Origin of the sequence: Variovorax glucosi, from assembly GCF_051216695.1 — a bacterium.
GTDB lineage: Bacteria > Pseudomonadota > Gammaproteobacteria > Burkholderiales > Burkholderiaceae_C > Variovorax.
The window spans coordinates 225,121-337,538 of the sequence record NZ_JBPJZE010000002.1 but is presented as its reverse complement, the minus strand read 5'-3'; the positions used below and the strand labels follow the sequence as shown (position 1 = coordinate 337,538).

The following is a 112,418-nucleotide window of genomic DNA, read 5'->3' as shown; positions in this document are numbered from 1 at the left end:
GCGGCATTGAGCGCCAGCACGTTGGTCTGTTCGGTGATGTCGGAAATCAGCTCGGTGATCTCGCCGATCTCCTGCGACGACTCGCCCAGCCGCTTGATACGCTTGGAGGTTTCCTGGATCTGGTCGCGGATCGAATTCATGCCGCCGATCGCGTTCTGCACCGCCTGCAGGCCCGACGACGCGGCCTTGAGCGACTGTCGCGCCACCGTGGCCGATTCCTGCGCCTGCGACGACACGCCGTTGATGCGCTCTGCCATGGTCAGCACCGACTGGCCGGTTTCGCGGATCTCGCGCAGCTGCTCGGTCGATGCAGCCAGCAGTTCGGTCGAGGTGTTCTCGACCTGCGAGGTGGTGCGCGCGACGCGGCTGGCCGTGTTCTGCACGTTGCCGACCAGGAGACGCAGTTCTTCGACGGTGTAGTTCACCGAATCGGCGATGGCGCCCGTGATGTCCTCGGTCACGGTGGCTTCCTGCGTCAGGTCGCCCTCGGCCACCGTCTGCAATTCGTTCATGAGGCGAAGGATCGCCGCCTGGTTGGCTGCGTTGACGCGGCCGACCTCGTCGCCCATCCGCTCGGCCTCGACACGCTCGCTCTCGGCGGCGGCCGCACGTTCGCGGCCTTCGCGCACCTGGACGAAGCCGACGGCGGCAGCCAGGCCCAGCGCCACGATCGACAACACGAACAGCAGCGCGATGGTGCCGATACCGAGGCCGGTGCGCGCCGAAAGCTTGTTCTGCAGTTCGCCGAGCGCCAGGCGCAGCGGCTCGCTGTCGGCCAGGATGGCGGTCTGCGCATCGCGCGCCATCACCAGGCCCTGCATGTTGCCGAGGATCGCGCCGGCCTGCGAACGCATGCGCTCGTAGGTCTTCAGGATCGCGTCGAGCTGGTTGCGGGTCTGCGTGTCGCGGGTACCCGGCAGGCGCTGCTGCGGATCGCCGTCGAGCAGGCCGCGCGCGAGTTCCTGGAAGGTGTTCAGGTCCCTGCCCAGCAAGGAAACGGCGGAGGGACTCACGCCTTCGACGGTGTTGAATTCGGTCGCCGACTTGCCGATGCGCTGCGTGAGCATCACCAGCTGCCCGGCGGCCGCGATTTCGGCCGTGCTGGCGCCCTGCTGCAACTTGAGCGAGGTCACGACCTGTGTCATTTCGAGCAGGTCGGTGGATTGACGGCTGACGTCGCGCAACGCCGAGCCGACGCGCGTCAGGATGTCCTGCTGCGCGAGCACTGCCTTGGCGCTCTTGTCGGCCCGTTCGGCCAGCGGACGGATCTTCTCGATCTCCGCGTCGTAGGCGCCGCCGACGCGTTCCAGGTCGAGCGCATCGTCGCCCTGTGCCAGGCCCAGCACGCGACGCGTGAGGTCGTCGGAACTCTCGCGCACCTCGACGAAGGCGGCAGCGTTGCCGACCAGCGCCTGCGACACCGATTTGGCGAGGCGCTGCGACTGCATCAGCGACTGGCCGGTCGATGCGACCTGCTGCGCCAGACGATTCGCCCGCAGGATCGACGACGCTGCGACCAGCAGCAGTACGAGCACCACCACGACCAGCGCGATGGTGAACATGCGCTGCTGGCGCGCCGGATTCGCACGGGCGGCGGCGGGGTGCATCGGCTGCTGCGGCGGCGGCGACGGCGGCAAGCGAGGTTCGGGCGGAATGGCGAACTCGGGGGGCGAAGATGCGGTGGCGACGGTCGCGACAGTCGGAACCGGCGGCGCCAGCTCGGCGGTCGCGGGATTGTCGAACGCGGGGCCGTCGTCGGACTGCGCATGGCCGGTCGCGCTGTTCTCGCCTGCGGGCAGGTTTTTCTTCGGCTGGTCGGCGATCGAACTCACGGTCGGTCCTTTACGTGGTGGCGGTCGCGAAGCGGATGCTCAGGCGCCGATACTCAAAAAACGGGGTTGCCGGGACAGCGCCTGCAGGTCGATTTCCTGCCATTGCTCGCCCTTCGCATCGGTGTAAGTGTGGCCGAGCCATGCGGCGCTGCCGGCGGCCGGCGGCTGCGAGGCAGCGAACGCCTCGACGCCGCGCAGCCCGACCAGGCGGTCGACCATCAGTGCGCAATTGACTTCGAGCAGTTCGTTGAGCGCGACGAGCCGGGCCTGTGTCCGCACGCCGTCGCCACTGACCGGCAAGGTCGCCGGCACCGCATCTTCGGACGCGAAACCGGCAAGCTGCACGACACCATACAGTCCGCCGCGCAGATTCGCGACCCCCAGAAACCACGGTTCGGTGTACGGCACCGGGTGCGGCGTCGTCCACGGGAAGATTTCGCCGGCATGGCCGAGCGGAAAAAGATACCTGGCGCTGCCGGCCTCGACGGCGAGCCACGAGGCCGACACGTCCGAGGTGCGCGCCGCCTGCAACCGGCTGGCCAGCCGGGCCTGGAAGGCGCGAAGCGCGTCTCGGTTGGCCACGGTCTCAGCCTAGCGCGCTGATCTTCGCGAGCAGCTCCGCAGCATTCACCGGCTTCACGATGTAGTCGCGCGCGCCCTGCCGCATGCCCCAGACCCGGTCGGTTTCCTGGTTCTTGCTGGTGCACATGATGATCGGCACGCCGGCATACAGCGGGTTGCGCGCGATCGCACGCGTCAGCTGGAAGCCATTCTGGCCGGGCATCACGATGTCCATCAGGATCAGGTCGGGCTGGGCTTCCTCGATACGCCGCATCGCGTCGTCGGCGTTTTCCGCAGTGCGCACGGCAAACCCGTTCTTTTGCAGCAGGCCCGAAAGAAACAGGAGCTCGGTCTTCGAATCGTCGACGACCAGCACGTTATGGATGGGCATCAATGAACCTTTTCGGTCTGGAGGACACCGAACTGCTGCACGGCGCGCAACAGCTGGTCCTTGGTGAAAGGCTTGGTGAGAAAGTCTTGCGAACCGACCATGCGACCGCGAGCCTTGTCGAAGACGCCGTCCTTGGACGACAGCATCACGACCGGCACACCGGCAAAACCGGTATTTCGCTTGATGATCGCGCAGGTCTGGTAGCCGTCGAGGCGCGGCATCAGGATGTCGCAGAAGATCAAATGGGGTTTGTGGTCGTTGACCTTGGCCAGCGCATCGAAACCGTCTTCGGCGAGCAACACCTCATGGCCGCCCTGCTTGAGGAAGATCTCGGCGCTCCGTCGGATGGTGTTGCTGTCATCGATGACCAGCACCCTGAAACCGGACCCGTTCGCGCTCATAAGCATCGCTCCTCATACAAGACTTCAATCGGCCACGCGCCTCATTTCGACACGTAACCGATGCGGCCCTATGCCATGCTTCAGATTTCAACCATCTCGAAGTCTTCCTTGCGCGCACCGCACTCCGGACATGTCCAGTTCATCGGCACATCGGCCCAGGCCGTGTTTGCCGCAATACCATCTTCCGGTACGCCAGCAGCTTCGTCGTAGATCCACCCGCAAATCAGGCACATCCAGGTTTTCGTGTTCATCGCAGCTTAAAGTCCCTGTTCACAAATTGCAATTATTGTATCCATGCGTATCAAAATATTCAGCCATATGAACGCGGAAGACAACTTACTTACTACCGCACCGGAGCGCGCGCAGCATGGTCGATCTTAACGAGACACTTTCGGACGAAGCATCGGCGGAAGAACTGTCCCTCAACCCGCCTTGCGTACTCGTCTTCAACGCGAGCGATCCGAGCGGCGCCGGCGGCCTCGCAGGCGACACGCTGGCCATGGCGTCGGTAGGCGCCCACATGCTGCCGGTCGTCACGGGCGCCTATGCGCGCGACACTGCGGAAATCTTTGGCCACTTCGCCTTCGACGAGGAAGCCGTCGAGGAACAGGTGCGCGCGATCCTCGAAGACGTCGAGGTGCAGCTGATCAAGGTCGGCTTCGTCGGGTCTCCGGAGACGCTGGCGACCATCGCCGAAACCGCGACCGACTATCCCGACGTGCCGGTGGTCTCGTACATGCCCAACCTGTCGTGGTGGGACGAGAACCTGATCGATCCCTACCTCGACGCCTTCCGCGAACTGGTGCTGCCGCAAACCACCGTGCTGGTCGGCAACCACAGTACGCTCTGGCGCTGGCTGCTGCCCGACTGGACAGGCGAGAAACCCCCGAGCGCGCGCGACATCGCACGCGCTGCCGGAGAGGCCGGCACGCCCTACACGCTGGTGACCGGGATCATGCTGCCCGACCAGTTCATCGACAACGTGCTCGCCTCGCCGCAATCGGTGCTGGCGAGCGAGAAATACGAGCGCCTCGAAGCCGTCTTCGCCGGTGCCGGCGACACGCTTTCGGCTGCGCTCGCCGCGCTTCTCGCCAGCGGTACGGACCTGCCGGCCGCCGCTTCCGAGGCGCTGAGCTACATGGACCGCTGCCTGGATGCGGGTTTCCGCCCCGGCATGGGCCACGTGCTGCCCGACCGGCTCTTCTGGGCCCAGCCAGAAGAAGACGACGAAGATGAAGAAGACGGACCCGAGACGCCCGCCGACCCCAACGACTTTGCATTGCCTCCCCATGACACAAGACACTGACCGCAACCACATCCTCTTCGAGCGCGCCCGCGCCGTCATTCCCGGCGGCGTCAATTCGCCGGTACGCGCCTTCAAGGCCGTCGGCGGCACGCCACGCTTCGTCACCCGCGCAAAGGGTGCCCATTTCTGGGATGCCGACGACAAGCGCTACATCGACTACATCGGTTCCTGGGGTCCGATGATCCTGGGCCACGGTCACCCTGCCGTGGTGGAGGCGGTGCAGAAGGCAGTGCTCGAAGGCTTCTCCTACGGCGCGCCGACCGAGCGCGAAATCGAGCTGGCCGAAGCCATCCTCGCGCTGGTGCCGTCGATGGAAATGGTGCGGCTGGTGAGCTCGGGCACGGAAGCCGCGATGAGCGCGCTGCGTCTTGCGCGAGGCGCGACAGGCCGCAAATACATCATCAAGTTCGAGGGCTGCTACCACGGCCATGCCGATGCGCTGCTGGTCAAGGCCGGCTCCGGGCTCGCCACTTTCGGCAACCCGACATCCGCCGGTGTGCCGCCCGAAGTCGTCCAGCACACGCTGGTGCTCGAATACAACAACATCCCGCAGCTCGAGGAAGCCTTCGCGCTGCACGGCAACGAACTCGCCTGCCTGATGATCGAGGCGATCGCCGGCAACATGAACTTCATCCGCGCATCGGCAGAGTTCGCCAAACGCTGCCGCGAACTCTGCACGCAACACGGCGCGCTGCTGGTGTTCGACGAAGTCATGACCGGCTTCCGCGTCGGACTGCATGGCGCGCAAGGCGTGCTGGGCGTGACGCCCGACATCACCGTGCTGGGCAAAGTCATCGGCGGCGGCATGCCGCTGGCGGCTTTCGGCGGACCGCGCGCCATCATGGAACAGCTCGCGCCGCTCGGCCCGGTGTATCAGGCCGGCACGCTGTCGGGCAATCCGGTCGCGACCGCATGCGGACTTGCGACGCTCAAGGAAATCGCCAAGCCGGGTTTCTACGAAGCGCTGTCGCAGAAGACGCGCGCGCTGGTCGACGGATTGAAGTCGGCAGCGGATACAGAAGGCGTGCCGTTCAGCGTCGACAGCGAAGGCGGCATGTTCGGCTTCTTCCTGTTCGACGAACTGCCGCAGAACTATGCGACCGTGATGACCACCGACAACGCGACGTTCAACAAGCTGTTCCACGGCCTGCTCGACCGCGGCGTCTACATCGCGCCTGCGCTGTACGAGGCCGGTTTCGTGAGCGCCGCGCACAGCGACGAAGACATCGCAGCGACGGTCGAGGCCGCGCGGCAGATCTTCAAGACGTTCTGAAATTGCCCGCTTCATGACAAATCGAAAACTGTGGCGGGCGCTGCCGCTCGTCGCCGGCCTGGGACTAGGGCTGGGGCTGGCCGCGATGCACGGATCGGCGTCGGCGCAGACCGAACCTAAGGCGGACGCCGGTGCATTCGACCTGTCGACCGAACTGCGCAAGGTCTGGCTGAATCCCGGCTTCTATTCGTACCACTTCGACCGCAACAAGGGTCTGGAAGATTTCAACCCCGGGCTCGGCTTCGAATATCCGGTCAGCGATATGGTCTCGGTGACAGCTGGCGCATTCCGCAACAGCGACCGCGATCAATCGCGCTACATCGGCGCGTACGTGATGCCCTTCGAGTTCCACGGCGTGAAGTTCGGCGCGGTGGTGGGCGGCTTCGACGGCTACCGGAACTACCGCAACGGCAACTGGTTCCCGGCGCTGATCCCCACCGCCGCTATCGAAGGCAAGCGCTGGGGCCTGAACGTCGCGATCATCCCGTCGTACAAGGACCGCCTGTATGGCGCGCTGACGTTCCAGCTCAAATACCGATTCGCCGACTGAATCGGCAAATCGGAATCAGTGCCTGAAGTGGCGGACGCCGCTCAGGACCATGACCACGCCGCGCTCGTCAGCCGCGTCGATCACTTCCTGATCGCGCATCGAGCCGCCCGGCTGGATCACGCAGCTTGCGCCTGCATCCACGACGACATCCAGTCCGTCTCGGAACGGAAAGAATGCGTCGCTGGCCACGGCGGTATTCTCGAGCGACAGCCCGGCATGCCCGGCCTTGATGCTGGCGATGCGCGCCGAGTCGAGGCGGCTCATCTGGCCCGCGCCGACGCCCATCGTCATGCCGTCGGCACAGAACACGATCGCGTTGCTCTTGACGAACTTCGCGACCTTCCATGCGAACAGCAGGTCCTGCAGTTGTTCCGGCGTCGGCTGCTTCTTGCTGACCACCTTGAGTTCGCTTTCGAGCAACACGCGGTTGTCGGCGGTCTGCATCAGCAGGCCCGAACCGACGCGCTTGACGTCCATCGCGTTGCGGCCGTTGTCCCAGTCGGTGGCGCCGCCCTTCGGCAGAGCGATTTCCAGGATGCGGACGTTGACCTTGCTCTTGAAGACTTCCATCGCCTCGGGCGTGAAGCCGGGCGCCATCAGCACTTCGACGAACTGCTTGCTCACGGCCTGCGCGGCTGCGGCGTCGACCGGACGGTTGAAGGCGATGATGCCGCCGAAAGCCGAAGTCGGATCGGTCTTGAAAGCCTTGCCGTACGACTCGAGCGCGTCGGCGCCGATCGCCACGCCGCACGGATTCGCATGCTTGACGATCACGCAGGCCGGCACGTCGAAGGACTTCACGCATTCCCAGGCCGCGTCGGCATCGGCGATGTTGTTGTAGCTGAGCTCCTTTCCCTGGAGCTGCTTCGCCGTGACCAGCGAACCCGGCGCCGGGTACAGATCGCGATAGAAAGCGGCCTGCTGGTGCGGGTTCTCACCGTAGCGCAGGTCCTGCAGCTTGACGAATCGGCCGTTGCTCTGCGCCGGGAACATCGAGCGCGTCGGCGCGGCCTGGTCGTGGCTGGCGTCGAAATCGATCGCGGACAGGTAATCGCTGATCGCGCCGTCGTAGTCGGCAATGCGGTTGAAGGCGGCGACCGAGAAGGCGAACTTCGTCTTGTTGCTGAGCTTGCCGTAGGCCTTGAGTTCGGCCAGCGCGGCCGGGTATTGCGATGCGTCGGTCAGCACGCCGACGTCCTTCCAGTTCTTGGCCGCGCTGCGAACCATCGCCGGGCCGCCGATGTCGATGTTCTCGATCGCGTCTTCAAGCGTGCAGCCAGGCTTGGCGACGGTCGATTCGAACGGATAGAGATTCACCACCAGCAGGTCGATGGTGTCGATGCCGTGTTCCTCGATGGCCGCCACGTGCGCCGGCATATCGCGTCGCGCCAGCAGGCCGCCGTGAATCTTCGGATGCAGCGTCTTGACGCGGCCATCGAGCATTTCGGGGAAGCCGGTGTGATCGGCGACCTCGGTCACCGGCAGGCCGGCGTCGGCCAGCAGTTTGGCGGTGCCGCCGGTGGACAGCAGCTTGATGCCGAGCGCGTCGAGCGCCTGCGCGAATTCGAGGATGCCGGTCTTGTCGGAGACGGAAAGGAGTGCGGTGAGTGCCATGGTTTTCTTCTGTTCGTTCTTACTTGATGAGCTTGTGCTCGAGCAGCTTCTTGCGGAGCGTGTTGCGGTTGAGCCCCAGCCATTGCGCGGCGCGCGACTGGTTGCCCTCGGCACGCTCCATCACGACGTCGAGCAGCGGCTTTTCGACCACGCGGACCAGCATGTCGTACATGCCGTCGGGCTCGATGCCGTGCAGGTCGCGGAAGTAGCTCTCCAGACTGTTCCGGACGCATTCGTCGATGTTCTTTTTGCTCATGACTGTCTTCTTTTGTTCAATGCACGGCCTCGGCACCGTGAACCGGAATCCGCACCATCGCGTCGGCCAGCGCGTCGAAATAATCGGCCACCGCGCGCAATTGCAGTGCGCAGTCTTCGATGCCGTTCATCTTGCCGCGAAAGGTTTCGCCCCCGGGCAGTGCATTCACGTACCAGCCGATGTGTTTGCGTGCGGTACGCACGCCGCTGTACTCGCCGTACAGCGCGTAGTGCGCCGGCAGATGTTCCAGCAGCAGATCGCGTACTTCGGCAACCAGAGGCGGTGCAAGGTGCGTGCCGGTCTCCAGGAAATGCGAGATTTCGCGAAAGATCCACGGTCGGCCCTGCGCCGCGCGGCCGATCATCACGGCATCCGCGCCGGTCGCGGCCAGCACGTCTCGCGCTTTCTCCGGCGTCGTGATGTCACCGTTGGCGACCACCGGAACGCGCACCGCGGACTTGACGGCGGCGATGGTGTCGTACTCGGCGTCGCCCTTGTAGCCCTGCTCGCGGGTGCGGCCGTGCACCGTCAGCATCTGCACGCCGGCCGATTCGAAATCGCGCGCCAGCTTGACCGCGTTGCGGTGGTCGGCGCTCCAGCCGGTGCGCATCTTGAGCGTCACCGGCACGCCGTGCGGCGCCGCGGCATCGACCACCGCGCGGACGATCTCCAGCGCCAGCGGCTCGTCGCGCATCAGCGCCGAACCGGCCCACTTGTTGCAGACCTTCTTGGCCGGACAACCCATGTTGATGTCGATGATCTGCGCACCGCGGTCGATGTTGTAGTGCGTGGCCTCGGCCATCATGGCGGCGTCGGTGCCGGCGATCTGCACGGCGATCGGACCGGGCTCGCCGGTGTGGTCGGCGCGGCGCGAAGTCTTCAGCGAATGCCACAGATCCTTGCGCGAGGTCACCATCTCGCTCACCGCATAGCCCGCGCCGAGCGAACGGCAGAGCATGCGGAAAGGCCGGTCCGTGACGCCGGCCATGGGCGCGACGAAAAGGCGGTTTTCCAGCGCGTGAGGGCCGATGTGCATGGGTCTGGGGGACAGGTGCGAAAAGCAGCAGCGGGCGCCGGGCCGGCGCAGGGCTGCTGAAAAATGAGGCACGATTGTAGCGAGCCCGGATTTCAGGGGCTGAAACGGGCGGCGCTTTCTCCGACGCACCGCGCGCAGGCCGCTTCCTATACTTCGGCGCACACATGGAAGCCTGGCTCGAATCCCTCCTTGCGCTGCTCGCGCTCCCCCAGTTCGGGCTCTCCACCGTTTTCATCGCGGCCTTCGTCTCCGCGACGCTGATACCGGTCGGTTCGGAACCCGTTCTGTTCGGATTGCTCAAGCTGAATCCGGAACTGTTCTGGCAGGCCATCGCCGTAGCGACGATCGGCAACACGCTCGGCGGCATGGTCACCTGGTGGATGGGTTTCGGCGCGCACAAGGTCGCCGACAAGTACTCTCATTCGAAGCACCATCTACGCGTGCTCGGCTGGCTGGAAAAGCTGGGGCCGAAGGCCTGTCTGCTGAGCTGGCTGCCGATCGTCGGCGATCCGCTTTGCGCGGTTGCCGGATGGCTGAAGCTGCCGTTCTGGCCCTGCGTCGGTTACATGGCGATAGGAAAGTTCGCGCGGTATCTCTGCATGACGGTGGCGCTGCTGTACATCTGGCCGAACTGAGTCGTCCGGCTCGCGGTCAATCGAGGACGACACGCCTCTGGACCCGACGCCCGAACAGCAGGCCGACGAGCAACAGGCCGCTTGCCGAAATCATGAAGACGATCGATGTCGAGAACCGGTCGACCAGACCGGCAGCCATCGACACCCCCAGCGACTGACCGAAGAACAGGCAGCAGGCGAACAGCGCGACAGCCGAGCCGCGCGCCGACGGTGCCATCTGCGTGGCGTGCGTCTGCAGCGTGTTGTGCAGGGCATAGAAGCCGAATCCGGCGACCAGACAGGCAGGCAGCGTCCAGTGCCACGAAGGCGCAAATCCGATGGTCGCGAAAGCGATCGCCATGCAGACGCCACCGACCCGTGCGAGCCCCGGCTCACCGATGCGTCGCAGCAATGGCCGCGCAGTGCGGCTGTAGATCAAGCCACCCAAGCCGTACAGCGCCACCACGGCACCGGCTTGCGGCATGGAAAGGCCGAAGCGCAGATGCAGGTGACTCGGGATGAATGCCAGCGCGCTGAAAGCGAGCGCGCCTTCGATCCCCACGACGACCAGAATGGTTTGCGCCCACGGGATGGTGACGATGGCGCGAAATCCGCGGATCAGGCCCTGCGGCGCCGGCCGCGGGCTCGTCGGCGAGCCTCCCGTGCGGAACAGCAGCATCCCGCCGAATGTCGCGAACACGACAGCCAGTGCGGCGAAGGCCGCGCGCCATCCGAGCGTCTCCGCCAGAAGCCCGCCGAGCCACTGGCCGGCGATCATGCCGAAAACCGTCGCGCTGAGCAGTTGCGCCAGCACTGCCTGACGCTCGTCGTAGGCGACGGTGTCGCCGATCCAGGCCATGGTCAGCGGGATGATGCCGGCGGCGGCGGCGCCGGAGAGCACGCGACTCGCCGTCAGCCAGTCGAGGCTCGGGGAAAAGGCCGCCGCCGTGCTGCCTACCGTGCAGGCGAGCGTTGCCGCGCCAATGACGCGCAGCTTGCCGTAACGATCGCCGAGCGGTCCGAAAAGCAGCTGAAGTACGCCGTACGCGATCGCGAACGCCGAGATCGTGCGCGCCGCCTGACCTGCGCTGGCATCGAACGCCGCTGCGAACGCGGGCAGCATCGCATCGCAGACCCTCATGGAAGCCATGCTGGCGCAGGCGCAGGTCCCGACGAGCCACACCGGCACTGGTCGGGCAACGGCGACAGTCACGTGGTTTTTCAGCTGCTGAAAAGGAAATTCATCACGTCGCCATCCTTGACGACGTATTCCTTGCCTTCCGCGCGCATCTTCCCGGCGTCCTTCGCGCCCTGCTCGCCCTTGAAGGCGATGAAGTCGGCGAAAGCGATGGTCTGGGCGCGGATGTAGCCCTTCTCGAAATCGGTGTGGATCACGCCGGCCGCCTGCGGGCCGGTGTCGCCGACATGGATGGTCCAGGCGCGAACTTCCTTCACGCCGGCGGTGAAGTACGTCTGCAGGCCGAGCAGCTTGTAGGCCGAGCGGATCAGGCGGTTCAGGCCAGGTTCGTCCTGACCGATCTCGGCGAGAAACATGGTCTTGTCCTCGTCGTCCATCTCGGAAAGCTCGGCTTCGATCTTGGCGCAGATGGCCACCACCGGGGCGCCCTGCTTCTTCGCGTATTCGGTCAGGCGGTCGAGGAAGGGGTTGTTCTCGAAACCGTCTTCCGCCACGTTGGCGACGAACATCGCCGGCTTAGCGGTGATCAGCGTGAAGGTGGCGATCAGCGGCAGGTCGTCCTTGCTGAATTCGAGCGCGCGAACCGGGATGTTCTCGTTCAGCGCGGCCTGGCATTTCTCCAGCAGCGCGACGAACTTGATCGATTCCTTGTCGCCGGAACGCGCGGTCTTGCCGTGGCGGTGCAACGCTTTTTCGACCGTTGAGAGGTCGGCCAGGCAGAGCTCGGTCTGAATGACTTCGATATCGGAGATCGGGTCGACCTTGCCGGCGACGTGGATCACGTTGTCGTCCTCGAAGCAGCGCACCACGTTGACCGTGGCGTCCGTCTCGCGGATGTGCGCAAGGAATTTGTTACCCAGGCCTTCGCCGGTGCTGGCGCCAGCCACCAGGCCCGCGATATCGACGAACTCGACGATCGCCGGAACGATGCGTTCCGGCTGGACGATTTCGCTCAACGCAGCCAGTCGCGGATCGGGCACTTCGACCACGCCGACATTCGGCTCGATGGTGCAGAACGGATAGTTTTCCGCTGCGATGCCGGCCTTGGTCAGCGCATTGAAAAGGGTGGATTTACCGACGTTGGGCAGGCCGACGATGCCGCACTTCAAGCTCATGGATGTCCTCTGGAGTCAACCCGCGATTTTAGGGGCCGTCCCCGCGCTGCGCACTCGGCTTCATTCAAAGCGGTAATCGGCACCGACTTCCTGCCCGGCCGTCAGAAGGTGGTCGATGCCGGAAAGCACGATGGCGTTCATGCCGAATGTGATGGCGCCATCGACGCGCGCATCGGCGCGGTAGGTGCGCAGCACATCGCCCACCGCCGTGCTGCGCGTGGCGGTTGCGGGATCGATATCGGGAATCGGGCAGCGCGTACAGGGCTTGACGGGTTGCAGTCGCGCGTCGCCCTGCCCGGTGGCGATGTGCAGCGTGTCGACACGGTTCTCGTCGTGCGACCCGATGCCAGCGAGAACGATGTTGGGCCGGAACCGCTCGATACCGACAGCGTCGTGGCCGGCCGCCGCGAGGCGCTCGTTCAGTTCGGCGAGCGAACCTTCGCTCGCGACCAGCACCGGGAAGCCGTCGGTGAACTGGTTCTCCGCCTCGACGCCGCCGGTCCATTTCAGGCTCGATAGCCGTTTGTGCGCCGGATCGAAGCGCACCAGCCGCAGCTTCAACGGGCGACCAGGCTCCGAAAGGAAGTCGCTGAACCACTGCGCGGCGATATCGCCCATGTCGTAGGCGGCGACTTCGTCATTCCAGACCTTGACGCGCACAGGCGCCTCGACGCGGTCGAAAGCGATGTGCAGCGCCAGCATGCCCGGCGCCCGCAGCACCATCTCGAGCTGCTTCAACTGCGGCCGGACGAGAACCATGCGCGGCAGTTCGCGCTGGGTGACGAAATCGCCCTGCGCGTCGACCACCATCCAGGCGCGGTCGAATTCCAGGCCGGTTTCGGTCAGCAGCGCCTCCGAAACCTCGACGCCGGCGCAGGACTTGATGGGATATACGAACAGCCGTGCGATGGTGGCGTGCAGGTCGAATTCGGCGAAATCGGAAGCGGTGGAGGTCATGACCGGATTGTCCCCAATCGGCGAACCGCCGGAAAGCCACTCCTACAATCCTTCGATGGCACTTTCCCCCGAGGTTTGCATTCGCGGCGGCGGCATCGTCGGCCGCACTCTGGCGCTTTTGCTCGCGCGCGAACGCGTCCGCGTCGCGCTCGTCGCACCGGCAGCCGAAGCCCGCGACGACGTCCGCGCCTATGCGCTCAACGCGGCGTCGAAGGCGCTGCTCGAATCGCTGCGCGCCTGGCCCGACGCCGCCCACGCGACGCCGATGCGCGAAATGCAGGTCATCGGCGATGCCGGCGGCCATGTGCAGTTCAGCGCCGAGGCGCAACGGGTCGACGCGCTGGCCTGGATCGTCGATGTCCCGGCGCTCGAACGCCAGCTGGCCGATGCGGTGCGCTTCCAGCCGCAGATCGATGTCGTCGCAGAGCCGGTTCCGGCTGCGTTGACGGTGGTCTGCGAAGGCAAGTTCAGCGCGACACGCGAAATGCTCGGCGTCACCTACGACGTGACGCGCTATCCGCAACACGCGATCGCCGCGCGCCTCACGGCCGAACGTCCGCACCACGGCGTGGCCCGCCAGTGGTTCGGCGACAAGGGCGAAATCCTGGCGCTGCTGCCGCTCGGCGGCGATTCGGCGGAAATCGACAGCAAGGCGCTGGCGCTGGTCTGGTCGGTCGATCAGTTCCGTGCACCGGACCTGCTCGCGCAAGATCCCGAGACCTTCGGCGCCGCGTTGCGCGAAGCGAGTCACGATGCGCTCGGCGCGCTCACGCTGACCAGCGAGCGCGCGCCGTGGCCGCTGCAGCGCGCCGTTGCCGACCGCTGGATCGGTCAGTTCCCGCCTTCCGCCGATGGCAAGCCCGGCAAGGCCTGGGCAATCGCCGGAGACGCAGCGCACACGGTGCATCCGCTGGCCGGCCAGGGACTGAACCTCGGCCTGGGCGATGCGGCCGAGCTCGCCGAAGTCATCAAGACGCGCGACTACTGGCGCAGCGTCGGCGACCCGCGCCTGCTGCGCCGCTACGAACGCGCGCGTCGCACCGACGTGCTGTCGATGAGTCTCGCGACCGACGGCCTGCAGCAACTTTTCTCGCGCGGAGCGGAGCCGCTGCCGGCGATCCGCAACTGGGGCATGCGCGGCTTCGACCGCACGCATCTGGTCAAGCGCTGGATCGCGCACCAGGCCATGGGCCTGCATGTCTGAACCGATCCCGATGAATGGAATTCCGATGACGAAACGCTTTCACTCCCTGTGCGCACGCGCCGCCTTCTTCGCGATGGGCGCGTTCGCCGTTTTCGCGCATGCCGGTGAGGCCGAGATCCGCAAGAACCTCGCGGCGCGCATTCCGCAGTTCGCGACCATCGACGAAGTGTCGAAGACGCCGATGACCGGCATCTTCGAAGTGCGCATCAACGGCAGCGACCTCTATTACACCGATGCGCAGGGCGACTACCTGATGCAGGGCAACCTGATCGACGTGCGCGAGCGCAAGAACCTGACCGAGGCGCGCGTCGAGAAGCTCACCGCGATCGCGTTCGACAAGCTGCCGCTGCAGGACGCCTTCAAGATCGTGCGCGGCGACGGCAAGCGCAAGCTGGCGATCTTCGAGGACCCGAACTGCGGCTATTGCAAGCAGTTCGAGCGCGACCTGAAAAACGTCGACAACGTAACCGTCTACCTGTTCCTCTACCCGGTGCTCGGCGCCGACTCGGCCGCCAAGTCGCGCAACATCTGGTGCGCAAAGGACAAGGCCAAGAGCTGGAACGACTGGATGGGCGCCGAGGTCAAGCCCGAAGCGGCTGCGGCAAGCTGCGACGTCGCCGCGCTCCAGCGCAACGTCGAGTTCGGCCGCAAGCACAACATCACCGGCACGCCGACGCTGATCTTCGGCGATGGCTCCCGCGTGCCGGGCGCCGTTCCGGCCGCGCAGGTCGAGAAGCAGCTCGTGGCGGCAGGCGCCGCAGCCGGCAAATGACGGGAGACGCCCGCATCCGTTACCGCGTCGAATGCGCGGACCGCCACGCGCATCTGTTCGCCGTCACGCTGACCATCGACTCGCCGGCCGCACTGCAGTCCGTTTCGCTGCCGGTCTGGATTCCCGGCAGTTACCTGATCCGGGAATTCGCCAAGAATCTGCAAGGGCTGAGGGCCACGCAGGGCCGCAAGAAGCTTGCGCTGACGCAGCGCGACAAACACAGCTGGCAGATCGACTGCGTCGCCGGCAAGCCGCTGGTGCTGCGCTACGAAGTCTGCGCGTACGACAACTCGGTGCGCACCGCCTGGCTCGACGCCGACCGCGGCTTCTTCAACGGCACGAGCCTCTGTCTGCGTGTCGAAGACCAGACCGACGCGCCGCATGCGATGGAGATCGTCGCGCCGTCGTCGACAGCCGGGACGACACGCTGGCAATGCGCGACGTCGCTGCGTCCGGAGAAAGTCGACGCGCAGGGTTTCGGCAGCTACATCGCCGAGAACTACGACGAAATTGCCGACAGTCCGGTCGAGATGGGCGCGTTCTGGAGTGCCGATTTCGAGGCCGGCGGCGTGCCGCACCGCTTCGTCGTGACCGGTGCTCCCCCTTCCTTCGACGGCGACAAGCTGATCGCCGACACGCGCGCGATCTGCGAGATGCAGATGCGGTTCTGGCACGGCGAGAAGGTCGGAAAGCGTGGCGGCGGAAAGCCGCCGCACGACCGATACGTCTTCATGCTGAACGCAGTTGACGACGGCTACGGTGGGCTCGAACACCGCCATTCGACGGCCCTGATCTGCACCCGGCGCGACCTGCCGCAGCGCAGCGTCAAGAAGCAGCCCGAGGGCTACACCACGCTGATGGGCCTGATCAGCCATGAGTATTTCCACACCTGGAACGTCAAGCGCCTGCGGCCGGCCGAATTCGCGCGCTACGACTACGCGCAGGAGAACTACACGCAACTGCTGTGGTTCTTCGAGGGCTTCACCAGCTACTACGACGATTTGCTGCTGCGCCGCGCCGGCCGTATCGACGACGCGACCTATCTGCGCCTGGTCAACAAGACGATCAACCAGGTGCAGCAGGCGCCGGGACGGCTGGTGCAATCGGTGGCGGACGCGAGCTTCGATGCCTGGGTCAAGTACTACCGTCAGGACGAGCAGACGCCGAACCAGACGATCAGCTACTACACCAAGGGCGCACTGGTCGCGATGTGCCTCGACCTGACGCTGCGCCGCGAAGGCAGCGGCACGCTCGATGACGTGATGCGGCTGCTATGGACGCACAGCGGCGGCGGGCCGATCGGCGAAGCGGATGTCGCCGCAGCGCTGGAAACCGTCGGCGGCCGCTCCTATGCGGACGAACTGGCGCAGTGGGTGCATACGGCGGGTGAACTCCCGCTGTCGGACCTGCTGCGCGCGCACGGCGTCGCGGCGCTGGACGATGCGGCGCAACGCGCTCAGGTGCTTGGGCTGCGTGTCGCGGAGAGCGGCGGCAGCGTGCTGGTCAAGATGGTGCTGCGCGGCAGTGCCGCCGAGAAAGCCGGGTTTTCAGCGAACGACGAATGGATCGGCATCGAGTTGCCTGCCACGAAGGCCCGACCGGCTCAGGGTTGGCGGATCACGAAGCTGGACGATCTGGCGCTCTATCTCGGCGACGAGAAGAAGCTGACGGCGCTGGTCGCGCGCGACCGGCGGCTGATCCGGCTGTCGCTGGTGATTCCCGCTGAAGTCACGACATGGCGGCTATTTGCACAGGATACGGTGAAGCTGGCTGCGTGGATGGCGGTCAGCTGATCTCCTTTCGCACGATCCGGATCGGCTGCGCCTGAACATCGCCGGCGCCGATGCCTGCGCCGCCGCCGATTCCGACCATCACGCACGGTTTTCCGGTGCGCCGGCAATGGTCCTGCACACGCCAGTAGGCGCTGTGGCTCATGCAGCCGGTCTGGCAGATCACCATGTCGGCCGCGCGCAGGCTGGCTTCGAAAGCATTCGTGTCCTGTCGGTCCAGGACATCGTGCCCGTCGTGATGCAGGTAAATCCCTCCGGCGATCTCCGCCAGCCGACGCGCCATGGCCGACGATTCTTCCGCCCCACCGATGCAAAGCACCGACTTCTCGCGCACCATCGCCTGCGTCGAATCGCGGACGATCAGCGCCGCTCGCAGGCGCACGATCTCGGCCGCCTGCTCTGCGATGAGGCGCGAGCAGCGGTCCTGCGCCTTGGCATAAGCGCGCAGCAATACGTCGTGTTCTTCCATGGCAGCTCCAAATGATCAGCCATTCTAGATGCGATGAATTCTCAACTACATCGAATGGAAACCCGCGATGGGACGCTGGTTATAGTGGTTCCGCAATCCTCTTTCCCTCGACTTCCCACAACCCTCGCGGAGACACCATGAGCTACGAAAACATCGAAGTGCGCACCGAAGCCGGCAAGGTCGGCATCGTCACGCTGAACCGGCCGAAGGCGCTCAATGCGCTCAACGATGCGCTCATGACCGAGCTCGGAACCGCTCTGCAGGCCTTCGATGCCGATCCGGCCATCGGCTGCATGATCGTCACCGGCAGCGAGCGCGCCTTTGCCGCCGGCGCCGACATCGGCGCGATGGCCAAGTACAGCTTCGTCGATGCGTACAAGGGCGACTACATCACCCGCAACTGGGAAACCATCCGCACGATCCGCAAGCCGGTGATCGCAGCCGTGAGCGGTTTTGCGCTGGGCGGCGGCTGCGAGCTGGCGATGATGTGCGACTTCATCATCGCCGCCGACAACGCGAAGTTCGGCCAGCCCGAAATCAAGCTCGGCGTGATTCCCGGCGCGGGCGGCACGCAACGGCTGCCGCGCGCGGTCGGCAAGAGCAAGGCGATGGACATGGCCCTGACCGGCCGGATGATGGACGCGACCGAAGCCGAGCGCGCCGGACTCGTCAGCCGCGTGGTGCCGTTCGAGAAGCTGGCCGACGAAGCGCTGGGCGCGGCACTGCTGATTGCCGACTTCTCGCAGGTCGCGGTGATGGCGGCGAAGGAATCCGTGAATCGCGCGTTCGAGAGCGGCCTGTCCGACGGCGTGATGTTCGAGCGCCGGCTGTTCCACGCGCTGTTCGCGACGTCGGATCAGAAGGAAGGCATGGACGCTTTCGTGAACAAGCGCAAGGCTGCGTTCACGAACAGCTGACTCTTACTGTGCCGGTGCAGGCTCCGCCGCCTTGACCGGTTCGGCTTCCGCCTCTTTCAGAGCCTCCCGCAGCGATGTCAGACCGCTGGCCGCAGGCGCACCGGTTCCCGCCGGAATGCCCTTCTCCTTCCAGCGGATCTGGTTGCCGGCAACTTCCAGCAGGCCCAGTTGTTCGCCGTTGCGCTCCAGTGCGATACGCCATTCGACGCGTCCCGACAGCGGCTGAGGGCCGACGCCGGCCAATGCAGCCGAACCCACCAGCGGGCCCAGTTCGCGTGCATCCGCGCGCGCGACGCGCCGGGTTTCGCCGCCGGCCGAAGTGATTGTCAGACGAGTCCACTGAGACAGGGCCGTGAAGGTCGGCGTCGGCGGCTCTTCCACGCGGGACGGCGCTTGCGACGCGGGCAATCCGGCTTCGGGCTGAGCCGTCGTGCCGGCACGACCCGCACGCGACGCCATCGGCACTTCGACCGGGATGGCCATCCGCGGCAGCGCACTGGCAAACAGGCTGGATTGCGCTCCGCTCGCATCCGACCGCTGCGCCAACCGCGCCTTGGCTTCGGCGGCCTCGAAACGCTGGAGCTTCTGCTCCAGGGCGATGCGCGCGGCGGCGTCCTTCGGCGACTCGACAGCAGGCATGGCGATGGTCGGCGCGGCGGGAGCGATCGTGGGTGCTGCAGCCGGCATCGCGGCCGGCTGCGCGGGCAGGCTCGCTGCCGCGGCCGGCACGGACGCTACCGCCGGTGGCACGACCGCGGACGGCGGCGGCGGTGGCGGCGGCGGTGCCACCGGCTGTATCGTTTGCGCGGATGTCTGCGGGGCCTGCGCCAAAGGCACGGCAGGCGATGCAGGCGCAGGCGCAGGCGCTTTGGCTATTTCGCTGGCAGGCGAGGCAGCCGCAGACGGCTCGGCAGCCTTTTTGCGTGCAACCTTCGTACGGAAATCATCCAGCAGATCCCGATCCCGTACAAACACCGCGGCTGCGACCAATGCGATCACGACCAGCCCGTTCCACGGAATGTGCGCGCTGAATCCCGCACCGCCGCGCATGCCCAATAGGCGCTGCACGAAGCTGCGCTGCGCCCAGACCGGCGCAGCGGCGAGCGACGGCGCGACCGCCTCGTGCGCGAAAGACAGGATCGACTCGCGCGTTTCCTCCATCGGCGACACGGCATGGTCGGGCGCGTGCAGGAGCGCGCGGCGCAACACCGGATCATGGAATGCGCCGCCGCCGTCGTCCGCCTCAAGCTCGTCCGGAAGATCGGCATCCATTTCCTCGTCGCGTTCGTCCAGCAATTCGGGATCGACGCGATAACGCCTGTCGTCGGTCATGCCGCTTCCTCCTTCTCGGCGAGACGGCGTTCCATCGAAGCCTGCAGCTTCAGGCGTCCGTGGAGCAGGCGGTTGCGTACGGTGTTGAGTCCGACGTCGAGGGTTTCGGCGATTCTCTCGACGGTGAATCCGTCCTCGTGATGCAGCAGGAATGCTGCACGCTGGGTATCAGGCAGTTCGTTGAGGCAGGCCAGCATGTGACGACCCGCCGAGCGCCAGAACTCGATGTCCTGGATCGACGGATCGATCGGCTTAGCACCGAGCGCCCGTGCCGGCGGCAGCGCCTCGTGCGCGTCACCGTCCTCGTCGGTATCGCGCGCACTGAACCGCGCATCGCGCCCCGCCACCTGCAAACGGTCCGTCGCCAGGTTGTGCGCGATCGCAAAAGCCCAGACACCCCAGGCCGCATCCTGCGAAGAGAAATGCGCGCGCGCCGTGACGATGCGCACCCACGTCTCATGAAACACGTCCTTGACCTCGCCCGCCAGCCGCGTGCCGAGCATCCGTTGCACGAAACGCAGCACCGCACTCTCGTGGCGCGCATAGAGCGCATCGAATGCGAGGGTGTCGCCGCCGATGAAGGCACGCATCAATTGGTCGTCCGGCATGGCGGCATGACGCGCCGGGATCTCGACAGCGGTTGGAACAAGCATCTGCCGATTTTCGCCTGAGGCGGCGTCGTCGTGAAAGGTTGTGACAGATTCTCGTATCGCGGATCTGACGACATGACAGATGAAGGAAACCGAAGGTTTTGAGCGGGCCTGAAAAAGCTGGTTATAATCTTGGGCTCGGCTCTTTAGCTCAGTCGGTTAGAGCGATGGAATCATAATCCACAGGTCCGCGGTTCGAATCCGTGAAGAGCCACCAGTCAACAAAGCCTTGCAAGTCAACGACTTGCAAGGCTTTTTGTTTTTTGTGCGTGCTAATTGAGGTTGCCTCCAGATAGGATCTTCATCCCGCCCGGCTCACCGCGATAAATGCACGTTCAGAGTGTTCGACGGCTCTTAGGCAAAAGTGTTTTCCCTAGCGAGTCGCGCAGATCCGTACGTGGGCCAATAGCCGTTAGCGTCTGCAGCGCAGCAGGTCTGCATGCAGAGTTCGGCGCTCCGTTCACGCTACCGGCCACCGCAATTCGAAGCGAGTACCTGCTTGCGCTGCAGATGCGGCTGTCAGCGTGCCTCTATGCGCTTTTGCGATCTGCGCACAGATGTGCAATCCGAGTCCAAGGTGATTGCCCTGGTCCTGCGAGTTCGAACGCCAGTAGGGATCGAACATTCGGTCCAGTTCCGCCTGAGCGATGACGGCGCCCTGGTTGGTCACCGACAACACGGCTTCGTCGTTCGCGATGAATGCGCGAACCAGGATGGGAGTGCCCTGAGACCCATAAGCGATTGCGTTGGCGATCAGGTTGGAGAGCAGTTGCTGAAGGCGCGACAGGTCGCACACGACCGCGCCATCGATCGTGAGCTCGTCGATCAGCTGAACCTCGGGATTGGCATCCTGAAGCTCGTGCACCACACTGGCCAATCCTCTTGCCAGGTCGACGCGCGGTGACAGGTTGATCGAGATCACATTGCCGGCGCGTCCCCTGGCAAAGTCAACCAGATCGTTGAGCAGGACCGACATGCGCTGGGTACTGGCCCTCATGCGTTCGCTTACCCGTGACATTGCGGGATCGCCGAAGCGCGTGATGAGTTCCGTGCCCGATGCGATCGCGGACAAGGGGTTTCGCAGATCGTGAGCGACCACCGCGATGAATTGTTCGCGCGACACGGCAAGCGAACGCTCCGCCGCCAGGAGTTGCACCGTGTCCTCGTGCATCAGTTCGCCATCGAGCAAATGACCCAGCAACGCCGCATACGCAGCGAACATCGCCTGAATCTTGGGGTCCGCGACCGGCCGCGGCAGCGGGTCCAGCGCACAGAGGTTTCCGAAATGGCTGCCATCGCGCAACAGGATCGGCACCGACACATAGCTCTCGAATTTGTAGAGCCTCGGTGTTTGATGGTGACAGAACACCGGATCGGCACTGGCATGCTCGATCACGATCGGAGCCAGCTGATTTCGTGCCTCAATGCACAGCGTGGTCTCTACCGGAAGTTCGGACCCCGGGCTCAATCCGAAATCGAGCTGGTCGTGTACGGCGCAAGCGACCCAGAGTTCATCGGAGACGTGGGCAACCGCAGAAAATCTGAGCTGCGTCTGCTCGGAGATCAGCCGGAGCATGACCGGCACGGCCTCGATGCGCTGGACCGCCTGGCGCAAGACATTCGCACGAACTCGAGCATCGTGGCGCGTTGCAGAAGGGGTCATGCTCATATCGGCATTTTCCTACGTTCTGCACGGACACTCAAACTTTATGCGTAGTTGGCGCCGTCAATCGCGGCGACAACAGTCGCTTCAAGCACAAGTCAGACGCACTTAGATCTCGTCCTTGCCCGAATAACGTCGGTGTCCCTTCACGTCATATCGGTCGAGCATCATGACCTTGTCCCAGACTTTGATGAATTCCGATACGAAACGGGCTTGACCGTCGTGTCCGGCAAACACGTCTGCGATCGAACGCAATTGCGAATTCGATCCAAAGACCAGATCGTTTCGACTGGCAACGAACTTCGCAACTCCAGACTCCCTGTTCCTGAGAACAAAGTTCTTGCCGCTTTCATCCGTCTTTTCCCAGACCAGATCGGTGTCTGTCAAATTGACCAGGAAGTCGGTCGTGAGAACACCTACCCTGTCAGTAAACACGCCCGTGTTCGAAGCATCGTGGTTCGCGTTCAGCACTCGAAGTCCTGCAGTCAGCACAGTCCACTCGGGGGCGCTGAGTCGCAGCAGATTCGCCTTGTCGAGGAAGAACTCTTCCGGCGCGACATTTGGCGCAATGGTGACCGAATCTGGGTGCGTGTAGTTTCGAAACCCGTCGACGACCGGTGCAAGCCACTCGAACATTTCCACATCCGTCAATTCCTGCGTCGTATCGACCCGGCCCGGCGTGAATCTGGCGGTCACCGGAATCCCTGAATCGCCCGCTGCCTTTTCTACTGCGGCAGTGCCAGCGAGAACTATCAGGTCAGCGAGAGATATCCGGACGTTGCCCGTCTGCTTTCCATTGAATTCGGACATCACTCCACGCAACATTTCGATCACTGAAACGGTGCGGCGATTGACGGCCCAGTCCTTCTGGGGGGCAAGTGCGAGGCGACCCCCGTTTGCGCCGCCGCGCTTGTCGCTGTCCCGATAAGTCGAGGCAGCGGAGAACGCGGTAAATACCAGATCGGAAACTGAAACTCCCTTTGCCAATACGGCCTGTTTCAATTCCGCGATTTCCGCAGCACCCACCAGTTCGTAATTGCGCTCGGGCAGCGGGTCTTGCCACAGCAAGCCATCTTCGATCCTCACCTCGGGACCCAGGTAGCGGTGCTTCGGGCCCATGTCGCGGTGCGTGAGCTTGTACCAGGCCTTCGAGAATGCCTGGGTGAAGGCGTCGAAATCCGCCAGGAATTTCTCACAGACCTTTCGATATTCGGGATCGACCTTGAGCGCGATATCGCTGGTCATCATCATCAGGTTGTTCATCTGACCTGCAATATGGGCGTCAGGCGTCTTGGGGGCCGCCGAATCGACAGGCTTCCACTGGGAAGCACCTGCCGGACTCGTCGTCGGTTCCCATTCGAGCCCGAAAAGATTTTCGAGATAGCTGTTGTCCCACTGCGTCGGATTCGGCGTCCAGCTTCCTTCGATGCCGTTGGTCATGGTGTCCTGAGCGAAGCCCAGCCCTCGCGGATTGGCCCACCCGAGTCCCATGGCCTCCATGGGCGCGATCTCGGGCGGCGGACCCACTTCTTTCGGTGGCGTCATGCCATGGCTCTTGCCGAACGCATGGCCACCAGCGATGAGCGCAACCGTTTCTTCGTCGTTCATGGCCATACGCGAGAACGTCACACGAATATCGCGTGCCGATCCCATCGGATCTCCGTTGGCGTACGGGCCTTCCGGATTGACATATATCAAGGCCTGGTGGGACGCAGCGAGCGGATTTTCGAGGTCGTAATCGGCATCGCCGTTCTGGCCGCGCCAGCGCTTGTCGCGCGTCACCATGCTGTCGTAGCCATCGATCTGCTTCGGATTCCAGACTTCCGGGCCCCAGTAGGTCGAATTGTCGGCTTCCCAGGCATCCAGGCGACCGCCGCCAAAACCATAGGTCGGAAAACCCATGATCTCCAAAGCGCAGTTTCCGGTCAGGATCATCAGGTCGCCCCAGGAGAGCCCATTGCCGTACTTGTGCTTGATGGGCTGCAGCAGACGTCTCGACTTGTCGGTGTTGCCGTTATCCCACCAGCTGCTGATGGGAGCGAAGCGCTGCATCGCGTTACCCGCGCCGCCTCTGCCGTCGGCAATTCGATAAGTGCCTGCCGCATGCCACGCCATTCGGATCATTTGCGGGCCGTAGTTGTTGTAGTCGGACGGCCACCAGGCAACCGACGTGGTCAGGAATTCCTTGATGTCCTTCTTGAGCGCATCGAAATCCAGCTTCGCGAACTCGGCCGCGTAATCGAAATCCGGACCCAGCGGATCCGATGCCAAACCGTTCTGATGCAGCTGCTCGACGCGCAGGCGATCGGGATACCAGTTTTCCAGCGTGGGCGGTGTGCCGAACGAACCGCCGATGCGGTCGCCGCCGAAGGGGCATTTGCCGGTCATCTCGCGCGTCACTGTATTTGTCTTGTCCGTCTTCATTTCATTCATGGGAATTCCTATAGAAACTGCTTGTTGGGATCGGCACGGCTTGCGGTTGCGCAAGGCGCCTGACGCATCTACGAGCCGAACTTGAGCCGCACGCGACGACTCTTTCGACTTACTCTCCAATTCATCGTCAGTCCATTGACGGTCGATCGAATTGCCAGCAATTGCTGTTCGTTCGCAAGACGAAGTGCTGTCATGGTGTCGGCGAGCATTCCCTCGCCGAATGCACAGGAGGGGATCGCCTGCAGCGGCGTTTGCCGGCTGCCGTTCCAGCCACCTCACTTCGCCGAAAACTGCCTCGAGATGAAGCTGCACGTCGCCACCAGCAACTGCGCGCATTCCGCGAGGCTCGCTTCCATGCGATGCCGTGGGCCGGCCACGGCCACGGCCAGCGTCTCGTGGTTCACAGTGAAGAAAGCCGACACCGCCCACACGTCGCCGACGTTTTCGCCGCGCGTCTGAAAGTAGCCGGCGCGGCGGCTCTGCAGGATGTCGGCAATCAGAGTTTCGTTGTCGGTGATGGTCGCCGAGGTCACGGCGGGCAGCGTGCGACCTTCGAACCAGGCGCGCAGTTCAGGCTCTTTCAGCGACCCCAGCAGCGCCTTGCCGATCGAACTCGAATGCATCGGCTTCATGTCGCCCGGCGTGGCCGAATAGCGGATCGAATTCGCGCTCTGCACCACCTGCAGATAGACCACCGCGTCGCCCTGCCGCTTGCCGAGGATGACCGTTTCGCGCGAGGTGTCTCGCAGCCGTTCGAGCACCGGCGTCATCCGCTCGATGAACGGGTCCTTGTCGAGGATGTCGCGCGCCACGTCGTACATGCGCTTGGTTGGATACAGCGAGCGCGGTCGCGTCAGCGAATACAGGTAACCGCGCGCGATGAGCGTGCCGACGATCGCGTGGCAGGTGCTCTTAGGCATGTCGACCGCCTCGGACAGGTCGGTGAGCGACAGCGGTCGCTGGCTGGTCTGGAAGGCTTCGAAGATGTCGAGCACGCGTTCGATGGCGGTGACGTTGACTGCTGACATGCGATGTCTCCCGATTTGTTTTGGCATTGCGGGAAATCCCGCCGGCTGAACGAAACCGTCCGCTAACGACGCTTCAATGCCTGCTGCGCCCGTTTGTTCGAAATGTAGAACATTTGTTCTTGCTCGTGAACATTTCGACTTCTAGCATCGCGCTCAGAACTTTTCGGAGACAAGTATCGTGCCCACAGGCCAAGAAATAACGATTCACGAGCGCACCTCGGGTGCCTGCTGGATCACGATCGACCGCGCACAAAAGCACAACGCGCTCTCGCGCTCGGTCCTCACCGAAGTCGCGGCTGCCGTGAGCGAAGCCGGCGCGCGACCCGGCACCCGCGTCGTCGTGCTGACCGGCGCGGGAGAACGCTTCTTCGCGGCCGGCGGAGATCTGCGCGACCTGGCCAGCGTGCGCGACGAAGCCGCGACCCTGGCCATGACCGACGAAGCGCGCGGCGCGCTCGATGCCATCCGCAACTGCCCGCTGCCGGTCATCGGCCTGCTGAACGGCGATGCAATCGGCGGCGGCGCCGAGCTGGCACTGGCCTGCGACATGCGGCTGCAGTCGGCGCATGCGCGCATCGGCTTCATCCAGGCGCGCCTCGCCATCACATCGGCCTGGGGCGGCGGGCCCGACCTGTGCCGGCTGGTCGGCGGCGCACGCGCCATGCGGATGATGAGCCGCTGCGAAATGGTCGACGCGCAACAGGCACTCGCCTGGGGACTTGCGGACGCGGTCATCGGCGACGGCGCCGACGGCCTCGACGTCGCCTCTTTTCTCGAACCGATGCTCGCCTGTCCGCCTCAGGTTCTGCGCGGCATCAAGGCGCAGACATCGGCATGGCGGCGCGGCGAAAGCCACGACATGACGCGCGCCATCGAGCAGCGGCATCTGGTCGGCACATGGCTGCATGACGACCACTGGCGCGCCTCCGAAAAACTTCTTTCCAAGGCCAAACCATGAGCAGCGACACCGCCGACACCGCAACCCAGCTACCGCCCGAACTTCGCCCCGTGAATCGCAGCGGCGTCGAGGTGCCCACCAGCGTCGCGGCACCCGCAGCCGATGCCGCGAACGACGCCGCGCAGATCGGCGCGCCGGGCGAATACCCGTTCACGCGCGGCATCTTTCCGGACGGCTACAACGGCCGGCTCTGGACCATCCGCCAGTACTCGGGCTTCGGCACGGCGGAGGAATCGAACGCACGCTACAAATTCCTGCTGGGCAAGGGGCAAACCGGCCTGTCGGTGGCGCTCGACCTGCCGACGCAATGCGGGCTCGATCCGACGCATCCGATGGCACGCCCGGAGATCGGCAAGGTAGGAGTGTCGCTCTCCAACCTGAGCGAGGCGGAGATTCTTTTCGAGGGGCTCGACCTGTCGAAGATCTCGACCTCGTTCACCATCAACGGCACCGCCGCCATCATCTATGCGATGTATCTGGCGGTGGCCGACAAGCAGGGCGTGCCGCGCAGCAAGCTCACCGGCACGATCCAGAACGACATCCTGAAGGAGTACGTGGCGCGCGGCACCTGGATCTTTCCGGTACGCCCGTCGATGCGGCTCATCGCAGATTCGATCCTGTATTCGAACGACGTCTCGCCGCGCTTCAACCCGATCAGCATCGCCGGTGCGCACGTTCGCGATGCGGGCGCGACGGCCGCCGAAGAGATGGCCTACACGCTGGCGAACGGACTGGCCTATGTCGACGAGCTGCAGTCGCGCGGCGGCGACGTGGAGAAGTTCGCCAAGCGGCTTTCGTTCTTCTTCTACGTCCACATGGACTTCTTCGAGGAGATCGCGAAGTTCCGCGCCGGCCGCCGGCTCTGGGCGCGGCTGATGAAGGAGCGCTATGGCGTGCAGGACCCGAAGGCGCAGCACTTCCGCTTCGGCGTGGTCTGCGGCGGCTCTTCGCTGGTGGCGCCTCAGCCCTACAACAACGTCGTGCGCGTGGCCGTCGAGACGATGGCGGCGGTGTTCGGCGGCGCGCAATCGATCTTCACCTGCGCCTTCGACGAAGCCTTCCAGATTCCGACCGAGTTCTCGGCCGAACTCGCGGTTCGCACGCAGCAGATCATTGCCTACGAGAGCGGCATCGGCCGCACGGTGGACCCGCTCGGCGGCAGCTACTTCCTGGAGCAGCACACCGACCGCATGGAAGAGAAGATCGTGCAGGTGATGGACGAGATCGAGGCATACGGCGGCGTGACGCGCGCCATCGAGGAAGGCTGGATCCAGCTGCGGCTGGCCGAGCGCGGCCTCGAACGCAAGCTCGACACCGATTCCGGCCACAACGTCATCGTCGGCCAGAACCACTTCAAGAAAGCGAATGAGGAGATCAAGGTCGGCGAGGTCTTCACGCTCGACCCGACCGTGGCCAAACGCGCGCTGGAGAAGTTCCAGCGCACGCTCGACACGCGCAATCAATCGGCTGTCGATGCTTCTCTGGAAAAGCTTGCAGTGGCCGCAGCCAAGGACCGCGAGAACGTCATGCCCTACCTCGTCGATTGCTGTCATGCCTACGCCACGGTCGGCGAGATGGTGAGCTGCCTGAAAAAGGAATGGGGCGAATTCAAGGAACCGGTGAACCTATGACCACGACTCTCCAGGCCGTACCCGCGCTCGCCGGCAAGCGCATCCTGATCGGCAAGCCCGGTCTCGACGGTCACGACATCGGCGCCAAGATCATCGCGCTCACGCTGCGCAACGCGGGCGCGGAGGTGATCTACACCGGCCTGCGCCGCAGCCCGCTGCAGATCGCGCAGGTGGCGATCGACGAAGGCGTCGACGCGGTAGGGCTCAGCATCCTTTCGGGTAGCCACAAGGAACTTGTCGAGGACGTGATGGCGCAGCTGCGCGAGCTCGGCGCCGGCGACATCAAGGTCTTCGTCGGCGGAACGATTCCGGCGGAAGACCAGCCGCACCTGAAGCAGCTCGGCATTGCCGCCATCTTCACGGCCGACATGCCGCTGGACCTGGTGGTGCGGGTCCTGGCCGAGAGCCTGCAATGAACGGCGCGCCGCTCGCCGGTATCCGCGTGGTCGAGGTCGGCCACATGCTGGCCGGTCCGTACTGCGGGCTGATGCTTGCGGACATGGGTGCCGAGGTGATCAAGATCGAGACCAGCGAAGGCGACATCGGCCGCACCGTGAGCCCGCATTTCATCGGTCCGCACAACGCGTATTTCGCCAGCCTCAACCGCAACAAGAAGAGCATCGTGATCGACTTGGCGAGCGACGATGGCCGCGAGGCGCTCGGCGGCATCGTCGCGCAGTCGCATGCGCTGGTGACCAACCTGCGACCCTCGGCGATCAAGAAGCTCGGCCTGACCTACGACGCGTTGCGGCAGTGGAACGAGCGGCTGGTCTGCGTCGCGCTGACCGGCTACGGACTCGACGGGCCGTACTCGGAAAATCCGGCCTACGATTACGTGATCCAGGCCATGACCGGCGTGATGGCGCTTACCGGCGATCCTGACGCGCCGCCGACCAAGGCCGGCTATTCGGCGGTCGACAACTCGGCCGGACTGGTCGCCGCCGTCGGACTGCTGGCGAAGATCGTGCAGGGTCGCGGCGGCCAGGTCGACGTGTCGATGTACGACGTGATGCTGTCGCAGCTCAACTACCTTGCCGGCGCCGACCTGAACGCCGGCGAGACGATCCAGCGGATGCCGTCGTCGTCGCATCCTTACGTGGTGCCGGCGCAGATCTTTCCGACGGCCGACGGCTGGCTCACGCTGTTCATCACGCACGACAAGTTCTGGAAGAAGTTCTGCGGCGAGATCGGTCGGCCGGAATGGATCGTCGATCCGAAGTTTTCTACCATGCCGGGTCGTCGCGCCAACCGCGCCGAAGTCGTAGTTGCCATCGCGGCCGAACTGGCCGGATCGTCCGCTGCCGAATGGGTGCGGCGGCTGGCACCGCTCGGCGTCGTCGCAGCGGAAGTCGGCACGCTGAGCCAGGCGCTGCGCAGCGACATCGCGGCCGACCGCTCGCTGGTCGTTCAGCTCGGAGACGGAGAACTGCCGCTGCGCGCCGTCGCCAGCCCGTTGCGCTTCGGCGACTTCACTCCCACCTACGACCTGCCGCCGCTGCTCGACGAGCATCGCGAAGAAGTGCTGGGCTGGGCCACGGCTCGCGCATGACACCGCTCGACCGCCGGGCGCTCGGCCGCACGCTCACGACGTTGGCCAATGCCGGCGCCGCCGAGCTGGCGCAGCGACCGCTGCGCACGCCCGTCGAGCCCGGCGCGCGGCGCATCGGCATCACGGGAGCGCCGGGCGCGGGCAAGAGCACGTTGCTCGGTCACCTGGCGCTGGTGCGTGCGGCGCGCGGGCGACTCGGCATCCTGGCGGTCGATCCGAGCAGCCCGAAAAGCGGCGGCGCCATCCTCGGCGATCGCGTGCGCATGGACGAACTCGAAGGCGCCGCCGAGCTGTACATCCGCTCGCTGGGCTCGCGCAAGACCTCCGACGGGCTCGCCGACAACCTGCCCGAGATGCTCGACGCGATGGACGATTTCGAGTTTGCCGAAGTGCTGCTCGAAACCGTCGGCGTCGGCCAGACCGAGTACGCGGCGCGCGTGCAGGTCGACACGCTGGTGCTGGTGCTGCTGCCGGAGAGCGGCGACACGGTGCAGGCGATGAAGGCCGGGATCATGGAGATGGCGGACATCTTCGTCGTCAACAAGTCCGATCTGCCGGGCGCGCAGAAGATGGCGACCGACATCAAGCGCATCGCGACGATCTCGCGCCATGCGCCCGGCGCCTGGATTCCGCCGGTGCTGCTCGCATCGGCCTCGCAGCCGGCATCGATCGAGGCGCTGTCGCAGACCATCGACTGCCACCAGGCATGGCTCGCGACCGGCGACCGCAAGGCGCACCTGCTGGAGCAGCGCGCGCGCTACAGGCTTCGGCGCCTGCTGGAGATTCATGCGGCGGAAGTCGTCGCGCAACAGGACGCGGCCTTCTTCACCGCGCCGCTCGCGCAACAGCTTCAGCGCGCGCTGGAAAAAATCAACAGCAGGAGACAACCATGCATGGATTCACCGGACGGATAGCGCTCATCGCGGCGCTGGTCGCAATACATCTGTCACTGCTAGCCACCTCGGCCGCACGGGCCGACGATTTCCCGAGCCACCCGGTCAGGATCGTGGTGCCGCAGACACCGGGCGGCGCGTCCGACGCGCTGGCGCGGATCATCGGACAGAAGCTCGGCGAGAAATGGAAGCAGCCGGTGGTCATCGACAACCGTGCCGGCGCAGGCGGCAACGTCGGCATGGAGATCGTCGCCAGCGCACCGGCCGACGGCTACACGCTGCTGATGAGCTATGTCGGCACGCAGGCCATCAACGGCGCGCTCTACAAGAAGCTGCCCTTCGACCCCGGCACCGACTTCGCACCGGTCGCCACACTCGCGACGCTGCCGTTCGTGATGGTGACGAAGCCGGGTGCGCCCTTCAAGACGGTCGCCCAGCTCATCGCCGCGGCCAGGAGCCGCAGCATCACCTACGGCTCGGCAGGCAACGGATCGGTCAACCATCTGCTCGGCGAGATGTTCAACGCCGCGGCCGGCGTCAAGCTGGTGCATGTGCCGTACCGCGGCGCGGCACCGGCACTCAACGACCTGATGGGTGGCCAGATCGATCTGGTCTTCACCAGCCTGCCGTCGGTCGCCGGGTCGATACGCAGCGGCACGCTGCAGCCGATTGCCGTCACCAGCGCGAAACGCGCAGCCTCGTTCGGCAGCATTCCGACCATCGCCGAAGCGGGCTTCGCCGACTTCGACGTCAACCCCTGGTTCGGCCTGATGGCGCCGAAGCGCACGCCGGCGGAGCTCATCCGGAAGATCAACCGCGACATCGAGGAGATCCTGCTGTCGAAAGAACTGATCGACGCGTTCGCCGCGCAGGGTGCGGAGCCGTATGCGACGACGCCGGAGGAGTTCGGTGCCGTGCTGAAAACCGATCTGGTGAAGTGGGGCCAGGTGGTAAAAGCGTCCGGAGCCAGTGTCGACTAGGGCGAACCAAGGCGAACTAAGGCGAAGGAACGCGTGGAAACCTTGCACCCTCTGCACAAGCCGCCGCCGGCCGAACACAGCGGAACCCAGAGCATAGAGCGTGCGCTGCGCATCCTGCGCGAGCTCGCGGCGCGCGGCGAATTCGGCTGGCGCCTGTCGGACCTGGCCGCCCGCTGCGAAGTCGACAAGGGCACGGTCCACCGCATCCTTTCGTGTCTCGTGCGGGAGCGCTTCGTGCTCCAGCGCGCGATCGACAAGCACTACTTCCCCGGGCCGATGCTTTTCGAACTCAGCCTGTCGCTGCCGGGCTACGGTCTGTTCCAGCAGGCCAGCGAGCACCGGCTCGCCCGCTTCGCAGCCGAGGCCGGCGCCATCGCCTGGCTGATGCTTCACAGCGGCAACGAATACGTCTGCGCTGTGCGCAGAGGCAAACTGGAACTGCGCGGGCTGATGGTGCATACCGGCACGCGGCGTCCGCTGTTCACGTCCGTCGGCGGTATCGCCATCCTGCAGACGCTGCCGTATCTCGAAGCCGAGAGCATCCTCGCGGAAAACACGCAGCAGGAGATTGCGCAGCGCGGCAGCGGACGCCTTGAGGCGCTGCAGAAGATGCGTGAGCGGTCGAGGCAGCACGGCTTCGGCGTGAATCTCGGCGACGTCGTGCCCGGCGTGCATGCGTTCGCCGTGCCGGTTCGCGGTGCCAACGGCCGTGCGGTCGGGGCGGTCTGTCTGACGGGCCTGCCTGAACAGTTCGGCGAAGCGCGCATACCGGCGTTGAAGGAAGCGCTGACCCAGATCGCAGAAGGTCTGGAGAACGACGCGCGCCACTTCCTCGGCTCTGTCATGCAGGTGGCTGCGTTCGCCGCCGTGCCTCCCGGACCGCTCGCGCCGGACGCTCCCTAGGACAAGTTCGGATCGTGAAACTCCGGGTCCGGGCCCTATGGGCAGCGGAAAACACGGTCGATATTCTCGATCGGAGAGACAACTCCGAAACGGGAAAAGATGAACGTCGACACTGCGATCAACCTGGAAGACCTGCGCCGCATGGCGCAGCGCAAGCTGCCGAAGATCGCATTTGATTTCATCGACGGCGGCGTCGACGACGAGGACTGCATGCGCCGCAACCGCGACGCCTTCCGCCGGTTTCAACTGGTACCGCGCTATCTGGTCGATGTCTCCAGACGCGACCAGTCGACCGAGCTTCTGGGTCGCCGTTACGCCAGCCCGTTCGGCATCTCGCCCACCGGTCTGGCGGGCCTGTTCCATCCCGGCGCCGACCAGCTGCTGGCGCATGCGGCCAAGGCCGCCGACATACCCTTCCTGCTGTCCAGCGCCAGCAACGCATCGGTCGAGGAAGTGGCGAAGATCGCGCCCGACCATGTCTGGTTCCAGATCTACGGCACCCGTGACGAGCGCATCAACACCGACCTGGTGAAGCGCGCACGCGACGCCGGCGTGCGCACGCTGGTCGTCTCGGTCGACGTGCCGGTCAATTCGAACCGGGAGCGCAACCGGCGCAACGGCTTCTCGCGGCCTTTCCGCATGACGCCGTCGATCGTGCTGGAGGCGCTCGGCCATCCGGTCTGGGTCCTGCGTTACCTGCGCAGCGGCGGCATTCCGATGATGAGCAACTGGGCGCCGTACGGTCCCAAGGGCGCATCGGCATCGCAGGTGGCCGACCTGTACGGCACGCTCACGCCGGCGCCGATGGTCCAGTGGCACACGCTGGAACGCATCCGCGATGCGTGGAGCGGTCCGCTCGTCGTCAAGGGGCTGCTGCATCCGGAAGATGCGCGTCTGGCGGCCGACCTCGGCGTCGATGCGCTGATCGTCTCGAACCACGGCGGCCGCCAGCTCGACGTCGCGCCGTCGCCGCTGGAGATGCTGCCCGCCATCCGCGCTGCCGTCGGCGACCGGGTGGAGCTGATGCTCGACAGCGGCGTGCGGCGTGGCTCCGACATCGTGATCGCGAAATGCCTCGGCGCCCGCTTCTGCACCTTCGGCCGGCCGACGCTGTTCGGCGCCGCGGCCGGCGGCGCACGCGGCATCGCACGCGCACTGCAGATCGTGCGCAACGAGATCGACATGGTCATGGCGCAGATCGGGTGCAGCGCATTCGACGCGCTGGACGAGCGATACGTCCGGACCGAAGGCAGCGGTCCGGAATGGGGTTCGAAGCCAGTACCCCTGCCGGTGCCACAAATCAGGAGACAACGATGATTTCTTTTCGAAGATGCGGCCGATGGGCCGCAGCCCTGCCCATTGCGCTCGCGCTATTTTCCGGGGGCGGCGCCGAGGCGCAGGGCCAGAGTTACCCGAACCGGCCCATCCGGATCATCGTCGCCTACCCGCCCGGACAAAGCACCGACATAGCGACGCGCTACTTCGCGGCCAAGCTCGGCACGGCGCTCAACGAAGGCGTGGTGGTCGAGAACAAGGCCGGCGCATTCGGCAACATCGGCACGGCGTATGCCGCGCGCGCAACGCCCGATGGCTATACGCTGATCATGGGCGCTTCGGGAACGCACGCCATCAATCCGGCGCTCTACGAAAACGTCGGATTCGATGCAGAGAAAGACTTCGAGCCGATCGTCGCGACTGCCTTCATCCCGATGGTGATCTCGGCGCATCCGTCGCTCAACGTGAATTCGCTGCCGGAGCTCATGCAACTCGCCAAGAACAAGCCCGGCAAGATCGATGTCGCGCTGCCAAGCGTCACCGCGCAGCTCGTCTTCGAGTTGCTCAGGCAGCAGAACGTGCCGCTCTTTCCCATCAAGTACAAGGGTTCGGGCGAGGCGATGACTGCGCTGCTGGGCAACCAGGTTCCAGTGCTGATCGACACGGTTGCCGCCTCCCGCGCACAGTTCGGAAAGATCAAGCCGCTTGCCGTGACATCGGCCAAGGCGATGGCTGCGCTGCCCGACATCAAGTCGGTTGCCGAGCAGGGCGTCACCGGCTTCAGCATCGTCGCCTGGAACGCGCTGATGGCGCCGCGCGGCACGCCTCCGGAGATCCGTGACCGCATCGAAACCGAAATGCGCAAAATCATCGCGCTGCCCGAGACAGCCAAGGCGCTGCACGACCTCGGCTTCGAACCCGCACCGCAGATGAACCATGCCCAGCTGGTCGCATGGCTGCGCTCCGAGCGCACGACCGATGCGGAAATCATCCGCAGCGGAAAGATGAAAGTCGACTGACGCGAACGCGTCCGAACCACCAACCACACCCAACCCAGAGGAACCTCCACCATGTCCGCCATCGCCACCGAACTGAAGATCCGCCAGCTGCATTCCGACTTCGCGATCGAGATCGACGAACGCATCGACCAGCTGCTCGACGACCCCGATGCCATCGAACAGATCCGCCAGCTCTGGCAGACATCGCCGCTCATCGTCTTTCCGCGCCAGTGCCTCGAAGAAGTCGACCAGGTGCGCTTCACCGGCCTGTTCGGCAAGTGCGAGAGCGCCAACCGCAAGGACATCCAGTCGCCCTACCACGACGAGATCATCTACTTCAGCACGCTGCGCTATGCCGACGGCCGCTTCGTCGGCGGTTTCGCGGGCGGCGACGACGTGGACTGGCATTCGGACCAGACCTTCGTCGCACGTCCGGCCACCGGCGCGATCCTGTATGGCGTCGAGGTGCCCAAGGGCGGCGGCGACATCTACTGGGCCAACCAGTACGCCGCGTGGGACAGCCTGCCGGCCGACATACAGAAGCTGATCGAAGGCCGGACCGGCACCTATCACTATGCCAAGCGCTTCGCAATCCTGAAGGCGCCGGAACTGAAGAACACCGAGCAGGGCAAGAAGATGGCCGCGTTGCCGCCGGTGCAGCATCCGCTGGTGCTGACCCATCCGGTCACCGGCCGCAAGGCGCTCTATGCCGACCCGACCACGCTGGTGTCCATCGAAGGCCTGAGCGAGGAAGAGAACGCACGCGTGATGCCGATCCTGTTCAAGGCCGGCGGCAACCCGGCCTTCGTCTATCGCCACAAGGTGCACAACGGCGATCTGATGTTCTGGGACAACGGCTGCACCATGCACCGCCGCGACGAGATGAGCATCGACCAGCCGCGCCTGATGAAGCGGACCACCTTCCGCCTGTCGGCCGACGCGCATTGCGTGCCTCATTGATCGCGGCACCGTCGTGAACACATCCCGTGTATTCCTGCGCGTCAACCGCGTCCACGCGGACCTCTGCGAGCAGGCGCGCGAAGCCACGGTGTCGGATCTGCACGAAGCCGCCGTATCGCGCAGCCCTGGCGGACTGATGTCCAGCCGCATGCGACCGATCCAGAAAGGCGCCCGCATCGCCGGTCCGGCCGTGACGGCCTACTGCGCACCGGGCGACAATCTGATGATGCATCGCGCGCTCTACCTGGCCCAGCCCGGCGACGTGCTGGTGGTGGTCTGCGATGCGGAGACCTCGGGCGCGCAGTGGGGCGACATGGCCACGCGCTACGCGATGCGCAAGGGGCTGGCCGGCGTCGTCGTGCAGGGCTGCGTACGCGACACCGACACGGTCGAATCGCTCGGCCTGCCGGTCTGGTCGACGCACATTCTGTCGATCCATCCCGACAAGTGCGGCCACGGCATGGTCAACGCACCGGTCGTCTGCGACGGCGTGCTGGTGAATCCGGGCGACCTCATCGTGGCGGATGGCGACGGCGTCATCTGCGTGCCGAAAGCCGATGCTGCAGCCACTGTCGCCGGCGCCCTGGCCCGCATGCGCAAGGAAGAGGAAATGGCCGAAGCAGTCGCGCGCGGCGAGGCGGTCTGGGATCTGGGCGGCTCGGCGGCGAGTTACGCGAAGATGGACATCGAGGAGATCGACGGGGCTTTCGACGACCTTCGTTGAGCTTCGCCGAGCCTCACCTCAGTGCCCGGCGTGCCCCGCATGCCCGCCGGCCGGCTTGCGGATCTGCACCTCGACCTCCGCAGCCGGCATGTTCTCCGCAGGCATCGCCGAGTTGCCCGATCCGTGGTGATGGTGCGCCTCGGGCGGTACCGCCTCTGCTGAGCCGTTCCCCAATCCGTTCTCCACTTCCCGCGCCACCGTCCCCGCCGGATGCCTGAACCAGCCCGGATCGCCGTAGTCGCCCGCCTTCTGTCCACGGCGCACCTTGACCACGCTGAACATGCCGCCCATCTCGACCGATCCGAACGGGCCCTTGCCGGTCATCATTCGTGCGGTGTTGGCGGGTATCGGCATCTCCATCGCGCCCATGTCGGCCATGCCGCGCTCGCCCATCGCCATGTAGTCGGGCACCAGGTTCGCGATTTTGCGAACGATGTCCTTCTGCTCGACGCCGATCATGGTCGGCACGTCGTGGCCCATCGCGTTCATCGTGTGATGGCTCTTGTGGCAATGGAAGGCCCAGTCGCCCTCCTCGTCCGCGACGAATTCGAATTGGCGCATCTGGCCGACCGCCACGTCGGTCGTGACCTCCGGCCAGCGCGCGCTCTTCGGCACCGGTCCGCCGTCGGTGCCCGTCACCTCGAATTCGTGACCGTGCAGATGCATCGGATGATTGGTCATGGTGAGGTTGCCGACGCGGATGCGGACCTTGTCGTTCAGGCGCACGTTGAGCGAATCGATGCCGGGAAAGACACGGCTGTTCCACGACCAGATGTTGAAGTCGAGCATCGTCATGATCTTCGGCGTGGCGCTGCCGGGCTCTACGTCGTAGGCATTCAGCAAAAAGACAAAGTCGCGATCGACCCTGTCGATCAGCGGATGACGACCCTTGGGATGCGTGACCCATGAACCCATCATGCCCATCGCCATCTGCGTCATCTCGTCGGCATGCGGGTGATACATGAAGGTGCCGGGCCGGCGCGCGACGAACTCGTAGACGAAAGTCTTGCCCGGCGGAATGCCGGGCTGCGTGAGACCGGTGACGCCGTCCATGCCGTTGGGCAGGCGCTGGCCGTGCCAGTGCACGCTGGTGTGCTCGGGCAGCCTGTTGGTGACGAAGATCCGCACCCTGTCCCCTTCCACGACTTCGATAGTCGGCCCCGGCGACTGGCCGTTGTAGCCCCAAAGATTGGCCTTGAAGCCGGGCGCCATCTCGCGCACGACAGGTTCGGCCACCAGGTGGAATTCCTTGACGCCGTCGCGCATGCGCCAGGGCAGCGTCCAGCCGTTGAGCGTGACGACCGGGTCGTAGGGCCGGCCGCTCGGCGGTGCGAGTGGCGGCATGGTGTCGGGTGTGATCTGCATCACGGGCTCGGGCAGTGCGGCCATGGCCACCTCGCTTACGCCGGCGGCGGCGAAAGCGCCTGTGATGGCGCCTGCGCCGGTCAGAAAATTGCGTCGGTTGGTCATGTCGTTTACTGTGTCGTTCACCGTGTCTGGAGGGGTTTGCCAATGACCGATGCGGCCAGCGCGGCATCGGCGAGCCAGAACTGCTGTTGCGCGTCGATGGCACGGCTCACGCTGGCGACCTGATCGCGAGCCTCGGCCAGAAGCTCGAAGACGCCGATCAGCATGCCGTTGTAGCGAAGCGCGTTCTCGTCGGCCATCGCCTGGCGCAACGGCACGACCTCGTCGCGGTAGTGGCGCGCGATGTCGTAGGCGGTCCGGTAAGCGGAGTAGCCCTGGCGCAATTGCGAGGCGGCGCTGCGAACGGTCGCGTCGTACTGGTTCGCCGCGGCCAGCGACTGCGCGTTCAGCACGTCGCGGCGCGCCGAGCCCCAGTCGAACAACGGCAGCCGGATGTCGAGCTCGAAGCCGCGCCGCGTGCTTTGCGTGCCGGCTGCGTTGTCGAACGCCGTGTCGCGCCGGCCGCCGATCTCGACGTCGGTAAAAGTGGAAAGCAGGTTGATGCCTTGCGAACGACCGGCGACTTCCAGCTGCGCGCGCGCCAGCTGAGCGTCCAGGCGCTGCGCCGTCGCCGCGCCCGCGACCTCCGTCGCATCGCGCGGCGCCGGGGGCAGATCGGCAAGCCGCTCCGGCAGGGTGAGTTGAGCGGCCTGCGCATCGTCGAGCCCAATGGCGCGGACCAGCTCCTCCCGCGTGGCGGTCGCCGCGTGCCGCGCCAGCGCGAGTTGCGTCGTCGCGTCGGCATGGAAAACCTGCTGTCGCGCGCGCTGCAGCTTGCTGAAGTTGCCGACACTCTGCATCCGGCGCGCCAGTTCTGCGCTGGCTTCGGCGGATTCGCTGACCTGTTCTGCGTAGCGGACCGACTGCTGCGCGGCCACGGCCCGAACCCAGGCCTGCCTGACGCCCGTGACCTGGTCGACGACTACGCCCGTGAGCTGGAGCCTGGCCCGATCGGACTGGCTTCTGGAGATTGCCATCCGTTGCGGCAGCAGGATCAGGTCGACGAGTCCGAACGAGAGCAGGCGTCCCAGTTCGAGCTCGCTGCCCAGGCGCAGGCGCTCGAAGGTGAAGACCGGGTTGGGCAGGCGGCCGATCTGGTTGGCTGCGGCAATGTCGACCCAGCTTCGCGCGATCAGCGATTGCACGGCCGGGCTGTTGGCAAGCGCGAGCTGGACCGCGCCGTCCTGCGACAGCGGAGCGGCGAGCAGGTCGCGCGAAAGTGCGGCGCGGCGATCGGTCTGCACCTGCGTGCGGCTCAGTTCGAGATTGCCGCCGGTGAACTGCTGTGCCCGGACGTTGGTGTCTTCGACGGCTTCGTCGATGCCGACGGAGGCGCAGCCGGAGAGCAGCACGGCAGCGGCAGCCGCGGCGATGATCAAAGAAAAAGATGCCGGGCGAAAAGCCGGCGAAGAATGGAACATGGGCGTCCTCGCGAAATCATGAACGGAGCGCCAGACATGCAGCAAAGGCGATGTCGACGGCGCGGGCGATGCGTTGGGGCGCTCGTGCCGGTCCGCGACGCGAATCGCGGACGCACCAATGCCCGGAGCTCAGCCGCGAGGCGGTTTCTCTGGGACGCGCGACGTGTTCGTCGCCATCGCGAAGGATGGCTCGGCCAGGTCGGCAGGCGGCAGGTCCTGGACGACGACTGCGGAAAAAAGACAGGTCAGCGCCGTCGCATGGCAGGCGCCGCAGGTGGCGCACTGATGCGAAGCTTCAGTGGGTGAGTCAGTAGATGAGTCAAAGGATGAGTCGGCTGCTGCATGGTCATGTGCGTGGTCGTGCCCCGAGTCCTCGTGCGCCGTCGCCGCAACGGGGTCTGTATGTCCCGAGCCGCAGAACGCCATGGTCGCGGCCGCGTACGCCTGAAAGGGTACGGCGATCATCGCGATCCAGAGAACGAGCAGGCGTAGCCAGGGCATGAAGGGACTTTGCACCTTCGCATTGTGTCAAGGTCAAGCCGTTCGGTCCGCCGAAAACACTTTCCTCAGGATTTCCGGCACTTCGAAAGCCGCGCGGTTGCGCATCCGCAGCGTGGCAGAGCGATACGCAGGCAGTTCCGCAACCAGCGAATCCACGGCCTCCCGCACTTTCGCGAATCCCGGCACCACGATGCCGACGCCGTGCTCTCGCACCCACTGCACGTTGTAGCGCTCCTGCGGCAGCGTCCACCGGTTGCAGGCAACGATCACCGGCAGCTTCATCTGCACCGCTTCGCTCACGCTGCCCGGTCCCGGCTTGCCGATGAAGAAGTCGGCGAGCCGCATGTAGCGCGCCGGATCGGGCGTGAAGCCCAGCACCAGGCGCGGTGCCTGTCCGGGCTGCGCCGGCAATGCCCGAAGCGCGTTGGCCAGCTTCGCGTTGTGACCGCAGGCCAGGATCAGCTGCCTGTCGGGCAGGCGACGGGCGATGTCCAGCATGGCCTTCGCACCCTGACCGCCGAACAGCACGATGCCGGTGGTGCGGTGCGGATCGAGTCCGAGTTGCCGGCGCGCATCCGCACGCGCGTCGCAGTCGTCGCTCTCATCGCCATGCTGCGCTTCGTGAAAGCCGTGCCGCAGGATCATTCCCGAGGTCGCGTGGATGCGCGACGGTGCGCAGCCGGCATCGCGCGCCTGCTGCACGGCGCGGTCGGAGCCGCAGACGACGTGCTGGTCGAGGCCCTTCTCGATCCAGAAGTTCGGAGGATGGTCGGCAAGATCGGTCAGCACGGTCACGTAAGGCGCCTGCGGACACGCCAGCGCCAGCGACGCACGCAATGCACGGTTGAAGTTGGGAATCAGCGAGACGACCATGTCGGGCTGCGTCGCGGACCAGTGGACGCGCAGCCGCCGCACCAGCGCCGCATGCGACCAGCGGATCATGGCCTGCAGCACCTTGAGTTCCTGCGCGAGCCCCGCAGTCCAGCCGCGCTTGATGCGCTGGTTGTAGACATCTTCCGGATCGATGCCCGTGAAGCGCCGGAAGCCGTCGGTCGGGTCGAGCACCTCGCGAAGGTTGACCAGGCGCACGTTCCACTTCAGTCCCGCACGCACGATCGCCGCCTCCAGGGCGAGCGCCGAAGCGCGGTGGCCGCCGCCGGCGTCGATGTAGACCAGATCGACGGTGCATGTCGTGACCGAAGCGGCAGCGCCCTCGCTCTCTGCGACGTCCGAATCGGCACGCGGATCGAGCAGCATCACGCGTGCACTGCCGCAGGTTTGGGTGCAGCGCGCTCCAGCCTTCCGGCAGCGACGGGCATGTGTTCGGCCCAGCGCAGGATCTCCAGCGTGCCATCGGCATGCTCGGCAAGGGCCGTCAGGCTTTCGACCCAGTCACCGTCATTGCAGTAGAGGATGCCGTCGATGTCGCGCATTTCGGCATGGTGGATGTGGCCGCAGACGACGCCCTGCACGCCGCGCTTGCGGGCCTCGCGCGCCACCGCCTGCTCGAAATCGCCGACATAGCTGACGGCACGTTTGACCTTCAGCTTGAGGTACTGCGACAGCGACCAGTACGGCAGCCCCATGCGCGCGCGCAGCGAATTGAGGTGGCGATTGAGCCGCAGCGTGAATTCGTAGAGCGAATCGCCGACATGCGCCAGCCACTTCGCGCACTGGATCACGCCGTCGAACAGGTCGCCGTGCATCACCCACAGCTTCCGGCCGTCGGCCGTCTCGTGGATCCAGTCGTCGACGACATCGATGCCGCCGAAGTTGTGGTTCAGATACTTGCGCGCGAACTCGTCGTGGTTGCCCGGCACGAAGATCACACGCGTGCCCTTGCGTGCCTTGCGCAACAGTTTCTGCACCACGTTGTTGTGCGCGGGCGGCCAGTACCACTGCCGCTTCAGCTGCCAGCCATCGATGATGTCGCCGACCAGGAACAGCGTCTCGCATTCGGTGTGCTTGAGGAAATCGAGCAGTGCATCCGCCTGGCATCCGGGCGTGCCGAGATGCAGGTCGGAGATCCACAGCGTGCGGAAATGCCGCACGGGGCGTGCGGCGGTGTCGGTCCATGCGTGGAGAAAGGCGGCGTCGCGTTGCATGGAACCGGAGCTTCCGGCGTGCGGAAGACAGCGGCGTGGCAACCGCGTGAAGGTTCAATGACCGTCAGTGCAGCGCTGTATTTCCACCGTCGAATGCACGATCTCCTCGTGCATCGAGAACTGCGCCCGCACCGTGTCGGCATCGAGCGTCGCCGAGTGCGTCACCACCGTCAGCGCACACGAATATGCAGCGCGCCCGACGCGCCACACATGCAGGTCGGCCACCCGTGTGTGCGAATCGGCCAGTCCCTGCTCGACGCCTTCGCGGATCTCGGCGACCACCGGATGGTCCATCTCGCGGTCGAGCAGCACCCGTCCGGTTTCCATCAGCAGTCCGCGTGCCCAGTTCGCGACCAGCACCGCGCCGACGATGCCCATCGCCGGATCGAGCCACGACCAGCCGTAGATCCAGCCGCCGATCAGCGCAGCGATGGCGAGCACCGAGGTTGCCGCATCGGCGAGTACGTGGATGTACGCTGACTTGAGGTTGAGGTCGGGCGCATCGTCATGCGCATGGTCGTGTCCGTGCGCATGTCCGTGATCGTGACCATGACCGTGCTCGTGCCCGTGCGCGCCTCCCAGCAGCCGCGCGCAGATCAGATTCACGATCAGCCCGAAGCCCGCCACGGCGATCGCCTCGCGGTAATGGATCGGCTCGGGCGACCACAGCCGCTCCAGCGAGCCGACCACCATCAACACCGCGACGCCGACCAGGAACAGCGCGCTGGCGAATCCGGCCAGAACCTCGATCTTCCAGGTGCCGAAAGCGAAGCGCGGATCGGCCGAGTGGCGCCGCATCGCGCCATACGCGAAAGCGCTGAGCCCGATGGCGAACGCGTGCGAGCTCATGTGCCAGCCGTCGGCAAGCAGCGCCATCGAGTTGAACCACCAGCCGGCGCCGATCTCGATCAGCATCGTCGCCAGCGTGATCCACATCACCAGCCGCGTGTTGCGCTCGGCGCGGTGGCTGTCGGTGTCGAAACGGTGGGTGTGTTGCCAGTCGCTCAGGTGGTGGGTGTGCATGAAAAGACTCCGGATTTCGAATCGGTGTGCGGATCAGGTCGCGAACATGTCGCCGTCGCGGCTCGGCGGCGCCACGCCCAGGTGCCGGTATGCCGCCAGCGTGGCGATGCGCCCGCGCGGCGTGCGTTGCAGATAGCCCTGCTGGATCAGGTACGGCTCGATCACGTCTTCGATCGTTCCCGACTCCTCGCCGATGCTGGCGGCGATGTTGTCGAGCCCGACCGGACCGCCATCGAATCGATGGATCACGGCTTCGAGCAGCTTCCTGTCCATCAGGTCGAAGCCTTGCGGATCGACGTCGAGCATGGCCAGCGCCCGGTGCGCGATGTCTTCGGTGATGCGCCCGTCGCCCTTGACCTGCGCATAGTCGCGCACACGGCGCAGCAATCGGTTGGCGATTCGCGGTGTGCCGCGCGAGCGGCGGGCGATCTCGAAGCCGCCGGCCGCATCCACCGGCACCTTGAGCAGACCCGCGCTGCGCGTGACGATGCGCGCCAGCTCTTCGGGCGTGTAGAACTCCAGCCGCGAGACGATGCCGAAGCGGTCGCGCAGCGGATTGGTCAGCATGCCGGCGCGTGTGGTGGCGCCGACCAGCGTGAACGGCTGCAGGTCGAGCTTGATGCTGCGCGCCGCCGGCCCTTCGCCGATCATGATGTCGATCTGGTAGTCCTCCAGCGCGGGGTAGAGGATTTCTTCGACGACCGGGCTGAGGCGATGGATCTCGTCGATGAAGAGCACGTCGTTGCGCTCCAGGTTGGTGAGCAGCGCCGCCAGGTCCTTCGGTTTTTCCAGCACCGGACCGGAGGTCTGGCGCAGATTGACGCCGAGTTCGGCCGCGATGATGTGGCTGAGCGTGGTCTTGCCGAGGCCTGGCGGGCCGAACAGCAGCACATGGTCGAGCGCCTCGCCGCGCTGGCGCGCCGCACCGATGAAGATTTCCAGTTGCTCGCGCACCTTGGCTTGGCCGACGTATTCGTCGAGCAGCTTCGGTCGCAGGGCCCGTTCGATGGCCTCTTCGTTCGGCGAGGCGGGGGCTGCGGACACCATGCGGGGCGGGGCGGGAGCGAAATCGTCGGTCTGGATGGTCATGGCGCAAAAGGAGTGCAGGACAGTTTAGTAGGCGTTGACTGGCATCGCGCGCCTGGGGCCGCTGGCAAAATACGATGTCTTTCCGACAAGGACGACATGTTTCCTCCCCGCGTGCCGCAAGCGCACGATTTCCAGACGCTCCAGGGCGATTCCCTCTCGTACAGTCATTGGCGCAGTGCATCGCGTCGACGCGGCGTGGTCGCGCTGATCTACAGCGGTTCCATACAGCGCGCGGACCCGGCAGCGCTGATCAGCGCATTCGATCTGCCGGACTTCGACTTCTTCGCTTTAGATGCTGGCGGCCTCGACAAACCCGGTCGGGACTTCCTCGCTCCCATTCGCAACCTGCAGTCGTTCGTCGAGCACATCGGCGCCGCGCATGGCGTGCCGGTAGGCAACCTGTTTCTCGTCGGCCAGGGCGACGGTGCCCTGGCGCTGGCGCTGTGGGCACACGACCACGGAGCGCGAGTGCGCGGTCTGACACTGGTCGCGCCGACCTTCGAGGTCCGAAGCGCGGTGCCTTTTGCGCGCATCGGTGCGCAGCTGACGCGCGCATGGCGCGGGCCTTTGAGCGACGAACGAGAAGCCGGCGTCGAACGCACGGTATCGGATGCCGGCGCTGTCGCCTGCCCGGTGCAACTGCTGGTCGCCGGCGCCGACCGCACCGCGCATCCCGAGTTGCAACAGCGCTTCTTCGACGGATTGAGCTCCACGAACAAGGCCCGGCTCGACCTGCCCGGCGCGCCGCACGACGTGTTCGGCGCGGCCGATGGCGCGACAGCCATCCTCGCGGTCCGCACCTTCTTGCTTCAGCAGTTCGACGCGCCTGCGGAACCGGCCATTGCGTCGTCGATCGCAAAACAGAGCAATTCCGCCGGTACGGCTTCGACCGAACCACCTGCGCCGCCGCAGCAGCCTTTTGCGATGCGATGGCGCGGTCGGTTGTCGGAAGGCATCCGGCTGGGCCTCGCTGGCGGCTTCGATTCCGGCAGCGCGCTCGACCATGTCTATCGCGCGGAGCCGCAAGGCCGTGGCGCGCTCGGTCGCCGCATCGACGCGAATTACCTGAAAACGATCAAGGCAGACGCCCTGCGCGAACGGATGCGACATGTCCAGAACTTCGTCCTCGAAACGATGGAGCACCTGGCCGAGCGCCGCCGCGACGTGCGGCTGATCGACATCGCCGCCGGACCGGGTCGCTATCTGCTGGATGCCATCCGGTCGAGCCCGGTCAAGCCCGGCGCGATCCTGTTGCGCGACATAGCCGAAGCGGAAGTGCGCGCCGGACAGGGCTGGATCGCACGCTACGAGATGCACGACGTGGCGCGCTTCGAAAAGGCCGATGCATTCGATCGGCTGAGCCTGGCGAGCATCTTTCCACGCCCGACGATCGCGATCGCTTCAGGGCTGTACGAGCTCTTCGAAGACGATGCGCTGGTGCGCCGATCGCTCGTCGGCGTCGGCGATGCCGTGCAGGACGGCGGCTATCTGATCTACACCTGCGCGCCCTGGCATCCCGGGTCGCCGCCGACCGGCCGCCGCCGCTCCCAGGCCTCGCTGGACCGGCTCGTCGAGGAAGCCGGTTTCCGGAAGGTCGATCAGCTTGGCGATGTCTGGGGTCTGCACACCGTGTCGTTGGCTGTGCGTAACGAATAGGCGAACAGGCAGGCGGCAGATCGCGCCTTATTTCGCCAGCGCGCGCAAGGCCAGCTTGATGCCCTCGCCCACCGTCGCGTCCTTCGGCAGCGCCTTGAGGGCGAGCGCGGCTTCCTTGTCGCTGTAACCCAGCGCGACCAGCGCCTGCAGGATGTCGGCCTGCGCGTCGGTCGCGGCATGGGCCGGCATCGCGATGTCGGCGCCGAGCTTGCCCTTGAGTTCGAGCAGCAGCCGCTCGGCGGTCTTCTTGCCGATGCCGGGAATCTTCACCAGCCGGCCGGCGTCCTGGAGCGTGATCGCCTGCGCCAGTTCGTTGACGCTCAGGCCCGATAGCACTCCGAGCGCCATGCGAGGCCCGACGCCCGAAATCCTGATGAGCTGACGGAAAGCCACACGCTCCTCGGCGGTACCGAAACCGTACAGAATCTGCGCGTCCTCGCGCACCACGAAGTGCGTCAGCAGCGAAATCCGCTCGCCGGCGTGCGGCAGGTTGTAGAAGGTGCTCATCGGTACGTCGACCTCGTAGCCGACACCGTTGCAGTCCACCACCACCTGCGGCGGATTGCGTTCGACCAGCGTGCCGGTCAATTTGCCTATCATGGGTACCCCTTCAAGAGCCGGAATTATCCTTTGATCGTTCGCCACACCTTCAAGCCCCTCAACAACGTGCGCCTCGGCCACCTGTGCGGCCCGCTCGACGCGCACCTGAGGCGCATCGAGGACACGCTGGGCGTGACGATCGCGCATCGCCACGAGCAGTTCAAGGTCGACGGCCCGAAAGCCATCGCCGATCAGGCCATCGAGGTTCTGCAGGCGTTGTACGAGATCGCCGAGCGGCCGATCGACCCGGCCGTGGTGCAGCTCACGCTGGCTAGCGATTCCGGTATGACCGGCGATGGCGAGGCCGGCCCGATGCTGGTCACGCGCCGCGCCGACCTGCGCGCCCGCACGCCGACGCAGGCCGAATACCTCGACAACATCGCGAAGCACGACATCACCTTCGGCATCGGCCCGGCCGGCACCGGCAAGACCTATCTCGCGGTGGCCTGCGCGGTCGATGCGCTGGAGCGCAGCGCGGTGCAGCGCATCGTGCTGACGCGGCCGGCGGTCGAGGCCGGCGAGCGGCTCGGCTTTCTGCCGGGCGATCTCTCGCAGAAAGTCGATCCATACCTGCGCCCGCTCTACGACGCGCTCTACGACCTGATGGGCTACGAGAAAGTGCAGAAGGCCTTCGAGCGCAACGCGCTGGAAATCGCGCCGCTGGCCTTCATGCGCGGCCGCACGCTGAACAACGCCTTCGTGATCCTCGACGAAGCGCAGAACACGACGCCCGAGCAGATGAAGATGTTCCTCACGCGCATCGGCTTCGGCGCCAAGGCGGTGGTGACCGGCGACGTCAGCCAGGTCGACCTGCCGAAGACACAGCTCTCGGGCCTGGTCGACGCCGAACGCGTGCTGAAGCGCGTCAAGGGCATCGCGATCACGCGCTTCACCACGGCCGACGTGGTGCGCCATCCGCTGGTGGCGCGCATCGTCGATGCCTACGACGGCGCGCGCAAACGGACCGGAGCGACCTGAGCATGGCGAAACCGGCTTTGCAGCAATTGGCGCTGTCGCTGCAGTTCGGGCGCTTCGACGATGCCGCGCTGCACCGCGCCGCGTTGCCGCGCCGCAGCGTCTCGCGATGGATTCGTCATGCGCTGGCGGTCGACGGCGAGATCACCGTGCGCATCGTCGGTACCGAAGAAGGCCAGAGCCTGAATCTCGAATTCCGCGGCAAGGACTACGCCACCAACGTGCTGACCTTCGATTACGCACAGGAACCCGTGGTTTCGGCCGATCTGGTGCTCTGCGCGCCGGTCGTCGCGCGCGAGGCAGAAGAACAGGGCAAGTCGCTGGCCGATCACTACGCGCACCTGCTGGTCCACGGCGCGCTGCACGCGCAAGGCTGGGATCATGAAACCGGCGAAGCCGATGCCGAGGAAATGGAAGCCTACGAGATCGAGATCCTGGCGGAACTGGGCATCGCCAACCCTTATTAGGGTGTCGAACCTTCTTCAGGCCATCGATCCGTCAGGCCGTCATGCGAAGCGGAATGGTGACAGGGCCGTCGTTGATCAGGTGCACCTGCATGTCGGCCGCAAAAACGCCGGTTTCGACCATCGGATGCGCAATCCGCGCCCGGCTCACGAAGAAGTCGTAGAGGCGGTGACCATCGTCCGGCGCCGCAGCCTGCTTGAAGCTCGGCCGGTTGCCGCCGCTCGCATCCGCCGCGAGCGTGAACTGACTCACTACCAGCAACGCGCCGCCGACGTCTTGTACGCTGAGGTTCATCTTGCCGGCTTCGTCCGAGAAGATGCGCAGCTTGAGGACCTTGGCCAGCATCCTCTCGGCGACCGCGTCGGTGTCGCCGTGTTCGGCGCACAACAGTATCAGCAACCCGACGCCGATCGCGCCGACGGTATCGCCGGCGATTTCGACGCGCGCCTCCCTGACACGTTGAAGCAACGCGATCACGGATTGGCGTCCATCTGCACGGCGCGTGCTTCCATGTCGAGCGGCAGCAACTGGATGCTGATCCGCAGACCGGGTATCGCATCCATGAGTGCTTTCTCGACCGCGTCCCGCAACCCGGCCGCCCGCTGCAGCGACCAGTCGCCGGGCACATGCATGTGCATGTCGGCAAACCGCCGCTGTGCCGCGCTGCGGGTGACGATGTCGTCGAAGCGCAGATGCTCGCCGTCGGGCCGACCGGCAAAACCGGCCAACGTTTCGTGCAGCGCGGCCAGCGATTCGGCGTCCATCGCCTGGTCCATCAGCCCCTGCGACGAGCGCCAGACCAGATGGACGCCTTCGCGCGCGATATTGATCGCCACGCCGATCGCCAGCAGCGGATCCAGCCACAGCCAGCCGGTGAAATGCACCGCGACGATGCCGACCACGACGGCGACCGACGTCCAGACATCGGTGACCAGATGCCGCGCGTCGGCTTCCAGCGCGATCGAACGATGCGCACTCGCCGCCTTGAACAGCGCATAGGCCAAGCCGGCATTGAAGCCCGAACTCACCACCGACAGCGCCAGCCCCCAGCCGAGCTGCTCGAGCGGTTGCGGCGAAATCAGCCGGAAGGCGGCAGTAACGCCGATGGCGATCGCTGCGCCGAGGATCAGGATGCCTTCGAAGCCCGAGGAAAAATACTCGGCCTTGTGGTGGCCGTACGGATGGTCCTCGTCGGCCGGCCGGGTGGCGATCGTCACCATGGCAAGCGCGAAAGTGGCGCTGGCGAGGTTCACGAACGACTCCATCGCGTCCGAGATCAGGCCCATCGAATTGGTGATGTAGCCTGCCGCGCCCTTGAGCACGATCGTCAGCAGCGCCACGACGATCGATATCCGGAGCAGCGCCTTCGGGCTCGGCAAACGGCTGAAATAACGGCTTGGAAGGAAACTTGCCACGGACGATGCCTCTTTCGCGGCTGTCGGCCGTCAGGTGAGCGTCACGCGCGCGAACTTGCGCTTGCCGACCTGCACGACGTAGATGCCGGCTTCGAGCTTCAGCCCCTTGTCGGAGATCACTGAAGAATCGACGCGCACGCCGCCGCCATCGATCAGCCGGTTGCCTTCGGATGTGGAAGCCGCAAGTCCGGCCTGCTTCAGAAGCTGCGCCATGCCGAGCGGCGCGCCGGTCAGCGACACCTCCGGAATTTCGTCGGGCACGCCGCCCTTGCTCCGGTTGATGAAATCCTGTTCCGCCGCCTCTGCCGCAGCCGCGCTGTGGAAGCGCGCGGTGATTTCCTTGGCCAGCGCGACCTTCGCATCCTTCGGGTTGCGACCGGCCTGGACCTCCGCCTTGAGCGCCGCGATGTCCGCGATCGACCGGAAACTCAGCAGCGTGTACCAGCGCCACATCAGCACGTCACTAATAGATAGCACCTTCGCGAACATCGCGTTCGGCGCCTCGGTCACGCCGATGTAGTTGTTCTTGCTTTTCGACATCTTCTCGACGCCGTCCAGACCCTCGAGCAACGGCATCGTCAGGATGCACTGCGGCTCCTGTCCGTATTCCGCCTGCAGATGGCGACCGACCAGCAGGTTGAACTTCTGGTCTGTTCCGCCGAGTTCCAGATCGGACTTGAGCGCGACCGAGTCGTAGCCCTGCATCAGCGGGTAGAGAAACTCGTGCACCGAGATCGACTGGCCGGCCTTGAAACGCTTGGTGAAGTCGTCGCGCTCCATCATCCGGGCGACCGTGTATTTGGCAGCCAGCTGGATCATGCCGCGCGCGCCGAGCGGATCGCTCCATTCGGAGTTGTAGCGGATCTCGGTTCTTGCCGGGTCCAGCACGAGGCTGGCCTGACGGTAATAGGTCTGGGCGTTGGCCTCGATCTGCTCGCGGGTCAGCGGCGGGCGGGTGCTGTTGCGGCCTGACGGGTCACCGATGGTGGTCGTGAAATCGCCGATCAGGAAGATCACGGTGTGGCCGAGATCCTGAAGCTGACGCATCTTGTTGAGCACCACCGTGTGGCCGATGTGAATGTCCGGCGCGGTCGGATCCAGTCCGAGCTTGATGCGCAGAGGCGTGCCGGTGGCCTCCGAACGCTGCAGCTTGCGTACCCATTCGTCGCGTGGAAGCAACTCATCGGTGCCGCGCAGCGTGATTTCGAGCGAATTTCCTACACTGTCTGAAAGATTTGTGGATGTAACAGGTTCGGCGGTCATTGGGTTTTTCGGCTGTTTTGACTGACGCCGAAGCTATACTCAGCCCGACTTTCTCAAGCGCCGGATTCTAAGCGGCGCTTCCGTCCGCACTGTCCTACCACCTCGCCACGCGAGTTCTTGCATTGCGGATCCGCCGACCAGATACGGGATTTCCAGAGTTGATCAAAGCCATTCTTGCTGCTGAGGAGCTGTTTGCCCTCCGCGTCGCTCACGTTCTGAAGACATATCCGAAGCAGATCGGCACCGTGATCGGTGCGTTCCTGCTTTGCGCAGGCGGCGGCGCCTTCGCCGTGGCCTCGCTCGGCCCGGACGCCTCCGATCTGCCGGTCAAGCAGGTGCTCGAGGCCGTCAAGCCGATCGCTTTCGACGATCAGGTCGAAGCACTCGACACGCACGCCTTCACGCTGTTTCGCACCGAGATCACACGCTCTAGCGACACCATCGAAGCACTGCTCATACGCCTGGGCATCGCCGATCCGGCGGCTGCGTCCTTCCTGCGCGGCAATGCCGATGCTCGCAACGCGTTGCTCAGCCGCCCCGGTCGCATGGTCACGGCAGAGGCCACCCGCGACAACACGCTGCAACGCCTGAGCGCTCGCTGGATTCCCGACGGAAACGGCGCATTCAAACGCCTGGTCGTTTCATGGTCGGGTCGCGCTTTCACGATCCGCACCGAAGAGGAGAAGCTCACTGCTTCCAGCCGGCTCGCCAGCGGCGTGGTCCGCACCACGCTGTTCGAGGCCACCGACAAGGCCGAGATACCCGACGCCGTCGCCAGCCAGCTGGCCGACGTGTTCGCGGGCGACGTCGATTTCCGTGCATTGCGCAAGGGTGACCGTTTCGCCGTGGTCTATGAAACGTTCGAAGCGGAAGGCCAGTCGCTGCGCACCGGCCGCGTGCTTTCCGCGGAATTCGAAAGCAACGGCCAGAAGCATCAGGCCATGTGGTTCCAGGAACCCGGTCAGAAGGGTGGCTACTACCGTCCGAACGGCGAAAGCCTGGTGCGTGCCTACCTGTCGTCGCCGGTCGAGTTCTCGCGCATTTCGAGCGGCTTCTCGATGCGCCTTCATCCGATCCTCAACAGCTGGCGCCAGCACAACGGCACCGATTTCGCAGCACCGACCGGCACCGCCGTACGTTCGGTCGGCGACGGAACAGTCGATTTCGCTGGCCAGCAGAGCGGTTACGGCAACATCGTCATCGTCAACCACCGCAACAACCAGCAGACCGTGTATGCGCACCTGAGCCGCATGGACGTTCGCACCGGCCAGAACGTGACGCAGGGCCAGTTCATCGGCGCCGTCGGTTCCACCGGCTGGGCCACCGGTCCGCATCTGCACTTCGAATTCCGTGTAAACGGCGCCTTCGTCGACCCGCTCACGGCCATCGCGCAGCAGACCGGTGGCGCCGTCCTGAGCGCTGCGTCGCGTCCGGCGTTCGCCCGTCTGGCCATCGCCACGCGCATGGAGCTGTCGGCAGCCTTCTCCGTCGTCCAGGCGAGCGCAGACTGACCGGGCTCTACATCGGCCTCATGTCCGGCACATCGCTCGACGGTGTGGACGGTGTGCTGGTCGATCTGAGTGACAACGCGATCCGCGTTCTCGGCCACGCGGAGGTCGGCTTTCCCCCTGCGCTTCGCACCGAATTCATGGCGCTGAATACGCCCGGAAACGACGAGATCCATCGCGCGGCGCTTGCCGGCAACGGCCTCTCCGGGCTTTATGCGGACGTCGTGCACCGGTTGCTGTCCAGTGCCGCCTTGCCCGCGTCGGCGATAACCGCCATCGGTGCGCATGGGCAAACGGTCCGCCATCGCCCAGGCGCTTTCGACGGCGTCGGGTACACGGTGCAGATCAACAACCCGGCACTGCTGGCGGAATCGACCGGCATCGACGTGATCGCCGACTTTCGCAGCCGCGACGTGGCGGCTGGTGGTCAAGGCGCGCCGCTGGTTCCGGCGTTTCACCTCGCCGTATTCGGTCTACAGGATCGCCCCGTCGCCGTCCTCAACATCGGCGGCATCTCTAACATCAGCCTGCTGCCGGCGACCCGGCACAGCGATGCCGCGACCGTCATCCTGGGTTTCGACTGCGGCCCGGGCAATGCGCTGATGGACCAATGGTGCCGAATCCACACCGGCAAGCCTTTCGATGCGGACGGTCGCTGGGCGGCCAGCGGCACGGTCGAGCCGGCGCTGCTCGCGCGATTTCTGACGGACCCCTATTTCTCGAGTGCGCCACCGAAAAGTACCGGTCGCGATCTTTTCCATTCCGACTGGCTGGAGATGCAGCTTGCCGGAAGAACCATCGCGCCTGTCGACGTGCAAGCCACGCTGACCGAACTCACAGCGGTCGCCTGCGCCAACGACCTGCGTCGCCATGGCGGCGATTGCCGGGAACTCGTCGTGTGCGGCGGCGGCGCCTTCAATACACACCTGATGGCGCGCCTGGCAGCACTGCTTCCAGGCGTCGACGTCGTGTCGTCGGCAGAACGCGGTCTTCCGCCGCAGCAGGTCGAAGCCGCCGCTTTCGCATGGCTCGCAAAGGCGACGGTTCAGCGCCGGCCCGGCAACCTGCCCAGCGTGACTGGCGCGCGCGGCGCCCGCGTGCTGGGCGCCGTATATCCGGCCTAGACGTGCCCGGACACTTCGGGCTGCGGCTGTACCGCCCGATCTTCTGGCGGGAGATGCCAGAAGATCATTGCGGACGCGATCGTGATGACGCCCATCGTCGCGAAGGTCGCCTGGAATGCGTGCAGCGTATCGAGTGCATCGACAGCCGACGTGGAACCGAAGATTCCGGTGTAGCCGCCGAGTACGGAGCTCGCAGCCGCGACGCCCAGGCTCATCGCCAGCATCTGCACCATCGACAACAGACTGTTGCCGCTGCTGGCCATGCTGTTGTCGAGATCGCGCAGCGTCACGGTGTTCATGGCAGTGAACTGCAGGGAATTGACGGCGCCGAAGACCATCAGCTGGACGATGTGCAGAGCCAGCGGCTGACCTGGCGCAGTCAGCCCGAAACTCGCCATCGAGATACCAACGAGCGCGGTGTTGGTCACCAATACTGTCCGATAACCGAATCGAGTGATGAGCGGCGTCGTGAAGCGCTTCATGGCCATGCCGGCGATCGCGATGGGCAGCATCATCAGACCGGCGTGCAGCGGCGAATAACCCATCGACACCTGAAGTAGCAGCGGTACCAGGAAAGGCATGCAGCTGCTGCCCAGGCGCGAGAACAGGTTGCCGATCAGCCCGATGCTGAGCGTCGGCACCTTGAACAGCGTCGGTGAAAACAACGGATCGGGCTTCCGGCCCGCACGCAGCCAATAGGCGGCCAGGCTGGCGAAGCCGAAGACGAGCAGCACGAAAACGCTGACCTGCCGAAGGCCCATCTCCGCCACGCCGTCCAGCGCGAGCGATACCGCGACCATGCCGACCGCCAGCAACGCATAACCGCCCGCGTCGAATGGCATTCGCACGGCGCCGCGCAGGTCGGGCATGAAACGCAGCGTTGCAATGCAGCCGACGAGTCCGACAGGTACGTTGATCAGAAAGATCCAGTGCCATGACGCGTACTGCACCAGCCAGCCGCCCAGTGTCGGACCGAGCAACGGACCGATCAGCCCCGGAATCGCGACAAAACTCATCGCCTGCAGGAATTCGCTGCGCGGCACGGTGCGCAGCAAAGCAAGTCGCCCCACTGGCAGAAGTAACGCACCGCCCAACCCCTGTACGACACGCGCAGCGACCAGTTGTCCCAATCCTTGCGAAACCGCGCAGGCTATCGAGCCGGCAACGAACAGCACGATGGCCGAGAAGAAGATTCGGCGCGTACCGAATCGATCCGCGATCCAGCCCGATGCCGGAATAAGCATCGCCATCGTGAGCGAGTAGGCGACCACGACGGACTGCATGCGCAGCGGACTCTCGCCCAAGCTGGCCGCCATCGCCGGCAACGCGGTGTTGATGATGGTTGCGTCCAGCGTCTGCATGAAGAAGCCGATGGCGACCAGCCAGAGCAGACTTTTCCGAAACGAAATCTCAGGTGTCATGAACGAAAAAACCGCCCGAAGGCGGTTTGATTTTTCCTACGCAGGCGTGGATCAGGCCGAGAAGCTGGAGCCGCAGCCGCACGTGCTGGTGGCGTTCGGGTTCTTGATCACGAACTGGGCGCCTTGCAGATCTTCCTTGTAGTCGATCTCCGCGCCGACCAGATACTGGTAGCTCATGGCATCGATCAGCAACGACACGCCATTCTTGGTCATGGTCGTGTCGTCTTCGTTTGTGATCTCGTCGAAGGTGAAACCATATTGGAAACCGGAGCAACCGCCGCCCTGCACGAACACGCGCAACTTCAGGTCGTTGTTGCCTTCCTCGGCGATCAGGTCGGCCACCTTGGCTGCCGCGCTGTCGGTGAACAGAATCGGCTCGGGCATCATGGTGGGGACGTTTTCGGCAACAGCGCTCATAGGTAACTCCAGTGAATCTTTTCGGCGTCGTTCAAAACGACGCAAGGAAGGATGCTATCGCAATCGACATCTGCAACCTGGAACGACCCGATTAGACGTGACTGCAAGTGCGGACTCTTCATAAACACAAAAACCGCCCGAAGGCGGTTCTTTGATAGCAGGCCAGCTATTAACGCTTCGAGAACTGCTTGCGGCGACGTGCCGAATGCAGACCGACCTTCTTACGCTCGACTTCACGCGCATCGCGCGTCACGAAGCCAGCCTGGCTCAGAGCCGGCTTGAGCGATGCGTCGTAGTCGATCAGTGCACGGGTGATGCCGTGACGCGCCGCGCCGGCCTGACCCGATTCACCGCCACCAGCGACGTTGATCATGATGTCGAAGGTTTCGACATTGTTCGTGAGGAACAGCGGCTGTTTCGCGATCATGATGGAAGTTTCCCGGCCGAAATAAGCCTGGATGTCCTTGCCATTGATCGTGATCTTGCCAGTGCCCTTCTTCAGGAAAACACGTGCGACGCTGGATTTGCGACGGCCGGTTCCATTGTTCCATTCACCAATCATCTCAAGGCTCCTTACAGTTCCAGCGCTTTGGGCTGTTGGGCGGTATGCGGGTGCTCTGCGCCACCGTAGACCTTGAGTTTCTTGATCATCGCGTAACCGAGCGGGCCCTTGGGCAGCATGCCCTTGACGGCCTTTTCCAGGGCACGGCCTGGATGCTTGGCTTGCATGTCGCGGAAGTTCGTCGCCGAGATACCACCTGGGTAGCCCGAATGACGGTAGTAGATCTTGTCGATCGGCTTGGCGCCGGTCACACGCAACTGAGCTGCGTTGATGATGACGATGAAGTCACCGGTGTCGACGTGAGGCGTGTAAATGGCCTTGTGTTTGCCGCGCAAACGGAGAGCAACTTCGCTGGCTACTCGTCCGAGGACCTTGTCGGTCGCGTCAATCACAAACCACTCGTGCGTCACGTCAGCGGGCTTTGCGCTGAACGTTTTGGTCATGAGTTTTCTCTTTGGGGAGGGTTTGTCGAGCCCTTTTCCACGGTCGGCGTTCCTCTGGCGGGAATCTCTTAGGTGGGATTTGAACTTCGCCGCGGGGCTGCAAAAGCGCTGCGAAGCCTTCGATTGTATGACGGATCGACGAAACCGGGAAATCAGAAGCGGTGGCGCATGCCCAGGGCGTAGCTGGCGCCGCTGGAGCGATTGGTCACGCGGTCCTGCATGGCCATGGCGTACAGGTCGGTGCGCTTCGACAGGTAGTAGTCGTAGCCGATGGTGCCTGTGGTGCGTGTGCCGTCGAAGGTACCGGTGACCCGGGTCCGGGCGATGCCGCCGAGAACGGCGCCGGTGCCTAGCGGAATCTTGACGCCGACGGAGGTCGTGTTGGCGTCGTAGTCGGCGACATCGGTCTTGGCGCCGCCGTAGGTCAGGAAGAACTTGACCAGGGTGAAATCGTAGGCGCCGCCGAGCATCCAGGTCTTCTTGGTTTCCGGCAGGGCAACGCCGCCGATCGTGGTGGTCAGAAGACCGGGAGCGACCGGATTGCTGATCTGGTCGCGCTCGTAGTAGCCGACAGCGCTCCACGGGCCGTCGATGTAGATGAAATTGATGCCGACGTTCTTCTTGTTGTCGTTGTTCGTGGCCGACGACTGTTCGCCGAACTGGTATTGCGCCGTGAAGGTCAGGCCACCGAAACGCGGGGTCGTGTAGGCCAGGCCGTTGCTCCAGCCGGTGTCCGAAGGCGTGGTGCCATAAGCCCAGGCCGCCGTGTTGACGTTTCCGTGCAGCACGAGCGGAGAGAACGTGAACGAGTCGCCGAACGGATTGATCAGGATGGTCGGCACGAAATTCGGCGCGGTACCGCGGCCGATTCGCACGGAACCGAAGCTGCCCGCGAGCGACACGTTGGCATCGCGCGCGAAGTACGGATCGCCATTGAAGCGCCCGTAGATGCCGGTGTCTGCGCGCAGGAACGAATTCAACAGGAACGAAGCCTTCAACCCACCGCCGAGATCTTCCGTCCCCTGGACACCCCACCATGACGTCGTCAGGCCACCACTGCCGACCACCGTGTTGCGACCGGAATCGCCGGCCATTCGCATCGAACCTACATAAGCATCCACCAGACCGGACAGGGTCACGCTGGATTGCGCCTGGGCTGGCATCGCGATGCCGGAGATGAGCGCGCTGGCAGCGAGGGCGATCAGATGATTTTTCATGGGTGTTTCGAGGTCAGTGACGAGAGTTGACAAGAGTTGGGCGCTGCACGAAACATGCGCGTCCAAGTGTAAGCAATAGCCATACCAGTCGACGGCACATTCGCTTACAAGCGTCGTTCGACCGTTGTTCGGCGGACACGCAGTTACCATCGACCCATGTTCAGTTACCGCCACGCATTCCATGCCGGCAACCATGCCGACGTGCTAAAGCACACGGTCTTGATTGCCACGATCGACCATCTGCTCGAAAAAGATGCGCCGCTTACTGTCGTCGACACCCATGCCGGTGCAGGCCTTTACCGGCTCGATGGCGACTATGCCGACACCAGCGGCGAAGCTGCACAGGGCTTCCTGCGCCTGCTAGCCGAGCTGAAGAAGCCTGCCGAAGAATCTGCACCGCTTGCCGATGCACTGGTGCGTTATCTCGAGGTCGTCGGCGATTTCAACCCCAAGGGTGGCGCCAAGGTCTACCCGGGATCGCCGTTCATCGTTCAGCACCTGCTGCGCGACCAGGACAAACTGAAGCTGTTCGAGCTGCATCCGACCGACTCGCGCACCTTGTCCGCCAATATCGCGCAGTTGGAGGCAGGCCGGAAAATCGCCGTGCTTCTCGAAGACGGCTTCGGCAGCGCGACCAAGTTCCTGCCGCCGCCGTCGCGCCGGGCGCTGGTGCTGTGCGATCCGAGCTATGAGGTGAAAAGCGACTACGCACGCGTGCTCGACTTCGCGGCGGAATCGTTGAAGCGATTCGCGACCGGCACCTACGCCGTCTGGTATCCGATCATTCCGCGGCCCGAGGCCCACGATCTGCCCCGCCGCCTGAAGACGATGGCCACCAAGGCCGGCAAGTCATGGCTGCATGCGACGCTGACGGTCAAGTCGAGCAAGATCGTCACCGATCCGACCGGCGAAACGCGCCGCCCCGGCCTTCCGGCGAGCGGCATGTTCCTGATCAATCCGCCGCATACGCTCAAAGCCAAGCTGGCAACGGCGTTGCCGCAGCTGGTCACGCATCTGGCGCAGGACCGCAACGCGACCTTCTCGCTCGACGCGGGCGGCTGAAGCACGCGGCGGCTTCGGTTGCGCGAGCAGCGCTCAGCGCACTCGTGGCATTTGCGGCACTTGCGTCACTTGCGTCGCCTATGGCGCCTGAACCTGCACCTGGATCGACGCGAACCAGGCCGAAAGATCGTCGATGTCGGCGTCCTTCAACGGCTTCGCCATCATCGACATCACCTCGTGCTTGCGTGTGCCGCTGCGGTAGGCCTTGAGCTGCTCCGCCAAATACATGGCGGGTTGCCCGGCAAGGTTGGGGGCGTCGGGCATCGTGGATTTTCCCATTGGACCGTGGCAGGCGGCGCATGCCGCTGCCTTGGTCTTGCCTGCGGCGGCGCTGGCGGCCATCGCCGCCGGTGCAGCGGCGGCAGCCGCCAAAGCACCTATGCAAATGACAGCGCGAAAGTTCATGGTGCCTGATAGGTAATGCGGTACACAGCGCCCGCATAGTCGTCGGACACGAACAGCGAACCGTCCTTGCCGACCGCCACGTCCACCGGCCGGCCGCGGTAGGTGCCGGTGGAATCGTCCAGCCAGCCCTCGGCGAAGACCTCGTTCTTGTCGGCCGTGCCGTCGGCTTTCAGAGATGTGTACAGCAGCCGCGCACCGACCGGCTTGGTCCGGTTCCAGGAGCCGTGCTGTGCCGAGAAGAAGCCGCCCTGGTACTTGGCCGGGAACTGCTTGCCCGAGTAGAAAGCCATCCCGAGATCGGCCGCGTGCGCCACGGTCGTGACTTGCGGGTCCACGGCGCCGGCGGGAATGGGATCCTTGTCGTAGCCGTTTTCGGTGATGCGCGTCTTGGAGACGATGTACGGGTAGCCGAAGAACTGACCCGGCTTGGTGGCACGGTTGATTTCGCCCAGCGGAATGTCGTCACCCATGCCGTCGGTCTGGTTGTCGGTGAACCAGAGGCTGCCGTCCTTCGGGTTGAAGTCCATGCCGACCGAATTGCGGATGCCCGTGGCGAAGACCTCGCGACCGCTGCCGTCCTGGTTCATGCGCACGATACCGCCCATGCCGGTCTTGGTGTAGAGCGCAAGCTTCTCGCGAGGCTGGACGTTGAACGGCTGGCCCAGCGAGATGTAGAGCTTGTTGTCGGGGCCGACGCGGCAGACGCGACCGCTGTGATTGAACGACTCTTCCTCCGGCGGGATCAGCTGACCCTGCGAAACGACTTCGCTGACGGCCACGTCGGGGGTGTCGTAGAAGAACTCTGCGCCCGGGAACGAATAGACGTGATTGCTTTCGACGACGATCAGGAAGCCGTCCTTGGTCCAGCAAACTGCGTTGGGATTTCGAAAGTTCAGCGACGGGGCGAACTGCTTGACCTCGGTGGCGGTGTCGCCGCCGTTGCGGTTGGTCACGGCCCAGACATTGGTCTTGCGGGTGCCGACGAACATCATGTTGGCGGCCGGCGCCACTGCGAGGGATCGGGCGTCCGGCACCACGGCGTACAGATCGATCTTGAAGCCCGGCGGCAGCTTGATTGCCTTCAGATTGGCGCGAAGCTGGTCTGCATTCTTGCCGGTCTGCGCGACGGTGGGGATGTTGGGGTCGGTGCCCGACACCTTCATCTGCTTGAGCTTGTCGATGTTCTGCGCCGAGGCGGGCAGAGAAACTGCCGCTATGGCCGCAAGGGCAACAGCGGCCAGGGCGAAACGCGCGGAATAGCGCACGGTTACGGGCATTTTTTGTCTCCTGTTATTGAATTCCCACTTGACTGTGCGATGCGATGCAGCTGCCTTCGATTAGGACTTGCCCTAGGTGCACGCATTTCGCTCATGCGACTCGAATCGAAAATCGACGCAGGCGGCGGTCAACGCCGGCGAGGCACCACTGGCAAACGACGCGAAACCGGCACTTGCGGCGCTGTCACCACGTCGTCGCCGCTTGCCGATTGCGCTGCCAGTGCGGCGAGGTCGACTGTCGCGCCGGCGCAACTTGTTTTGCGGTTTTCGATCACGGTGATGGCCACCTGCTTGATGCCCAGGCCGACCATGTCGATGGCTTCGGCCGCCGCGCGACTCAGGTCGATGATTCGACCGGGTCCGAACGGACCACGATCGTTGACGCGCACCGGCACTTCGCGCCCGTTGGTCAGGCTGCGCACGCATACGACGGTGCCGAAAGGCAGCGTTCGATGGGCGGCAGTGAAGGCGGACATGTCGAAACGTTCGCCGTTGGCGGTGCGGCGCTGATGGAACTGGATGCCGTACCACGACGCGCCGCCGCGCTGAAAGATCTCGCGCGGCGCGATTTCGTCGCCGGGCAGGCCGTCGTCGGGCGGCAGGTCCGATCCGGAAGACGACAACTCGTAGTTCACCCGCGCAACCGTCGATCGTGGCTGCGCACCTGCCGGCACGGCCATCTCACGCACCAGGGGCCGCAATCCGATGCCCGACGATGCGCCCTGCCCCGCCTGATTTGCCTCCGGCTCTGCGGAGGTGACACCTGACGGCGGCGCGGTGCAGGCAGCGAGCACACCGAACACCACGATCGACAGAGTGGTCCTGACCGCGCCAACCAGCCCGGCGCAGCATTTGCCGCACCAGGGCGGCAGACTCATGGTCTCCAGCCGATGCGGTCCAGCACGGCCAGCGGCGCTGCGGCCTGGTTCATCGTGTAGAAATGCAGCGCCGGGGCGCCGCCGTCTCGAAGGCTTTCGCAAAGCCCCGCCACCACATCGAGCCCGAACGCGCGGATCGATTCCACATCGTCGCCGTAGCCTTGGAGCCGCAGCCTGATCCAGCGAGGAATCTCCGCACCGCAGGCGTCCGAAAAGCGCAGCAGTTGCGTCGAACTGGTGATCGGCATCACACCCGGCACGATCGGTGCGTCGACGCCAAGCTTTTTCGCGTCGTCGACGAAGCGGAAGTACGCCTCCGCGCTGAAGAAATACTGCGTGATCGCCGAATCGGCACCGGCCTTCATCTTTATGGCGAAGGCCTGCAGATCGGCTTCGGGCGAGCGCGCCTGCGGATGGATTTCCGGATAGCAGGCGACCTCGACGTGGAAATCCCGGCCTGTTTCCTCGCGGATGAAAGTCACCAGATCGCTTGCGTACTGGAATTCGCCGCCGATGCCGTAGCCGCTCGGCAGATCACCGCGGAGTGCGACAAGACGGCGCACGCCCATCGCCTTGAGCTCTGCAAGCTGCGCGCGCACGGTGGCGCGGGTGGCGCCGATGCAGGAGAAGTGGCTGGCGGCATCCATGTCTTCGGACAGGATTTCACGTACCGCGTCGAAAGTGCCCTGGTGCGTCGAACCGCCGGCGCCGTAGGTCACCGAGCAGAACTCCGGCTTCAGCGCATAGAGCTGCTGGCGCACGGCGCGCAGCTTGACCGCGCCTTCGGCCGTCTTTGTGGGGAAGAACTCAAAGCTGAGCGGAAGGCGCATGTGCGTCTCCTGAATGGCCGCTGCTGCCTCCCTCGTGGATGGCATGCACGGCATGAATGAAGAATTCGCGGTTGCCGTCGCCGCCGGCGATCGGACTGTCGAGCCAGTGCGCCACGCGAAGATCCAGCGCCGCGCAGGTTTCGCGCAACCGCGCCTCGACGATGTCGTACATCGCGGGATCGCGCACGATGCCGCCCTTGCCGACCTGACCCGGCTGCAGTTCGAACTGCGGCTTGACCAGCATCAGCATGTCGCCGCCCGGCGCGAGAAACGGAACCAACGCCGGCAAAACCAGCGTCAGCGAGATGAAGGAGAGATCGGCGACCACGAGATCGAAATCCGCGCGCTCGGCGCTTTCGTCCTGGTTGCCGCCTTCGTCGTCTTCGTCGTCCGATCCGAACAGGTCGTCGGCGCTCAGTGCACGCGCATTGACCTGCTCGATCGCCGTCACGCGCACATCGTCGCGGATGCGTGCGTGCAGCTGGCCGTGGCCGACATCGACGCCGACCACATGCGCAGCTTCGTGTTGAAGCAGGCAGTCGGTGAATCCGCCGGTCGACTGGCCGACGTCCAGGCAATGCTTGCCGGCAACCGCGATGCCTGTGGCCGCCAGCGCGCCCTCGAGCTTCAGGCCGCCACGCGAGACATAGCGCGACTCCGCCGCATCATCGAGTTCGAGCTCGGCCGATTCGGGGATGTCGTCGCGGTTCTTGACGACGCTGCGCCAGGCATCGACGCTGCCCGCATCGCGCCAGCGCAGTCCACCCGAAATCAGCCGGACGGCCTGCGAACGCGAAGCGGCCATGCCGCGTTCCACCAGCAATTGATCAGCGCGCATGAATACCTTGCGCGATCAATAGCGGTACGTGTCTGCCTTGTACGGACCCGCCTTGTCGACGCCGATGTATGCGGCTTGCGCGTCGGTCAGTTCGGTCAGCATCGCGCCGACCTTCTTCAGGTGCAGGCGGGCGACCTTCTCGTCCAGGTGCTTAGGCAGCACGTAGACCTTGCCGGCTTCGTACACGTCGGCCTTCGTAAAGAGTTCGATCTGAGCGATCACCTGATTGGCGAACGACGACGACATCACGAAACTTGGGTGGCCCGTGCCGCAGCCCAGGTTCACCAGACGGCCCTTGGCCAGCAGGATGATCTTCTTGCCGTTCGGGAAGGTGATGTGGTCGACCTGCGGCTTGATCTCTTCCCATTCGTACTTCTCGATCGACGCGACGTCGATCTCGTTGTCGAAGTGGCCAATGTTGCAGACGATTGCCTGGTCCTTCATGGCGGCCATGGTGTCGTGCGTGATGACGTCCTTGTTGCCGGTGGTCGTCACGAAGATGTCAGCCTTGTCGGCGGCATACGCCATCGTCACGACCTTGTAGCCTTCCATCGCGGCCTGCAGCGCGTTGATCGGGTCGATTTCGGTGACCCAGACCTGTGCGCTCAATGCGCGCAGCGCCTGCGCCGAGCCCTTGCCCACGTCGCCGTAACCGGCCACGACCGCGACCTTGCCGGCGATCATCACGTCGGTGGCGCGCTTGATGCCGTCCACCAGCGATTCGCGGCAGCCGTACAAATTGTCGAACTTGCTCTTGGTGACCGAGTCGTTCACGTTGATCGCGCGGAACTGCAGCGTGCCCTTGGCGGACATCTCGTTCAGGCGGTGCACGCCGGTGGTCGTCTCTTCGGTCACGCCGATGATTTCGGCGGCCTTGCGGGTGTACCAGGTCGAATCGACGGCGATCTTGGCCTTGATGGCTGCGTACAGGATGCGTTCTTCTTCGCTGGTCGGGTCGGCGAGAACGCCCAGGTCCTTCTCGGCGCGCTGGCCGAGATGCATCAGCAACGTGGCGTCGCCGCCGTCGTCCAGGATCATGTTCGGGCCTTCGCCATTGGAACCCTTGGGACCGAATTCGAAGATCGAATGGGTGTAGTCCCAGTAATCCTTCAGCGTTTCGCCCTTGATGGCAAACACCGGCGTGCCGGCAGCGGCAATGGCGGCGGCAGCATGGTCCTGCGTGGAAAAGATGTTGCACGAAGCCCAGCGCACCGAAGCACCGAGCGCCTGCAGCGTCTCGATCAGCACGGCCGTCTGGATCGTCATGTGGATCGAACCGGTAATGCGCGCGCCCTTGAGCGGCTGTGCCATCGAGAATTCTTCGCGAATGGCCATCAGGCCCGGCATTTCGGTTTCGGCGATGCGGGTTTCCTTGCGGCCCCAGGCAGCTAGGGAGATGTCGGCAATGGCCTGATCGGCGGATTGGGCTGCCGTCAGCGCGACGGATGGGATGGGGGATGCAACGGGGCGATTGAGTACAGCGCTCATGAGAGAACTCCAGACGGTTACAGAAGATTTCGGACAAGCCGCTGCACGAGGGAGTTTCGAAAGAGAAAGACTCACCGCGAGAACAGCGGGTGAGCGTGGTTGCGACTGTGTCCGAGCCTCACGCCTGTACGGCGCTGCAACGCTCCTCGGAGATGGGATCTTAGCCCAAGGTGCCGTCTTGGCGCCAATCCCTACAGCCGCGCGGGTCGGGCTTCCCGCCGACATGTGCCCATCGCCGTGCAATCTACATTGCCCGACGGACCGCGCGACAGTGCCGCTGGCGACTGGCACGGCCCGATTTCAAGGCGCCCACCTCATGCTTTCCATGCCATCCGCTTTCCGCTTTTCCTCCGCCGCGGCGCTCTGCACAGTCGCCGCGCTGACGCTGTCGACGCTCGCAGCGGCCCAGTCCGCGTCGCCCACGGTCCGTATCCGAGGAACCGTGGTCTTCGCGGACGCGAAAAGCATCATCGTGAAAGACCGCGGCGGCGAGGTCGTCAGCCTGGCGCGCGCGCCGAACCTGTCGATTTCTGAGGTGTACCGGATCAAGCTGGCCGATATCAAGCCGGGCAGCTACGTCGGCACGGCCGCCATGCCGCAGCCCGACGGAACGCAGAAGGCGCGTGAAGTGCTGGTGTTTCCCGAAGCCGCGCGCGGCACGGGCGAAGGACACTTCCCCTGGGATCTGGAACCGCAAAGCACCATGACCAACGCCACCGTCGCCGACATGGCATCGGCGCCAGCGGCTGTCCGCGGCGGCCAGCAGATGCGGCTGAGCTACAAGGGCGGCGAAAAGGTCGTGATCGTGCCGGCAGACGTGCCGGTCGTCACTTTCCGGCCGGGCGACGAAGCGCTGCTGGCGCCGGGCGCGAGGGTCCTTGTGAATGCGCAGGAACGGAACGGCGTGCCGACGGCGCTGCGGGTGCTGGCAGGGAAGAACGGGTTCGTGCCGCCGATGTGAGGACTGGCACTTGGCAGCTTTTCGCGTGAACAGTTCTAACTTTCGCGTACTTGAAATACGCGAAAGTTAGTTTTTTCGGAAAATGAACGCCGGCTTTGCTAACCTTCTCGTATCTGAGGTTCGGGAAAGTTAGGAAATGGCACTCTACTTGGTCGGCGAGACGATTGACAAAACCCGCAGCCACTATCTGGCTGAGACGGGAAAACTGCTACAGCTGATGCGCGGTATTTACGTCGATGCCGGTGACGATGCCGACCAGGTCGTAATGGCGCATGCGGTCCGCATCGCCCGCTACCTCTATCCGCGCGCCTATCTTTCGGCCGCCAGCGCCGTGCTCCTCGGGCCAACGCGTGACGGTCGCCTGTACCTGAGCGGTAGCCGCGTTCAGCGGACGCGCATTCGCGGCCTCGAGATCGTTCAAAACAGAGCATCGGACCGGCCCTCGGTTGCCAGCGCCGTCGTCGCCGACAGCCTCGGCGAATTTCCGGTGTCCGTGTCGGCACCACGGCAAAGGATCCTCGAAGCGTTTCGCCAGCGTAGCGAGCATGCAGCATCGATCGACACCGGCATGCGGGAAACCATCGCCGCGCGATTGATAGAAGAATACGGCGACGCGCGCGGCGCTGCCGATGCGGTCTGGGCTCTTGCCAAAGAGAACGACTGGTACAAGGAAGGTGAAGGGGCGGAAAAATATCTGCTGCGCCGCCCTGGCCCTGGCACTGGCGAACCGCTACGCAATGAAGCGGCATTCGCTCTTCAGGTGGCGTGGCACAAGCTGCTGATCGGGCAGCTTTCTCACGATGGATTCGAATGGCGATGGACAAACACTGTGCGCGAGCCAAAGCTGCCGTCGCTTGTCCGCCAGATCACGCCGGGGCGGCTGCCGCCCTTCATCGTGTCGCTGTTGCCGGAAGGGTGGCTGGAACATGTCCTGAAGGAGACCGACGAGCGCACCGTCCTGCGAGAAGGCAAGCGCTACATGTCCAACATCACGATCTCGGAGCGCACCGAAGAGCTTGAGGCGTTGCCTGCAGACAGCATTTCCACGCGCCTTGCAGCATTTGCCGGTGAAGGCGTATTCACGGGAACCTATGCCGGTCCCGGACGCGGCGCGTTCGGGCAAGACTTCGAGCAGCGTCTCGCGCGCCTCTATCAAAGCGCCGACATGCCGCGTCTCTCCGGTGTGCAGATCAAGGCGCCTATGCACCTGGATACGAACGGCGTTCTCGCGCCAGCGACAGCTGGACCGTTTACCCACATCCTCAAACCGGCAGGTACGAGCGGGTTCGAGGCGCTGCCCGTTGTCGAATGGATCGGACTTGGCCTGGCGCGCGCAGTCGGGTTCGAAACACCGGATCACGCGCTGGTTCCGATGCCGGGTACCCTGCCGCCCGCGCTGCTCGTCGAGCGGTTTGATATCCGGGACCAGGACGGCGATGTCCGCCTCATCGCCATGGAAGACATGTGCTCGGTGCTGGGGCTCGGCCCCGAGGACAAATACACCGGCACGATCGAACGCATCGCCCGGGCGCTGCGTCCGCTTTCAACGGATCCCGAAAGCGATTTGCGCACGCTGATGCAGCGTGCTTTGTTCGCATGGCTTATCGCCGATGGCGATATGCATCTAAAGAACATGGCGCTTCTCAAGATCGCGCGCGAAGGTGAAGAGAATTTCCAGTCGGTGCGGATGGCTCCTGTCTACGACACCGTCACCACACGCGTCTTTCCGAACCTCGCGCATGACCGCATGGCGCTCAAGCTCAACGGGAAAGACGAGCGATTGCGCCGCGCCGATTTCGTCGCCCTTGCAACCCTGGCCGGGCTGCGTGCGGGCGATGCCAATGAAAATATCGACCGGATGCTCAACCAGTTCGGCACTGCGCTCGATGCTCTGGCGGTTCCGCGTATCGCTCTGGCGATCGCGCAAACCGCCGAGACTGCCCAGCGGACGCTCGCGCTCTGCCGCGAGCGCCTCGACGCATTCAGCTAGACCAGCTTCTACCCTGAGACAATTGCCCCAAAGTGGCACACCGCCCGCAGGCGCGACGAACGGCTCTGCGAGCTTCGCTGCCAAGCTCTTGAATTGCGTACATAAACGCGCATACATTCGTCGTTCCCCACCATGTCATCCGATCTTTTCCTCAAAGAAACCAAGCGCCGTCGCACCTTCGCGATCATTTCCCACCCCGACGCCGGCAAGACCACGCTGACCGAAAAGCTGCTGCTGTTCTCCGGCGCGATCCAGATCGCCGGCTCGGTGAAGGCGCGCAAGGCGACGCGTCATGCGACATCCGACTGGATGGAAATCGAGAAGCAGCGCGGCATCTCGGTCGCTTCCTCGGTGATGCAGATGCTCTACCGCGAGCATGTCATCAACCTGCTCGACACGCCCGGCCACAAGGACTTCTCCGAAGACACCTACCGCGTGCTCACGGCCGTCGATTCCGCGCTGATGGTGATCGACGCGGCCAACGGCGTCGAAGCGCAGACGCGGCGGCTGATCGAGGTCTGCCGGCAGCGCGACACGCCGATCATCACGTTCGTCAACAAGATGGACCGCGAGGTGCGCGAGCCGCTCGACATCCTCGACGAGATCGAGCGCGAGCTGGGCATGCCCTGCGTGCCGATGACCTGGCCGGTCGGCCAGGGCAAGAGCTTCGGCGGCATCATGAATCTGCGCACGCAGACGATGACGGTGTTCGATTCGGGCAAGGAGCGCCTGCCGCAGGAATTCGAGACGATCCGCCTCGACAACCGCGCCGAACTCATCAAGCGCTTCGGCAGCGAATTCGAAAACGCCGAGCAGAGCATGGAACTCGCCGCCGGCGCCTCTCCCGCCTGGGACCGCGAAGCCTTCCTGGCCGGCAGGCAGACGCCGGTTTTCTTCGGCTCCGGCGTGAACAACTTCGGCGTGATGGAAGTGCTCGACGCGCTGGTCGACCTGGCGCCGTCGCCGCAGTCGCGCACCAGCACCGTGCTGGTGAATCGCCAGCCGGTGGTGAAGGAGATCCAGCCCGAAGACAAGGACTTCGCCGGCGTCGTTTTCAAGGTGCAGGCCAACATGGACCCGTCGCACAGGGACCGCATCGCCTTCGTGCGCATGGCATCGGGCAAGTACACGCCGGGCATGAAGCTCAAGGTACAGCGCACGTCGAAGGAGCTGCGTCCGACCAGCGTGGTCACCTTCATGAGCCAGCGCCGCGAAGCCGTCGAGGAAGCCTATGCGGGCGACATCGTCGGCTTTACCACGCACGGCGGCGTGCAGCTGGGCGACACGATCACCGACGGCGCGAACCTGATGTTCACCGGCCTGCCGTTTTTCGCGCCGGAACTGTTCATGACGGTGATCCTGAAGAATCCGCTGCGCACAAAACAGTTGCAGCAGGGGCTGGCGCAGCTTGGCGAAGAAGGCGCGATCCAGGTGTTCCGCCCCGAAGTCGGCGGTCCGATGCTGCTGGGCGCCGTCGGCCAGCTGCAATTCGAAGTCGTGCAGCACCGCCTGAAGGGCGAATACGACTGCGATGTGCGGCTCGAAGGTTGCCAGTACACCGGCGCGCGCTGGATTACAGCCGACACGCCGACGGAGCTGCGCGAATTCGTCAACGCCTACCCGGTGCGGATGGCGCTGGACGCGGCGAACACGCTGGCCTATCTGTGCACCTCGCCGTACGACGTGCGGCTGGCGCAGGAGCGCTTTCCGAAGATCCATTTCCATCCGCTGCGCGAGCATGCGGGCCTTTCGCTGCAGAACGCCGGCTGATCGCCGCGATCGAATCAAGAACTTTCGTCCGTGCTGAACACGCTGGCCTTCGCGGGCGGACAGTACGCGCTGCTCGCCGCCTGGCTTTTCGGCTGCTGGGGCGTCGGCTGGGCGTTGCTGCGCGGCATGCCTGGCAGCGCGATGACGGAGCCGGTCGCGATCGCGCTGGGCATCGGCATCTGGATCTGCGCGTTGCAGGCGCTGGGAATCGGCGGCGCGCTGACGAGGACGCCGGTGCTGATGCTGGCCGGATTCGGCGCAATCTGCGGCGCTATGGAAGTCGTCCGTCGAATACGCAATGGTCGACAGGCTGCGCCGGGCACGGACCGCGCAAAAGCATCCACCACCGCCGAGAAGTGGACTTTCGTTGCGGTCGCATTGCTGGCGGTTCCCACCCTTCTCGCACCGCTCTCCCCGCCGATGGCCTGGGACGAGCTTGCCTATCACCTGCCGCACGCGCAGCAATGGGCAGCCACCGGGCGGCTGCAGATCAACGACTGGCTGCGCTACCCGTGGTTCCCGTCCAATTACGACCTGCTGTTCGCCGGCGCCCTGCTGTTCGGCAACGACATCCTGCCGCACCTGCTGCACGCAGCGGCCGGCTGGCTCACCGCGTGGCTGATCTACGGATTGGGCGTGCGCCATCTGCGGGATCGCGTGGCGGGCGGTGCTGCGGTAGCGCTCTGGCTGATCCTGTCGAAGAGCCAGTACGACCGCGCCTATATCGACATGGGCGCAACGCTCTTCATATTAGTGGCGTGCGCTGCGCTCCTGGAGTGGCACGGCACCCAGGCTCGGCGCTGGCTGGTCGTTTCGGCTTTCAGCCTGGGCGTGGCGGCGGGCGCCAAATACCAGGTGCTGGCGCTGCTGCCTTTCTTCGCGGTCGTGCTGGCGATGCGCGATCGCCGCCCGACGACGTGGCTGATGGCTGTCTTCGCCCTGGCGCTGCCCTGCATCTATTGGTATGCGCGCAATGCGTGGCTGACCGGCGATCCGTTCAACCCGATCGGCGGTCGGCTGTTCGGCTTCAGCGACTGGAACCTGGCCGACTACCAGGGCCAGTTCGCCGACCTGCGCGACAAGGCCGGATGGCCCGACTGGCTGCTCTGGCCTGCCGTGGCGGTGCCGTTCATCGCCGCGCTGCATCGACGGCCTGCCGTGCGCGGTGCGCTGGCGCTGGGCGGCTACATGCTGTTCGTGTGGGTGGTTACGTCGCGCTATCCGCGATATCTGATGACGGCGTATCCGGTGCTCGTACTGCTTTCGGCGGCGGGTGCATGCCACGTCGTTCGCGTCGCGCGCCGACGCGCTTCATCCGCGCTGGCGCCGCGCGTTGCTCGTGTCGCTCGCGTCGCTCGCTTTTGCGGCGCTCTGCTGATGCTGTGCGTTCTTGTTGCCGGCACGACCTGGACGCTGCGCCATGCCCAGCGCATCGCCGTCACGCCAGCCGAGCGTGAAGCGCTGCTTCTGTCGGAAGTGAACGGCTACGGCATGTGGGCGTGGCTGCGGGAGAACCCGTCCGGCCGCATCTACCAGCTCGGCCTGGAAGAGTCGCTCTACTATGCGCCACATCCGGTGTGGGGCGACGTTTTCGGGCCGTGGCGCTATGCCGACGTCGTCGCGTTGCCGCCCGCAGCCATGCACCGCAAACTGATATCGCAAGGCTTCGACGCGCTGGTGCTCGACACCGCCCGCTGGCCGGCCCTTGCCGGACAGGCCGGGTTCGATCGCTTTTTCATCCTGCGCCACACGGAAGGAGCCGTCCGGCTCTACCGTGTGAGCCCCAACGAGTCGCCATGACGCCTGCCATTCCTTCTGCCGCTCTGCGCATCGCCGTCGTCATCCCGTGTTTCAACGAAGCCGGCGCCGTGGCGCAGGTCATCGTCGACTGCCGCGCCGCACTTCCCGGTGCCTCGATCCACGTTTTCGACAACAACTCGACCGACGCGACCTCGGATGTCGCCCGCGCGCACGGTGCCGGCGTCACGCACGTCGCGCTGCGGGGCAAGGGCAACGTCGTGCGCCGCATGTTCGCCGACGTCGAGGCCGACATCTACGTCATGGTCGACGGCGATGCGACCTACGACGTGAGCCGTGCGGCGGAAATGGTCGACATGCTCTGTACGCGCGGGCTCGACATGGTCGTCGGCACGCGTTTCGACGACGGTCGCAACCCGCAGACCTACCGGCCGGGCCACCGCCTGGGCAACCGGCTGCTGACGTCCAGCGTCGGCGGGCTGTTCGGCGGGCAGTTCAGGGACATGCTTTCGGGCTACCGGGTTTTCTCGCGGCGCTACGTCAAATCGTTTCCGGCGGCCGCACACGGCTTCGAGACGGAAACCGAACTGACGGTGCATGCGCTCGAACTGCGCATGCCATGCGGCGAACTGCCGGTGCCCTATCTGGCGCGTGCCGAGGGCACCGAAAGCAAGCTGTCGACGTTCGGCGACGGCGCGCGGATTCTCGTGACGATCCTGCGGCTTTTCATCAGCGAGCGTCCGCTGGCATTCTTCACGGCCGTCTCGGCACTGCTGGCCGCGGTGTCGATCGGTCTCGCCGTTCCGCTGATCGTCTATTTCTGGCAGACCGGTCAGGTGCCCCGGCTGCCGACCGCCGTGCTGGCAGTCGGCGTGATGCTCGCCGGCATGCTCGCGCAGGTCTGCGGCGCCGTATTGCATACGGTGACGCTCGGACGACAGGAAGCCAAGCGTTCGGTGTACCTGTCGATACCGGCGACGCGAGGCATCGCCAGGAAAGCGCGCAGATGAAGAAACACGCAAGAAGAACCTCCGGCCCGCACGGCGCATCCGCGTTGCAACGGCAACTGCTGCGTTTCGGCGCCGTCGGCATCGTCGGACTGCTGGTCGACCTGGTCGTTCTGTTCGTGCTCGCGCCGGTGCTGGGCTGGTACGCCGGCCGGGTGCTGTCCTTCCTCGCGGCTGCATCGGCAACGTGGTGGCTCAACCGGCGCTTCACCTTTTCAGCCTCGACAAAAGATGCCGGTGCGGATCGCGCACTGTCTATCCGGCACGAATACGGCCGCTACATCGTCTCGATGCTCGGTGGTGCATCGGTGAACTATTTCATTTATGTCCTCACGCTGCATTTCGTCCCGACACCCTGGGCGCCGGCGCTGGGCGTGGCGCTGGGCAGCCTGGCGGGAATGTCGCTGAACTTCCTGGCCGCGCGCTATTTCGTATTCAGGTCGACCGCTCCGGCAACGACCGGACCGGTGCCTGTGCCGACGCCGCCGTTCACCGCATCCACCGCTTCCGCCGCTTCCACCGCGTTTATGCGCCCGCTCCAGACCTGGCCTGCCGAAACGCGCGGCGCGCTGATCGGCGTCTTCACCGACATCGACGACACGCTGACCACCGAAGGCGCCATCACGCCCGACGCACTCCAGGCGCTTGCCGACCTGAAAGCCGCCGGGCTGCATGTCGTCGCCATCACCGGACGCCCGGTCGGCTGGAGCGAGCCCTTCGCCGCGGCCTGGCCGATCGATGCGATCGTCGCGGAGAACGGCGCCGTCGCGATGATTCCACCCGCACCCTGGCGACCCGGCGACATGCAGCATCCGGTCGCGACAAAGCGCTACCGGACAGACGCGCCGACGCGCTCGGCCCGCTACGCCCGGATGCAGAAGGTGCTCGCCCGCATCGAGCGCGAGATTCCCGGCGCCGTACGCGCAACCGATTCGGCAGGTCGAGAAACCGACATTGCCATCGACCACAGCGAATTCCTGCATTTGAGCGAAACGCAGATCGACGCCGTCGTCGCGCTGATGCGCAGCGAAGGCATGACGGCAACGGTCAGCAGCATCCACATCAACGGCTGGTACGGCGACAACGACAAGCTGTCGGGCGCGCGCTGGATCGTCGGCGAACTCTGGGGACGCAGGCTCGACGACGAAACGGACCGCTGGGCCTACGTCGGCGATTCGACCAACGACCAGGTGATGTTCGAAGCGTTTGCAAACAGCATCGGTGTCGCGAACGTCGCGCGCTTCGTGCCGAAGCTGGTGCACCTGCCGCGCTACGTCTCACGCGGCGAACGCGGCGCAGGTTTTGCGGAGGTGACGCGTTTTATTCTGGCGGCACGCGACCGCCGCCGCTGAAGCGCAGCAGCAGCCAGCCCGCGACGCCGCAGGTCACGGAGCCCAGTAGCACGCCAAGCTTGGTCGCCTCCTGCTGCGCCGCCGTCTCGAAGGCCAGCAGCCCGATGAAAAGGCTCATCGTGAAGCCGATGCCGCACAGCAGCGCGACGCCATACATCTGCGTCCAGGTCGCGCCGGCCGGCAACTTCGCCAGTCCGGTTTTCGTCGCCAGCACGACCGCAGTGAGCACGCCGATCTGCTTGCCGAAGATCAGGCCGAGCGCGACGCCCAGGGTGACCGGCTGAGCCAGCGTGTCGAGCGTCATGCCGGCGAACGAGATGCCGGCATTGGCGAAGCCGAACACCGGGATCACCAGAAACGCACTCCACGGGCTGATCGCGTGTTCGAGCCGGTGCAGCGGCGAGGTATCGGTTTCGGACCGGTTGCACTGAATATCCATCGGCACCAGCATGGCCAGCGCGACACCGGCCAGCGTGGCATGCACGCCGGAGCGAAGCACGAAATACCAGAGCGCGACGCCGAGCACGACATACGGCGTCAGCCGCACGACTCGCAGGCGGTTGAGCGCGAACAGCGCGACCAGCACGGCAACCGCAAGTCCGAGGTAGAGCGCCGAGATGCCGGCGGTGTAGAAGATCGCGATGATCAGCACGGCGACCAGGTCGTCGATGATCGCCAGCGCCGCTAGAAACACTTTCAACGATGCCGGCACCCGCGGCCCGAGCAGCGACAGCACGCCGAGCGCGAAGGCGATATCGGTGGCCGTCGGCACCGCCCAGCCGCGCAGGGCCTGGGCATTGCCGCTGTTGAACAGCACGTAGATGTACGCCGGCGCGACGACGCCGCCCAATGCGCCGAGCCCGGGCAGGATGCGCTTGTCCCAGCTGGCGAGCTGGCCGTCGAGGAACTCGCGCTTGATCTCCAGGCCGACCAGCAGGAAGAACACGGCCATCAGGCCGTCGTTGATCCAGTGCAGAACGCTCAGGCCGACGACCTTCGCTTGCAGCACTTCGAAGTACAGGCTCGACAACGGCGAGTTGGCGACCAGCAAGGCCAGCACCGCGACCGCCATCAGCAGGATGCCGCCGGCGCTCTGGCTCTGGAAGAAGGCGCGCATGGCGGAGGGCTGTGGTTGCGAGGAAGATTTCGTCATGGAATCTCCGCAGTATGTCCCCCGGCGACGCGGGCCTGTCGCCTACTTCGAACTCAGGGCGATGGCGCCAGTTGCTGTGTCGTGGAAACCGAAGGCTGCGCATTTGCAATGGCCTGCGCCACGACGTTGGCTTCGGGGCTTGCAGTCTCTCGTGTGGCGGGCGTAGCAGGGTTATCGGGCATCGTGGGCGATACGAGCGAGATCATCGGGTAGGCAAAAGGCTGCAGTGCCTCGAGGTCGATCGCCTGTGCGGCCGTCTCTCCGGCGTTGGAGGCCACTTGGCCAAAACCGCCCTGTGTGCGAAGCCGTTTTGCGGCAGATTCCGCAGATTCTGGCTGCGGCAGCGGCAGCGGGGTCTGCAGAAATTGCTGCATGTCCGCTGGCTGGGCCCATTGCGCGGCCACGAGCATCGGTCCGGCCGCGGCGAAGGCTTGAGCGATGTTCGGTGCCGGACCAGTCGGACTGACGGCTCCCAGCGTCGCGTAGACCGGCACATCCGGTGTCGGCTGCTTCGTCAGCGCTGCAACGAACCGGCGTTCCGGTTCAGGAACCAGATTCACAAGTGCGGGGATGTTGATGCCGGCTTGCGGCCCGCCGTTATGGAGATGCAATTTCCCGGCGTCGAACAGCGCCGGGGCCACACGAAAGTTGTAGGGTTGTCCGCGCATGTACGCGATCATCGTGTTCGAAAATGCCTGACTGTTGGACTGGCTCATCGCATCTTGCAATGCGGTCGTGAATAGGCGAAGTTTTTCTTGTGTCAGCCCAAACGCTACCTCTCCGCGACCCCGTTTGACAATCTCTCTTGCCGAATCTTGGTTTGATCTGGCCTCGCTTTCGACCACATCTTTCGCGTGCTCCATCGCGCTTTTACCCGGATTTTCGACGATCTGGCGCGCCATCTTCAAGACGGAGGCAGGCATAGCGGCGTTCACCGGCGGGCGGTTCGCGAGCTCCATCTGCCGCTGCGACCGCGGCTGCGGCTGCGGCTGCGCGGTTGGAGCGTTGAGTCCGACAAACTGCATCAATTCGGTCTGTATGGCGCGAATGAAAGGCTCTGCGTTGACGGCCTGCGGGGCCTGCGGGTTCGACGCGCCGAAGTTCCGGGTCGGAGGCAGATGCTGCAAGTCCCCCGAGGCATCTATCTGCTGCTGAACGATGTCGAGAAATCTTGTCATCAGCGGGGTGCTCGAAAGGCCGCGGTGCATGCTCGCACATTCGATCGCAGCCGCATCGCGGACTTCGGCGGGAAGGCTTGCATCGTCCGCCATGCCAGTCAGGCCGCGAACCATCGAGCCGACATCGGCACCGCCCGGCCGGCTCAGATCGGCAGAAAGCTGCCTTGCCCAGTCCTGCAGCGATTGCGACTTGGGCCCTCCCATCGCAGGCATCGTGGTGACCTGCAGGGTGGCAGGTCGCACGTAGGCGGGAGGCCGCTGCGCAGCGCCGCCGGATTGTCCCGGGGTGTTCTCCGGGAACCACTGCCGGCATTGGCATTGGTACCGGAGGGAAGCGTGGGAGGAGGCGATGAATCGATTGGCATTGCGTGTGTTCGGTCAGTGAAACGAAACACCGAGACTCCATCGCACACGCTCTTCAACCGTTAGGAGTAATCCGATTAAGTGGCCGCGGATGCGGCCACCTTCTCAGGACGGCAGGTTCTGCGCCGGGAGGTTCTGTGCAACCACGGCAGTCGGCGGAACGGCTACGTGCACGGCCTGCTCGACCGCCTGTACGGGAGGCGGAATTTCCGGCAATGGTGCAGCCGGCATGTGCAGCGTTTCCATCGCGATAGGCGCAGCCTGTGTCTGCTGTACGGCGGGCATGGACGGCAACAGTGTATGTACAGGCTCAAGAGGCATCGCGGGGAAATTGCCGCTTGCCTCTCCTTGTCGCTGACGTTTCGCAGAAGGTTCCACAGTGTCGACTTCGCTGTTGATCGCTTTCTGGAAGAAACGACTCCATTCTTCGGCTGTGCGCTGCTGCATCGGAACGGCCGAAGCGGTGTTGGCCGCGACGGTGGACATGACGGTGGACATGAGAGGTGACACGACGGGTGCGACTGTGGCGATCGCAGGTGCCGTGACATCGATGACGGCAGGCGGATTCCCGACTGACGGAACTACCTCGATGGGCGGCGGGCTGACGTGTCCGCGCGTCGCGTAGGGAGCGACCCGTCCTTTGGTCTCCATTGCGGCGAAGTGGTTCAGATGCTCAGGAGGCATATGGGGGCGCAGGGTCTCCCAGCTGATATCGGCAACCTTGCCGGCGCCATTTGGATTCACGTTTGGATCTGGATTGACATACGCTTGCGCCGCAATGATGAGACTTACGACCGCCGCCGGATTGTGGGGAACGTCGAGAAATCTGCGGCCAATGCTGGTTTCCATTGCCCTCGGCGTTTTGCCCGTCGTCACGTAGTTTTTGACATAGTCCAGCATTTCGTCGGCTTGCTTACGCGTAAGTCCGAAAGAAATACGATTCGTTGCCGTTCTGTAATGGTCAGCTGCCGTAGCTTTGCTGATGTTTCTGCTTGCAATCAAATTGTCGATGCACTGCTGCCGGCCCATGCCCTGTACAACGATCTGATCCTCTGCCTCTTGGATACATGGCCAAGGGTGCGGAACGATCGCCGCTCTAAGCCGCGCCGGAGTGTTGAAATAATTGTCAACAGGACGTACGAAGGCAGGCATTCCGCCGACCTGTGCCTGGGTCGGCTGAACCTGAACCGGGGCTTGCGCTTGAGGCGACGGGTAGTTGCGCTGCGCTCCGGTGGCCGGCATCGAAGGCGCTGGCAATTCCGTACCGACCGGCACGCCGGCTGAACCGGCAAGCGTCTGCATCTCACGCAGGAATCGCACGACCGAATCGCTTGCAGTCTCGTCAATCAATGTCGCAATTTCGTAGGCTGCACCGTCCCGGGTCTTTTCCGGAAGGGTCGCATCTTCCGCGATATCGCCGAGGGCTTGCTGCGTCTGCAGAAGCCCGTCAACCCCGGGTATGGCGATCGCGGCAGAAAGTTGCCGGGCCCGCATCAAAAGGCGCTGCCGGTCGAAAGCCGCGCCATCCGATGTCGTTGCCTGATATACGACATTCGCGCGCGCGAAACTCGCATTCTGGACGGACGCATTGGCGGTCGGGGAGATGTTTCCCGGGAGCCTGGTGGAGGCGTGGATGCCACGAGTGCCGCTGGGCGACGGTGGATTTTCAATTGGCATTTCAAGGATCTTGTGGAGTGAATCCACAAGGTTCTTTCATCACCGCCCGGTCAAGCTTCGGAATCGTCGTATTTGCCCTCGATTCCCTTGATGCCATTGGTGGCGCGGCATTGCTGCACGCCGACTGGTCAGGGCGTGTTTGAGCCGGTGCAGCGGCGAGGTATCGGCTTCGGACCGGCAGCACGCCGAGGCCCGGCAGGATGCCGCCGGCGCTCTGGCTCTGGAAGAAGGCGAGCATGGCGGAGGGATGTATTCGGCTTGTGAGAGTGGCCGTCGTTGCATCCTCGGGAACCGTTCGCTCAGGCCAACGCTGTGAGGCCCGCGGCTTCCAGTTCAGTGCGCAACAGTTCCACCATCCGCTGCGCTGCCGGCGACAGACTCCGGTTGCGCAGACTCACCAGACCGATCGGGCGACGCAGCACCGGCGAGCCCAGACGCCGATGCACCACGCCGGGGCGCTGCGCCACGCGGGCGGCGAGTTCGGGCAGTGCGCTGACGCCTACACCCGCGGCAACCATCGCCGCGATGGTCGCAAGATGCTCGACTTCATAGCGCGGTGCAAAGCGCAGCTTGTGCGTCAGCAACGCCGCATCGGCGTACTGGCGAACGCTGGTGCCGGCGGGCATCGAGATGTGCGGCAGATCGGCGATGGCGGCCCAGCCCAGCGGCGACTTTCCGCGTGCGAGCGCATGGCCCGACGGCAGCAGCAGCACGAAAGTGTCGGAAGCCAGCGGCAGGTAATCGAGATCGGCATAAGCCGGATTGGCCGCGGAAAGCGCGAAGTCCACGCGCCCAGCCCGCACCATGTCGAACGCCGGATTAGCCAGGCTGTCGACCAGCTCCAGCTGCACGCCGGGATGGTCGGCCGCGAATCTGGCGAAGGCGAGCGGTACCACCGTCGCGGCGAGCGACGGCAGCGCGGCCAGGGCGACGCGCCCGACTTTCACGTCGGCAACGGCGCGCACGCGGTGCACCGCTTCTTCCATCTGATGGCGCACGAAGCGCGCCTGCTCCGCAAACACGCGCCCGGCCTCCGTGAGCTGCACCGCACGTGTGGTGCGGTCGAACAGCCGCGCCGCGAGCATCGACTCCAGCCGGCCGACGGTGCCCGACACGGCAGGCTGCGACATATGCATCTGCAGCGCGGTACGCCGGAAGCTCAGGGTCTCCACCAATGCCAGGAAAACATCGAGTTCGTGAGCGTTCCAATTGATCTTCACAACTTATCAGTCTATCGAAAAAGTCGTCTGGACCGTGCAATGCCGTCTGCCTAGACTCCGCCGTTCACGAAGGAGACAAATACAAATGAGCATGCCCATCTCTTCACGCGGCGCGCGCACCGTCGTCGTCGGCGGCGGCACCATGGGCGCCGACGTCGCCATCGTGCTGGCGCGCGGCGGCGCTCGCGTCACAGTGGTCGATCCGAACGAAGCCCAGCGTGCGAAGCTCGGTCCGCATGTGGCAGCCGAGCTAGCCGCAGCCGGACTCGGTCACCGCGCCGGGCTGATCAGCAGCGTCGCCACGCTCGAAGCCGTGGACTGGACCGGCATTGCGCTGGTGGTCGAGTGCATCACCGAACGGCTCGACGCCAAGCAGGCACTCTTCGCATCGCTTACGCAAGTTGCACCGGCCGACGCGATACTGGCCAGCAACAGTTCCAGTTTTCCGATCAGCGCCATCGCTCGAAACCTGCCGACGCCTTCGCGCATGCTGGGTCTGCACTTCTTCATGCCCGCGCATCTGGTGCCGCTGGTGGAAGTGGTCTGCGGCACGGACAGCGCGCCCGACCGCGCCGAATGGCTCTGCGGTTTCATGCGCGCCTGCGGCAGCGTGCCGGTGCTGGTGCGCAAGGACAAGCCCGGCTTCCTGGCCAATCGCCTGCAGCACGCGTTATCGCGCGAAGCGTTCGCGCTGATCGACGAAGGCGTCGCTTCCGCCGAAGACGTCGATGCAGCGGTGCGTTTCGGTTTCGGCTTCCGCTACCTGGCGGCCGGGCCGGTGATGCAGCGCGACCATGCCGGGATCGATGTCCACTGCGCAGCCGCCGCGACCATGTACCCGACGCTTTCCAACACAGCCGAGCCGGCACGCGCGTTGAGCGACCGTGTAGCGCGCGGCGATCTCGGCATGAAGACCGGCAAGGGCTTCTACGACTGGCCCGAAGACAAGCGCATCGCCGAACGCGCCCGCTACGACGCCCTGCTGCGCCACGGCCTCGCGCTGCTCGCGCCCGAACTTCCCGCCATCGACAGCAGCGATATACCCGTATGACCACCACACTTTCCAATGTCGATCCGCTGATCGTCACCGTAGCGCCGAACGGCGCGTACAAGCAGCCGTCCGACCACAGCGCCGTCCCCATCACCTCCGAGACGCTCGCGACCACGGCCAAAGCCTGCCGCGAAGCCGGCGCCGCGATGCTCCACATGCACATCCGGGAGCCCGACGGTCGCCACAGCCTGGACGTCGAGGGCTATCGCGAAGCACTGCAGGTCGTGCGCCGCGCGGTCGGCGACGACATGGTGCTGCAGGTGACCAGCGAAGCCGCCGGCCGTTACCAGGCGCCAGCGCAGATCGCGATGGTGCGAGCGCTGCGACCCGAAGCCGTCTCGATCGGCCTGCGCGAGATCGACAAACCCGAGATCGGCGAGGCGGGCCTGCAGGACTTCTTCGGCTGGCTGGCCCGCGAACGGGTGATGGTTCAGGTCATCCTGTACGACGCGGCGGACGTGAAGCGCTGGAACGCCTTGCGTGCGGCCGGTGTCGTGCCCGATGCACCGTGGTTCCTGCTGTTCGTGCTAGGGCGCTATACCGCCGGCCAGCAATCGAACCCGCGCGATCTGATGCCGTTTCTGGCGGCGCAGGAAGGTCCGGAACCGTGGGCGGTCTGTGCCTTCGGCGCCACCGAGAACGCCTGCATCACCGCAGCGGCGGCGCTCGGCGGCCATGCGCGCGTCGGCTTCGAGAACAACCTGCTGTGCAAGGACGGCAGCATCGCACCGGACAACGCGGCGCTGGTGCGTCAGGCGGCAGATGCGGCGGCAGCACTCGGACGCCCTCTCGCCACGGGCCACGACATACGCGAGCGCTTCGGCGGTCGCTGACCGACATCCACAAAAAACGATCCACAAGGAGACAAGCACCATGAACAGAAGACAACTCACCCGTGCGTTCGCAGCCGCCCTGCTGCCGCTGGCCGCATTCGGTACGGTCGGCACAGCGCTGGCGCAACCCGCTGCCTACCCGTCGAAAAACATCCGCTTCGTCGTGCCCTATCCGCCCGGCGGGCCGACCGACCTGATGGCACGCATGCTCGCGCCCGAGCTGCAGAAGCGCCTCGGCGGCACGGTCATCGTCGACAACAAGGGCGGCGCCGGCGGCAATCTCGGCAGCGCCGAAGTCGCGCGCCAGCAGCCAGCCGACGGCCACACGCTGTTGCTCGCAGCCAGCGGCCCGATGGCCGTCAATCCGTCGCTCTATCGCAGCATGCCGTTCGAGCCGATGAAGGATCTGGTGCCTGTCGTGCAGCTCTCCGCATTCCCGCTGGTGCTGGAAGTGCATCCGTCGCTGGGTATCAAGACCGTCAAGGAACTGATCGCGCTGGCCAAGGCGGGCAAGGTGCCGCTCAGCTATGCATCGGCAGGCAACGGCACGCCGCAGCATCTGGCGGGCGAACTGTTCAACACCATCGCGCAGACGCAGATCAAGCACATCCCGTACCGCGGCGCCGGACCGGCCTTGAACGACTTGCTGGGCGGTCAGGTCAACGTGATGTTCGACATCCTGGGCAGCTCGTTGCCCTATCTGACCACCGGCAAACTGGTTCCGCTGGCCGTCACCTCGCCGCAACGCAGCCCGACCCTGCCGCAGGCGCCTACGATGGCCGAAGCCGGCGTGAGCGGTTACGAGTTCACGGCGTGGCACGGCATATCAGTGAGGGCAGGCACGCCGCAGCCCATCGTCGACAAGCTGAATGCGACCGTTCTCGCGATCTTCCAGGATCCGGCATTCCGCACGCGCTGGGAGGCGATCGGCACGCCGGTCGTCGCAGGTACGGCGGAGAGCTTCGGCAAGCTGATCCGTGCCGACGCCGACCGCCTCGGCAAGCTGGTGAAGGATGCCGGGGTCACTGTGGATTGAGCCGAGATCAAGGCGCCTTAGCCAGCCCCAGCTTCTCGATCACCAGCTTCTCCTTGCCCATCGTCTCCTGCGCGAACTTCGTGTATTCCACCGAGCTCATGTAGTTGGGCAGCATGTCGTAGCGGCCGAGCGACGCAACGTAGCTCGGCTCTTCCATCGCCTGCTTGAAGGCGTCGTGCAGCTTCTTCACGACCTCCGGCGGCGTGCCCTTGGGCGCGCCGATGCCGAACGGCGAGTTCTGCACGATGTCGTAGCCGAGTTCCTTGAGCGTCGGTGCGTCGGGAAATTTGGCCAGCCGCGTGGCGCCCCAGGTGTTGAGCACGCGCAGCTTGCCGGCCTCGACCTGCGGCGCGAAGCCGGTGCTGTCTGCAGCAGCCATCAGGTGGCCGCCGACCACCGCCTGCATCAGGTCGGCGCTGCCCTTGTACGGCACGTGCTGAAGCTTGATGCCGGCCTTCTGCGCGACGGTTTCCATCGTCAGATGCGGACTGGTGAAGTTGCCGGTTGAACCGTAGGTCAGCGCGCCCGGGTTGGCTTTTGCGTAAGCGACGAAATCGGCCCACGTCTTGAACGGGCTGTCGGCCGGCACGACGACACCGAACGCGTAGCCGGTGACGTTGATGACGTAGCTGATGTCCTTGATCGGGTCCCAGTTCAGCTTGGTCGTGTAGCCGAGCCGAAACACGCCGAGCGGAATCTGCGCAACCGTGTAGCCGTCGGCCGCCGAACTCTGCAGCGCCTGCGCCGGCAAGGTTCCGCCGGCGCCCGGCTTGTTGTCGATGATGACCGGCTGGCCGAGGATCTTCGATGCGTTGTCGGCAAGCTGCCGCATCGTGATGTCGGTCGGTCCGCCGGCCGGGAAGGCGATGACGAGCTTGACCGGACGTGCCGGAAAACCTTGCGCTTGGGCGGCCAGCGGCGATAGCACGGCGGCGCAGGCCAGAGCGGCGGCGCCAAGGGAGATAACGGAACGACGGTGCATGCGCGAGAGTCCTCAAAGCTCTCCATTTGGCCGAGCGGGGCGGCCTCGCACAATCGGTGCCTGCCCTTAGCCAGTCACGTTGGCGTCATTGCGGCAAGTCGCAGCGATGGAAGCGCCCGGCCTTCATCACCACCGGCATCCGCGCGCGTTGCTGCAGCAGCGTGATGTCTTCCAGCGGATTGCCGTCGATGACAAGCAGATCGGCATGTGCGCCGGCGACGATCGCGCCGAGGAGCCCCTGGCGACCGATGAGTTCCGCATTGACCGCCGTCGCGCTCCAGACGATCTCGTCGGCCGGCATCGCTGGCAGGCGCAATGTGAACTCGTCGCTTTGCGAGGTGTGCATGTCGCCCAGCAGATCGGTGCCGAGACCGATCTTCACGCCGGCGGCGCGCGCGATGCGCAGCGCCTCGATGCCTTGCGTCTTCACGCGGTCGGTTTTCTCCTGCATCGCCTTCGACCAGCCGAGCCGGTCGGCGTTGGCAGCGATGGCGGCGTAGGTCGCGAGTGTCGGCACGAGGAACGTGCCCGCCTCCGCCATCGCCTGCGCCGAGGCTTCGTCGAGCAGGTTGCCGTGCTCGATGGAACGCACGCCGCAGCGCACCGCGCGAAGGATCGCCTCCGGCGAGTACGCATGCGCCATCACGTAGGTGCGGGCGGCTGTGGCTTCCTGCACGATGGCCGTCAGCTCCTCGATCGAATACTGAGTGCCTTCCAGCGGGTCGTTCGGCGACGAGATGCCGCCGCCCGCCATGACCTTGATCTGGTGCGCGCCATTGCGGATTTCCTCGCGCGCCGCACGGCGCACTTCGCTCACGCCGTCGGCAATGTGGCCCAGGATGCCGACCGCGCCGCAGCAGGCGCAGCCGACGTTCTGGAAGAACGCCGGGCGCGTGTCGCCGTGACCGCCGGTCTGCGTCAGCGCACGGCCGGCGATGAACAGGCGCGGCCCTGCAAAGATGCCGCTGTCGACGGCTTCGACCAGTCCCGCGTCGGCGCCGCCCGCATCGCGAACGGTCGTGAAGCCGCGGTCGAGCATGCCGGCCAGCACATCCTTGGACTGCGCCGTGACCAGCGACTGCGGCAGCATCGACAGCTTGAAGAAATCGGGGATCGTCGCGGTGACGTGCACGTGCGCGTCGATCAGGCCCGGCATCAGCGTGCGGCCTGCGAGATCGAACACCTGCGCATCGTCGGCCTGCAGATCACCATGCGTCACGGACACGATGAAGCCGTCTTCGACCACCACGGTCGACGCCGGCTGCAGCGTGCGTTGAAGGCCGTCGAACAGACGGGCGTTGCGGAAGACGATGCGGTTCAAGAAGACACTCCTGATGAAAAATAGAAGGCGGCGCCGAGCAGCGCGGCGAAGGGTTGGCACAGCGCCGCGTCGCTCGGCCGGAACCAGTGCGCCGCATGCAGCAGGTTCATCGAACCCAGGATGCGGCCCTGGAACAGGATCGGCACGTTCAACGCCGACTCGCAGCCCAGCGCGAAGATCGCTTCGGCATCGGGGAAGTTCTGCCGCACCGCATGCGCATCGGGAGACAGCGATGGGCGGTTGTCGACCAGCAGGCGCTGCAGCCACGGGTCGTCCGCGACCGGCTTCACGCCGCCCGCCGGATAGGTCCGCAGGTCGCTCGAATGCATACGCTCCAGCCCGTCGCGCATCGGCGTGACACGCAGCAGCGTGAACAGCCTGAAGCCGACCAGTTCGCCGAGCGCAGCTTCGACCGCGCGATAAAGCCCCGGAAGGTCGCGCGCCTCGGCAAGCCGGCGCGTCGCATCCGACAGCAACGCCAGCGTGCGTACCGCGTCGGGTTGCGAACGCTTGCTCATCCGCCATGCCCCAGATAGAGCGCCACCGCGCGCGGGTCGTCGAGCAGTTGCCGCGCCGGCCCTTCGAGCGCCACGCGTCCCTGGTCGAGGATGTAGCCGCGATGGCTGATGTCGAGCGCATCCCGGGCGCGCTGCTCCACCATCAGCACCGCAGCGCCGAACGACGGCAGCCGCGCGATGTGGCCGAAGATCGCCTTCGCCATGATGGGCGACAGCGCGGCGGTCGGCTCGTCGAGGCAGACCAGGCGCGGTTTCGACATCAGTGCGCGTGCGAAGGCCAATTGCTGGCGCTCGCCGCCCGACAGCGTGCCGGCCGTGCGCGAGGCGAAGGGCTGAAGCGCCGGGAACAGATCGAACATTTCCTGCGCCCGTTGCCGGACGCCTGGAATGCCCTGCACCACCCACAGGTTCTCGCGCACGGTGAGGCGCGGGAAGACGTTGGCGACCTGCGGCACGTAGGCGATGCCGTCGGCCAGACGCTTTTCGGTCGGCCGGCTGTGCAGATCGATGTCGCCCCACTTTGCCTGTCCGGCGATGCGGGGCAGCAGGCCCATCAGCGCCTTGAGCATGGTCGACTTGCCGGCGCCGTTGGTGCCGGCAACGGTCACGATCTCGCCCGGATCGACGTGCAGGTCGACACCCTTGAGGATGTCGGTTTCGGCATAGCCGCCGGACAGGGCCGTGAGCTGGAGTCGGGATGTTTTCATCGTCATGCACCCATGTAGGCCGCCTGGACCTGCGGATCGGCCAGCACCGTTTCGGGCGTGCCCTCGGCCAGCAGCTTGCCGCCGTCGAGCACCAGCATGCGTTCGACCAGCCGCGACAGCGCATGCAGGTTGTGTTCGACGATCACGAAGCCGATGCCGCGTGCATGCAGCTCGCGGATGCGCTCCGAGATCTGCTCGATCAGCACAGGATTGACACCCGCATACGGCTCGTCGAGCAGCACGCAGCGCGGCTTCAGCATCAGGATGCGGCCGAGTTCGAGCAGCTTCTTCTGCCCGCCCGACAGCTGGCCCGCAGGCGTCGAGGCGACATGGTCGAGCCGCAGGAAGCGCAGCCATTCGTTCGCCTGCTCGGTGTGCTCCTTCTCGCTGCGCCGAACGCTGGCGCGCCGGAACAGCAGAGACGCCAGCGATTCGCCCGGCTGGTCCCACGGCGCGGCCAGCATGTTCTCGAGCACCGTCAGATGCCGGAACTCGCGCGGCACCTGGAACGTGCGCATCAGCCCGAGCCGCGCACGCTGTTCGGGCGGCATGCGCCCCAGCGTGCGACCCAGGTAGACCACCTCGCCGGCCTGCGATTTCATGAAGCCGCTGAGCACCGAGAACAGCGTGCTCTTGCCGGCGCCGTTCGGCCCGATCAGACCGGTGAGCTGCGTGGTGTCGAGCGTTAGCGACAGCTTGTCGAGCACGACGTTGTCGCCGTAGCTCAGCACGATGTCGCGCGCTTCGAGCTGGAGGGATGTGGGCGCCTCAATCACGGTTGGCTCCAAAGAGACCCTGGGGCCGGAACCGGATGAACAGGATCAGCGCGATGCCGATCACCGCCAGCCGCACGCTCGACATCGCGACCTCGGGAATCCCCGGGAACAGGTCGCGTACCGCACGCGAACCTTCGAGCACGATCAGCAGCAGGAAGGCGCCCACTACAGCACCGCGCAACCGGCCGACGCCGCCCATGATCATCGCCATCCAGACCTGGAAAGTGATGATCGGCAGGAACTGGTCGGGCGTCACGTAGCCGACGTAGTGGGCGTAGAACGACCCGGCCAGTCCGGCGATGCCGCCGCCGAGCATTAGCACCTGCGTCTTGAAGCGCGCCGGGTTCTTGCCGAGCGCCAGCAGCGCGGTTTCGTCGTCGCGGATCGCCTGTATCAGCCGGCCGTACGGGCTCTTCACGATGCAGCGCACTACCCACGCAACGCCGCCGCAGGCCACCAGCAGTGCCAGCGCGAGCCAGAGATCGGCCGCCATGCCGCTGCCGCCTTCGGCCGCGAACAGCTTCGGCACGCCGGCGATGCCCTGCCCGCCGTTGGTCACGTCCTTCTCGTTGATGATGACCAGCCGCACGATCTCCGAGAAGCCGAGCGTCACGATGGCCAGATAGTCGTCGCGCAATCGCAGCGCCACGCGCCCGAGCGGCCATGCGAGCAGGAACGGCACCACCATGCCGAGGGCGAAGCCGGTCCATGCCGGCCAGCCCATGCGAGCCGTGCAGATCGCGCTTGCATAGGCACCGAGCGCAAAGAAGCCGACGTAGCCGAAATTGATCAGCCCGGTGAAGCCGTACTGAAAGTTGAGCCCCAGCGTCAGCAGCACATAGACCAGCGCCGTGATGAAGATGGCGAGCAGATAGGCTTCCATCAGCGGACTCCCTGCACCCGGCCGAACAGCCCTTGCGGACGCCACAGCAGCACCAGCAGCATGACGACGTAAGACAGCGCGATCTTGTAGGTGAAGCCGACGAAGGGCGTCGACAGTTCCTGCAGCACGCCCAGGCACACCGCGCCCAGCACGGCACCCAGCGGATTGCCGAGCCCGCCGACCACCGCAGCGGCGAAAGCCGGCAGCAACAGGTCGGCGCCCGACTCCGGGCTCACCTGCGTCTTGAGACCGAACGCCAGACCGGCGATGCCGCAGATCACGCCCGAGAGCACCCACATGCGCGCCATCGCGCCGCGACTGTCGATGCCGACCACGCGCGCCAGGTCCATGCCGTCGGCGATGGCTCGCATCGTGCGGCCGACACTGGTGAAGCGAAGCAGCGCGAACACCAGCGCCACGCAGACAAGCGACATCGCGCCGACCATGATGTCCAGCGGATTCATCACCAGCGGACCCCAGCGCCAGGCGCGCATCAGCGGCAGATCGAACAGCTTGATCTCATGCCCGAAACCCAGCCCCATCGCAGCGCGCAGCACGAAGCCGACACCGATCGAGGTCAGCAGCAGCGCCAGCCCGTTGCGCTTGAGCAGCGGCGCGAAAGCCAGCCGCCAGCCGAGCCAGGTGCCGGCCGCACCGGCGATCACGGCGCCGACCGCCGCAGCCAGCATCGAGCCGCCCGACAGGCGATGCGCCGTCAGCGCACCGAAGCTGCCGAGCGAGACGAAGTCGCCGACCGCCGCGTTCGGGAACCGCGCGACGCCGAACACCAGCGTGACCGCCAGCGCGGGCAGCGCGACGAGCAGCCCTTCGGCGAGCCCGTTCAGCGCCAGGTTCAGATAGTCCGACCAGAGGAGATCCATGGATGTGTGCGGCGCGCGGCGATCAGCCGTTGATGGTGTACGACCGCTGCCACTTGCCGGCGCGGATGACGAAGGCGGCGAAGGTCGGATCGACATCGTTCTCGTCGTCGAAATCGATCGACGACGAAGCGCCTTCGTAGTTGATCGCCTTCTTCTGGGCGAGCAATTTCTTGCCTTCCTCGAAGCTGCCGACCGACTGGCCCTTGCCGGTCGTCACTTCGCGGACCTTGGCCGCCACCGCCACCGCATCGGCGCCCGGTCCGGCCGCTTCGATCGCCAGGGCCAGCACCTGAACCATGTCGTAGCACATGGCGGCATAGACGTTGTTCTCGGGCGCCTGCTTGACGGTCAGCGCGTACTGGCGCGAGAAGCGTGCGTAGGCGCTGCTGCGCTCGTTCACCACCGACTCGACCACCACGATGCCCTCGGCCACTTCGGGCGTTACGCCCTTGATGAAGTCGCCGTTGGCGCCGAAGCCCGGAATGATCCATTTCATCGGTGTGCCGAGCTGCGCCCAGTCGCGCACGATCGCGGTCGCATCGGCCACGTACGCCGACAGGATGATGCCGTCCGGCCTGGAACGCAGCACCTGCTGCAGTTCGGATCGGTAGCTCGGACGGTTCGGTTCGTACAGCACGAAATCGGTCAGCTTGCCGCCGTTGGCCTCCCACACCTTGCGGAAGCCTTCGGCATGCGGGGCGAGCGCGGGATTGTTCTGGGCCATGACGGCCGGGCGCTTCAGGCCTTCCTTGGTGGCGGCCGTCGTGAACGCGCGGCTCAGATGTTTGGAACTGCCCTGATAGCGAAAACCCAGCTTCTTGCCGTTGACCTTCGGATCGGCCAGCGCCACCGCTCCCGAGGTGTGCATGAGGATGGCGTTGGCCGCATTCGTCATCGGCAGCACCGCCAGCGACACGCCCGACGCCCAGGTGCCGAGGATCGCCTGCACGCGATGCACTTCGAGCAGCTTCTTGGCCGCAAGCACTGCGGCGTTCGGGCTGGTCTGGTCGTCCTCTGCGAACACCTCGAACTTACGTCCACCGGCACCGCCGGCCGCATTCACTTCGTCGGCCGCGAAGAGAATGCTTTTCTGCATGCCGGAGCCGAAATTCGCTCCGGCTCCGGAAATCGGATTCAGCGCGCCGATGCGGAAGGAGGATGCGGATTGCGCCCACGCCCCGCGGCTGGCGAGCAGCGCGGTGGCGGCACCCGAAATGAGAAGCTGACGACGGTCCAGACGGTTCACGGCGACCCCTTGAAGGTAAATGCGAAAGTAAAAAGCAGCCGTGATTACAGATTTCGTGCCAACCTGCGTCAAACGCATTGTGGAAATGACTGATATCGACCGCATCAATAATGGGGTGTAACGTCATTGACCCGGCACTGGCACGCTCTCTGCTTCAGCTGGAACGACATGTCACTCCCGATAACCCTCCAACCGATCGCGCCGATCACGCTGGCTGCGCAGCCCGCGCCGCAGTCGGGCGCCCGCCGCAGCACCTTCGACGGCCTCGACCTGAACCTGCTGCGCGTGTTCGCCGCATTGATGCGGGAGCACAGCGTGACCCGTGCGGGCGCCGCCCTCTGCCTGTCGCAATCGGCGGTGAGCAATTCGCTGCAGCGTCTTCGCGAGGCATTGGGCGATGTGCTCTTCGAGCGCACGGCAACCGGCATCCGGCCGACCAGTCATGGTCTCGAACTGTGGCAACAACTTCAGCCGCACTACCTTCAGATCGAGAAAGTGCTGACGCCGGAGGCCTTCGATCCGCTGACCTACGAAGGCGCGTTCACCATCGCGATGTCCGACTACACGGCCGAGCGGGTCATGCCGAGGCTTGGCGCCTACATCGAGACGGAGGCGCCGCGGGTGCAGATCAACCTGCTTCCCTACAGCGTGGCCAACATGTTCCCGATGTTCGAGCGTGAAGGCATCGACCTGGCCATCGGCGCCAATCGTGACGACGCCCAGCATGCGCGCGGCCTGCGCGCGAGCACGCTGTGGCCGATCCATTCGCGCTGCCTGATGCGCCGCGACCATCCGCTGGCGCGCGGGAAGCTGACGCTCGAGCGCTTCCTGTCGGCGCGCCATCTCGACGTCTGCCTGCCCGGCATGACGATGCCACTCTACGACAACCTGCTCGCAGCGCACGGCGTCCGCCGCAACCTCATCCTGACGCTCAACCACTACACCCAGACGCTCGCCGTACTGGCCGCGACCGACTACATCGCCGTGCTGCCGGTATCGCTGCTGGACCTGAGCGCCTATGCGGACCGGCTGTGCCAGCGCGATCCGCCGATCGCGATGCCGGAACGTCCGCTGGGACTGATCTGGCACCAGCGGCATGAGAGCAGCCCGCCGCATGTGTGGTTGCGGCGGGTGCTTACGGAGTTGTTTGCGGTGGGCTGACGACTCGTCCGGATCCGCTAACGCGCCAGCACCGGCCCCAACGCCACCCCCGTGTGCGTCCCCAGCCTCACCACTTCCTCCGGCGGCGCCGCAGCAACGATGCGCCCGCCGGCATTCCCGCCGTCCGGTCCCAGGTCGACGATCCAGTCGGCCTCGGCGATCACATCAAGGTCGTGCTCGATCACCACCACGCTATGCCCGGCATTCACCAGCCGGTGCAGCACGTGGATCAGCTTCTCGACGTCGGCCATGTGCAGGCCGACCGTCGGCTCGTCCAGCACGTATAGCGTATGCGGCGGCTTCTGTCCGCGCCGCGTGACGTCGTCGCGCACCTTGCTCAATTCGGTCACCAGCTTGATGCGCTGCGCCTCGCCGCCGCTCAAGGTCGGCGACGGCTGTCCCAGCGTCAGATAGCCGAGCCCCACATCCTTCAGCAACTGCAGAGGATGCGAGATGTTCGGCATCGTGCCGAAGAAATCGACCGCCTCGTCGACCTCCATCTGCAGCACGTCGCCGATGTTCTTTCCGCGCCATGTGACGGCCAGCGTCTCGGGGTTGAAGCGCGCGCCGTGGCAGACCTCGCACGGCACCTTCACGTCCGGCAGGAAGCTCATGGCGATGGTGCGGATGCCCGCGCCGTCGCAGCCGGGGCAGCGGCCTTCGCCAGTGTTGAAGCTGAAGCGCGCAGGCGCATAACCGCGCGCCTTGGCCTCGAGCGTGTCCGCGAACAGCTTGCGGATGGTGTCCCAGAACCCGATATACGTCGCCGGGCAACTGCGCGGCGTCTTGCCGATCGGCGTCTGGTCGACTTCGAGCACGCGGTCGATGGTTTCGTAGCCGTCGACCGAGCCGCATCCCGTCCACGCCGGGCGCTTGCCCGCCGCATCCGCATCGCGGCCGGCCTTCGTCATGCGCTGGATGACGATGGCCTGCACATTGGCGAGCAACACATCGCGCGCCAGCGTCGACTTGCCCGATCCGCTAACGCCGGTGATGGCGACGAGGCGGTGCAGCGGCAGCGTCGAGGTGACGTCCTTCAGGTTGTGCAGATCCGCCCTGTGCACCGTCAGCCATGTGTTTTCGCTCGCCGACGAAGCAAGTACCTCGCGCCGCGTCTGCAGCGGATGCCGGATCGCATCCCTCAGATACCGTCCGGTCTGCGAATCCGCCGCCGCCTCGATGTCCGCCACGCTACCCTGCGCGACCAGTCGCCCGCCGCGCTTGCCCGCGCTCGGGCCGATGTCGATGATGTGGTCGGCGCGGCGGATCGTGTCTTCGTCGTGCTCCACCACCACCAGCGTGTTGCCCTTCTCGCCGAGCTTGTGCAGCGCATTCAGGAGGATCTGGTTGTCGCGTGCGTGCAGGCCGATGGTCGGCTCGTCGAGCACATAGCAGACGCCCTGCAGATTGCTGCCGAGCTGCGCTGCCAAGCGGATGCGCTGCGCTTCGCCGCCGCTCAGGGTCGGCGCGCCGCGGTCGAGCGTGAGGTAGCCGAGGCCGACTTCTTCGAGGAATTCGAGACGGCTCCTGATCTCAGGGACGAGGTCGCGGGCGATCTCTGCGTTGCGGCCGGTCAGGGCCAAGGTCTCGAACCACTTGCGGATGTCGGTCACGCTCAAGCGGGCGATGTCGACGATGGATACGCCCAGGCCCTCACCCTCACCCGCACCCTCTCCCGGAAGGAGAGGGAGTAATGCGGGCTCCCTCGCCCCCCCGGGGAGAGGGCTGGGGTGAGGGGCAGCGGCGTCCCCATGAAACAACACGGCCCGCGCCACTGCATTCAGCCGCGTCCCGTGGCACGTCGGGCAAACGACGTCGCCTACGTCTTCGGCTTCAGGCTCGGCAAAGGTCTGCTCGCGCCCCTTCTGGTCGTCCGCCAGCACCGAATCGTCGAACACCTTGCGCTGGTCTTTCGTAAGCTTGACGCCGGTACCGACGCAGTCCGGGCACCAGCCGTGCTTGCTGTTGTAGCTGAACAGTCGCGGATCGAGTTCCGCGTAACTGGTGCTGCAGACCGGACAGGCGCGCAGCGTCGAGAACACCTGCGTACGGCCGATGCCCGATGTAGGCTGGCCGTCCGCCAGAGCCTCGCGCAGGCCGCCGAGTTCGCTCATCACATGCAGCACGCCCTTGCCGTGTTCGAGTGCCTTGGTCAGCGCCTCGCGCAGTTGCGCTTCGTTCCCCGGCGTCACGTCGAGGCTCGCCACCGGCAGTTCGATGCTGTGCTCCTTGAAACGGTCGAGTCGCGGAAACGGGTTCGTCGGAAGGAAGCCGCCGTCGACGCGCAGATGCGTGTAGCCGCGCGGCCGTGCCCAGTCGGCAAGCTCGGTGTAGACGCCCTTCCGGTTGCTCACCAGCGGCGCCAGCAGTCCGATGTGCTGGCCCTTGAAGTTGCGCATCAGCTGCGCCGCGATGCTGTCGGGCGTCTGCGGTTGAACCGCTGCGCCGTCGTGGATGCAGTGCTGCGTGCCGAGCTTGACGTACAGCAGCCGCAGGAAATGCCACACCTCGGTGGTCGTGCCGACCGTGCTCTTGCGACCGCCGCGCGAGAGCCGCTGCTCGATCGCCACCGTCGGCGGAATGCCGTAGACCGCATCGACTTCGGGCCGGCCCGCCGGCTGCACGATGCTGCGCGCGTACGCGTTGAGCGATTCGAGGTACCGCCGCTGCCCTTCGTTGAACAGGATGTCGAAAGCCAGCGTCGACTTGCCCGATCCGCTGACGCCGGTGACCACGCTGAACTTGCCGCGCGGGATGTCGACGGAGAGATTCTTGAGGTTGTGCTCGCGGGCATTGACGATCTGGATCGCGTCGCGCCCGAACGCCGGCAGCGCACGCGGCTGCGGCTCGCGCACCGAAAAGCGCGACGGCCCGATCGACAGTTCGTAGTCGCGTAATGCATCGCCGGTGAGCGAACCGGCCATTTCGCGCACCTGTTCCGGCGTGCCGACCGCGACGATCTGACCGCCGCCGTCGCCGCCCTCCGGGCCGAGGTCGATCAGCCAGTCGCTGGCACGAATCACGTCGAGGTTGTGCTCGATCACGACCAGCGAATGGCCGGCGTCGAGCAGCTTGCGCAGCGCGCGCATGAGGCGCGCGATGTCGTCGAAATGCAGGCCGGTGGTCGGCTCGTCGAACAGGAACAGGGTGCCCTTGCGTGCCAGCGACTGCTTGCTCGCGGTGTTGTTCTTCACCGCTTCGGCGAGGAAACCGGCCAGCTTCAGCCGCTGTGCCTCGCCGCCCGACAGCGTCGGCACCGGCTGGCCGAGCTTCACATAGTCGAGGCCGACGTCGATGATGGGTTGCAGCGTGCGCAGCACCTCGCGGTCGGCGGCGAAGACCTGCGCGGCTTCGGCGACTGTGAGGTCGAGAACGTCGGCAACGTTCAGCATGCGAGCGCCGCGTTCGATCATCACTTCCAGAATCTCGGGCCGATACCGCTTGCCGTCGCAGTCCGGGCATCGCAGATAGACGTCGCTCAGGAACTGCATCTCGACATGCTCGAAGCCCGATCCGCCGCAGGTCGGGCAGCGTCCGTCGCCGCTGTTGAAACTGAACTTGCTGGCCGTGTAGCCGCGTTGCCGCGACAGTGCGGCGGTGGCGAAGATCTCTCGCACGGCATCCCAGGCGCCGACGTAGCTGGCCGGATTCGAGCGCGCCGTCTTGCCGATCGGCGACTGGTCGACGAAGACGACTTCGCTCAGGTGGTCGGCGCCGAGCAGTCGGTCGTGTTCGCCGGGCGTTTCGGTCGCCTTGCCGAAGTGGCGCATCAGCGCAGGCGCCAGCACGTCCTGCACCAGCGTCGACTTGCCCGATCCGCTGACGCCGGTGACGACCACCAGACGCTGCAGCGGAAACTCGACCGTGATGTCCTGCAGGTTGTGCTCGCGCGCGCCTTCGAGGATGAGGCGTGGCGTGCTTTCGGTGACGGCGCGCTTGAAGCCCATGCCGATCTGCTTGCGCCCACCGAGGTAATCGCCGGTGAGCGTGGATGCGTTACGCAGCGCGTCGGTGGTGCCGTCGAACACGATCTGGCCGCCGCGGATGCCGGGGCCAGGGCCCATGTCGATCACGCGGTCGGCGGCCAGCATCACCGCAGGATCGTGCTCGACCACCACCAGCGTATTGCCCGCATCGCGCAGGCGCAGCATGGCTTCGGTGATGCGGTTCATGTCGCGCGGATGCAGGCCGATGCTCGGCTCGTCGAGCACGAAGAGCGTGTTGACGAGAGACGTGCCGAGGGCGGTCGTCAGGTTAATGCGCTGCACTTCGCCGCCCGAGAGCGTGCGGCTCTGGCGGTCGAGCGTGAGGTAGCCGATGCCGACGTCGTGGAGGTAGCGCAGGCGGGTGGTGATTTCTTCGAAGAGGAGCTTCAGCGCCTGGGTGTCTCCTTCGTTCGCATTCGCGCCGTTTCCATGGGCCTCGATGCCCTCGAAAAAGCGCCTCAACCGCTCGATCGGCAACATCATCAAATCGTGCAGACACAGCCCCGGCAACACTTCCAGTTGCTCCCGCGACCACTTCACGCCCACCGGCATGAACCGCTTGGCGGGCGCCAGCACCGCATCCGCGTCTTCCTTGCTGCCGATGCGCCACAGCAGGCTGTCGAGCTTGAGCCGCGCACCCGCGCAATCGGGGCACGGCGTGTAGCTGCGGTACTTCGACAGGAGCACGCGGATGTGCATCTTGTAGGCCTTGCTCTCCAGATAGGCGAAGAAGCGCTTGATGCCGAACCACTGCTGGTTCCATTTGCCGTTCCAGTTCGGCGAGCCGTCGATAACCCAGTCCTTCTGCGCCTGCGTCAGCTTGGCCCACGCGGTGTCGCGCGGAATGCCGGCGTCCTCGGCATGGCGCATGAGGTCGTCCTGCGCTTCCTTCCATGCGGGCGTCTGGATGGTCTTGATCGCGCCGGCGCGCAGCGTGAGCTTGTCGTTCGGAATCACCAGCCCGAAGTCGACGCCGATCACGCGACCGAAGCCGCGACAGGTTTCGCAGGCGCCGACGGCGGAGTTGAACGAGAACATCGACGGGATCGGGTCGGCGTAGCGAATGTCGCTTTCGGGGCAGTGAAGGCCGGTGGAAAATTTCCAGATGTCCGGCTTGGCATCGTCCTCGGCCGGAACGGCGTAGACCGTCAGCCGCCCCGCACCGCGCTTCAAACCGGTCTCGATGGCTTCCAGCACGCGCACGCGTTCGGCACCGGCCAGGCGAAAGCGGTCGGCGACCACGTCGAGCACTTTGCGGGGACCGGTTGGCGTCGCGATCTCTCGCTCGGCCTGCACGCGGGTGAAGCCGCTGGCGGACAGCCATTGCGTGATTTCATCGGGCGTGGTGCTGGCTGGCAGCTCGACCGGGAACGTGACGACGATGCGTGGATCGCCCGCCGCCGCAGCGCGTTCCAGCATCGTCGCGTAGATCGAATCCGGCGAATCGTGACGCACCGGCAAGGCGGTCTCGCGGTCGAACAGGCTGGCAGCGCGGGCGAACAGCAACTTCAGGTGATCGTTGAGTTCGGTCATCGTGCCGACCGTCGAGCGCGAGGAGCGCACCGGATTTGTCTGGTCGATGGCGATGGCCGGTGGCACGCCTTCCACCTTGTCGACCGCCGGCTTGTCCATGCGGTCGAGAAACTGGCGGGCGTAGGCCGAGAAAGTCTCGACGTAGCGCCGCTGACCTTCGGCGTACAGCGTGTCGAAAACGAGACTCGACTTGCCCGAGCCGCTCGGGCCGGTGACCACGGTCATCTCGCCGGTGCGGATGTCGAGGTCGAGATTCTGGAGGTTGTGCTGGCGTGCGCCGCGGATGCGGATGGAGCCGGATGTCATGTCTGCCGATCGAAGGGAGCAAGGGCAAACATTCTAGGGAGCGCATGTCGCTGCCAACATGGAAGGGTCTTGCGCGAGCGCCTGTCGGACAGACGGAAAAAAGCCCCGCGCCAGGGCTGGCTGCGGGGCCGGTCCGGCGGACGCCGGATCAGAAGTTGTGGCGGACGCCCACCGCAAGCGAGCTGAAGTCCACGCCCGAGTCGCCGGTCTGGTAGCCGCCGACGGCCTGGTTGTTCACGTGCGTGTAGTAGCCGTAGACCTTGGTGCGCTTGCTGAGGTTGTAGTTGTAGCCAAGCGTGTATTGCGAAGCGCCGGTATCGGCGAACTTCGAATAGCTGCCCGCACGTCCCACGTTGACATGGAACTCCGAAGCGCCGACCAGATAGGCGGCAGAGAGACGCACGTTGTTGCGCTTGCCGCCGTCCGGAATGATGGCGTTCTCGTCGCGCTGCACATAAGCGCCGACAACGAACGGACCCATTGTGTACAGCGCGCGGATCGCGAACTGCTTGGCCTGGTCGAGCGACGTGTAGCCGGCACCGAGGGCCAGATCGCCGACCGTGTAGTTCGCAGCCAGGTCGTAGGCCGTCTTGCCGCCGGTGCCGTTGGCCTGTTCGTGCAGGCCGACCGCGCCTTCGAACGTGAAGTTGCCGAAGCTCGGCGTACGGTAGGCGATCTTGTTGGTGTCACGCATCACGTAGGCATAGAGCGCGTCCGACGACGAACCGGTGTCGTGGTTGTGCATGCTGACGTAATCGGCGGTCGCGAAGTACGACTCCGAGATCCAGCGGCCCAGTCGCACCGTACCGAAGGCGCCCGACAGGTTCACCTCGCTCTGGCGGCCGAAGAACGGACTGGCACTGATGCCGGTGTCCGAAGCGAAGCCGCTCTCGAGCGCGAAGCCGGCGCGCAGGCCGCCACCGAGATCTTCGGTGCCCTTGAAGCCGAAGCGCGAGGAGTTGTTGTAGAGCCCGTTGACCGACTCGTCGCCGATCTTCTGGTGCTCGACCGTCGTGTTGACGCGGCCGTAGAGCTGAACCGTACTTTGCGCAGAAGCGGAAGCGGCGCCCGAGAGCGCCGCGACGGCCAGGAAGGCCTCTACTGATTTGATGACCTTGAGTTTGTGCGATGCCTTCATCCGAATGTCCTTGTTGTGCCCCTGCAGCCTTCCGGAATGGAGGGCCCTCACCTCCGGTCTTCCGAGACCGGTGCGGGGTGCGACATTGTTGTAAGCAAGCGCCTACAGAGCAATCAAGGAAATCTGAACAAAAAGCTCGCTCTCGAAAATTGACGTGAACTAGTGCCCGCGACGTTCAGTCGTTCGCATAGATGTCGACGTCCTTTGTCTCGCGGATGAAGAGCGTGCCGATGATCAGCGTGGCGCCAGCGATGATGATCGGGTACCAGAGACCGTTGTACATGTTGCCGGTGCTGGCGACGATTGCGAAAGCCGTCGTTGGCAGCAGCCCGCCGAACCAGCCGTTCCCGATGTGGTACGGCAGGCTCATCGAGGTGTAGCGGATGCGGGTCGGGAACATCTCGACCAGCATCGCGGCGATGGGGCCGTAGACCATCGTCACCAGCAACACCAGCCAGAACAGCAGCGCGACCGTGAGCACCTTGTTGGTCTTCGCCGGATCGGCCTTGACCGGGTAGGTGGCCAGCTTCAGGTCGTCGCCGACTTCCTTCTTGAAGGCCGCGATCTGCTTAGCCGAGGCCTCGTCGAACTTCAGGTTCACCACATTCCCGACCGGCGCCGTCACGGTCTTGTCACCGATCTTGATGACGGCATTCGAGCCCGCCGCACCGGCCACGTTTTCGTAGCTCACCGAGTTCTGCACCAGATAGCGCTTGGCTATGTCGCAGGAACTGCGGAAATCGATTTCGCGCGCGACCGGATTGCCCTGGAACGAGCAGGTCGCCGGATCGGCGGTAACGGTGACGCCGGCCGTGGCTTGCGCACGCGCCAGATCGGGGTTGGCGGCCTCGGTCAGCATCTTGAAGACCGGGAAGTAGGTGAGCACGGCCAGCAGGCAGCCGGCCATGATGATCGGCTTGCGGCCGATCTTGTCCGACAGCGTCCCGAAGATCACGAAGAACGGCGTGCCGAGCAGCAGGGCTGCCGCGATCATCAGGTTGGCCGATGTCGCATCGACCTTCAATTGGGCCGTCAGGAAGAACAGCGCGTAGAACTGGCCGGTGTACCAGACCACGGCCTGGCCGGCGGTCAGGCCGACGAGTGCCAGGATGACGATCTTCAGATTCTTCCACTGGCCGAACGATTCGGTCAGCGGCGCCTTCGACGTCTTGCCCTCGGCCTTCATCTTCTGGAAAGCCGGCGATTCCGACAACGACAGCCGGATCCACACCGACACGCCGAGCAGCAGGATGGAGACGGCGAACGGAATGCGCCATCCCCAGTCGGCGAAAGCGACTTCACCGACCGTCAGCCGCACGCCGAGAATCACCACCAGGCTCAGGAACAGCCCCAGCGTGGCGGTGGTCTGGATCCACGATGTGTACGCGCCGCGCTTGCCGTGCGGCGAATGCTCGGCCACGTAGGTGGCAGCACCGCCGTATTCGCCGCCGAGCGCCAGGCCCTGCAGCATGCGCAATGCGATCAGAATGACCGGCGCCGCGACGCCGATGGTCGCGTAGCTGGGCAGCAGGCCGACGATGAATGTCGACAGGCCCATGATCAGAATGGTGACCAAAAAGGTGTATTTGCGGCCGATCATGTCGCCGAGCCGGCCGAACACGATGGCGCCGAACGGCCGCACAAGAAAGCCCGCCGCAAACGCCAGCAGCGCGAAGATGAAGGCCGCTCCGGCATCGAGCCCGCTGAAGAACTGCCTGGCGATGATTGCCGCCAGCGAGCCGTACAGATAGAAGTCGTACCACTCGAACACGGTGCCGAGCGAGGAAGCGAAGATGACCTTCTTCTCTTCCGATGACATGGGTCGGGGCGCGGGATGCGGAACCCCTCGCGAATCCAGTGTGGCTGCCATTGGGTCTGTCTCCTGTGAATGGAATGCGGCTCTTGTCGAGTGGGCCGTGAAACATTCTTTGACTGGAGACTGACCCGAAGCTTTCGCGAAACTTACCGCCGCTGACAACTTAAGGTCAAACCCGCGCGACAGGTTTCAGCATGTAGGAAAACTACCCTTTGGCTTGAAGGATCGACGGCCGCTTGTCGGCTTCGGCCCACGCAACGCCGTCGAACCACTCGTCTTGCTGCAGCGCCGCACGCAGCATCGGCAGACTGTCCAGACCCCAGAACACACGTCCGTCGACCGCGAAAGCCGGTACGCCGAACGTGTCGAGCGCGATCGCTTCGGCGGCGTTCTCGCGCAGGCTGGCGCGCGCTGCATCGCCGTTGCCGTCTCGCACGGCCGTCAGGCGCGCGGCCAGCGCTGCGAGACGCGCCGGATCGGTGGCTTCCGCGCCGCCGATCCATACGTCGCGGAAGATCGTCTCAGCGACGTGGCGGCTGATTTCGCCGTCGTTTGTCGTCGACATCGCCAGCCGAAGATGCGCCAGCGGGCTGTATGGATGCGAAGCCGGCATCTGCAAAGGAATGCCGAGCGAATGACCGAGCCAGAGCACATGGCGGTAGGTCCAGGCGCGCTTGGCCGGCGTCTCGGCCGGGGCGGTCTGGCCGTGCTGCTTAAGCAGTGCGCCGAGCAGGATCGGCTTGTAGCAAACGCTGTAGCTCAGGCCTTCGAGCGCTTCGGGCAGTTGCTCGAAGGCCAGATAGGCGTAAGGCGAGATGAAGTCCAGATAGAAGGTGATGTGTTTCATGTCAGGCGTCCTGGCTTGCGCGGCGCCCGATGGTGCGCCAGACCTGGCGTTTGCCTGCGTCGTCCATGCGACTCCAGCCGGCGATCTCGTCGAGCGTGCGCAAGCAGCCGTCACACAACCCACTGGCTGCATCGATGCGGCAGACCGAGGTGCACGGCGACGGCAGATCGCGTACCAGCACAGCCACGACGCCCGCTTTCGCGACCAGCGCAGCGCGGCTGTCCGGGCGGTCGTCGAGGCTCATTCGACAGCGACCACAACGGTCACATCCGCGACCGGCGCACCTGTCAGGCGTTCGATGTCGGCAGGTGTCAACCGAACCACCGAATTCGGGTGACCCGCCGCCGCCCAGACCTCGTCAAAGCGGAACAACTCGCGGTCAACAAGCACGACGGTCGGCGTCGCATGCGCGAAAGGCGATACGCCGCCAATCGAGAACCCGGTCTTCGCCTTGACGAAATCCGCATCCGCCCTGCCCGTGGCGCCGACCAGCGCATCGACCTTCTTCTGGTCCACGCGGCGATCGCCGGAGGTGATGACCAATACCGCCACATCGTCGCTCTTGCGGCGGAAGACGATGCTCTTGGCGATCTGGCCGAGCGCAACGCCCAGCGCGTCGGCCGCGTCCTGCGCGGTGCGGGCCGATGCGTCGAGCATGTCCGGCGCGTGCGGGTGGGCTGCGTCGCGCAGCATGAGGGCGACGCGCTGGACGCCGGCCGGAATAGGGAGAAGTTCGGAACCGCACATGTACCCGAGCATACGAAAAACGACGCATGGTGCAGTGCACCAGGAAAAGGCGTCCGTGCGCCATGTCGGCGCAGCAAGCCATCGGCGGGGTCGGAATCGACTTCGAGGAAGGGCGCAAGCGGCGCAAAACATCCGGCATGGATGTTGCTTGGACTCTGCACACTGTTTCGCCGGCGCCGTTGCCGCGGATTTTCACAGTGCCTCCGCTAATGAAGGCGGGATCCGAGCGAACCGACAGCGACCGAAGTTGCTACCGGCTTGCCTGTTCCGTTCTTATTTGCAGGAGTCGACATGAAAATCGCAGTCATCGGCCACGGCATGGTGGGCCACAAGTTTCTCGAGCAGCTTCACGACCTCGGCATCCCGAACGCAGAAGTCACGGTCCTTTGCGAGGAGCCCCGCGCCGCCTACGACCGGGTGCATCTCTCGGAATTCTTCTCCGGCAAGACCGCAGCCGATCTCTCGCTGGTCGAGGAAGGCTTCTTCGACCGCTCCGGCTTCACGCTGCGCCTGACCACCAAGGCAGCGGCCATCGAGCGGCGCGACAAGACCGTGACGACGCTGGATGGCGAAGTCGTCCACTACGACAAGCTGGTGATCGCTTCCGGCTCGACGCCCTTCGTGCCGCCGGTGCCGGGCCGCGACCGCGCGAACTGCTTCGTCTACCGGACCATCGAAGATCTCGAAGGCATGAAGGAATGCGGCGCGCGCTCCAAGACCGGCGTCGTGGTCGGCGGCGGTCTGCTCGGGCTCGAATGCGCGAAGGCGCTGCGCGACATGGGCCTCGAAACCCATGTCGTCGAATTCGCGCCGCGCCTGATGGCGGTGCAGGTCGACGAAGGCGGCGGCCGCATCCTGCGCAACAGCATCGAGGCGCTCGGCCTTCATGTGCACACCGGCCGCAACACGGTGGAAATCGTCGACGGCGCGACCGCGCGTCACCGCATGGTGTTCGCCGACGGCACGTATCTGGAGACCGACATGATCGTGTTCTCCGCCGGCATCCGCCCGCGCGACGAACTCGCGCGCCAGTCGGTGCTGGCGCTGGGCGCACGCGGCGGCGTGGCGATCGACACCCATTGCCGCACCAGCGACCACGACATCTACGCCATCGGCGAATGCGCGGCCTGGAACGACCAGACCTTCGGCCTCGTCGCGCCCGGCTACGAGATGGCGCGCGTTGCCGCGAAACATCTCGCCGGCCAGCAGGACGCCGCCTTTACCGGTGCCGACATGAGCACAAAGCTGAAACTGATGGGCGTCGATGTCGCCAGCATCGGCGACGCGCACGGCAAGACGGCAAATTCGCTCTCCTATCAATACATCAACGAACACAAGCAGATCTACAAGAAGATCGTTGTCAGCGCGGATGGCACGCAACTTCTCGGCGCGGTGCTGATCGGCGATGCGAGCGAATACGGCACGCTGCTGCAGATCGCGCTGAACGGCATCGCGCTGCCGGCGGACCCCGAATTCCTGATCCTGCCGTCGAGCGACGGCAAGGCCAAGCCCGGCCTCGGCGTCGATGCCCTGCCCGACACCGCCCAGATCTGCTCCTGCAACAACGTCACCAAGGGCGAGATCAACGCGGCGGTCGGCGGCGGCGCCTGCACCATCGCCGAGATGAAGTCCTGCACCAAGGCCGGCGCGACCTGCGGCGGCTGCGTTCCTCTCGTGACGCAGGTGATGAAGGTCGAGATGGCCAGGCTCGGCATGGCGGTCAACAACCACCTCTGCGAACACTTCCCGTATTCGCGCCAGGAGCTGTACCACCTCGTGCGCGTCGGCGAGATCCGCACCTTCTCCGACCTGCTGCACAAGCACGGCAGCGGCCTGGGCTGCGACATCTGCAAGCCGACCGCGGCCAGCATCTTCGCGTCGTGCTGGAACGATTTCGTGCTCAAGAAGGATCTGGCCAGCCTGCAGGACAGCAACGACTACTTCCTCGGCAACATCCAGAAGGACGGCACTTATTCCGTCGTGCCGCGCATGACCGGCGGCGAAGTCACGCCGGACGGACTGATCGCCTGCGGCCAGATCGCCAAGAAGTACGGTCTCTACACGAAGATCACCGGCGGCCAGCGGGTCGACATGTTTGGCGCGCGCGTCGAGCAGTTGCCCGCCATCTGGGAAGAGCTGATCGCGGCGGGTTTCGAGTCGGGTCATGCGTACGGCAAGTCGTTGCGCACGGTGAAGAGCTGCGTCGGCTCGACTTGGTGCCGTTACGGTGTGGACGACAGCGTCGGCCTGGCCGTCGAACTCGAGAATCGCTACAAGGGCCTGCGCGCACCGCACAAGATCAAGTTCGGCGTCTCCGGCTGCACCCGCGAATGCGCCGAGGCCCAGAGCAAGGACGTCGGCATCATCGCGACGGAAAAGGGCTGGAACCTGTACGTCTGCGGCAACGGCGGCATGAAGCCGCGCCATGCCGAACTGCTGGCCGTCGACCTGACCAAGGCCGAACTGGTGCAACTGATCGACCGCTTCCTGATGTTCTACGTGCGCACCGCCGACCGGCTGCAGCGCACCAGCACCTGGCGCGACAACCTCGAAGGCGGTCTCGACTACCTGAAGGGCGTCGTCGTCAGGGACACGCTCGGCCTCGCAGCCGAACTCGAAGCGCAGATGCAGCACGTCGTCGCCACCTACCAGTGCGAATGGAAGACTGCCATCGAAGACCCGAAGGTGCGCCAGCGCTTCCGCTCCTTCGTCAACAGCGACAAGCCGGACGAGCGTGTCGTCTTCGTGCCGGAACGCGGTCAGATCCGTCCGGCCAGCGCGAACGAGCGCATCGACATCGTTCCCGCGCTCGTCTGACAGCACAACACAAGAAATCCCCATGACCACCGAAACGACCCTTCAATGGACCGACGTCTGCGCAGCCGCCGACATCATTCCCGACACCGGCGTCTGCGCGCTGGTGGACGGCGTGCATGTCGCGGTCTTCCGCATCGGCAGCGATGTCGAAGGCGAGCAGTTCTTCGCCATCGACAACGTCGACCCGAAATCCGGCGCCAGCGTGCTTTCGCGCGGACTGGTCGGCAGCCTCGGCGACCACATCGTCGTCGCATCGCCGCTCTACAAGAACCATTTCGACCTGCGCACAGGCGAATGCCTGGAAGCACCGGAGCACTCGGTGCGCGCCCATGCGGTGCGCGTCGAAGCCGGCACCGTGCAGGTCGCGCTGCGCTGAATCTTCCGTCAGCGGTTTTCCCTTCGCGGATCTCTCCTTCCGCGCTTCTCGATTTCTCTTCCAGTTCCCAAGGTATTCATGGCCTATCTCGCTCCTGCCGAATTCGTGACCAAGATGGTCGATTCCGGCGAATCCAAGCTGCTGATGTCGACGCGCGACACGCTGATCCGCTCCTATATGGCCGGCGCCATCCTCGCCCTGGCCGCGGCCTTCGCGGTCACCGTCACCGTCAACACCGGTAATGCGCTGGTCGGCGCGATGCTGTTCCCGGTAGGTTTCATCATGCTGTACCTGATGGGCTTTGACCTGCTGACCGGCGTCTTCACGCTCGCGCCGCTGGCCGTGCTGGACAAGCGCCCCGGCGCCACCTGGAAGGGCGTGATGCGCAACTGGGGTCTGGTGTTCTGCGGCAACTTCGCCGGCGCGCTGACCGTGGCCGTGTTTATGTCGATCATCTTCACCTTCGGCTTCAGCGAAGCGCCCAACTCGGTCGGCGAACGCCTCGGCCACATCGGCGAAGGCCGCACGCTGGGCTATCAGGCGCACGGCGCGGCCGGCATGCTGACGCTGTTCATCCGCGGCGTGATGTGCAACTGGATGGTGTCGACCGGCGTGGTCGCGGCCATGATGTCGACCACCGTCTCGGGCAAGGCCATCGGCATGTGGATGCCGGTCATGATCTTCTTCTACATGGGCTTCGAACACTCGATCGTCAACATGTTCCTGTTCCCCACCGGCCTGATGCTCGGCGGCAAGTTCACGCTGATGGACTACCTGATCTGGAACGAGATCCCCACCGTGCTCGGCAACCTCGTCGGTGGGTTGACCTTCGTCGGCCTCACGCTGTACGCGACGCATTACAAGACGGCTGCCAAACGCGCAGTTCGCTGAAATCCCGCTGCCTTTGTCTTCGATGGGTGCGAAGTCCGCACTGCGCGTCACGCTTGGCCAGCACTCGCTGGCCGGTGTCGGCAAAACCGTCAATCAGGACTTCCACGGCGCGATGCTGCCGGAGGGATCGCAGAGAAGATCGAAGGGCATCGCCGTCGCGCTGGCCGACGGCATCGGCTCCAGCAAGGTCAGCCAGATCGCCAGCGCGGCGGCAGTGCGCGGCTTTCTCGACGACTACTACGCCACATCCGAGGCGTGGTCGGTCCGGCGATCGGCGCAACGCGTGCTCGACGCCACCAATTCGTGGCTGCACGCGCAAACGATGCGCAGCGACGCCCGCTTCGACAAGGACAACGGCTACGTCTGCACCTTCGACGCGCTGATCCTCAAGGGCCGCGAACTGCACATGCTGCATGTCGGCGATGCGCGCATCTATCGCCTGCATTCGCATGCGCTGGAGCAGCTGACCGAAGACCACCGCGTGCATGTGTCGTCGGCCGAGTCGTATCTCGGCCGCGCGCTCGGTGCAGGGCCGAACGTGGAGATCGACTACCGCTGCTGGGATGCGGAAGTCGGCGAGATCTACCTGCTCGCGACCGACGGCGCCTATGCGCATCTCGATGCCGCCACGGTGCACGAAGCGCTTGCCGCTTGCGGAAACGACCTCGACGCTGCTGCCCGCCGCATCGCTGTCGCCGCGCAAGATCGCGGCAGCGACGACGACAGTACGGTGCAGCTTCTGCGCATCGACGAACTTCCCGGAGCCGATGCCGCGCAATTGCCGCAGCAGCGCGAAGGCCTGACCCTGGCGCCTCCGCTTGCACCGCGCTCGCGCTTCGAAGGATTCACGCTGGTGCGCGAGCTGCACGTGAGTTCGCGCAGCCATGTGCATCTGGCAATCGACGACGCGACCGGACAGCAGGTCGTGCTGAAGCTGCCATCGGTCGACCTGCGCGAAGACAGCGATTACCTCGACCGTTTCGTCCTCGAAGAATGGGTCGCGCGGCGCGTCGACAGCCCGCATGTGCTCAAGGCCAGCCCGGTCGACCGGCCGCGTTCGCACCTCTACGTCGCGATGGAATACGTCGATGGCCAGACGCTCGCGCAATGGGCGGTCGACAACCCGCGTCCGTCGCTCGACAGCGTGCGCGGCATCGTCGAACAACTCGCGCGCGGGCTGCAGGCACTGCACGGACGGGAGATGCTGCACCAGGATCTGCGGCCGGAGAACGTGATGATCGATCGTGCCGGGACGGTGAAGATCATCGATCTGGCATCGACGCATGTCGCCGGGCTTTCCGATTCGGAGAGCGAACGGCGGGCGCTTGGGATCGAGGGGACGCTGCAATACACGGCGCCCGAATACTTCGTCGGCAACGGCGGGAGTGCGCGGTCGGATCTGTTCTCGCTGACAGTGATTGCCTATTGGCTTCTGACCGGGCAACTGCCATATGGGTTGCAGCCTACGCAGGTGCGGACGGCTGCGGATGCGAACCGCATGCGGTACACGCCGCTGCGGCATTTCCGGCAGGAATTGCCGACCTGGGTGGATGCGGTGCTGCAGAAGGGGCTGCATCCGAATCCGGCGAAGCGGCAGGAGGCGGTTTCGGAATTTGCGTACGACCTGCGATCGCCGGGAGCGGAGTTCCTGCGAACGCGGGCGCTGCCGCTGGTCGAGCGGCGGCCGGTGCTGTTCTGGCAGGTGACGACGGTGTTGCTGGGACTGGCCGTCGTGGTGCTGCTCGGGCTGCGCGTCTTCGGGCGCTGACGTCCAGCGTGGCACATCTTTTGCAGCGAATTCACCCCTACAACAACGGAGAAACTGATGACGACAACGATCACCGTGCTCTACGAGAACGTCGACGACGCGACCTTCGATCTCGACTACTACATGGCCAGGCACATGCCCCTGGTGAACGAGAAGTTCAAGCCGTTCGGGATGACGGGATGGCGCGTGCTCAAGGCCGTCGGCACGCCGTTCGGCGGCAAACCGGCGTACAGCGTCATCGCCAACCTTGAATTCGACAGCGCCGATCAGTTCATGGCTGCAGTGGCGGCGGAGTCCGGCCCGGTGTTCGGCGACGTCCCCAATTTCAGCAACAAGAGCCCGGTCGTCGTGATCGGCGACCTCGTCGGCGCGTCGACCTAGGCATCGCAGCCGCCCGGGCTCAGTCGACCCCGGACCCCGGCGCGCGGCGTGCTCCGGGATGCGAAGGCGCCGCCTCGTACATCACGTTGATCCGCGCGACGTACTTCGCCACCGGCCCGTGCACCGGGCGGCCGACGTGCAGCACCGACCCCGGCCCGAAGCCGTGGCGAAAGAACAATGCGGAGCCCTTGGCCGGCCGTACATCGTGGTGGCTGCGGTCGGGCCGGTAGAGCCGGGTGTCGCCGCCCTGGACGCCGTCGTCGGGGCCGTTCAGATAAAGCAGCATCGTCAATCCGGAGCGCAAGTGTGCGGGCCACTGAAGCATGCGGCGGCGCTCGGCGTCGAGCGAGAAACCTGGCCATTCGCCATCGGTGTGCAGATTGAACACATCGCCGTCGTCGTAACGGTACATGTTGAGGCGCTCGGACAGGCGCGGGTACAGCGTCATGCCGTCGATATCGGGCGGCAGCAGCGTGCGCATGCGCGCGAACAGCGGGCCGAGCGATTCGAGGTCGGCCATCCAGTGCACCGACTTGTTCATCCGCATGCCGGGCGGCGTGGCGATGCCGGGCGCCTCGTCGCGATAGCCGAAACGCTCGCTCGCCTCGATCAACGCATCCGCCTCGGAATCAGTGGCCAAGTTGCGGATCTCGAACGCCAGTAGCCCGCCGAGCTCGATATCGTGCCGGGTCGGGCGCGTCCCCGCATCAGCCTCCAATGACAGTTGCGGCGGCGGCGTGACGAACGCATGGATCGGCGTGTCGGGCACGACGCCGCCTTTCGGCAGCGAACCGGGCAGCAGCGCGACGCTGCGATGCGCGGGCCACGCCGACGCTGCATCGATGTCGATTTCTTCGCTGGCAAAGTTGCGGGCAGCCATCACCATGTCCCCACGTTCGGCATCGACGCCCAGGGCTCGGCCGACGCAAGCGCATGACCGGCCTGCAGCAGTTCGACGGAAATGCCGTCGGGCGACCGCACGAACGCCATGCGCCCGTCGCGCGGCGGGCGACTGATGGTCACGCCGTGCGCCATCAGCCGCTCGCACGCTGCGTAGATGTCGTCGACCGCGTACGCGACATGGCCGAAACTGCGCCCGCCGGTGTAGGCCTCGGGGGCCCAGTTGTGCGTTAGCTCGATCTCGACGTCGGGCTGACCTTCTGCTGCAAGGTAGACCAGCGTGAAGCGGCCGGAAGGTACGTCGAACTGGCGTGTGACCTGCAGCCCGAGCGCATCGCGATAGAAGCGCAGCGATGCGTCGAGGTCCGTCACGCGGACCATCGTGTGGAGGTATCTCATGGGTCTCGGATTCGGTATCGGTGTCGGTATGGGGTTCGGATCTGGCGCCGGGACGAAGGCCGTCGGCGGCACGATTTTCGCGGAACTATCGTAGGCGTCGGGACCGGCGCGGGCAAGACAGGCAAACCCCGAGGCGCACACTGGGCACCGGCTGCGACCTCGACCTCGACTTGCCCGGATCCATGCGCATTGCCTCGCGATGGACCTCCTGGCTAGTGGATCGACGCTTCGTGCGTCCGGTCGCGGATGAAGAACGCCGCCACCAGTCCCACCACCACGCCGAACATCACGTAGTAGGCCGGCGCCATCGGCGAACCGGTCGCGCGGATCAGCCAGGTCACGATGAACTGCGCGAAGCCGCCGAAGATCATCACCGCGATGTTGTAGGCCAGGGACATGCCGAGCGAACGCACGTTGGCCGGAAACAATTCGGCGATCACGGTGCTGAAGACGCCGAAGTAGACCGACACGAACACGCAGATCGACAGTTGCGCGACCAGCAGCCGCGTGATCGACGGCTCGGAGGTCAGCCATGAGTACGCTGGATAGAGCACCAGCAGGTAGCCGATCAGCGAACCGATCATCAGCGGCCGGCGACCGACCCGGTCGGAAATCGCGCCCCAGAGCGGCATCAGCACGATCATGAAGGCAGCGCTGGCCATCTGCACCAGGAAAGTGTCGCGCAGCGGCAGCTTGAGCGTGACGGTGGAGAACGTGGTGAGGTAGGTGAAGGTGATGTAGATCGATACCGTCAGCGTGACCACCAGGCCCATGCCGACCAGGGTTTCGCGCATGTGGTTCTTCAGCATTTCGCCGAGCGTGGCCTGGCGCACCGTGCCGGCGGCCTGCGCTGCCTTCATCTTCACGAAGGCTTCGGGCTCTTCGACGTTGCGGCGGATGTAGATCGCGACCGGCACGATCAACAGGCCGAACGCGAACGGCAGGCGCCAGGCCCAGGCCATGATCTGCGCCTGAGTGAAGATCTCGGTGATCAGCGTGCCGGCGGCGGCGCCCAGAAGCAGCGCGATCATCTGGCCGGTCATCTGCCAAGAGCCGTAGAAGCCGCGCCTGCCCGGCGGCGCCATCTCGATGAGCAGCGCGGTAGAGGTTCCGAACTCGCCGCCGGCGGCAAAGCCCTGCAGCAGCCGCGCCAGCACGATGAACAGCGGCGCGGCAATGCCGACCACCGCGTACGTGGGCGCGAAGGTGATCAGCGCGATCGCCACCGCCATCAGCCCGGTGACCATCACCATTGCGGCCTTGCGGCCCTTTCGGTCGCCGTAGAGCCCGAGCACGATGCCGCCCACCGGCCGCATGAAGAAGCCCACGCCGAAGACGGCGGTGGTCAGCAGGATCTGGTTGATGTTGTTGTCGGGGTCGGCCGGGTTGCTGGGGAAGAACAGCTTGGCCACGATCGGCGTCATGAAGGCGAAGGCCAGGAAGTCGTACCACTCCAGCGCATTTCCGATGACGGCCGCGAGGATGCTTTTTTTGGAGGAAACAGTTGTTTGCATTGGTCTCGAATAGCAAAAAAGAGGCCAGATCATGCGCGTGGAGGAATGCCGCGGCGCGTTGCTGCGGCATTGGCTGCGGCCTAGACTGATTAGCTTTGGCTTGTGTCCAACTATGAAAACCCGTCAATGGCTCGAGCGCCTGGTCGCTTTCGACACCACCAGCCGCAACTCCAATCTCGAACTGATCGAATCCGTGCGCGAGGGCCTGGCAACGCACAACGTACGCGCCGATGTGATCGCATCGCCCGACCGCCGCAAGGCGAACCTTTTCGCCACCCTGCCCGCCACCGACGGCCGTACCGACGGCGGCATCATCCTGTCGGGCCACACCGACGTGGTGCCGGTCGACGGACAGAACTGGTCGAGCGATCCCTTCAGGATCGACGAGCGCGACGGCAAGCTGTATGCGCGCGGCTCGGCCGACATGAAGAGCTTCATCGCCACCTCGCTGGCACTGGTGCCCGAATTCCTGGCCATGCCGCGCAAGAAGCCGATCCATCTCGCCTTCTCCTATGACGAGGAAGTCGGCTGCGTGGGCGCGCCGGTGATGCTGGCCGAACTCAAGCAGCGCGGCCTGCGTGCCGAAGGCTGCGTGGTCGGCGAACCCACCGGCATGCAGGTGGTCGTGGCGCACAAGGGAATCAATCTGTTCCGCTGCCGCGTGCACGGCAAGGCGGCTCATTCATCGCTCACGCCGCAAAGCTGCAACGCCATCGAGTACGCGGCCCGGCTGATCTGCCGCATCCGCGACATCGCCGACCACTACCGCGCCAACGGTCCGTACGACGAGTTCTTCGACGTGCCATTCACCACGCTCACCACCAACCAGATCCAGGGCGGCATCGCGGTCAACACGATTCCGGAACTGTGCGAGTTCCAGTACGAATTCCGCAACCTTCCGGGCATGTCGGTCGACGGCATCCGGTCGCAGGTCGAGCAATACGTCCAGGACGAGCTGCTGCCGAAGATGCGAAAGGAACATGCAGATGCATCCATCGACATCACGAATACAGCTGCGGCTCCAGGCATGGAGACGGCCGAGCAGGAAGCCATCACGCAGCTGGTGCGCGCCCTGACGGACGACCGGCAGACGCGGAAGGTGGCCTATGGAACAGAAGGCGGACTGTTCCAGCAGGCCGGCATTCCGACCGTGATCTGCGGGCCCGGACACATCGAGAACGCGCACAAGCCGGATGAGTTCGTGGCGCTTGACCAGCTTGCGGCTTGCGAGGGTTTCTTGCGGAAGCTTGGGCGGTCGCTGGCGGTTTGAGGCAGCGGCGCGCGCGTGCGGGCGCGCTGCTTAATTCTTCTTACCTGCCGGTGCTGGCGAGGTAGTCCTTACGCGCCGCGAAAGCCGTGTTCGCGAAATCCGAGAACACGCCGTCGATGCCCGCTTCGAAATAGGCGCGGTATTCGGCTTTCGGATCGCCCTTGTAGACGCCGGCCAGATAACGCGATTCGTTGCGGAACGTGAAGGTGTGAACGAGCAGGCCAGCCTTGTGCGCATCGGAGATCACGGCGGTAGGCGTCACGTTCGTCACTTCGGCCAGCGAGCCGGTGTACGGCGCCGGCTTGAACGGCACGATGGTGTGCGCCATCACCTGCGGCTTCCACGGGCCGATGCCGTCCGCATAGGTCTTGATCTCCGCCAGGCCCGCCGGCGTCAGCATCGCGCCGAAGGTGCGCGCGTCGCCGGCCAGCGTCCAGCTGTACGGGCGGGCGCTGACGAACGTGTACTCGTCGTTCGTCACGTAGATCATTTCGCCGGTTCGGAAGTCGATGTCGTTGCCGTCGATCAGCTGCACGGCCTTGGACTGGAGGCCCGCCGAGCGCAGGTACTTCAGGCTGGCCGGATCGAAGCTCTGCACGAAGATCGGCGCCTCCTTTCGGTTCAGGTCGTTGGCGTTCAGCACCTTCATCAGCGCGTCCTCGAACGGACGGCTGCCCGTCGGACCGCAGCCATTCGCAACGCCCTGCGCGTTGTTCCAGATCGGGTTCTTGCTCTCGGGATAGACCGTGATCGTGCGACCCAGCGCGGCGCTCTTCGCCTTCGCGATGTCGATCACGTCCTGGAAACTGATGATCGGCAGCTTGCCGTTGAGATCGGTCGGACGCTGGGCGCGCGCATCGTATGTCGTGCCGCCGATCAGCGTCCGGAGCTCGGTCATCGTGAAGTCGCTGATCGACCAGTCGTTGGTGTGGTCTTCGCCGTCGACGACGAGCGACTTGAGGACGGATTTCGGGTCTGACGGGTTGGTCAGGTCGGTGAGGTACTGCGCGGGGCCGTTCGCAGCGATCGCCGGGTAGGTGACGTTGACGAGCCGTCCCGGCACCGTGCGCTTGCGGGCGGCGACGGAAGGGTTGGTCAGGGCGACTTCTGCGATGTTGGTGTTGTCGCTGAGCCAGGGGTTGTGGCGGGCGACGAGCACGCAGTCCCTGGTGAGATGGAGGTCGAGTTCCAGGGAGTCGGCGCCGGCGTCGGCTGCAGCTTCGTAGGCGAGTTTGGTTTCTTCGGGGTAGAGACCGGGGAGGCCGCGGTGGCCGATGACGAGCGGAGCGCTGCCGTCGAGGGTTCTGAGGGCTGGGGGGTTGTCGCCGTTGCCGCCGCACGCGGCGATGAGCAGGCATGCGGAGAGTGCGACTGCTGTCTTGTTGTTCATTGGGCGGTGTCCGTTGTCTGTTATCGAGTTGTCAGGCTGTAGCGACAGGCTAAGTTCGAGCAATGACGACTGCGTGACAAGTTGTAGGTTCAAAAGGGCCACAGATGAAACAACGGCGTATTTACCGGACCCGCTCCGGCGAGGTCATATAGGCAGACTGGTTTACCGCAAATCTGCTCGTCTTTCTCTTTTCTCCAGATACATCGCCTGATCCGCGCTTTCCATCAGCCGGACTGCATCGAGGTCAGGTGCGTGCTGCACCGCAACACCGATGCTGCAACCGATCTTTATCGACAGACCTTCCCAGATGATCTCGGGCACCATTGCTTGTCGAATGCGCTCCTTGACCTGCGCCGGGTCGATTTCGGCATCGATCTCCTGGACCAGACAAACGACAAATTCATCGCCTGCCAGCCGCGCGACGAAATCGCCTTTGCGACAGCTTCGTTCGAGGCGCGTGCTGAATCGGCGCAGCACTTCGTCGCCCGCAGCGTGTCCATGACGGTCGTTGACCTGTTTGAAGCCATCGAGATCGATGAACATCACGGTTACCGAACGATTGGCATGGCGTGCCTCCATCAAGGTGCGGTCCAGCTGATCGAACCATGCCGCGCGATTCGGCAAACCGGTCAGGTCGTCGGTCAGCGCCTGCTTTTTCAACAACCGCGCCAGCTGGATTTGTGCCGTGACGTCGTGCATCGTGCAGACAGCACCGAGGATTTGGTCCCCGACGCCCATCAGCGGTGTCGCGTAACAGTTGACCGTTCGAGGTGGCTGGCTTGGCGTACGAATGACGATGGTCTGTCCACGCACGCGCTCGCCCTTCCAGGCG

General features: G+C 65.0%; 104 protein-coding genes, 1 tRNA gene, 1 pseudogene and 1 riboswitch (2 of these 107 only partly in view). Of the genes and pseudogenes, 43 read left to right on the top strand and 63 right to left on the bottom strand.

The window, feature by feature from the left end:
* From ACSFA3_RS09975 to ACSFA3_RS09955, 5 genes are all read right to left on the bottom strand, one after another.
* Window positions 1-1,607, bottom strand: partial view of a methyl-accepting chemotaxis protein gene (locus tag ACSFA3_RS09975; protein ID WP_435506194.1) — the 5' portion only. It extends 451 nt beyond the left edge of the window; 1,607 of the gene's 2,058 nt are visible here — the first part of the coding sequence; it begins with the start codon at window positions 1,605-1,607; its stop codon lies off the left edge, out of view.
* 264 nt (window positions 1,608-1,871) lie between these two features.
* Window positions 1,872-2,414 (bottom strand): chemotaxis protein CheW, encoded by a 543-nt coding sequence (locus tag ACSFA3_RS09970; protein ID WP_435505287.1) that lies wholly within the window; start codon window positions 2,412-2,414, stop codon window positions 1,872-1,874.
* Window positions 2,415-2,418: 4 nt separating this feature from the next.
* A complete protein-coding gene (locus ACSFA3_RS09965; protein WP_435505286.1) occupies window positions 2,419-2,784 on the bottom strand; it encodes a response regulator transcription factor in 366 nt (121 codons plus the stop codon).
* Window positions 2,784-3,185: a response regulator gene (locus ACSFA3_RS09960; RefSeq protein WP_435505285.1), complete on the bottom strand. Its 402-nt coding sequence runs from the start codon at window positions 3,183-3,185 to the stop codon at window positions 2,784-2,786. Before ACSFA3_RS09960 ends, ACSFA3_RS09965 begins: the two co-directional genes overlap by 1 nt.
* Before the next feature lie 80 nt (window positions 3,186-3,265).
* Window positions 3,266-3,436 carry a rubredoxin gene (locus ACSFA3_RS09955; protein WP_183023681.1) on the bottom strand — a complete coding sequence of 57 codons (171 nt, stop codon included), beginning with the start codon at window positions 3,434-3,436 and terminating at the stop codon, window positions 3,266-3,268.
* Between the two features lie 116 nt (window positions 3,437-3,552).
* Here ACSFA3_RS09955 and thiD point away from each other — a divergent pair, with 116 nt between their 5' ends.
* From thiD to ACSFA3_RS09940, 3 genes are read left to right on the top strand one after another with little or no spacing between them, the layout of a single operon-like run.
* Window positions 3,553-4,491 (top strand): bifunctional hydroxymethylpyrimidine kinase/phosphomethylpyrimidine kinase, encoded by a 939-nt coding sequence (gene thiD / locus ACSFA3_RS09950; protein WP_435505284.1) that lies wholly within the window; start codon window positions 3,553-3,555, stop codon window positions 4,489-4,491.
* On the top strand, window positions 4,475-5,764 hold the full coding sequence (hemL, locus tag ACSFA3_RS09945) for a glutamate-1-semialdehyde 2,1-aminomutase (protein WP_435505283.1): 1,290 nt from the start codon (window positions 4,475-4,477) through the stop codon (window positions 5,762-5,764). The genes thiD and hemL overlap by 17 nt, the downstream gene beginning before the upstream one ends.
* A gap of 13 nt (window positions 5,765-5,777) precedes the next feature.
* Window positions 5,778-6,314 (top strand): hypothetical protein, encoded by a 537-nt coding sequence (locus ACSFA3_RS09940; protein ID WP_435505282.1) that lies wholly within the window; start codon window positions 5,778-5,780, stop codon window positions 6,312-6,314.
* Window positions 6,315-6,329: 15 nt separating this feature from the next.
* On the opposite strand, the gene purH is transcribed toward ACSFA3_RS09940, so the two are convergent.
* From purH to dusB, 3 genes are read right to left on the bottom strand one after another with little or no spacing between them, the layout of a single operon-like run.
* Complete coding sequence (purH, locus tag ACSFA3_RS09935; RefSeq protein ID WP_435505281.1) at window positions 6,330-7,928, bottom strand: bifunctional phosphoribosylaminoimidazolecarboxamide formyltransferase/IMP cyclohydrolase; 1,599 nt, start codon at window positions 7,926-7,928, stop codon at window positions 6,330-6,332.
* A 19-nt stretch (window positions 7,929-7,947) separates the two neighbouring features.
* Window positions 7,948-8,184 (bottom strand): Fis family transcriptional regulator, encoded by a 237-nt coding sequence (locus tag ACSFA3_RS09930; protein ID WP_435505280.1) that lies wholly within the window; start codon window positions 8,182-8,184, stop codon window positions 7,948-7,950.
* A gap of 16 nt (window positions 8,185-8,200) precedes the next feature.
* A complete protein-coding gene (gene dusB / locus ACSFA3_RS09925; RefSeq protein ID WP_435505279.1) occupies window positions 8,201-9,220 on the bottom strand; it encodes a tRNA dihydrouridine synthase DusB in 1,020 nt (339 codons plus the stop codon).
* A gap of 164 nt (window positions 9,221-9,384) precedes the next feature.
* On the opposite strand from dusB, the gene ACSFA3_RS09920 reads away from it, so the two are divergent.
* Window positions 9,385-9,855, top strand: coding sequence for a YqaA family protein (locus tag ACSFA3_RS09920; protein WP_435505278.1), 471 nt, complete (start codon window positions 9,385-9,387; stop codon window positions 9,853-9,855).
* 16 nt (window positions 9,856-9,871) lie between these two features.
* Here ACSFA3_RS09920 and ACSFA3_RS09915 read toward each other — a convergent pair whose 3' ends face one another.
* The 3 genes from ACSFA3_RS09915 to ACSFA3_RS09905 are packed head-to-tail and all read right to left on the bottom strand — an operon-like array spanning window position 9,872 to window position 13,104.
* Window positions 9,872-11,047 (bottom strand): MFS transporter, encoded by a 1,176-nt coding sequence (locus ACSFA3_RS09915; RefSeq protein ID WP_435505277.1) that lies wholly within the window; start codon window positions 11,045-11,047, stop codon window positions 9,872-9,874.
* An 8-nt stretch (window positions 11,048-11,055) separates the two neighbouring features.
* A complete protein-coding gene (gene ychF / locus ACSFA3_RS09910) occupies window positions 11,056-12,147 on the bottom strand; it encodes a redox-regulated ATPase YchF (RefSeq protein ID WP_435505276.1) in 1,092 nt (363 codons plus the stop codon).
* Between the two features lie 60 nt (window positions 12,148-12,207).
* Window positions 12,208-13,104 carry an MOSC domain-containing protein gene (locus ACSFA3_RS09905; protein WP_435505275.1) on the bottom strand — a complete coding sequence of 299 codons (897 nt, stop codon included), beginning with the start codon at window positions 13,102-13,104 and terminating at the stop codon, window positions 12,208-12,210.
* Between the two features lie 55 nt (window positions 13,105-13,159).
* On the opposite strand from ACSFA3_RS09905, the gene ACSFA3_RS09900 reads away from it, so the two are divergent.
* From ACSFA3_RS09900 to ACSFA3_RS09890, 3 genes are all read left to right on the top strand, one after another.
* Window positions 13,160-14,308, top strand: coding sequence for an FAD-dependent monooxygenase (locus ACSFA3_RS09900; RefSeq protein ID WP_435505274.1), 1,149 nt, complete (start codon window positions 13,160-13,162; stop codon window positions 14,306-14,308).
* 73 nt (window positions 14,309-14,381) lie between these two features.
* A complete protein-coding gene (locus ACSFA3_RS09895) occupies window positions 14,382-15,080 on the top strand; it encodes a DsbC family protein (RefSeq protein ID WP_435506193.1) in 699 nt (232 codons plus the stop codon).
* Window positions 15,077-16,873, top strand: a complete 1,797-nt coding sequence (locus ACSFA3_RS09890; protein WP_435505273.1) for a M61 family metallopeptidase — start codon at window positions 15,077-15,079, stop codon at window positions 16,871-16,873. Before ACSFA3_RS09895 ends, ACSFA3_RS09890 begins: the two co-directional genes overlap by 4 nt.
* On the opposite strand, the gene ACSFA3_RS09885 is transcribed toward ACSFA3_RS09890, so the two are convergent.
* On the bottom strand, window positions 16,866-17,339 hold the full coding sequence (locus ACSFA3_RS09885; RefSeq protein WP_435505272.1) for a DUF2325 domain-containing protein: 474 nt from the start codon (window positions 17,337-17,339) through the stop codon (window positions 16,866-16,868). The genes ACSFA3_RS09890 and ACSFA3_RS09885 overlap by 8 nt on opposite strands.
* A gap of 137 nt (window positions 17,340-17,476) precedes the next feature.
* Between ACSFA3_RS09885 and ACSFA3_RS09880 the strand changes: the two genes are divergently transcribed.
* Complete coding sequence (locus tag ACSFA3_RS09880; RefSeq protein ID WP_435505271.1) at window positions 17,477-18,256, top strand: enoyl-CoA hydratase; 780 nt, start codon at window positions 17,477-17,479, stop codon at window positions 18,254-18,256.
* Between the two features lie 3 nt (window positions 18,257-18,259).
* On the opposite strand, the gene ACSFA3_RS09875 is transcribed toward ACSFA3_RS09880, so the two are convergent.
* Together ACSFA3_RS09875 and ACSFA3_RS09870 are read right to left on the bottom strand one after the other, a co-directional pair.
* On the bottom strand, window positions 18,260-19,588 hold the full coding sequence (locus ACSFA3_RS09875; protein WP_435505270.1) for a hypothetical protein: 1,329 nt from the start codon (window positions 19,586-19,588) through the stop codon (window positions 18,260-18,262).
* Complete coding sequence (locus ACSFA3_RS09870) at window positions 19,585-20,241, bottom strand: RNA polymerase sigma factor (RefSeq protein WP_435505269.1); 657 nt, start codon at window positions 20,239-20,241, stop codon at window positions 19,585-19,587. Before ACSFA3_RS09870 ends, ACSFA3_RS09875 begins: the two co-directional genes overlap by 4 nt.
* 137 nt (window positions 20,242-20,378) lie before the next feature.
* Between ACSFA3_RS09870 and ACSFA3_RS09865 the strand changes: the two genes are divergently transcribed.
* A tRNA-Met gene (locus ACSFA3_RS09865) sits at window positions 20,379-20,455 on the top strand.
* Window positions 20,456-20,698: 243 nt separating this feature from the next.
* Here ACSFA3_RS09865 and ACSFA3_RS09860 read toward each other — a convergent pair.
* From ACSFA3_RS09860 to ACSFA3_RS09850, 3 genes are all read right to left on the bottom strand, one after another.
* The gene (locus ACSFA3_RS09860; RefSeq protein WP_435505268.1) at window positions 20,699-21,901 is read right to left on the bottom strand and encodes a GAF domain-containing sensor histidine kinase; all 1,203 of its coding nucleotides are present in this window, start codon (window positions 21,899-21,901) and stop codon (window positions 20,699-20,701) included.
* Between the two features lie 108 nt (window positions 21,902-22,009).
* The gene (katG, locus tag ACSFA3_RS09855; protein ID WP_435505267.1) at window positions 22,010-24,334 is read right to left on the bottom strand and encodes a catalase/peroxidase HPI; all 2,325 of its coding nucleotides are present in this window, start codon (window positions 24,332-24,334) and stop codon (window positions 22,010-22,012) included.
* 275 nt (window positions 24,335-24,609) lie between these two features.
* Window positions 24,610-25,362 (bottom strand): IclR family transcriptional regulator, encoded by a 753-nt coding sequence (locus ACSFA3_RS09850; RefSeq protein WP_435505266.1) that lies wholly within the window; start codon window positions 25,360-25,362, stop codon window positions 24,610-24,612.
* Between the two features lie 178 nt (window positions 25,363-25,540).
* Here ACSFA3_RS09850 and ACSFA3_RS09845 point away from each other — a divergent pair, with 178 nt between their 5' ends.
* The 11 genes from ACSFA3_RS09845 (at window position 25,541) to ACSFA3_RS09795 (ending at window position 36,233) form a co-directional block, all read left to right on the top strand.
* On the top strand, window positions 25,541-26,320 hold the full coding sequence (locus tag ACSFA3_RS09845) for an enoyl-CoA hydratase/isomerase family protein (RefSeq protein ID WP_435505265.1): 780 nt from the start codon (window positions 25,541-25,543) through the stop codon (window positions 26,318-26,320).
* Window positions 26,317-27,951 carry an acyl-CoA mutase large subunit family protein gene (locus ACSFA3_RS09840; RefSeq protein ID WP_435505264.1) on the top strand — a complete coding sequence of 545 codons (1,635 nt, stop codon included), beginning with the start codon at window positions 26,317-26,319 and terminating at the stop codon, window positions 27,949-27,951. Before ACSFA3_RS09845 ends, ACSFA3_RS09840 begins: the two co-directional genes overlap by 4 nt.
* The gene (locus ACSFA3_RS09835; protein WP_435505263.1) at window positions 27,948-28,367 is read left to right on the top strand and encodes a cobalamin B12-binding domain-containing protein; all 420 of its coding nucleotides are present in this window, start codon (window positions 27,948-27,950) and stop codon (window positions 28,365-28,367) included. The genes ACSFA3_RS09840 and ACSFA3_RS09835 overlap by 4 nt, the downstream gene beginning before the upstream one ends.
* Entirely contained in the window at window positions 28,364-29,500 is a 1,137-nt protein-coding gene (locus ACSFA3_RS09830; RefSeq protein WP_435505262.1) for a CaiB/BaiF CoA transferase family protein, read from the top strand. Before ACSFA3_RS09835 ends, ACSFA3_RS09830 begins: the two co-directional genes overlap by 4 nt.
* Entirely contained in the window at window positions 29,497-30,414 is a 918-nt protein-coding gene (locus tag ACSFA3_RS09825) for an ArgK/MeaB family GTPase (protein ID WP_435505261.1), read from the top strand. The genes ACSFA3_RS09830 and ACSFA3_RS09825 overlap by 4 nt, the downstream gene beginning before the upstream one ends.
* Window positions 30,390-31,373: a Bug family tripartite tricarboxylate transporter substrate binding protein gene (locus tag ACSFA3_RS09820; RefSeq protein WP_435505260.1), complete on the top strand. Its 984-nt coding sequence runs from the start codon at window positions 30,390-30,392 to the stop codon at window positions 31,371-31,373. The genes ACSFA3_RS09825 and ACSFA3_RS09820 overlap by 25 nt, the downstream gene beginning before the upstream one ends.
* Window positions 31,374-31,406: 33 nt before the next feature.
* Window positions 31,407-32,276: an IclR family transcriptional regulator gene (locus ACSFA3_RS09815; protein ID WP_435505259.1), complete on the top strand. Its 870-nt coding sequence runs from the start codon at window positions 31,407-31,409 to the stop codon at window positions 32,274-32,276.
* Window positions 32,277-32,375: 99 nt separating this feature from the next.
* Window positions 32,376-33,593, top strand: a complete 1,218-nt coding sequence (locus ACSFA3_RS09810; RefSeq protein ID WP_435505258.1) for an alpha-hydroxy acid oxidase — start codon at window positions 32,376-32,378, stop codon at window positions 33,591-33,593.
* Complete coding sequence (locus ACSFA3_RS09805; RefSeq protein WP_435505257.1) at window positions 33,590-34,570, top strand: Bug family tripartite tricarboxylate transporter substrate binding protein; 981 nt, start codon at window positions 33,590-33,592, stop codon at window positions 34,568-34,570. The genes ACSFA3_RS09810 and ACSFA3_RS09805 overlap by 4 nt, the downstream gene beginning before the upstream one ends.
* A gap of 51 nt (window positions 34,571-34,621) precedes the next feature.
* Entirely contained in the window at window positions 34,622-35,509 is an 888-nt protein-coding gene (locus ACSFA3_RS09800) for a TauD/TfdA dioxygenase family protein (protein WP_435505256.1), read from the top strand.
* 13 nt (window positions 35,510-35,522) lie between these two features.
* The gene (locus ACSFA3_RS09795; RefSeq protein ID WP_435505255.1) at window positions 35,523-36,233 is read left to right on the top strand and encodes a 4-carboxy-4-hydroxy-2-oxoadipate aldolase/oxaloacetate decarboxylase; all 711 of its coding nucleotides are present in this window, start codon (window positions 35,523-35,525) and stop codon (window positions 36,231-36,233) included.
* Window positions 36,234-36,251: 18 nt separating this feature from the next.
* On the opposite strand, the gene ACSFA3_RS09790 is transcribed toward ACSFA3_RS09795, so the two are convergent.
* The 7 genes from ACSFA3_RS09790 to ruvB all read right to left on the bottom strand — a co-directional run bounded on the left by ACSFA3_RS09790 (window position 36,252) and on the right by ruvB (window position 43,839).
* Window positions 36,252-37,703, bottom strand: coding sequence for a multicopper oxidase family protein (locus tag ACSFA3_RS09790; protein ID WP_435506192.1), 1,452 nt, complete (start codon window positions 37,701-37,703; stop codon window positions 36,252-36,254).
* A 17-nt stretch (window positions 37,704-37,720) separates the two neighbouring features.
* On the bottom strand, window positions 37,721-39,121 hold the full coding sequence (locus tag ACSFA3_RS09785; protein WP_435505254.1) for a TolC family protein: 1,401 nt from the start codon (window positions 39,119-39,121) through the stop codon (window positions 37,721-37,723).
* 129 nt (window positions 39,122-39,250) lie between these two features.
* The gene (locus ACSFA3_RS09780; protein WP_435505253.1) at window positions 39,251-39,622 is read right to left on the bottom strand and encodes a hypothetical protein; all 372 of its coding nucleotides are present in this window, start codon (window positions 39,620-39,622) and stop codon (window positions 39,251-39,253) included.
* 33 nt (window positions 39,623-39,655) lie between these two features.
* Window positions 39,656-40,879: a glycosyltransferase gene (locus tag ACSFA3_RS09775; RefSeq protein ID WP_435505252.1), complete on the bottom strand. Its 1,224-nt coding sequence runs from the start codon at window positions 40,877-40,879 to the stop codon at window positions 39,656-39,658.
* The gene (locus ACSFA3_RS09770; RefSeq protein WP_435505251.1) at window positions 40,879-41,727 is read right to left on the bottom strand and encodes a UDP-2,3-diacylglucosamine diphosphatase; all 849 of its coding nucleotides are present in this window, start codon (window positions 41,725-41,727) and stop codon (window positions 40,879-40,881) included. The genes ACSFA3_RS09775 and ACSFA3_RS09770 overlap by 1 nt, the downstream gene beginning before the upstream one ends.
* A 54-nt stretch (window positions 41,728-41,781) precedes the next feature.
* A complete protein-coding gene (gene dmeF / locus ACSFA3_RS09765; protein WP_435505250.1) occupies window positions 41,782-42,750 on the bottom strand; it encodes a CDF family Co(II)/Ni(II) efflux transporter DmeF in 969 nt (322 codons plus the stop codon).
* Window positions 42,751-42,783: 33 nt separating this feature from the next.
* On the bottom strand, window positions 42,784-43,839 hold the full coding sequence (ruvB, locus tag ACSFA3_RS09760; protein ID WP_435505249.1) for a Holliday junction branch migration DNA helicase RuvB: 1,056 nt from the start codon (window positions 43,837-43,839) through the stop codon (window positions 42,784-42,786).
* A 96-nt stretch (window positions 43,840-43,935) separates the two neighbouring features.
* Here ruvB and ACSFA3_RS09755 point away from each other — a divergent pair, with 96 nt between their 5' ends.
* On the top strand, window positions 43,936-45,495 hold the full coding sequence (locus ACSFA3_RS09755) for a class I SAM-dependent methyltransferase family protein (RefSeq protein WP_435505248.1): 1,560 nt from the start codon (window positions 43,936-43,938) through the stop codon (window positions 45,493-45,495).
* Window positions 45,496-45,522: 27 nt separating this feature from the next.
* On the opposite strand, the gene ruvA is transcribed toward ACSFA3_RS09755, so the two are convergent.
* A complete protein-coding gene (gene ruvA, locus ACSFA3_RS09750) occupies window positions 45,523-46,095 on the bottom strand; it encodes a Holliday junction branch migration protein RuvA (protein WP_435505247.1) in 573 nt (190 codons plus the stop codon).
* Window positions 46,096-46,125: 30 nt separating this feature from the next.
* Between ruvA and ACSFA3_RS09745 the strand changes: the two genes are divergently transcribed.
* Together ACSFA3_RS09745 and ybeY are read left to right on the top strand one after the other, a co-directional pair.
* Window positions 46,126-47,073, top strand: coding sequence for a PhoH family protein (locus ACSFA3_RS09745; RefSeq protein WP_435505246.1), 948 nt, complete (start codon window positions 46,126-46,128; stop codon window positions 47,071-47,073).
* A gap of 2 nt (window positions 47,074-47,075) precedes the next feature.
* The gene (ybeY, locus tag ACSFA3_RS09740) at window positions 47,076-47,537 is read left to right on the top strand and encodes an rRNA maturation RNase YbeY (protein WP_435505245.1); all 462 of its coding nucleotides are present in this window, start codon (window positions 47,076-47,078) and stop codon (window positions 47,535-47,537) included.
* A gap of 31 nt (window positions 47,538-47,568) precedes the next feature.
* On the opposite strand, the gene dtd is transcribed toward ybeY, so the two are convergent.
* Genes dtd through tyrS form a run of 3 tightly spaced genes read right to left on the bottom strand, consistent with a single transcriptional unit; the run spans window position 47,569 to window position 50,213 of the window.
* Complete coding sequence (gene dtd, locus ACSFA3_RS09735; RefSeq protein WP_435505244.1) at window positions 47,569-48,012, bottom strand: D-aminoacyl-tRNA deacylase; 444 nt, start codon at window positions 48,010-48,012, stop codon at window positions 47,569-47,571.
* Window positions 48,009-48,950, bottom strand: coding sequence for a cation diffusion facilitator family transporter (locus ACSFA3_RS09730; RefSeq protein WP_435505243.1), 942 nt, complete (start codon window positions 48,948-48,950; stop codon window positions 48,009-48,011). The genes dtd and ACSFA3_RS09730 overlap by 4 nt, the downstream gene beginning before the upstream one ends.
* Window positions 48,951-48,980: 30 nt before the next feature.
* Window positions 48,981-50,213, bottom strand: coding sequence for a tyrosine--tRNA ligase (tyrS, locus tag ACSFA3_RS09725; RefSeq protein ID WP_435505242.1), 1,233 nt, complete (start codon window positions 50,211-50,213; stop codon window positions 48,981-48,983).
* 158 nt (window positions 50,214-50,371) lie between these two features.
* On the opposite strand from tyrS, the gene ACSFA3_RS09720 reads away from it, so the two are divergent.
* Both ACSFA3_RS09720 and ACSFA3_RS09715 read left to right on the top strand, forming a co-directional pair.
* Entirely contained in the window at window positions 50,372-51,724 is a 1,353-nt protein-coding gene (locus ACSFA3_RS09720) for a M23 family metallopeptidase (protein ID WP_435505241.1), read from the top strand.
* Window positions 51,721-52,845: an anhydro-N-acetylmuramic acid kinase gene (locus tag ACSFA3_RS09715; RefSeq protein WP_435506191.1), complete on the top strand. Its 1,125-nt coding sequence runs from the start codon at window positions 51,721-51,723 to the stop codon at window positions 52,843-52,845. The genes ACSFA3_RS09720 and ACSFA3_RS09715 overlap by 4 nt, the downstream gene beginning before the upstream one ends.
* On the opposite strand, the gene mdtD is transcribed toward ACSFA3_RS09715, so the two are convergent.
* The 5 genes from mdtD to ACSFA3_RS09690 all read right to left on the bottom strand — a co-directional run bounded on the left by mdtD (window position 52,842) and on the right by ACSFA3_RS09690 (window position 56,905).
* On the bottom strand, window positions 52,842-54,266 hold the full coding sequence (mdtD, locus tag ACSFA3_RS09710; RefSeq protein WP_435505240.1) for a multidrug transporter subunit MdtD: 1,425 nt from the start codon (window positions 54,264-54,266) through the stop codon (window positions 52,842-52,844). The genes ACSFA3_RS09715 and mdtD overlap by 4 nt on opposite strands.
* Window positions 54,267-54,317: 51 nt before the next feature.
* Complete coding sequence (gene erpA, locus ACSFA3_RS09705; protein WP_435505239.1) at window positions 54,318-54,683, bottom strand: iron-sulfur cluster insertion protein ErpA; 366 nt, start codon at window positions 54,681-54,683, stop codon at window positions 54,318-54,320.
* A gap of 169 nt (window positions 54,684-54,852) precedes the next feature.
* Window positions 54,853-55,245, bottom strand: a complete 393-nt coding sequence (rpsI, locus tag ACSFA3_RS09700; protein ID WP_435505238.1) for a 30S ribosomal protein S9 — start codon at window positions 55,243-55,245, stop codon at window positions 54,853-54,855.
* An 11-nt stretch (window positions 55,246-55,256) separates the two neighbouring features.
* The gene (gene rplM / locus ACSFA3_RS09695) at window positions 55,257-55,688 is read right to left on the bottom strand and encodes a 50S ribosomal protein L13 (RefSeq protein WP_435505237.1); all 432 of its coding nucleotides are present in this window, start codon (window positions 55,686-55,688) and stop codon (window positions 55,257-55,259) included.
* Between the two features lie 152 nt (window positions 55,689-55,840).
* Entirely contained in the window at window positions 55,841-56,905 is a 1,065-nt protein-coding gene (locus tag ACSFA3_RS09690) for a porin (RefSeq protein ID WP_435505236.1), read from the bottom strand.
* A gap of 156 nt (window positions 56,906-57,061) precedes the next feature.
* Between ACSFA3_RS09690 and ACSFA3_RS09685 the strand changes: the two genes are divergently transcribed.
* The gene (locus tag ACSFA3_RS09685) at window positions 57,062-57,967 is read left to right on the top strand and encodes a 23S rRNA (adenine(2030)-N(6))-methyltransferase RlmJ (RefSeq protein WP_435505235.1); all 906 of its coding nucleotides are present in this window, start codon (window positions 57,062-57,064) and stop codon (window positions 57,965-57,967) included.
* Window positions 57,968-58,045: 78 nt separating this feature from the next.
* Here ACSFA3_RS09685 and ACSFA3_RS09680 read toward each other — a convergent pair whose 3' ends face one another.
* The 6 genes from ACSFA3_RS09680 to ahcY form a co-directional block, all read right to left on the bottom strand.
* A complete protein-coding gene (locus ACSFA3_RS09680) occupies window positions 58,046-58,372 on the bottom strand; it encodes a c-type cytochrome (protein ID WP_435505234.1) in 327 nt (108 codons plus the stop codon).
* Complete coding sequence (locus ACSFA3_RS09675) at window positions 58,369-59,649, bottom strand: PQQ-dependent sugar dehydrogenase (protein WP_435505233.1); 1,281 nt, start codon at window positions 59,647-59,649, stop codon at window positions 58,369-58,371. The genes ACSFA3_RS09680 and ACSFA3_RS09675 overlap by 4 nt, the downstream gene beginning before the upstream one ends.
* Window positions 59,650-59,777: 128 nt before the next feature.
* Window positions 59,778-60,527, bottom strand: coding sequence for a septal ring lytic transglycosylase RlpA family protein (locus tag ACSFA3_RS09670; RefSeq protein WP_435505232.1), 750 nt, complete (start codon window positions 60,525-60,527; stop codon window positions 59,778-59,780).
* Window positions 60,524-61,357 carry a methylenetetrahydrofolate reductase [NAD(P)H] gene (gene metF / locus ACSFA3_RS09665; protein WP_435505231.1) on the bottom strand — a complete coding sequence of 278 codons (834 nt, stop codon included), beginning with the start codon at window positions 61,355-61,357 and terminating at the stop codon, window positions 60,524-60,526. The genes ACSFA3_RS09670 and metF overlap by 4 nt, the downstream gene beginning before the upstream one ends.
* Window positions 61,335-62,195 carry a TlyA family RNA methyltransferase gene (locus ACSFA3_RS09660; protein ID WP_435505230.1) on the bottom strand — a complete coding sequence of 287 codons (861 nt, stop codon included), beginning with the start codon at window positions 62,193-62,195 and terminating at the stop codon, window positions 61,335-61,337. Before ACSFA3_RS09660 ends, metF begins: the two co-directional genes overlap by 23 nt.
* A 15-nt stretch (window positions 62,196-62,210) precedes the next feature.
* A complete protein-coding gene (ahcY, locus tag ACSFA3_RS09655; RefSeq protein WP_435505229.1) occupies window positions 62,211-63,683 on the bottom strand; it encodes an adenosylhomocysteinase in 1,473 nt (490 codons plus the stop codon).
* 84 nt (window positions 63,684-63,767) lie between these two features.
* Window positions 63,768-63,837, bottom strand: a riboswitch (S-adenosyl-L-homocysteine riboswitch).
* A gap of 171 nt (window positions 63,838-64,008) precedes the next feature.
* On the opposite strand from ahcY, the gene ACSFA3_RS09650 reads away from it, so the two are divergent.
* The 7 genes and pseudogenes from ACSFA3_RS09650 to ACSFA3_RS09620 all read left to right on the top strand — a co-directional run bounded on the left by ACSFA3_RS09650 (window position 64,009) and on the right by ACSFA3_RS09620 (window position 72,521).
* Window positions 64,009-64,644 carry a hypothetical protein gene (locus tag ACSFA3_RS09650; protein WP_435505228.1) on the top strand — a complete coding sequence of 212 codons (636 nt, stop codon included), beginning with the start codon at window positions 64,009-64,011 and terminating at the stop codon, window positions 64,642-64,644.
* Between the two features lie 136 nt (window positions 64,645-64,780).
* Window positions 64,781-66,634: a type II toxin-antitoxin system HipA family toxin gene (locus ACSFA3_RS09645; protein WP_435505227.1), complete on the top strand. Its 1,854-nt coding sequence runs from the start codon at window positions 64,781-64,783 to the stop codon at window positions 66,632-66,634.
* 132 nt (window positions 66,635-66,766) lie between these two features.
* Entirely contained in the window at window positions 66,767-68,404 is a 1,638-nt protein-coding gene (locus ACSFA3_RS09640; protein WP_435505226.1) for a peptide chain release factor 3, read from the top strand.
* A 30-nt stretch (window positions 68,405-68,434) separates the two neighbouring features.
* Complete coding sequence (locus ACSFA3_RS09635) at window positions 68,435-70,204, top strand: ArnT family glycosyltransferase (protein ID WP_435505225.1); 1,770 nt, start codon at window positions 68,435-68,437, stop codon at window positions 70,202-70,204.
* The gene (locus ACSFA3_RS09630; RefSeq protein ID WP_435505224.1) at window positions 70,201-71,172 is read left to right on the top strand and encodes a glycosyltransferase family 2 protein; all 972 of its coding nucleotides are present in this window, start codon (window positions 70,201-70,203) and stop codon (window positions 71,170-71,172) included. Before ACSFA3_RS09635 ends, ACSFA3_RS09630 begins: the two co-directional genes overlap by 4 nt.
* Window positions 71,169-71,594 (top strand): annotated as a pseudogene (locus ACSFA3_RS09625) (GtrA family protein); the annotation flags it as partial. The gene ACSFA3_RS09630 and the pseudogene ACSFA3_RS09625, both read left to right, overlap by 4 nt.
* Window positions 71,595-71,696: 102 nt before the next feature.
* The gene (locus ACSFA3_RS09620) at window positions 71,697-72,521 is read left to right on the top strand and encodes an HAD family hydrolase (protein ID WP_435506190.1); all 825 of its coding nucleotides are present in this window, start codon (window positions 71,697-71,699) and stop codon (window positions 72,519-72,521) included.
* Here the strand turns inward: ACSFA3_RS09620 and nhaA are convergent.
* The 5 genes from nhaA to ACSFA3_RS09595 form a co-directional block, all read right to left on the bottom strand.
* Window positions 72,490-73,674 (bottom strand): Na+/H+ antiporter NhaA, encoded by a 1,185-nt coding sequence (nhaA, locus tag ACSFA3_RS09615; protein WP_435505223.1) that lies wholly within the window; start codon window positions 73,672-73,674, stop codon window positions 72,490-72,492. The genes ACSFA3_RS09620 and nhaA overlap by 32 nt on opposite strands.
* Window positions 73,675-73,727: 53 nt before the next feature.
* Window positions 73,728-75,065 carry a hypothetical protein gene (locus tag ACSFA3_RS09610; protein WP_435505222.1) on the bottom strand — a complete coding sequence of 446 codons (1,338 nt, stop codon included), beginning with the start codon at window positions 75,063-75,065 and terminating at the stop codon, window positions 73,728-73,730.
* Between the two features lie 255 nt (window positions 75,066-75,320).
* The gene (locus tag ACSFA3_RS09605) at window positions 75,321-76,919 is read right to left on the bottom strand and encodes a hypothetical protein (RefSeq protein ID WP_435505221.1); all 1,599 of its coding nucleotides are present in this window, start codon (window positions 76,917-76,919) and stop codon (window positions 75,321-75,323) included.
* Entirely contained in the window at window positions 76,894-77,130 is a 237-nt protein-coding gene (locus ACSFA3_RS09600) for a hypothetical protein (protein ID WP_435505220.1), read from the bottom strand. The genes ACSFA3_RS09605 and ACSFA3_RS09600 overlap by 26 nt, the downstream gene beginning before the upstream one ends.
* Window positions 77,131-77,191: 61 nt before the next feature.
* A complete protein-coding gene (locus ACSFA3_RS09595; RefSeq protein ID WP_435505219.1) occupies window positions 77,192-78,112 on the bottom strand; it encodes a LysR family transcriptional regulator in 921 nt (306 codons plus the stop codon).
* 91 nt (window positions 78,113-78,203) lie between these two features.
* Here ACSFA3_RS09595 and ACSFA3_RS09590 point away from each other — a divergent pair, with 91 nt between their 5' ends.
* Genes ACSFA3_RS09590 through ACSFA3_RS09580 form a run of 3 tightly spaced genes read left to right on the top strand, consistent with a single transcriptional unit; the run spans window position 78,204 to window position 81,032 of the window.
* The gene (locus tag ACSFA3_RS09590; RefSeq protein WP_435506189.1) at window positions 78,204-79,163 is read left to right on the top strand and encodes a 3-hydroxyacyl-CoA dehydrogenase family protein; all 960 of its coding nucleotides are present in this window, start codon (window positions 78,204-78,206) and stop codon (window positions 79,161-79,163) included.
* Entirely contained in the window at window positions 79,160-79,996 is an 837-nt protein-coding gene (locus tag ACSFA3_RS09585) for a beta-keto acid cleavage family enzyme (RefSeq protein ID WP_435505218.1), read from the top strand. The genes ACSFA3_RS09590 and ACSFA3_RS09585 overlap by 4 nt, the downstream gene beginning before the upstream one ends.
* A gap of 40 nt (window positions 79,997-80,036) precedes the next feature.
* Entirely contained in the window at window positions 80,037-81,032 is a 996-nt protein-coding gene (locus ACSFA3_RS09580) for a Bug family tripartite tricarboxylate transporter substrate binding protein (protein WP_435505217.1), read from the top strand.
* 7 nt (window positions 81,033-81,039) lie between these two features.
* Here the strand turns inward: ACSFA3_RS09580 and ACSFA3_RS09575 are convergent, their stop codons facing one another.
* The 8 genes from ACSFA3_RS09575 to ACSFA3_RS09540 form a co-directional block, all read right to left on the bottom strand.
* Window positions 81,040-82,014 carry a Bug family tripartite tricarboxylate transporter substrate binding protein gene (locus ACSFA3_RS09575; RefSeq protein ID WP_435505216.1) on the bottom strand — a complete coding sequence of 325 codons (975 nt, stop codon included), beginning with the start codon at window positions 82,012-82,014 and terminating at the stop codon, window positions 81,040-81,042.
* Between the two features lie 85 nt (window positions 82,015-82,099).
* Window positions 82,100-83,335: a metal-dependent hydrolase family protein gene (locus ACSFA3_RS09570; protein ID WP_435505215.1), complete on the bottom strand. Its 1,236-nt coding sequence runs from the start codon at window positions 83,333-83,335 to the stop codon at window positions 82,100-82,102.
* Window positions 83,332-83,853 (bottom strand): GAF domain-containing protein, encoded by a 522-nt coding sequence (locus ACSFA3_RS09565; RefSeq protein WP_435505214.1) that lies wholly within the window; start codon window positions 83,851-83,853, stop codon window positions 83,332-83,334. Before ACSFA3_RS09565 ends, ACSFA3_RS09570 begins: the two co-directional genes overlap by 4 nt.
* Window positions 83,850-84,560 carry an ABC transporter ATP-binding protein gene (locus ACSFA3_RS09560; protein WP_435505213.1) on the bottom strand — a complete coding sequence of 237 codons (711 nt, stop codon included), beginning with the start codon at window positions 84,558-84,560 and terminating at the stop codon, window positions 83,850-83,852. The genes ACSFA3_RS09565 and ACSFA3_RS09560 overlap by 4 nt, the downstream gene beginning before the upstream one ends.
* Window positions 84,561-84,562: 2 nt before the next feature.
* Window positions 84,563-85,336: an ABC transporter ATP-binding protein gene (locus ACSFA3_RS09555; RefSeq protein ID WP_435505212.1), complete on the bottom strand. Its 774-nt coding sequence runs from the start codon at window positions 85,334-85,336 to the stop codon at window positions 84,563-84,565.
* Window positions 85,329-86,219 (bottom strand): branched-chain amino acid ABC transporter permease, encoded by an 891-nt coding sequence (locus tag ACSFA3_RS09550; RefSeq protein WP_435505211.1) that lies wholly within the window; start codon window positions 86,217-86,219, stop codon window positions 85,329-85,331. The genes ACSFA3_RS09555 and ACSFA3_RS09550 overlap by 8 nt, the downstream gene beginning before the upstream one ends.
* A complete protein-coding gene (locus tag ACSFA3_RS09545; protein ID WP_435505210.1) occupies window positions 86,219-87,100 on the bottom strand; it encodes a branched-chain amino acid ABC transporter permease in 882 nt (293 codons plus the stop codon). The genes ACSFA3_RS09550 and ACSFA3_RS09545 overlap by 1 nt, the downstream gene beginning before the upstream one ends.
* Before the next feature lie 22 nt (window positions 87,101-87,122).
* Window positions 87,123-88,346 carry an ABC transporter substrate-binding protein gene (locus tag ACSFA3_RS09540; protein WP_435505209.1) on the bottom strand — a complete coding sequence of 408 codons (1,224 nt, stop codon included), beginning with the start codon at window positions 88,344-88,346 and terminating at the stop codon, window positions 87,123-87,125.
* 168 nt (window positions 88,347-88,514) lie between these two features.
* Between ACSFA3_RS09540 and ACSFA3_RS09535 the strand changes: the two genes are divergently transcribed.
* Window positions 88,515-89,507 carry a LysR family transcriptional regulator gene (locus ACSFA3_RS09535; RefSeq protein ID WP_435505208.1) on the top strand — a complete coding sequence of 331 codons (993 nt, stop codon included), beginning with the start codon at window positions 88,515-88,517 and terminating at the stop codon, window positions 89,505-89,507.
* Window positions 89,508-89,524: 17 nt separating this feature from the next.
* Here ACSFA3_RS09535 and uvrA read toward each other — a convergent pair whose 3' ends face one another.
* The 6 genes from uvrA to ACSFA3_RS09505 form a co-directional block, all read right to left on the bottom strand.
* The gene (gene uvrA, locus ACSFA3_RS09530; RefSeq protein ID WP_435505207.1) at window positions 89,525-95,332 is read right to left on the bottom strand and encodes an excinuclease ABC subunit UvrA; all 5,808 of its coding nucleotides are present in this window, start codon (window positions 95,330-95,332) and stop codon (window positions 89,525-89,527) included.
* Between the two features lie 148 nt (window positions 95,333-95,480).
* Complete coding sequence (locus ACSFA3_RS09525) at window positions 95,481-96,470, bottom strand: porin (protein WP_435505206.1); 990 nt, start codon at window positions 96,468-96,470, stop codon at window positions 95,481-95,483.
* 175 nt (window positions 96,471-96,645) lie between these two features.
* Entirely contained in the window at window positions 96,646-98,340 is a 1,695-nt protein-coding gene (locus ACSFA3_RS09520; protein WP_435505205.1) for an MFS transporter, read from the bottom strand.
* A 151-nt stretch (window positions 98,341-98,491) separates the two neighbouring features.
* Complete coding sequence (locus ACSFA3_RS09515; protein ID WP_435505204.1) at window positions 98,492-99,133, bottom strand: 2-hydroxychromene-2-carboxylate isomerase; 642 nt, start codon at window positions 99,131-99,133, stop codon at window positions 98,492-98,494.
* A 1-nt stretch (window position 99,134) separates the two neighbouring features.
* Complete coding sequence (locus ACSFA3_RS09510; protein WP_435505203.1) at window positions 99,135-99,377, bottom strand: DUF1289 domain-containing protein; 243 nt, start codon at window positions 99,375-99,377, stop codon at window positions 99,135-99,137.
* Window positions 99,374-99,880, bottom strand: a complete 507-nt coding sequence (locus tag ACSFA3_RS09505; RefSeq protein WP_435505202.1) for a YbaK/EbsC family protein — start codon at window positions 99,878-99,880, stop codon at window positions 99,374-99,376. Before ACSFA3_RS09505 ends, ACSFA3_RS09510 begins: the two co-directional genes overlap by 4 nt.
* 291 nt (window positions 99,881-100,171) lie before the next feature.
* On the opposite strand from ACSFA3_RS09505, the gene nirB reads away from it, so the two are divergent.
* The 5 genes from nirB (at window position 100,172) to ACSFA3_RS09480 (ending at window position 106,113) form a co-directional block, all read left to right on the top strand.
* Window positions 100,172-102,697 (top strand): nitrite reductase large subunit NirB, encoded by a 2,526-nt coding sequence (gene nirB / locus ACSFA3_RS09500; protein WP_435505201.1) that lies wholly within the window; start codon window positions 100,172-100,174, stop codon window positions 102,695-102,697.
* Between the two features lie 22 nt (window positions 102,698-102,719).
* Complete coding sequence (gene nirD / locus ACSFA3_RS09495; protein ID WP_435505200.1) at window positions 102,720-103,073, top strand: nitrite reductase small subunit NirD; 354 nt, start codon at window positions 102,720-102,722, stop codon at window positions 103,071-103,073.
* 78 nt (window positions 103,074-103,151) lie between these two features.
* Window positions 103,152-103,964, top strand: a complete 813-nt coding sequence (locus ACSFA3_RS09490; RefSeq protein ID WP_435505199.1) for a formate/nitrite transporter family protein — start codon at window positions 103,152-103,154, stop codon at window positions 103,962-103,964.
* A gap of 22 nt (window positions 103,965-103,986) precedes the next feature.
* A complete protein-coding gene (locus ACSFA3_RS09485; protein ID WP_435505198.1) occupies window positions 103,987-105,732 on the top strand; it encodes a bifunctional protein-serine/threonine kinase/phosphatase in 1,746 nt (581 codons plus the stop codon).
* Window positions 105,733-105,789: 57 nt separating this feature from the next.
* Window positions 105,790-106,113, top strand: coding sequence for an EthD family reductase (locus ACSFA3_RS09480; RefSeq protein WP_435505197.1), 324 nt, complete (start codon window positions 105,790-105,792; stop codon window positions 106,111-106,113).
* Between the two features lie 19 nt (window positions 106,114-106,132).
* On the opposite strand, the gene ACSFA3_RS09475 is transcribed toward ACSFA3_RS09480, so the two are convergent.
* From ACSFA3_RS09475 to ACSFA3_RS09465, 3 genes are all read right to left on the bottom strand, one after another.
* A complete protein-coding gene (locus ACSFA3_RS09475) occupies window positions 106,133-106,993 on the bottom strand; it encodes a 2OG-Fe(II) oxygenase (protein ID WP_435505196.1) in 861 nt (286 codons plus the stop codon).
* Complete coding sequence (locus ACSFA3_RS09470; protein ID WP_435505195.1) at window positions 106,993-107,412, bottom strand: VOC family protein; 420 nt, start codon at window positions 107,410-107,412, stop codon at window positions 106,993-106,995. The genes ACSFA3_RS09475 and ACSFA3_RS09470 overlap by 1 nt, the downstream gene beginning before the upstream one ends.
* A gap of 212 nt (window positions 107,413-107,624) precedes the next feature.
* Window positions 107,625-108,926 carry an MFS transporter gene (locus tag ACSFA3_RS09465; RefSeq protein WP_435505194.1) on the bottom strand — a complete coding sequence of 434 codons (1,302 nt, stop codon included), beginning with the start codon at window positions 108,924-108,926 and terminating at the stop codon, window positions 107,625-107,627.
* Window positions 108,927-109,038: 112 nt separating this feature from the next.
* Between ACSFA3_RS09465 and argE the strand changes: the two genes are divergently transcribed.
* Window positions 109,039-110,196, top strand: coding sequence for an acetylornithine deacetylase (argE, locus tag ACSFA3_RS09460; RefSeq protein WP_435505193.1), 1,158 nt, complete (start codon window positions 109,039-109,041; stop codon window positions 110,194-110,196).
* A 40-nt stretch (window positions 110,197-110,236) separates the two neighbouring features.
* On the opposite strand, the gene ACSFA3_RS09455 is transcribed toward argE, so the two are convergent.
* Both ACSFA3_RS09455 and ACSFA3_RS09450 read right to left on the bottom strand, forming a co-directional pair.
* Window positions 110,237-111,586: a glycerophosphodiester phosphodiesterase family protein gene (locus ACSFA3_RS09455; protein ID WP_435505192.1), complete on the bottom strand. Its 1,350-nt coding sequence runs from the start codon at window positions 111,584-111,586 to the stop codon at window positions 110,237-110,239.
* A gap of 162 nt (window positions 111,587-111,748) precedes the next feature.
* A protein-coding gene (locus ACSFA3_RS09450) for a sensor domain-containing diguanylate cyclase (RefSeq protein ID WP_435505191.1) crosses the window boundary here: on the bottom strand, window positions 111,749-112,418 show its final stretch. Its footprint extends 716 nt past the window's final position; the window shows 670 of its 1,386 coding nt (coding positions 717-1,386); its start codon lies off the right edge, out of view — the gene reads right to left on this strand; its stop codon occupies window positions 111,749-111,751.

Excerpts from the sequence above, each read along its gene's own strand:
- rplM (WP_435505237.1), bottom strand. The coding sequence starts at position 55,688 with ATGACCAAAACGTTCAGCGCAAAGCCCGCTGACGTGACGCACGAGTGG.
- ruvB (WP_435505249.1), bottom strand. The coding sequence starts at position 43,839 with ATGACCATCCAGACCGACGATTTCGCTCCCGCCCCGCCCCGCATGGTG.
- ACSFA3_RS09770 (WP_435505251.1), bottom strand. The coding sequence starts at position 41,727 with ATGCAACGCGACGCCGCCTTTCTCCACGCATGGACCGACACCGCCGCA.
- ACSFA3_RS09520 (WP_435505205.1), bottom strand. The coding sequence starts at position 98,340 with ATGGCAGCCACACTGGATTCGCGAGGGGTTCCGCATCCCGCGCCCCGA.
- ACSFA3_RS09675 (WP_435505233.1), bottom strand. The coding sequence starts at position 59,649 with ATGCCCGTAACCGTGCGCTATTCCGCGCGTTTCGCCCTGGCCGCTGTT.
- ACSFA3_RS09510 (WP_435505203.1), bottom strand. The coding sequence starts at position 99,377 with ATGAGCCTCGACGACCGCCCGGACAGCCGCGCTGCGCTGGTCGCGAAA.
- ACSFA3_RS09860 (WP_435505268.1), bottom strand. The coding sequence starts at position 21,901 with ATGACCCCTTCTGCAACGCGCCACGATGCTCGAGTTCGTGCGAATGTC.
- ACSFA3_RS09905 (WP_435505275.1), bottom strand. The coding sequence starts at position 13,104 with ATGACCTCCACCGCTTCCGATTTCGCCGAATTCGACCTGCACGCCACC.
- ACSFA3_RS09620 (WP_435506190.1), top strand. The coding sequence starts at position 71,697 with ATGCGCCCGCTCCAGACCTGGCCTGCCGAAACGCGCGGCGCGCTGATC.
- ACSFA3_RS09515 (WP_435505204.1), bottom strand. The coding sequence starts at position 99,133 with ATGAAACACATCACCTTCTATCTGGACTTCATCTCGCCTTACGCCTAT.
- ACSFA3_RS09900 (WP_435505274.1), top strand. The coding sequence starts at position 13,160 with ATGGCACTTTCCCCCGAGGTTTGCATTCGCGGCGGCGGCATCGTCGGC.
- ACSFA3_RS09465 (WP_435505194.1), bottom strand. The coding sequence starts at position 108,926 with ATGCAAACAACTGTTTCCTCCAAAAAAAGCATCCTCGCGGCCGTCATC.
- ACSFA3_RS09585 (WP_435505218.1), top strand. The coding sequence starts at position 79,160 with ATGACCACCACACTTTCCAATGTCGATCCGCTGATCGTCACCGTAGCG.
- uvrA (WP_435505207.1), bottom strand. The coding sequence starts at position 95,332 with ATGACATCCGGCTCCATCCGCATCCGCGGCGCACGCCAGCACAACCTC.
- ACSFA3_RS09850 (WP_435505266.1), bottom strand. The coding sequence starts at position 25,362 with ATGTCAGCAGTCAACGTCACCGCCATCGAACGCGTGCTCGACATCTTC.
- ACSFA3_RS09685 (WP_435505235.1), top strand. The coding sequence starts at position 57,062 with ATGTTCAGTTACCGCCACGCATTCCATGCCGGCAACCATGCCGACGTG.
- ACSFA3_RS09840 (WP_435505264.1), top strand. The coding sequence starts at position 26,317 with ATGAGCAGCGACACCGCCGACACCGCAACCCAGCTACCGCCCGAACTT.
- ACSFA3_RS09680 (WP_435505234.1), bottom strand. The coding sequence starts at position 58,372 with ATGAACTTTCGCGCTGTCATTTGCATAGGTGCTTTGGCGGCTGCCGCC.
- ACSFA3_RS09560 (WP_435505213.1), bottom strand. The coding sequence starts at position 84,560 with ATGAAAACATCCCGACTCCAGCTCACGGCCCTGTCCGGCGGCTATGCC.
- metF (WP_435505231.1), bottom strand. The coding sequence starts at position 61,357 with ATGCGCCTTCCGCTCAGCTTTGAGTTCTTCCCCACAAAGACGGCCGAA.
- ACSFA3_RS09645 (WP_435505227.1), top strand. The coding sequence starts at position 64,781 with ATGGCACTCTACTTGGTCGGCGAGACGATTGACAAAACCCGCAGCCAC.
- purH (WP_435505281.1), bottom strand. The coding sequence starts at position 7,928 with ATGGCACTCACCGCACTCCTTTCCGTCTCCGACAAGACCGGCATCCTC.
- ACSFA3_RS09955 (WP_183023681.1), bottom strand. The coding sequence starts at position 3,436 with ATGAACACGAAAACCTGGATGTGCCTGATTTGCGGGTGGATCTACGAC.
- ybeY (WP_435505245.1), top strand. The coding sequence starts at position 47,076 with ATGGCGAAACCGGCTTTGCAGCAATTGGCGCTGTCGCTGCAGTTCGGG.
- ACSFA3_RS09775 (WP_435505252.1), bottom strand. The coding sequence starts at position 40,879 with ATGCTGCTCGATCCGCGTGCCGATTCGGACGTCGCAGAGAGCGAGGGC.
- ACSFA3_RS09800 (WP_435505256.1), top strand. The coding sequence starts at position 34,622 with ATGTCCGCCATCGCCACCGAACTGAAGATCCGCCAGCTGCATTCCGAC.
- ACSFA3_RS09525 (WP_435505206.1), bottom strand. The coding sequence starts at position 96,470 with ATGAAGGCATCGCACAAACTCAAGGTCATCAAATCAGTAGAGGCCTTC.
- ACSFA3_RS09790 (WP_435506192.1), bottom strand. The coding sequence starts at position 37,703 with ATGACCAACCGACGCAATTTTCTGACCGGCGCAGGCGCCATCACAGGC.
- ACSFA3_RS09575 (WP_435505216.1), bottom strand. The coding sequence starts at position 82,014 with ATGCACCGTCGTTCCGTTATCTCCCTTGGCGCCGCCGCTCTGGCCTGC.
- ACSFA3_RS09690 (WP_435505236.1), bottom strand. The coding sequence starts at position 56,905 with ATGAAAAATCATCTGATCGCCCTCGCTGCCAGCGCGCTCATCTCCGGC.
- dusB (WP_435505279.1), bottom strand. The coding sequence starts at position 9,220 with ATGCACATCGGCCCTCACGCGCTGGAAAACCGCCTTTTCGTCGCGCCC.
- ACSFA3_RS09600 (WP_435505220.1), bottom strand. The coding sequence starts at position 77,130 with ATGCTCGCCTTCTTCCAGAGCCAGAGCGCCGGCGGCATCCTGCCGGGC.
- katG (WP_435505267.1), bottom strand. The coding sequence starts at position 24,334 with ATGAATGAAATGAAGACGGACAAGACAAATACAGTGACGCGCGAGATG.
- ACSFA3_RS09485 (WP_435505198.1), top strand. The coding sequence starts at position 103,987 with ATGGGTGCGAAGTCCGCACTGCGCGTCACGCTTGGCCAGCACTCGCTG.
- ACSFA3_RS09550 (WP_435505211.1), bottom strand. The coding sequence starts at position 86,219 with ATGGAAGCCTATCTGCTCGCCATCTTCATCACGGCGCTGGTCTATGTG.
- ACSFA3_RS09475 (WP_435505196.1), bottom strand. The coding sequence starts at position 106,993 with ATGGCTGCCCGCAACTTTGCCAGCGAAGAAATCGACATCGATGCAGCG.
- ACSFA3_RS09535 (WP_435505208.1), top strand. The coding sequence starts at position 88,515 with ATGTCACTCCCGATAACCCTCCAACCGATCGCGCCGATCACGCTGGCT.
- ACSFA3_RS09920 (WP_435505278.1), top strand. The coding sequence starts at position 9,385 with ATGGAAGCCTGGCTCGAATCCCTCCTTGCGCTGCTCGCGCTCCCCCAG.
- ychF (WP_435505276.1), bottom strand. The coding sequence starts at position 12,147 with ATGAGCTTGAAGTGCGGCATCGTCGGCCTGCCCAACGTCGGTAAATCC.
- ACSFA3_RS09630 (WP_435505224.1), top strand. The coding sequence starts at position 70,201 with ATGACGCCTGCCATTCCTTCTGCCGCTCTGCGCATCGCCGTCGTCATC.
- ACSFA3_RS09590 (WP_435506189.1), top strand. The coding sequence starts at position 78,204 with ATGCCCATCTCTTCACGCGGCGCGCGCACCGTCGTCGTCGGCGGCGGC.
- ACSFA3_RS09660 (WP_435505230.1), bottom strand. The coding sequence starts at position 62,195 with ATGCGCGCTGATCAATTGCTGGTGGAACGCGGCATGGCCGCTTCGCGT.
- dmeF (WP_435505250.1), bottom strand. The coding sequence starts at position 42,750 with ATGCACACCCACCACCTGAGCGACTGGCAACACACCCACCGTTTCGAC.
- ACSFA3_RS09610 (WP_435505222.1), bottom strand. The coding sequence starts at position 75,065 with ATGCCTGCGATGGGAGGGCCCAAGTCGCAATCGCTGCAGGACTGGGCA.
- ACSFA3_RS09835 (WP_435505263.1), top strand. The coding sequence starts at position 27,948 with ATGACCACGACTCTCCAGGCCGTACCCGCGCTCGCCGGCAAGCGCATC.
- ACSFA3_RS09490 (WP_435505199.1), top strand. The coding sequence starts at position 103,152 with ATGGCCTATCTCGCTCCTGCCGAATTCGTGACCAAGATGGTCGATTCC.
- ACSFA3_RS09965 (WP_435505286.1), bottom strand. The coding sequence starts at position 2,784 with ATGCCCATCCATAACGTGCTGGTCGTCGACGATTCGAAGACCGAGCTC.
- ACSFA3_RS09940 (WP_435505282.1), top strand. The coding sequence starts at position 5,778 with ATGACAAATCGAAAACTGTGGCGGGCGCTGCCGCTCGTCGCCGGCCTG.
- ruvA (WP_435505247.1), bottom strand. The coding sequence starts at position 46,095 with ATGATAGGCAAATTGACCGGCACGCTGGTCGAACGCAATCCGCCGCAG.
- ACSFA3_RS09455 (WP_435505192.1), bottom strand. The coding sequence starts at position 111,586 with ATGAACAACAAGACAGCAGTCGCACTCTCCGCATGCCTGCTCATCGCC.
- ACSFA3_RS09820 (WP_435505260.1), top strand. The coding sequence starts at position 30,390 with ATGCATGGATTCACCGGACGGATAGCGCTCATCGCGGCGCTGGTCGCA.
- ACSFA3_RS09895 (WP_435506193.1), top strand. The coding sequence starts at position 14,382 with ATGGGCGCGTTCGCCGTTTTCGCGCATGCCGGTGAGGCCGAGATCCGC.
- erpA (WP_435505239.1), bottom strand. The coding sequence starts at position 54,683 with ATGAGCGCTGTTGCCGAAAACGTCCCCACCATGATGCCCGAGCCGATT.
- ACSFA3_RS09470 (WP_435505195.1), bottom strand. The coding sequence starts at position 107,412 with ATGAGATACCTCCACACGATGGTCCGCGTGACGGACCTCGACGCATCG.
- ACSFA3_RS09785 (WP_435505254.1), bottom strand. The coding sequence starts at position 39,121 with ATGTTCCATTCTTCGCCGGCTTTTCGCCCGGCATCTTTTTCTTTGATC.
- ACSFA3_RS09640 (WP_435505226.1), top strand. The coding sequence starts at position 66,767 with ATGTCATCCGATCTTTTCCTCAAAGAAACCAAGCGCCGTCGCACCTTC.
- ACSFA3_RS09870 (WP_435505269.1), bottom strand. The coding sequence starts at position 20,241 with ATGCTTGTTCCAACCGCTGTCGAGATCCCGGCGCGTCATGCCGCCATG.
- ACSFA3_RS09755 (WP_435505248.1), top strand. The coding sequence starts at position 43,936 with ATGTTTCCTCCCCGCGTGCCGCAAGCGCACGATTTCCAGACGCTCCAG.
- argE (WP_435505193.1), top strand. The coding sequence starts at position 109,039 with ATGAAAACCCGTCAATGGCTCGAGCGCCTGGTCGCTTTCGACACCACC.
- tyrS (WP_435505242.1), bottom strand. The coding sequence starts at position 50,213 with ATGACCGCCGAACCTGTTACATCCACAAATCTTTCAGACAGTGTAGGA.
- ACSFA3_RS09875 (WP_435505270.1), bottom strand. The coding sequence starts at position 19,588 with ATGACCGACGACAGGCGTTATCGCGTCGATCCCGAATTGCTGGACGAA.
- ACSFA3_RS09885 (WP_435505272.1), bottom strand. The coding sequence starts at position 17,339 with ATGGAAGAACACGACGTATTGCTGCGCGCTTATGCCAAGGCGCAGGAC.
- ACSFA3_RS09890 (WP_435505273.1), top strand. The coding sequence starts at position 15,077 with ATGACGGGAGACGCCCGCATCCGTTACCGCGTCGAATGCGCGGACCGC.
- nhaA (WP_435505223.1), bottom strand. The coding sequence starts at position 73,674 with ATGACGAAATCTTCCTCGCAACCACAGCCCTCCGCCATGCGCGCCTTC.
- ACSFA3_RS09810 (WP_435505258.1), top strand. The coding sequence starts at position 32,376 with ATGAACGTCGACACTGCGATCAACCTGGAAGACCTGCGCCGCATGGCG.
- ACSFA3_RS09805 (WP_435505257.1), top strand. The coding sequence starts at position 33,590 with ATGATTTCTTTTCGAAGATGCGGCCGATGGGCCGCAGCCCTGCCCATT.
- ACSFA3_RS09545 (WP_435505210.1), bottom strand. The coding sequence starts at position 87,100 with ATGGATCTCCTCTGGTCGGACTATCTGAACCTGGCGCTGAACGGGCTC.
- ACSFA3_RS09930 (WP_435505280.1), bottom strand. The coding sequence starts at position 8,184 with ATGAGCAAAAAGAACATCGACGAATGCGTCCGGAACAGTCTGGAGAGC.
- ACSFA3_RS09780 (WP_435505253.1), bottom strand. The coding sequence starts at position 39,622 with ATGCCCTGGCTACGCCTGCTCGTTCTCTGGATCGCGATGATCGCCGTA.
- ACSFA3_RS09505 (WP_435505202.1), bottom strand. The coding sequence starts at position 99,880 with ATGTGCGGTTCCGAACTTCTCCCTATTCCGGCCGGCGTCCAGCGCGTC.
- ACSFA3_RS09825 (WP_435505261.1), top strand. The coding sequence starts at position 29,497 with ATGACACCGCTCGACCGCCGGGCGCTCGGCCGCACGCTCACGACGTTG.
- ACSFA3_RS09580 (WP_435505217.1), top strand. The coding sequence starts at position 80,037 with ATGAACAGAAGACAACTCACCCGTGCGTTCGCAGCCGCCCTGCTGCCG.
- thiD (WP_435505284.1), top strand. The coding sequence starts at position 3,553 with ATGGTCGATCTTAACGAGACACTTTCGGACGAAGCATCGGCGGAAGAA.
- ACSFA3_RS09830 (WP_435505262.1), top strand. The coding sequence starts at position 28,364 with ATGAACGGCGCGCCGCTCGCCGGTATCCGCGTGGTCGAGGTCGGCCAC.
- nirB (WP_435505201.1), top strand. The coding sequence starts at position 100,172 with ATGAAAATCGCAGTCATCGGCCACGGCATGGTGGGCCACAAGTTTCTC.
- rpsI (WP_435505238.1), bottom strand. The coding sequence starts at position 55,245 with ATGATTGGTGAATGGAACAATGGAACCGGCCGTCGCAAATCCAGCGTC.
- ACSFA3_RS09960 (WP_435505285.1), bottom strand. The coding sequence starts at position 3,185 with ATGAGCGCGAACGGGTCCGGTTTCAGGGTGCTGGTCATCGATGACAGC.
- ahcY (WP_435505229.1), bottom strand. The coding sequence starts at position 63,683 with ATGAGCGCTGTACTCAATCGCCCCGTTGCATCCCCCATCCCATCCGTC.
- ACSFA3_RS09670 (WP_435505232.1), bottom strand. The coding sequence starts at position 60,527 with ATGAGTCTGCCGCCCTGGTGCGGCAAATGCTGCGCCGGGCTGGTTGGC.
- ACSFA3_RS09650 (WP_435505228.1), top strand. The coding sequence starts at position 64,009 with ATGCCATCCGCTTTCCGCTTTTCCTCCGCCGCGGCGCTCTGCACAGTC.
- nirD (WP_435505200.1), top strand. The coding sequence starts at position 102,720 with ATGACCACCGAAACGACCCTTCAATGGACCGACGTCTGCGCAGCCGCC.
- ACSFA3_RS09565 (WP_435505214.1), bottom strand. The coding sequence starts at position 83,853 with ATGAGCAAGCGTTCGCAACCCGACGCGGTACGCACGCTGGCGTTGCTG.
- ACSFA3_RS09880 (WP_435505271.1), top strand. The coding sequence starts at position 17,477 with ATGAGCTACGAAAACATCGAAGTGCGCACCGAAGCCGGCAAGGTCGGC.
- ACSFA3_RS09480 (WP_435505197.1), top strand. The coding sequence starts at position 105,790 with ATGACGACAACGATCACCGTGCTCTACGAGAACGTCGACGACGCGACC.
- hemL (WP_435505283.1), top strand. The coding sequence starts at position 4,475 with ATGACACAAGACACTGACCGCAACCACATCCTCTTCGAGCGCGCCCGC.
- mdtD (WP_435505240.1), bottom strand. The coding sequence starts at position 54,266 with ATGACACCTGAGATTTCGTTTCGGAAAAGTCTGCTCTGGCTGGTCGCC.